Source organism: Ectobacillus polymachus (assembly GCF_048159605.1).
GTDB lineage: Bacteria > Bacillota > Bacilli > Bacillales > Bacillaceae_G > Ectobacillus > Ectobacillus polymachus.
Window position 1 is genome coordinate 115,344 of record NZ_JBLREB010000003.1, and the last position, 115,343, is coordinate 230,686.

A 115,343-nucleotide genomic window follows, 5' to 3' on the forward strand; every position below is an offset into this window, starting at 1 on the left:
GCTAGAGGATACGAGTTTTGCGATTCTTCCAAACAAAGCAAGCGCCCATGAAAGTATTTCCTTGCAGGAGCTAGGCAGGGTTCTACAATATAAGCGAAGTGACGACACCTATTATTTTGAATGCGAACATGGCTATGTCACGCTTCGTTTTTACCTGAATGATATAATCCGTGTTTGTATGAATCCATTAGAAATACCTGATATGCAAACGAGTGTAGCTGTTGTACTTAGGCAAGAATGCGTTCGTGTTTCGCTAGAAGAGGCTGACGATAGAATTGTTCTAAAGACGAGTAAAGTATTTGTAACGATTCTAAAGCATTCATTCCGCATTTCTGTATACCGAGAAAATGGAGAACCAATCGTAACGGAATCAGCTAAAGGGTTAGCCTATTCTGGTAAGGAAGTAATTTGCTTTAAAGATAGCAAGGAAACCGATCGCTACTATGGCTTAGGAGAAAAAACAGGGTTATTAGATAAAAAGGGTGATAAGCTGACGATGTGGAATACAGATGTATTCGCACCGCATAATCCGGAAACGGATCCTCTTTATCAATCGATTCCCTTTGTACTTTCCTTGCAGCATGCCTCTTCATATGGAATATATTTTGATAATACTTGGAAATCGGTATTTGACTTTACATCAAATGAATATTTCTCCTTTTTGGCAGAGGGTGGACAGCTTGATTATTATATTCTTTGTGGACCAAATCCAAAAGAGGTTGTGAAACAATTCACGACATTAACAGGAAGAATGCCTTTACCGCCAAAATGGGCACTCGGCTATCATCAATCTCGTTATAGCTATATGTCTGAGGAGGAAGTAAGAAATGTAGTGGATACCTTCGAGCATAAGAATATTCCGCTTGATGCGATTCATTTAGATATTCATTATATGGACGAATATCGTGTGTTCACATTTGACCCACATCGTTTCTATAACTATAGAGCATTTATTAAAGAGATGCGAGAGCGCGGAGTTCGCATCGTTCCCATTGTAGATCCTGGAGTTAAGCGTGACCCGGAATATGATGTCTATCAGCAGGGCGTACGTGATGATCGCTTTTGCAAATATTTAGAGGGAGACATTTTTTACGGTGATGTGTGGCCAGGGGAAAGTGCCTTTCCTGATTTCACTGATGCGGAAACAAGAAAGTGGTGGGGAAAACTGCATAGCGTTTTTGCAGATGCAGGAATAGAAGGCATTTGGAACGACATGAACGAGCCGTCTGTATTCAATGAAACGAAGACAATAGATGGAAATGTAATGCATAAAAATGACGGTAATCCTTGTACGCATCGTGCTCTTCATAATGTATACGGATTACAGATGGCAAAGGCCACGTATGAAGGCATGAAAACAATAACGAACAAGCGCCCCTTTGTATTGACAAGAGCAGGTTTTTCTGGTATTCAGCGTTATGCTGCTGTTTGGACCGGTGATAACCGCAGCTTTTGGGAGCACTTAGAGTTATCTCTTCCTATGCTTATGAATTTAGGATTATCTGGTGTTCCGTTTGTTGGTGCAGATGTAGGTGGATTTGCCCATGATGTTAAAGGGGAATTACTTGTAAGATGGACACAAATCGGCGCGTTTTATCCATTTTTTCGAAATCATAGCTCAATTGGAACCGTTCGCCAAGAGCCATGGGCGTTTGGCGAAAAGTATGAGAACATCATTGCAACCTATATCCGGCTTCGGTATACATGGCTGCCACAGCTCTATACATTATTTGCCCAAGCTTCCTTGCACGGACTCCCTATTATGCGTCCGTTGTTCTTAGAATATCCTGAGGATGCTTGTACACATAATTTAAATACACAATTTATGGTTGGTAACAATGTAATTATCGCTCCTATCTTACGACCAGATTGTAATCATCGTGAAGTATATCTACCAAATGGTAACTGGGTAAACTATTGGAGTGAAGAGGTGTTAGCAGGAAAAGCGCATCATCTTATAAAAGCCCCTTTAGAAATACTACCTATTTTTGTGAAGCAAGGATCCATTCTTTTTCTAAACGACAGGCAGAATAATCGTTTACAAATTCATATTTATTATGCGAAAGAGGCTGCGTTTACAGGCGAATTATATGATGATGATGGAGAAACCTTTGCTTATAAGGATGGACAATTCGTACGCAGAGAGGTAATGGTACATACATCTGGAGATACCATCGACATTTCTGTTCGGGCGGAGGGGAATGAAGCAAGTTGGAGCCTTGAAGACATTGAATTTGTCTTACATGGTTGTCAGCAACATAGTAATATTTCATTAAACGGACAAATTCTATTAGAAGATCAGATTTCAGCCAAGAATAGTCAAATTTTGACGTTCTTAATGGTATAATAATGAAGACATGTGAAAAGATGACGTGTATGGTTTATACACAAGTCTTATTACGTGTAGAAGACATTCGTTCTTTAAAGGACGGATATTCATAGAAAGGATGGTGTGAATGGCTATTACAATTAAAGATGTTGCAAAGAAAGCTAATGTCGCACCATCCACAGTGTCTCGTGTTATTGCAAATAGTCCTCGTATCAGCGAAAAAACAAAAAGACGGGTTCGTAAAATTATGGATGAATTAGGCTATCATCCAAATATGAATGCACGTAGTTTAGCCAATCAAATGACGCAAGCTCTCGGGCTAGTCATGCCAAGTTCAGCAAGTAAGGCATTTCTAAATCCTTTTTTTCCAGAGGTTATTCGTGGAATTAGCTCCTTTTCACATGTAAAGGATTATTCCCTGTATATGTCTACTGGAGATACCGAAGAAGAGATCTTTGAAGGTGTCGCCAGAATGGTACAAGGAAAACGAGTAGATGGGATTATCGTATTATATTCACGTACGAATGATAAAGTTGTCCAGTATTTACATGAACAGCAGTTTCCTTTTGTTCTAATTGGAAAACCAAGTCATGCGATGGAAAGCATTACGTATATTGATAATGATAACTACTTAGCTGGACGAGAGGTAACGGAATATTTACTTTCCCTTGGTCATAAACGAATCGCATTTATTGGAGGTAGTCCGGATTTAATGGTAACTAAGGAACGGCTAGCAGGTTATAAAGAGGCATTAAAGCTAGCAAATATTGCGTTACCTGATGAATACGTATGCTTTATGGAGTTTTTACGAGAGGGAGGACAGCTTGCTGTAGAGCATCTTATGTCTTATGAAGAGGCACCTACCGCTATTGTAGTAACAGACGATTTAATGGCTCTTGGGGTTTTAAGTACGCTATCCGAAAAAGGGTATCATGTACCTGATGAAGTATCCGTAGTCAGTTTTAATAATGTCGTTTTTGCAGAAATTGCATACCCCCCATTAACATCTGTGGATGTGAAAATTTATCAGCTTGGGTACGAAGCAGCGAAAAATTTAATTGAAAGAATAGAAACACCGAATTTTTCTCCAAAAAGCATTATCGTACCATATAAACTGATAGTCAGACAGACCTGCAAGCCCTCTATTTAATCATAATAAGAAAAGAGAAATTTGGTCTGTAGGGCACAATGAGCGAGAAAAAAGCGTTTTTTGCACATCAAGAAACGCTTCTCGTTCAAAGCTTGGGGAGTAAAGAAAAACGGGATTCGTATATATAAATATGCAACCGGTTGCATAACTTTAGGAAAAAGGTGAGAATCTATGAAACGATTATTTGATATTGATCCATGGAAAATCATTGAAAATAAATTAAATAAAGAAGATTTTAGACTTGCAGAAAGCATGACAAGCATCGGAAATGGTCATATGGGAATGCGCGGGAACTTTGAAGAAACATACTCTGGAGACTTTCACCGAGGTTCCTATATCGCAGGAGTTTGGTTTCCGGATAAAACCCGAGTAGGATGGTGGAAAAACGGCTATCCAGATTATTTTGGAAAAGTAATTAATGCAATGAATTACATTGGTATTCGTTTATTCGTAGATGGTGAAGAAATTGACTTATACAAAGGCGATGTGACGGAATATTATCGTGAACTGGATATGCAACACGGAATCCTTTCACGTTCCTTTACGATCAACCAGGCAGGTAAGCAGACGAAATTTGAAGTAGTACGCTTTTTGTCTGTTGCTGATAAAGAGCTTGCTGTTATTTCCTATTCTGCTACCCCGCTTAATTATGAGGGTACCATTACGTTTGTTCCGTTTATAGATGGAGATATACGTAATGAGGATTCCAATTACGAGGAAGATTTTTGGAAAGAGGTAAGTAAGGAAGTACAACCTTATGAGGGATCACTTGTCATGCGTACGAAGGACAATCCATTCGGTACGTCTACATTTGAAGTAGCGGCTACGATGAAGCTTGTTGTAGAAGGAAATGTAAAGAATGTTCATGCAGCAAGTAAGGAAGAATATGTAGAGAATCGCGTAGAAGTAGAAGGAAGAACCGGTGAACGGGTGACCCTTTATAAATATGTGGCAGTTACGACAGATCGTGACTATGATCGTGATTCCCTTGTAAAGGAAGGACAGGAAGTATTAAAGCGAAGCCTAGAGAAAGGATATGATGTTGTCCTACATGAACATAAAGCTGGCTGGCTTTCACGCTGGAATATTGCCGATGTTGAAATCCAAGGCGATGTAGAGGCACAGCAAGGAATTCGCTATAATTTATTCCAACTATTCTCTACTTATTATGGAGAAGATGCCCGTTTGAATATTGGACCGAAAGGATTTACCGGAGAAAAATATGGTGGTGCAACGTATTGGGATACAGAAGCATACGCATTGCCTCTCTACTTAGGAACGGCAAAGCCAGATATTGCTCGTAATTTAGTTATTTATCGCTATAATCAGCTTAAAGAAGCGTATGTGAATGCGAGTAAGCAAGGACTTGCAGGTGCATTGTATCCGATGGTTACATTCACAGGTATTGAATGTCATAATGAATGGGAAATTACGTTTGAGGAGATTCATAGAAACGGAGCCATTGCCTACGGTATATACAATTATGTGAATTATACAGGTGATAAACAGTACTTAGGACAATACGGAATTGACGTATTAACAGGCATTTCTCGTTTCTGGGCAGACCGTGTTCATTACCATAAAAAGAAACAAGTATATATGATACATGGTGTAACAGGTCCTAGTGAATATGAAAACAATGTAAATAACAATTGGTATACGAATACGATTGCTTCTTGGACGCTGCAATATACATTACAAGTGATAGATGAGCTAGTAGGGCAGGGCTCTCAAGCTGCGGTAGATCGTCTGCACATCACGGAAGAAGAAATGAACAAATGGCATCATATCGTTGATCATATGTATTATCCATATGATGAAGAGCTTGGTGTATTTGTTCAGCATGATACCTTTTTAGATAAGGACTTGCGAACGGTAGATACACTTTTACCGGAAGATCGTCCGCTTAATCAAAATTGGTCTTGGGATAAAGTACTTCGCAGCTGCTTTATTAAACAAGCAGATGTGCTTCAAGGAATCTATTTCTTTAATGATAGATTTACAAAAGATGAAAAACGTCGTAACTTTGAGTTTTACGAACCGATGACAGTTCATGAGTCTAGTTTATCTCCTTGTATTCATTCTATTCTTGCAGCGGAGCTTGGGATGGAGGATAAGGCTTATGAAATGTACCACCGTGCAGCACGTCTCGATTTAGATAATTATAATAACGATACAGAAGATGGATTGCACATCACCAGTATGACAGGCTCTTGGCTTACTATTGTACAAGGATTTGCAGGGATGAGAACAGATCATGAATCTCTTTCTTTTGCACCGTTCATTCCTTCTACATGGGATGGATATTCCTTCGGTATTATGTATCGTGGACATCAAATAAAAGTAAATGTAACAAAAGAAAAAATCACGCTAACACAAGATGAAGGAACAGATTTAGCTTTAACCTTGTACGAGGAACAGCTAATTCTACCAGCTGGTGGAACAGTTACGTCGGCAATGGTTCATTGAAGCTAAGCAGCATGTGAGTTTTAGAAATCATTTTGGTTAAGGGCAAATAGACCCCCACTTCAAGGAGAAACCTTGACGTAGGGGTCTTACCGCGTATAAATAACGTTTATTTATCGATAGTTAATAAACTGTACTTCTACAGAAAGGTCAGCTTGGCGAATGAGTGCGATGATGGATTGGAGATCATCACGACTTTTTCCAGATACTCGTATTTGGTCGTCTTGGATTTGGCTTTTAACCTTAAGCTTGCTTTCTTTAATAAGGGTATTGATTTTTTTTGCGTCTTCTTTTCCAATTCCTTGTTTTAATAGAGCTCGTTGACGAACTGTGCCACCTGTGGCGTTTTCAATTTTGCCATAGTCTAAGTTTTTAATGGCAACACCTCGTTTTATAAGCTTACTTATAAGTACATCTTTTAATTGTCCTAGTTTATATTCATCATCGGAAATAAGAATTACGTCTTCTTTTTCAATCGTAATATCGCTTTTGCTTCCTTTAAAATCGTAGCGAGTTTGTATTTCCTTTAATGCAAGGTTCACAGCATTTGTTACTTCTGGCATTTCAATTTCTGAGACGATATCAAATGAAACGTCCTTTGCCATATTAAGCACCTCCAAATAATCTTTCTACCAAACATATAGATATTTTTCATTATACGAAAATTAGGGGAAAGTAACAATCAGAGGGGAAAACATGATATAATGGGGCGTTGTTTGGAACACTACTTATTGAGAGGAAAGTAGAACGAAAAAGGAGTGTATACATGTTAAAAAGAGGATCAATCGAAACTGTAACCGTGATTCGTGAAACGGATATTGGATATATGGTCGGAAATGATACGGAAGAAGTGTTTTTACATAAAAATGAAGTAATGGGCGAAATTGTGGAAGGAGACAGTATTTCTGTCTTTTTATACTATGACCATCAAGGACGTGTTGCCGCTACGATGAAGACGCCTTATGTTACAACCGAAGCCTATAGCTTTGCAAAAGTTGTGAAGGTTATACCTCGTACGGGAGTATTTGTTGATATTGGTGTTTCTAAGGATATTCTAGTACCAGAAGATGAGCTACCTGGTTTTAAAGGGGTATGGCCAAAAGAAGGAGACGAGCTGTATTGTCGATTAAAGGCAACACATACGGATCGTCTTATCGCTATAGTAGCGACTCCTGAAATCTTTAACGAAGCTTCTGTATCAGCAACTCCATCTATGCTAAATAAGAGCGTAAGCGGCCGTGTTTTTAGAACGATGCATGTAGGCTCTAATGTGTTTACCGATGAACATTTTATTGGCTTTATTCATCAGTCACAACGTAAGGACGAGCCGCGCTTTGGAGAAAGAATAACGGGCCGCATCATTGATGTAAAGGAAGATGGAACGGTTAATATTTCTCTTCTGCCACGTAAACAAGAAGGAATCGAAGCAGATAGCGAGTTTATTTATTTGTATATGGAAGGCCGCGGCGGTGCAATGCCGTTTTGGGACAAGAGTTTACCTGAAGATATACAAGAACGCTTTGGTATGAGCAAGGCCGCATTTAAGCGAGCTCTTGGCAAGCTGATGAAGGATGAAAAGGTGTATCAAGAAGAAGGATGGACTTATTTTAAAAAATAACTCCTTATATAGAAAAAGGCTGCGCCAACTGGTGCAGCCTTTTTTGTAATGGTAGTATACATCCCGCTTTAACGGGCAGTAAGACCCCCACTTCAAGGATTAGTAATCGGAGAAGACTAAGTGGGGGACAACTGCCCGTAAAAGTCCGATTGGTTCAACTAACCCTAGGTGGGGGATGAGAAACCCCCCACCTAGGGAAGTTTCACTTTATTACAAATGATCTGTTTTTTCAGAGTAAGAGTGTTTTCCAATTGCTGCGTTCTGCCGAGTCTGTTCATTTTTTTTCTCGCGCTTAGCTTGGTTATCCTTTGCCTTCTTGTCGTTATCGCTTGTTTTTGCCACGGTTCTTAACTCCTTTTATTAGATTACGTTTAGCTTTTCCGTTTCCGCATAGACTATGTATAAGAATATGGGAAAGGATGAGTCATGTGAAGGAGAGGAAACAAGGATATTTCGAAATGGTGCAAAAGCTAATCATTGTAATGATAAGTGGGATATTAGGGGCAATTGGAATGAATTTGTTTTTAATTCCTGCGAATGTGTATGCGAGTGGATTCACTGGGGTAGCACAATTGCTTTCTCGTATACTTCAAGATTATGCCCATCTTCCCATTTCTACAGGAATGCTATATATATTGTTAAATATTCCTGTTGTTTTGGTGGCATGGAAGCAAGTAGGCAAATCGTTCACATTATTTAGCTTTTTAAGCGTTGTGTTTACTACTTTGTTTTTAGAACTTATTCCAGTACGAAGCGTGTCAGATAATATTATTTTGAATGCTATATTTGGCGGTGTAATTGTTTCTATCGGTACAGGATTAGCCTTGAAGTGGGGAGCTTCAACGGGAGGATTAGATATTGTAGCGATGATTGTGTCTCTTAAAAAGGGAAAGCCTATTGGAACGTATTTCCTCATGTTTAATTCGGTTATCATTCTTAGTGCAGGTGCACTATTTGGCTGGGAAAAAGCATTGTATACGCTCTTGTCTTTATATGCCTCCACCCGAGTAATTGATGCGATTCACACGCGTTATGTTAAACTGACTGCTTTTATTATTACGAAACAAGGGCAGGAGTTACGGAAAGCCATTCAGTCTCAGCTTGTTCGCGGCATTACCACCATTCCTGCAACAGGTGCGTATACGAACGAGAAAAAGGAAGTGCTTATGATTGTGTTTTCTAGGTATGAGCTATATGAATTAACAAAGATTATCAATTCCGTAGATCCAAGTGCCTTTACGAATGTTGTTCATACGGAAAGTGTATTTGGTTTGTTTCGAAAGGAGTAAAAAAAAGAGGGCTGAATAACCCTCTTAGTGAATATGTTCGATCTCGTGTAATTGCTGCTGTAATTGTCGTAATTGGTGTTTTTCAGCCGTCGATGAATGATGATAGGCAGAGGAAAGAGCGTTTTTTGCTTGTTCAAGAAGCATAGTTTGCTCTTGACCGTCAGTGCTCTGAACAGCTCTTGTTACTGCTTCTCTTGCTTGTTGGAAGAGCATGTTTCCCATTAGAAACCTCCGAAAGAAGAATTTCTCATTTTTTGTTTTTCTGCTTCAGCGAGAGTATGGCGGTAAGGAAATTGTTCATCATGCTTACTTACAGAATCAGAACCTTGCTGGATAAAACGTTTTGACTTATTTTTTTTACCCATCACGATTTCCTCCCTTTTTTCGAACAAGTTTGCGAAAACGGTGAATGACACATGTATATGTGTCAAGTATAGTATGTGAAGCGAGAATGAAATTATTATAGGAAGTTACTTACAAGCCCAGTAAATCCTCTAAATAAACAGCAATTCCATCTTCTTCATTAGATAGTGTTATTTCATTGGCAATAGACTTCAGCTGATGAATCGCATTGCCCATTGCAACACCACGACCTGCAAACTCAATCATTTCAAGATCGTTATTTTCGTCTCCAAACGCAATTACATTTTCTTTTGGAATTCCATAATAATCGGTTAGCTTTTGCAGACCAACAGCTTTGTTCATGCCGCTCTTTACAATTTCAATGATGCGCCATGGACTTGCCCAGCGTCTATGGTCAATTACTTCTGCATGCGCAGATGATAAATGCTTTCTAATCTTTTCTACATCCGATTCCTTTGCATCAATAAGGAGACAGGTTGGATCATTATCTAATTTATTAAGCAAATCACCTGTATAAATTTTCGGTGCGCCTAATTGAAAAATATGGTTAAGACTTTCATCTGCATAATTTGCGTATACATCATCACCTACTTCTGCATACATATTTTTAATACCGAATTGTGAGCATGCTTCAATAATTTCCTTCGATGTTTTAAGATGTAAAGGAGTATGGTGCATACCCCACGAAGGATCTAGAGGATGATGAACATAAGCTCCATTAAAATTTACAATTGGTGTATCGAGCTGCAATTCATGATAGTATAGACTACTGGCACGGTATGGTCTACCGGTAGAAATGACTACTATATGTCCTAATTCACGTGCCTTTTGCAGAGCTATCTTTGTTCTCAAGGAAATCGTTTGATTATCTTTCAATAAAGTACCATCTAAATCAATTGCAATTAAATGTTTACTTGTCATCGTTTCACCTTTTAGGTAAGTATTTGGAATCTTAACTTCATATTACGTTTTTTCCATCAGAAATGTCTAGACAATATAATAGGGTTGGTCAAGAAAAAATACATATATTTATGAAAAAATATGGAAATTATGTACACTTTGTGAAAGGGGTTACATTTAAAAAAGAAAGCGCTTATAATGAGAAAGTAATCTTCTCGTATAAGTTGTTTGACTCTCCTTATAGCTGACCTCCTAGGTCAGTTTTTTTTTTCTTCAACATAACTTCGTATTTACGGGACATACTAAGGTATAACAAGGAAAAGGAGAGAGTAGTATGGGACAACAGCATCGCTTTAGACCAGGGCAAAAAGCTCCTAATAATGGGGTGTATGTAGAAGTTGGAGAAACCGGAAGTATGGTGAAAGACCCGCAAAAAATATCACTCGAAGCTGGTGACACCTTTCCAAGTGTGAGTAATCATAATAGACAATGGACCTATAAACGGAAACCATAAAGAAATGCTGTCTCTTCAAAAAAAGAGGCAGCATTTTTATTGTAAAATTTACAAAACGGAATATAATAAAAAATGTAAAGGTCAAAAAAGGTCAAAGTGAAAGAAGGGAATGCATATGGATTTCAATCAAATGACGCAAAAGACACAGGAAGCGGTTGTCAGGGCGCAAAAGATTGCAGCATCTCATCATCATCAAGAGGTGGATACCATCCACATTCTTTCCGCATTATTGGAGCAGGGGGATTTAGCGTATCGTTTACTTACAAAGCTAGGCGTTGCAATGGATTCATTTACACAAGAAGTTCAAATGATACTTTCGAAGAAACCAAGTGTCACAGGAGCGGGTACAGAAGCAGGAAAGGTGTATATTACATCAAATGTAGAGGGACTTTTTTTAAGAGCCGAGCAAGAAAAAAATCATCTACAGGATGACTATCTATCCGTTGAACATGTAATGTTAGCGCTTTGTGATGAAAAGAAAAATTATGATATGGTTCATTTACTAAAATCATTTCACATAACAAAGGAACAGATGCTTAAAGAATTAATGGAAATAAGGGGGAATCAGCGCGTGACGAGTCAAAATCCGGAAGCTACCTATGAAGCATTGCAAAAATATGGTCGTGACCTTGTACAAGAGGTACGGCAAGGAAAAGTCGATCCTGTTATCGGACGCGACAGTGAAATTCGTCGTGTCATTCGTATATTATCAAGAAAGACGAAAAACAATCCCGTTCTGATTGGGGAACCAGGTGTAGGGAAAACTGCTATTGCAGAAGGTCTTGCCCAGCGTATTGTTCGTAAAGATGTTCCGGAGGGATTGAAGGACAAAACAGTGTTCTCGCTTGATCTAAGCTCTCTCGTTGCTGGTGCGAAATTTCGCGGAGAGTTTGAGGAACGCCTGCAAGCTGTTTTAAATGAAGTGAAAAAAAGCGAAGGACGAATTTTACTATTTATCGACGAATTGCATACTATCGTTGGGGCAGGGAAAACAGAGGGTGCGATGGACGCTGGCAATATGCTAAAGCCAATGCTTGCTAGAGGTGAGCTTCATTGCATCGGTGCTACAACTTTAGATGAATATCGAAAATATATCGAAAAGGACCCAGCGCTTGAGCGTCGTTTCCAACAAGTACTTGTAGAAGAACCAACTGTCGTAGATACGATTTCGATTTTGCGCGGGCTAAAGGAACGGTTTGAAATTTATCATGGTGTAAATATACATGACCGTGCATTAGTAGCAGCAGCAACACTATCTGATCGTTATATTTCCGATCGTTTTTTACCAGATAAGGCGATTGATTTAGTAGATGAAGCATGCGCTACCATTCGTACCGAAATTGATTCTCTGCCAACAGAGCTTGATGAAGTAACACGTAAAATCATGCAGCTCGAAATTGAGGAAGCTGCTCTTAGTAAGGAAAATGACGACAGCAGCAAAAAACGGTTGGAAGCTTTGCGCCGTGAATTAGCAGATTGGAAGGATAAATCCCATACCATGCAGGCGCAGTGGCAGCAGGAAAAGGATGAAATTCAACATGTGCGGGATTTACGTAAGCAGTTAGAAACTCTTCGCCGTGAGCTAGAGGAAGCAGAAGGTAAATACGATTTGAATAAAGCAGCGGAATTACGTCACGGACGTATTCCTGCTCTTGAAAAGGAACTAAAGAAAGCGGAGCAAGAAACAGAAACGAAACAAAGTGAAAGTCGTCTTCTTCGTGAAGAAGTAACAGAAGAGGAAATCGCTGCAATCGTTTCTCGTTGGACAGGCATTCCAGTAACGAAATTAGTAGAAGGGGAACGGGAAAAACTACTCCGTCTAGAAGATATCTTATCCCAGCGTGTAATTGGCCAAGAAGAAGCAGTTGGCCTTGTAGCAGATGCTGTACTTCGAGCAAGAGCTGGAATTAAGGATCCGAATCGTCCAATTGGTTCATTTCTATTCTTAGGTCCTACGGGTGTAGGGAAAACAGAGCTTGCTAAAACACTTGCACAGTCGCTGTTTGACAGCGAAGAACAGATTATTCGAATTGACATGTCTGAATACATGGAAAAACATACGGTATCACGTCTCGTCGGTGCACCTCCTGGGTATGTCGGATATGAGGAAGGCGGTCAGCTGACAGAAGCGGTACGTCGCAAACCATATTCCGTTATCTTATTGGATGAAATTGAAAAAGCTCATCCGGAGGTTTTTAATATTTTATTGCAAATGTTAGATGATGGACGCATTACAGATTCTCAAGGAAGAACGGTTGATTTTAAAAATACGGTTATTATCATGACATCGAATATTGGTTCTCATTATTTGTTAGAAGGTCTCGCAGAGGATGGTACCATTAAAGAGGAAGCACGTGAGCAAGTGTTAAATCAATTACGGCAGCATTTCCGTCCGGAATTTCTAAACCGTATTGATGAGACCATTCTGTTTAAACCGTTAACGACGAAAGAAGTCATTCGTATTATTGATAAGATGATTCATGAGCTTAGCGAGCGGCTGGAACAACGAAATATTATCCTTACCTTAACAGATGAAGCAAAGCAATTGATTGCTGACGCAGCCTTTGATCCTGCATATGGAGCAAGACCGCTAAAACGATATATTCAACGACAAGTGGAAACGAAGCTAGCACGGGAGTTAATAGCGGGTACCATTCAGGATGAAAGTACAGTTGTTATTGATGCCCAAAACGGAGAGTTAGTTGTAGAAACAAAGTAAGGAATAAAAGCAAAAAAAAAGAAGGCTGACAAGGTGTCAGCTTTCTTTTTTAATGTTGTTCTGAAGGTTCGTTTGGCACTAAGCTTCCAATGAAAAGAATTAATACCGAAATCACAACCGACATAATCGTGGATTGTGTAAAGTCATATGTAGTCTGTGTCATACTGCTAATTACATAGCTTGCCATTTGCACAAGAACGAATGACCAGAAAAAAGAAGCAATGTATTTCATATTCTATACACCCCTATTGTTTCATTCTTCATTTATTGTAACACAAATAAATCTAGAATATAAAAATTATTTTTACATAAAGGCAAAACGTACTTTAAGGCATACATTAATAGTAGAAAATATGTCACGATGGCCAATAAGGCGGGGATGGAATGAACATAAATGAACGCTTCTTCACATTAGAAAACGAGCCATGTGTCGTCCATTTGTCAGAAAGACCAAATGGATTTGGAATTCTGTTGCTTGGTGATTATAATCATTTTGTTGATAATGGTACAAGTTTATGGATGCAGCATGAAGGGAAATCAAAGCTGTTAGAGGGACTTCTTGCGAAAGGATATACGATATTTACTTCCAATTTGTATGGCCGGCATTGGGGTAACGATCAGGCGGTTACGTTAGCGAAGCGATTGTGCCATGTTGTAAGGAAAAAGGAAATTTTAAATGAAAAAATTCATATGATAGCAGAGGGGATGGGTGCTCTTGTCGCATTGCAAATCATGCATTATGTGCCGTCTACGATTCGCTCGGTTGTAATGCTCAATCCATGCTTACATCTTCCGCGTCATATGGAACTGGAAAAAGAACATAAATTTTTTTATAAACGGCTCATGCGAGAGCTCCGAAGCGCCTATCATTCTGAATATAACACGATGGAGGATATTTCTTCTAAAACGTTTTTAAAGTATCCTTCCAAGGTTCCGGTAAAAGTATTGGTCCCGATTCATGAAAAAAATGAACGTAAAAAAATTATCCGTGATTTTGAACAATTTCATAGTAAAACTGGCGAAATATCTCTTCTCTTCTATTTTCCTGAAAGTAAATATGAAATGGCAGATACGATCAGTCGATTTTTTCGAAACAATGAAAAATTGTAGCGAGTATCTTACATAAGGACTCGTATATAAAAAAGTAGTAAATCGCTAGGAAAGGAGGAGGAAAATGAAACGTGTGCTGGTAGTAGGAGCATTTACTTTTATAGGATTTACTGTGGTGAAACGATTGTTACAAGAAGGTGTTGAGGTAATAGGTCTTGACCAAGAACAGCCGGAGCACCTTTCGAAATGGAATGAGGAAAAGTTGATGTTAATTGGAAGAAACTCGAATTTTACCTATTATAGCATGCATGATCGAGAAGAATTTGCGAAGGATGTTGATACCATATATATTTGTTACTGTGAGCCGGATAGGAAGGATTATGACGAATTTGATATCCAATCTATGTTAGATCTTTGTCAAAGTCATTCTATTCGGCTTGTGCTGCTTTCTTCTATTTCTAAATCTTATCAAAGACTAGAGGAACAAGTGACCACAGTTACCAACCATATTATTCTTCGTGTTCCAACTGTATATGGGCCTTGGCAGCCAAGCTCTATGGTCTTTCAACAATTATTAGAGGCAGAACTAAGACAAGATACGATTACCGTTCATGTGAATGAGTGCATAGATGATGCAGTTTTTGTTGAAGATGTAGCTGAGTGCATGCTGTTATGCGGGACATCGAATTGCTGTGGTACATTTCATATCGAGAGTAATGAAAAGGGAGCATGGGAGCAAGGACTTGCAATTCTTCAAGGGGGGAATACGATTGTTTTCCCGAAAGAAAGTGAAACGTTAGAAAGGAATGTACCCTTTACGTATAAACCTACGTACCTGGTAGAGACTGGAATACAAGAGCAAAAGAATCATGTGATGAAATATAGGTATTTGTATACCTCTAATACATGAATAATAAGGTTTATTCCACTGAGAAATTATGGATGCACGAAACCACTTTTTCTAGACAAATAGATTTTTTTTCGTTAAAATTAGTACCAAGTCATAATAATTGATATAAATTGGAGGGGTGCAGTGTGAATGCAGGAATTGTAGGAATCGGCAGATACGTACCGGAAAAGGTGCTTACAAATCTCGATCTTGAAAAGATGGTAGATACATCAGATGAATGGATTCGTACTCGAACAGGAATTGAAGAGCGACACATTGCTGCCGATGATGAAGATACATCAGATATGGCTCTAAAAGCAGCTGAAGAAGCGATAAAAGATGCAGGAATTAGTCCAGAAGAAATTGAACTTATATTAGTTTCAACTGTAACGCCTGACCGTCCATTTCCGTCCGTTTCATGTATGATCCAAGAAAAGCTTGGAGCAAAGAATGCTGCGGCAATGGATATTAGCGCTGCATGTGCTGGGTTTATGTACGGGATGATTACAGCGAAGCAATTTATTGAAACAGGAACATATAAACATGTATTAGTTGTTGCCGTAGAAAAACTATCGAAAATTACAGATTGGACAGATCGTAATACGGCCGTCTTATTTGGAGATGGCGCTGGAGCTGCTGTTATAGGTCCAGTTTCCGAAGGAAGAGGAATTCTTTCTTTTGAGCTTGGTGCCGATGGCAGCGGTGGTAAGCATTTGTATGAAAATGAAGAAAAACATATTGTTATGAACGGTAGAGAAGTATTTAAATTTGCTGTTAGACAAATGGGAGACTCTGCAATTAAGGTGATTGAAAAAGCAGGTCTTACGAAAGAAGATGTAAATTTCCTTGTACCACATCAAGCAAACATTCGCATTATGGAGTCGTCCAGACAACGTCTTGACCTTCCTGAAGAGAAAATGAGTAAAACGGTTGCGAAGTATGGCAATACATCGGCATCTTCTATTCCGATTGCGCTTGTAGAAGAGCTAAACAATGGTATTATCCAGGATGATGATGTTATTGTGCTTGTTGGATTTGGCGGCGGTCTAGTATGGGGCGCGGTTGCTATTCGCTGGGGAAGATAATTGTAAAAGGAGTGTATGATAAGTTATGGAACGCAAACGTGTTGTTGTTACAGGATTAGGAGCAATTACTCCGGTTGGAAATAATGTAGAAACTTCTTGGAACAGTATTATTAATGGCGAATCAGGAATTGGTCTGCTTACACGACTAGATGCAAGTCAATTTCCTGCTAAAGTAGCTGCAGAAGTAAAAGACTTCCAAGTTGAAGAGTTTATCGATAAAAAAGATGCACGTAAAATGGATCGGTTTACACAATTTGCTGTTGCAGCTGCAAAAATGGCTGTAGAGGATGCAAAATTAGAAATTACGGAAGAAAATGCGCCGCAGATAGGAGTTTGGATTGGCTCTGGAATCGGCGGTATGGAAACGTTTGAAGAACAAGTTCGTACGTTCATGGAGAAGGGAGCACGTCGTGTTAGCCCATTCTTCGTACCGATGTTAATTCCTGATATGGCAGCAGGACAAGTGTCTATTGCAACGGGAGCAAAAGGAATTAATGAATGTACAGTAACAGCTTGTGCATCAGGTGCAAACTCAATTGGTGATTCTTTTAAAGCGATTCAACGCGGAGATGCTATTGCAATGATCACAGGTGGTGCAGAAGCGCCGCTTACGAATATGGCATTTGCGGGCTTTAGTTCAGCAAAAGCGTTATCCTTTAACGAAGATCCGAAAACGGCATGTCGTCCGTTTGACAAAAACCGTAGTGGATTCATTATGGGAGAAGGATCAGGTATACTAATATTAGAAGAACTTGAACATGCGAAAAAGCGCGGTGCTCATATTTATGCTGAAATCGTAGGATACGGTGCAACAGGCGATGCCTTCCATATTACTCTTCCTGCACCAGGCGGAGAAGGAGCAGCACGTGCTATGAAGAAAGCCGTCGAAGATGCAGGCTTACGTCCTGAAGATGTCGATTATATTAATGCACACGGAACAAGTACGGATGCAAATGAAAAATATGAAACAATGGCAATAAAAGAAGTATTCGGTGAACAAGCATACAAAGTAGCCGTTAGTTCAACAAAATCAATGACAGGCCACTTGCTTGGAGCAGCTGGTGCAATAGAAGCTATTTTCTCAGTTAAGGCTATTACAGATGGAATTATTCCACCAACTATTAACTACGAAACACCAGATCCAGAATGTGACTTGGATTATGTTCCAAACAAAGCAAGAAAACAAGAAGTGAATACTGTACTTAGTAATTCTCTTGGCTTTGGCGGTCATAACGCAGCACTCGTCTTTAAAAAGTACGAATAAAAAGCAAAAAAAAGCCCTCGTTATAACGAGAACGAGGGCTTTTTTTTTTGCTTTTTTAACCTCTATCCCTATCATTTACATACAATGAAGCATAGGAAATTTAGATAAGGGGTGCCTAAGATGCCGGTTCGAAACACATACAAATGGCTCGTATCCGACTACGAAAAGCCGGAACGAATTTGTGAGCATTTTACAAAGTATATTCCTCTTACTGCTAGGGAAATATATGCGTTTCTTGTAACGCGAGGTATGTATCGTCCGTATAGAGAAGGGAGAATGGAACTAAAAAAACTTGCGGAGCAAAAGGTTTGGCTTACGGTGCAAAAAGAATTTGCAACGCTTAGGGCATGGCTTAAGGGACCAAACGTACCGATCTATATTTTACCTTCTAATGTGTGGAATCGTTATATTGAGAGGGAATACAATGGGAAAGCCGGACTTGCGCTATCATCATGTATTTTTCTGTTTGTAAGTAGTCGCACAACTAGTAAGGAGTTACAAGCTATGCTTACGCATGAGTATCATCATGTATGTAGGATTAATGCTACAAGTATGGATGAAGAAAACTGTACGTTGCTTGACACAATGATCATGGAAGGATTGGCTGAAGCAGCAGTGAAGGAGAGGCACGGAGACAAATGGCATGCTCCTTGGGTATCCTACTATACAAAGGAAGAAAGCGTCATGTACTGGAAAGAATTAAAACGCTATTATCAAGTAAAAAGGTATGAGCCTATTCATGACGCGTTATTAAACGGTACGCATAGATACCCCAAAATGCTAGGCTATGCAATTGGATATTACATCGTGCAAGATTGCATCGACCGAAAAAAACTAACAAGTACACAATTGCTTCCACTAGATGCTAAAACCATTTTACAATATGCTAAAACGTACCCACTATCTTCTAGGTAGCGGGTGCTTGAAATTTTTTCCAAAAGAAACCGGACGTTCTTCCCTTACATAACGAGGTAAAAGGGATTTTTTATATCTTCTAGATAATGGAATAAACTTCATGCTAGCTGACTATACTGATAGCTACAAACAGTTGTGAAGTGAGGGGTAGAACATGTTATATCTGCATGATGTGTGGGTTAACTGGTTTGAAGGAGAAGAAAATGGCTATAATGTATGTCATTTTTATGAATGGCGAAAGGATGATACGATCGAGCTGCTCGATCAGGTTCCACTTTTAAAGGTACATGCTGATTTGTACGATTACTTGGAAAATGAAATGTTGGACATACCAGCTGTATTACTAGAAAGCATTCATCAAAAGGCATATATTCGGAAAAATCATGAGAGATTGCAGCTTGATTATTGCTTTGTCGTTTCGAATGGCATGGATATTCTTGCTGTCGATACGATTGGATATAATATTCCGATTCGTAAAAGCAGACTGATTCCAAGGCAAGAGCAAATGGTTTACGAAATGATTGAAAATGCAGAGACGGAGTCGTTTCCTTTTCAGCAAGAACAAAAGAAGAAAGACTACCATATCTTATCGCCAGATCCTAGAATGATGAACGGTCTGACGAGAAAAGAGAGACAGCTTAAGCAGCTACTGTTCATGGCATTAGATCAACTACATACAACGAAAAATGCAGCAGAAATTCGCTATTGGTATACAGAATGGAATCCTAGAGCCTATCGTGATATTCAAGGGTTATCCTTTGACGAAGTGTGGAAGCAATTATTTGAAGAAATAAAGTATGGATGGACTGAGAAGCACGAGCAGCTATGTGAACGTCTCGTAAAGGGGCAGCCGTTCTTTGAAAAACTATGGGAAATTGAGAAGGAAATACAGCAAAAAGGATAAGAAAAAAAGACCGTCATCTAAGGTTGCATAACATTAGGATGACGGTCTTTTTTGTGTTTATCCCGCTTTAACGGGCAGTAAGACCCCCACTTTAAGGCTTAGAGAGATCGGAGAAGGCTAAGTGGGGGACAACTGCCCGTAAAAGTCCGATTCGTTCAACTAACCCTCGGTGGGGGATGAGAGAAAACCCCCACCGAGGGAAGTTTCACTTTATATTATCTACGCTTGCGGCTAAGTCCCATTGCGTTTTCTACTTTGCGAAGCTGTTTCATTGCTACGCGGTTTGCTTTATCTGCTCCAGCTTCTAATATCTCGTCAAGCTCAGGAGATGAAATCAGCTCATGAAAACGTGTTTGGATTGGTTCTAAAACATCGATAATGACTTTTGCTAGATCGGCTTTAAAATCACCATAGCCTTTTCCTTCATATTGTGCTTCTAGTTGTTCAACAGTCTTTCCGCTGCATGATGAATAAATGGTAAGTAGGTTGGAAACCCCTGGCTTGTTTTCTTTATCGTATTTTACAATGCCCTCGGAGTCTGTAACAGCACTTTTTATTTTTTTCTCGATTGCCTTCGGTTCGTCAAGAATGCTTATCGCAGCTTTTACATTTGCATCTGACTTGCTCATCTTTTTCGTTGGATCAGCAAGGGACATGACACGTGCACCTACTTTTGGCTTGCGAATTTCAGGAATCGTAAATACTTCGCGATATCGATTATTAAAGCGCTCAGCAAGATCACGAGTTATTTCAATATGCTGCTTCTGATCCTCTCCCACTGGAACGATTTCCGTATTATATAGAAGAATATCAGCTGCCATAAGCGGTGGATACGTAAGCAGCCCTGCAGAAACAGCATCTTTTCCCTTAGATTTATCCTTAAATTGCGTCATACGTTCTAGTTCACCGATGTAAGATATACATTGCAAAATCCATCCAAGCTGTGCGTGGGCTGGAACCTCTGATTGTACGAACAGTATAGATTTGTCTGGATTAATACCGCAAGCGAGATAGAGGGCAGCAAGATTGCGAATGTTTTTGCGTAATGCAATCGGATCTTGCTGTACGGTAATTGCATGTAAATTTGCAATGCAAAAATAGCAATCGTGCTCATCTTGTAACTCAACAAATTGCTTCATTGCTCCTAAATAGTTTCCAAGTGTAATTGTACCGCTAGGTTGAATTCCTGAAAATATAACTGACATTTTATGTCCTCCTTAAAAGGTAATCTCTTTTTCATACTTACTTTAAGCTTATACAACATAAAAAAGGCCCATACATCCCAATAGCTAGGGACGAATGGACCGCGGTGCCACCCTATTTATTTTGCATGAGGCGCAAAATCTCTTATTCCATAAAGAACGGCATCTGGTAACGTTAGATGAAACGCCAAAGCCTACTTTAAGGTTCGGTTTGGTGCTCAAAAGCCCATTCCATATTGCACATTTACTTGTTCTCACCGCCCACAAGCTCTCTGATAATGTAACAATATGTACTCTTCTTTCTCAGGCGCTCTGTATAAGTGACGGGATACGCTTGTCCCGCCTATTAATTAAATCCGATTATATCAAAACAGTCTCCTACCTTGCAACCTTTTTAAATTGTGAAGCTGATACAAGTGGATAGCACCGCCGTAATAACACCCGATAGTAAGATAGGATACGTAAGCGGAAAGGAATATGTTTTGTATAATATTTCCTTATCGTTTTTTCTGCCTTCGAGATTTGTAATCATTTCTTCTTCTTTTCCTTTTGTAAAAAATTTAGCCTTACGAAAGGAATAGCGCATTATATTATATCCACCTCGTTCAAATACAAATAAGAATCCACCAATAATAATAAATAAAAGTGCAATATAGAACATAATGTTAACAAAATGAAGCAAAAATAAGGAACGTTCGTATAAGAATGCTGAAATTGCAGATAGTACAATCGTGGTTAAAGTAAAGATGCTGGTTAGAACAATTCGATTCAAGTAATTCTACCTCCATATGTGAAAGCCTATAATCAACATTATACTATAGAATCCAAACAAAAAACGACGATTCATGGAAAGGGAAAATACTTGAATTGTCTTATTTCATATAAAAATCTTTGATTTTTTAGTATAAGAATATACTTATTTTATAGAATGTATAGCCATAAGTTTATCCCGTATTTAAGCATAGTAAGCTACTTATTTTTAGATGGTTAGAAAAATCAAAAATGTAAAAGTTTTTAGAAAAACCGAAAAATCAGTATTCACAATTGTTAGATTATATGTATAATTAAGTGTAACAACTGAAGGATGCTTGTCGATTTTGATGCTTCTATGGTTGTTGAGAGGCTTTTTTTGTCTTGTTAGGTAACGACTTCGAAGCTTTACAGGGGATGTGAAGTATAAGCATATTTATTATACTCGCAATAATAAATGATTGTAGAAAATTTCTTAAACTATAGAAGAAATATTCATACTATTTTGTTTTTATTTTTGTTCGTTTAAACGAATGAAAATGAATGATTTTTAATAGTTCAAGAGAGTAGATATCTGGTAGATGTGTACTCATCTTTTACTACATAAATAGAAAAGGATTATTCGGAGGGTGAATTGTTAGAACATTTCGCAAAATATAGGGAGGTGCTAGTGTGGGGCGTTATATATTTCAACGTTTCGTATACATGATTATTACTTTGTTTTTAATTACATCCTTTACATTCTTCTTAATGAAACTTCTTCCAGGTTCGCCTATACAAAACCAGGAGAAGCTTTCGCCACAGCAACGTCAAATTATCTTGGAACAGTATGGACTAAATGACCCTGTACCAGTTCAATATGGAAGATATATGGTACACCTTGTACAAGGTGATTTAGGCGTATCTTTTAAATACGACAATCGTCCAGTAACAGAATTAATTGGTACTCGTATTGGACCATCTGCATATTTAGGCTTTCAATCGCTAGTTGTAGGAACTATTTTTGGATTATTGCTTGGTATTGTTGCAGCACTCCGAAATAATACGTGGGTCGATTATACCGCTACCGTTATTTCCGTACTTGGTATCTCGATACCATCATTTGTATTTGCAGCTTTACTTCAATATTATATAGGAGTTAAACTTGAACTTTTACCAGTAGCATTCTGGAAAGGGTTCTCCTATACAATTCTCCCGACGATTGCCTTGTCAGCTCTTGTAGTTGCCAATGTTGCTCGGTTTACAAGATCTGAATTGCTTGAAGTTCTAGCTTCGGACTATATTGTTACTGCGAAAGCAAAAGGTATTAGTGAGATAGGAGTTATTATGAAGCATGCTCTTCGTAATGCATTAATACCGGTTATTACAATTTTGGGACCGTTAGCTGTTAACCTTATGACAGGAACACTTATCATTGAAGAGATTTTTGCTATACCTGGATTAGGGGCACAATTTGTTCAATCTATTATGCTAAATGATTATACAGTTATTATGGGAACGACTATTTTCTACAGTGCTTTGTTCATTCTGGTTATTTTCATAGTGGACATGCTGTACGGAGTAATTGATCCTCGTATTCGAGTTGCAGGAGGGAAAAACTGATGCCAGAACAACAATATAATCTATCACCAGATTTGTTTCAGCCTGCTAATAAAAGTGAGAAAAATCAAGAGCAATTTATTCGTCCAAGCCTAACCTATTGGCAAGATGTACGTGCACGTTTGTTTCGAAATAAAGGTGCGATTGCTGGAATTGTTATTCTTCTTATCATTTTCTTTTTTGCAGCATTCGGTCCTTCTATGAGTAAATATTCGTACAAGGATCAAGATTTAAATCGTGCGAAGCTTCCTCCAAGAATTCCAGTTCTGGAACAAGTATCTTGGCTACCATTTAACGGAACGGATCAATACGGAGTAAATCAATATGAGAAAAAAGATGTTCAAGAATATTTCTGGTTTGGTACCGATGATTTAGGCCGTGATCTTTGGGTAAGAACATGGGAAGGTACTCGTATTTCTATCTACATCGGCTTTTTAGCAGCAATTATCGATATGTTCATTGGAGTAGCTTATGGTGGTATTTCCGGCTTTTACGGTGGACGTACAGATAATATCATGCAACGTATTGTTGAAATATTGAATGGTATACCGTTTCTTATCATCGTTATTCTATTTATGCTCATCTTACAACCAGGTGTTCTATCGATTTCGCTTGCAATGGTAGTTACCGGTTGGATTAATATGTCACGGGTTGTTCGTGGTCAAATGCTGAAGTTGAAGGGACAAGAATATGTTCTTGCATCACGTACGTTAGGTGCTTCTAATGGTATGCTGATTGCAAAACATTTAATTCCGAACGTAACGGGACCGATTATCGTTATGACAATGTTCACGATCCCAACAGCTATTTATACAGAGGCGTTTTTAAGCTTTATCGGTTTAGGGATTCGACCTCCATATGCTTCCTTAGGATCTTTAGTAAGTGATGGATTTAAATCGATTCAGACCTATCCACATATGATGATTGTTCCGTCAGTCGTTATTAGTTTACTTATTTTAAGTTTTAACTTATTTGCAGATGGATTGCGCGACGCACTTGATCCAAAAATGCGTAAGTAATAGAGAAAGGAGAGAAGAGAATGGAAAAGCTATTGGAAGTAAAAGATTTGAAAGTCTCCTTTGAAACGCATGGCGGTGAGGTGCAAGCGGTGCGCGGAGTTAACTTTGACTTAAAAAAAGGGGAAACATTAGCTATCGTAGGAGAGTCTGGTTCTGGAAAATCCGTCACTTCTAAGGCGTTAATGGGACTCATTCCAAGTCCTCCAGGGCGTATTACGGGCGGAGAAATTCTGTTTGAAGGTCGGGATATTGCGAAAATGAGTGAAAAAGAATTGCAAAACGTTCGTGGAAAAGAAATTGCAATGATTTTCCAAGATCCAATGACTTCCCTTAATCCAACGATGTCGATTGGCGCTCAAATTATGGAAGGCCTTATTAAACATCAAAATATGAATAAACAGGATGCCCGTAAAGTAGCCATTGAGCTTCTTACTCTTGTAGGAATTCCAAATCCTGAGTTACGTGTTAAACAATATCCACATCAATTTTCTGGTGGTATGAGACAGCGTGTTGTGATTGCGATGGCACTTTCATGTAATCCGAAGCTATTAATTGCAGATGAACCAACAACGGCTCTTGATGTGACAATTCAAGCGCAAATTTTAGAGCTAATGAAGGATATTCAGCAAAAAACAGAGTCATCTATCATTTTCATTACTCACGATCTTGGTGTTGTAGCAAACGTAGCAGACCGTGTTGCCGTTATGTATGCAGGTAAAATTGTTGAAATTGGAACTGTTGATGAAATATTTTATAATCCAAAGCATCCATATACTTGGGGATTGCTTGCTTCTATGCCTAGCTTAGACGGGAAAGAAGAGGAGTTGTATGCTATTCCAGGAACGCCTCCTGACTTAATGAAGCCACCAAAAGGTGATGCTTTTGCAGCTCGTAATCCCCGCGCTTTAAAAATAGATTTTGAAATGGAGCCTCCTATGTTCGAAGTGAGTCCATCTCACTTTGCAGCGACTTGGTTACTCCATGAGAATGCGCCGCATATGGAGCCTCCAGAAATCGTACAAAATCGTATCCGCCAAATGAAAGCAGGTGCGCATCATGAGTAATAATAAGGAAAAATTGATTGAAGTTAAAAATTTAAAACAATATTTTCCTGTGGGCGGCGGTGTTGTCAAGGCGATAGATGGCATTTCATTCGATATCTATAAAGGGGAAACATTTGGACTTGTCGGCGAATCAGGATCTGGTAAATCTACAACAGGAAGAACGATTATCCGTTTATATGATGCAACAGATGGTGAAGTGAAATTTAACGGTGAAGATGTACATGGAAAAAAATCAAAAGCAGAATTAAAGAAATTTAATCGGAAAATGCAAATGATTTTCCAAGATCCATATGCATCTTTAAATCCTCGTATGACAGTAGCTGATATAATTGCAGAAGGCATTGATATACATGGCTTAGCTAAGTCAAAACAAGACCGTATCGCTCGTGTCTATGAGCTATTGGAAACAGTGGGATTAAATCGTGAACATGCAAGTCGTTATCCTCATGAATTTTCTGGCGGGCAAAGACAACGTATTGGAATTGCGCGTGCATTAGCAGTAGAGCCGGAGTTTATTATTGCAGATGAACCAATTTCCGCACTGGACGTATCCATCCAAGCGCAAGTCGTAAATCTGTTAAAGAAATTACAAAAAGAAAGAGGCTTAACTTATTTATTTATCGCCCATGATTTATCTATGGTTAAGTATATCAGTGATCGCATCGGCGTTATGTATCAAGGTAAATTAGTTGAGCTTTCCAATAGTAATGAATTGTATTCCCATGCACTTCATCCATACACAAAGTCATTATTGTCCGCTATTCCATTGCCAGATCCGGCATATGAACGAAATCGTAGACGGATTAAGTATGATCCAACAACGCATAACTACGGTGACGAAGTGCCGGAAATGCGTGAAATTCGTCCTGGTCACTGGGTATTATGCTCTGAAGCAGAGTTTCAAGCATACAAAGAGTTATATAAATAATAGCATTACAAAGAAAGGAGGGAACCATTGGTTCCCTCCTTTTTTGTACAGCCTTTATCCAAATTAATAGGTATGTTTTTTATAAATACCTTTACCGCCTACAGAATTCCAACCGATTTGTGTTTTGGCACTTTGATCGATGAATTCACGGTGTTTTCTTCCACCAAATAGCTTTTCACCTATGCCGTTTACGATAATTCCATTTGTAGCAGTAAGCCCAATAACTAGAACAGCTACAATAATTACATCGATAAAATATTCTACCATCCTTTATTCCTCCTAACAAATATCCCTACTATCTATTGTAGTGGAAACGCTTTAAGAAGAAAAGAAAATGGAATAAAAAATTTATTTTAACCCCTTTTTGCAAAGGATAAATGAGTAAAATATGACATGATTCAACACGTTTTATTTATTCTACAGAAATGTACAATGTTTGTATAAGTTTTTTTAATTTTTTACATAAAATAGTGTATATTTCTCAGTAATCTTATTGTATAATGAACGTAAGAGTTGCTTAATTATATTAATTGTAAAATAAAAATTAGTTTCAGTTAATTAATTATAATCAGGTTTTACATTTATTAATGCTCATGACTAAGGAGAGTGAGTAATGGATGGTAACATTATACAGTTCACCAAGTTGTACGTCTTGTAGAAAGGCTAAGCTTTGGTTAGAGGAAAATAATATTCCGTATAAAGAAAGAAATATCTTCTCCGAGCCGCTGTCAATTGATGAAATTAAAGAAATTTTGCGTATGACGGAAAGCGGAACAGATGAAATCATTTCTACTCGTTCTAAAATTTTTCAAGAATTAGATATCAACCTAGAATCGCTGCCATTGCAACGCTTGTATAAAATTATTCGTGATTATCCAGGTATTCTTCGTCGTCCGATTATTATTGATGAAAAACGCCTTCAAGTAGGATATAACGAGGATGAAATTCGTCGCTTCTTACCACGTACAGTACGTACATTTCAATTGCGCGAAGCACAAAAGCTTGTTAATTAATCTTTATGGGCCCTGATCAAGGGCCTTTTTTTATATGATAAGAAAGTATAAAAGTTTTGACTTAGAGAATTGTCCAGCTCCAGCGCCTAGCCCCTCGAGGTCAAATAACCTAGGGCCATATGAAGTCAAAGAACGACTTCCCATGCCTGCGAACATTTGCTTGTCGGGGCTGACCAAGGCGCTTGCGCTTTTCTTACGTATACGTAAAAAGAAAAAACTATACAAAATCAATTTTGTATAGTTTTTTTTAGTTATGAACTTTTTTAGGTTTTATTATATTTGTAATATAGCCAGCTAGAATAACAATAGAAATAGTCACGAATGGGATCACAATTTGCAAGAACGCGTGGTTTGTGAAAAAGTCGGAAAGTCTTGGTTCGTGAACAATCATATTACCAGCTGTATATCCTAATATTCCCGCTCCAACATAGATGAGAGAAGGGTGCTTTTCCATAAATATTAAAATAATCTTACTTCCGCCAACGATAATAGGTACCGAAAATAACAATCCAATCATTACGAGTACAATGTGACCATTTGCAGCTCCTGCAATGGCTAACACATTATCGAAACCCATCACAACATCTGCAAATACAATCGTTCGCACTGCACTAAATAAAGTGGATGCGGGCTTAATAGTTGATGCGTCATCACCATTATCAGTAAGAAGATTATAAGCGATAAAAATGAGCAGTATCCCGCCAACTAGCTGTAAAAATGGAATTTTCAACAGAAAGACAGCAAGGATTGTAAGTATAACCCGAATGATGACTGCTAGTCCTGTTCCGAAGAAAATCGCTTTGTTTTTTACACTCACTGGGAGATTACGACTTGCTAAGGCAATGACAATAGCATTATCTCCACCGAGTACAATATCAATGCCAATAATAAGCAATATTGACATGATAACATCAAAATCCATTTTGTTTCCCCCGTTTATACCATTGATAAAATTCTGAATCCAGCAGTATGATACCCATTAAGGGTAATAAAATGAAACGTGTCCAAGTACTCTACAATATAATAGAGGCAATCCAATCTGTCAAGGATTGTAAGATTGCCTTTTTTGTCAATCATTCATCATTATTTGCATAGGAATTTTAGAGCGGAACCATGTAAATAATAGGTATATGACTGTTTTTTCTAAAAGAAGATGATTTTATTTCCATTCTCCCTTATCTTATCATAAAATGAAAGTACAAGATTTTCTATATAATGATTTACTACATGCTAGGGGGCTTCCCTTCATAAACCATTTAGAAGAAAGAAGGGAGAGATCTAACGATGGATATAGAAAGAATTAATGAAAATACCGTTAAGTTTTATATTTCATATCTAGATATAGAAGAACGCGGATTTAATCGCCAAGAAATTTGGTACAATCGTGAACGAAGTGAACAGCTTTTTTGGGAAATGATGGATGAAGTTCGTGATCAGGATGACTTCTTTGTTGACGGTCCACTTTGGATTCAAGTACAAGCGCTTGATAAGGGAATTGAAGTAATTGTTACGAGGGCACAAATTTCAAAGGACGGTCAAAAACTAGAACTGCCTCTGCTTGATAAGGTCATTGATATCCCGATTGATGAGCGGCTGGAATCATTGTTTGAAGAACAGTTACAGCAAGAAGATTTCATGTATTTAAATAAAGATGGAATGTTAGGATTCCTTGTTAAATTTGCAGACTTTGAAGATGCAATTGCTCTAAGCCATCGCTTACAGCTTAAGGATAGCATGAATGAATTATATACGTATGAAGGTCGCTACTACTTATATGTAGAATTTGATGAAACACTACATGAGGAAGAAGAAATCGATGTAATTCTTAGTATTCTGTTAGAGTATGGCGAAGAATCTGCTATGACGATCTATCGCATTCAAGAATACGGAAAGCTAATCATTACGGAAAATGCACTAGAAACGATCCATTCTCATTTTCCCCCCGTACTTTAAGCCGATTTCTTTCTAATGAAATCGGCTTTTTTTTATGAAGGAGAGATCATTGGGTATGAAGAAAATATTGAAGCTAGCTGTTCTCTTTGCTATTCTATTCGTTATATTCGTGTCACTTCAATTGTATAATAACTCTATTATTTATTCAGGAATATCACAGCTTCGTGGTTCGTCTATCGTGAAAGGATTGAGTCTTTTGTTTACGATCTCAGCCTTTCTTATGGGCAGTGTTATTTTTTTAGAAAATCGAAATCCCTCCAAAACATTAACTTGGCTTATCGTGCTCGGGATTTTTCCAGTAGTTGGCTTTTTTGCTTATTTATTATTTGGACAAAACTATCGAAGAAAACGAATGTTTCAAAAGAAAGCGGTTATTGATGAAAAAATGTTTATGCGGTATAAGGAAACCGAAGAGCACTATATAACGGCTCATAAAAATCAAGAATTATTATTTCATCTAGCAGAAGCCTACGGACCCCTTTCCATTTCACAAAGTACGGAAACGAAGGTGCTTACCAACGGTGAGGAAACATTCGCAAAAATAATCGAAGTATTGCAAAGAGCAAAGCACCACATCCACATGGAATCTTATATTGTACGCCATGATAATCTTGGTACGGATATAAAAAATATATTAATCCAAAAGGTGAAAGAAGGAGTACAAGTCCGTTTTTTATATGATGCGGTAGGCAGCTTTCGACTTTCTAAGCAGTACATTGCGGATTTACGAATGGCTGGCGTAGAAATCGTTCCATTCTTTCCCGTTCGGTTCCCGGTTTTAAATGATCGGATTAATTACCGTAATCATCGTAAAATTATTATTGTCGATGGAANGCGGATTTACGAATGGCTGGCGTAGAAATCGTTCCATTCTTTCCCGTTCGGTTCCCGGTTTTAAATGATCGGATTAATTACCGTAATCATCGTAAAATTATTATTGTCGATGGAAACGAAGGGTTTGTTGGAGGATTAAATATCGGCGATGAGTATTTAGGGAAAAATCCATACTATGGATTTTGGCGGGATACGCATCTTTATTTACGCGGGGAGGCTATTCAGAGCTTACAGCTGCTTTTTATACAGGATTGGTTTTATATGACGGAGGAAACGTTACAGGATCAGAAATTTTTAAGTGCAGAACCTGTTCCAGTTGATCGGGGGGCAATTCAACTCGTTGCTGGAGGTCCAGATAGTAAATGGGAAACGATAAAAATACTGTATTTTGCCATGATTTCATCTGCGCGAAAGTCAATTTGGATTGCAACGCCTTATTTTATTCCGGATGATGATATTTTGGCTGCACTTAAGGTGGCAGCTTTAGCCGGCCTTGATGTAAGACTGCTCGTCCCGAGTAAACCAGATAAGCGAACAGTATTTTATGCATCGCGCTCATACTTTCCAGAGCTATTGGAAGTTGGGGCAAAAATATATGAATATAAAAATGGATTTATGCATAGTAAAATTGTAATTGTTGATTCTGAACTGGCTTCGATTGGAACGGCGAATATGGATATGCGCAGCTTTCACTTGAATTTTGAGGTGAATGCCTTTTTGTACGATACGTCAAGTGTGCATGAGCTCGTTCGAGATTTTGAAAATGACTTACTTGTCTCTGAAGAAATGGATTATGAACAATTTAAAAATCGAGCATTCGTACTAAGAATCATAGAATCCACCTATCGTTTACTGTCCCCGCTGCTGTAATATAGCTGCGGGTTTTTTCTTATTTAGTAGGAATCATATCCTTTTTGTCGAAGATAGTAGAGAATCGAGAGAAAGGGGCGTGATTGATTGTTTATTGCTATGAATGAAAAAGGGGAGCGTATGAATGCCCTCCATTACAGTAAAGAATGGCTTTACGAAGTGAAACATAGTGATTCCTTTTATTGTCCGGTTTGTCAAGGCGAGGTACTACTAAAGATTGGAGAGAAAATGAAACCTCATTTTGCCCATCGAAAAAACCAGTGCCCCTTGCAGCTAGAAAGAGAGTCCCCGTATCATCTACATGGAAAAGAGCTTCTTTATAATTGGTTGCTATCACAAGGAAAGTCTGTTGAACTGGAACCGTATATTAGAAGTATTCAGCAACGTCCGGATTTACTTCTAACATCTGGTCAAACCAAGGTTGCACTGGAATATCAATGCTCCGTTATTCCTGCAGAGCAGTTCATAAAGAGGACAAAATCCTATTGGAACGAGGGAATACGAGTACTGTGGATACTCGGCGGGAATCAATTTAAACGAACCGGCGTGCAATGGCTTCGTACTTCTTCGTTTCATACATTATTTATCCAGCAAGTCACTCCTCCATCTCTGCTCTACTTTTGTCCTTCTTCAAAAGCCTTTTTTCGTTGTAGTCCTGTTATTCCTTTTTCCTCCTACCATTCGTACTCACATATACAGTATCTTCCGTTACATACCACTCGTTTCTCTTCTATTTTCATCCAAAGTAACATACAGCTTACGCAATTGAAGCATGAATGGAATAAGAAAAAAAGACGTTGGCGAGAAAATGGACTGTACTCGCTGTTTCGAAGTCATTCTGAGTTTTTCTTGTTCCTATATGAAAGAGGAATCCCTCCTTCGCTTTTTCCTTCAGAAGTCGCCATTCCCCTTCCTTCTTTAATAGGTATTCATACTCCGGCTCTTTTTTGGCAAAGCTTTATGTTGTTAGAAGAAATAGACCGTCTGCAGGTCGGGGAAAGTTTTTCTATACGCAAGATGTATGAAAGACTACGGGCTAGGAGAAGGTGGAAGCCAAGGCTATTGCCATATTTCCCTCCTACCTTTCCAAAGCTAGCGTTTTTTGAATATGCAAGCTACCTTCAAGAGGCAGGATTTCTTACACAGCTAGCGCCTGAAGTTTTTCAAAAGCGTTCGGATGTCATCCTTCCAAAAACAGGTGAGGAAGCACTACGCAGAGATGAAATAGCTATGAAGCATGCTCTTTCGCTTTTTGCAAAGCATACGTTAACATCTTCTAAAGGAAAAAGGATATAATAGGGAGTAGGGCGTTATGGCAGGATTACTGTCTCAAAAGTCGAATGATATACGTGAAAAGGGGGCTTTCAAATGAGTGAAACACAAGGAACGAAAACCTTGCCAACTCGAAGTGAAGTAGAAAAACAATATACATGGCGATTGGAAGACATTTTTGCGTCTGATGATCAATGGGAAAAAGAATTCTCAGATGTAAAGAACACCTTATCAAAGATAGGTGACTTTAAAGGAAAGCTCAGAACATCAGCAAATGAACTAGTAGCTGTTCTGAAATTCCAAGATGATATCATGCTTCGTCTAGGAAAATTGTATACATATGCCCATATGCGCTATGACGAAGATACGACCAATTCCTTCTATCAAGCGTTCAATGACAGAGCTACGAATCTATATGCACAGGCATCTAGTTTAATGGCATATATTGTACCTGAAATACTAGCGATTCCAGAAGAAACCATAGCAGCTTTCCTACAAGGAAATGAAGAGCTTAAACTATATACACATGCATTAGAGGAAATTACTCGTCAGCGCCCACACGTATTGTCCGAAAGCGAAGAAGCTATATTAGCAAGTGCGTCTGAAGTGCTTCGCAGTTCAAGTAATACATTTGGTATGTTAAACAATGCAGATATAAAATTTCCAGAAATTCAAGATGAAGCTGGAAACAAAGTAGAAGTGACACATGGACGTTATATTCAATTTTTAGAGAGTGATGATGGGCGTGTTCGTCATGATGCCTTTAAAGCAGTATACGATACGTATGGAGCTTATAAAAACACATTTGCCAGCACATTAAGCGGTGCAGTAAAGAAAAACAATTTTTACTCACAAGTTCGTAAATACCAGTCTGCACGTGAAGCTGCTCTTAGCGGTAATAATATCCCAGAGAGCGTCTATGATCAGCTCGTAAATACAGTTAATGATCGTCTTTCTTTGCTTCATCGTTATGTGGATATTCGAAAACGTGCTTTGCAGCTAGATGACATTCATATGTACGATTTGTACACTCCGCTTGTGAAAGAAGTGAAAATGGAAGTTACTTATGAGGAAGCGCAGCAAACTTTACTTGAAGCATTCAAGGTACTGGGTGAAGAGTATGTAGCTATTTTGAAAGAAGCTTTTGAAAACCATTGGGTAGACGTTCATGAAAATCGAGGAAAACGAAGCGGCGCTTATTCATCTGGTGCATATGGAACAAATCCTTACATTTTAATGAACTGGCAAAATAATGTAAATAGTTTATTTACACTGGCTCATGAATTTGGACATTCCGTGCATAGCTATTATACCCGTTCAAATCAGCCATATGTCTACGGCGACTATTCTATTTTTGTTGCGGAAGTTGCTTCAACTTGTAATGAAGCGTTATTGAATGACTATTTATTAAAAACTACTGATGATAGGAAGAAACGTCTATACTTGTTAAATCATTATTTAGAAGGCTTCCGCGGTACCGTATTCCGTCAAACGATGTTTGCCGAATTTGAGCACCTTATTCATACGAAGGCACAAGAAGGGCAAGCATTGACACCAGATCTCCTTACGAATTTGTACTATGAGCTAAACAAAAAATACTTTGGAGAAAATTTAGTAATTGATGAAGAAATCGGACTAGAATGGTCACGCATTCCCCATTTCTATTATGATTACTATGTATACCAGTATGCAACTGGGTTTAGTGCAGCAACAGCGTTATCAAAGCAAATTTTAGAGGAAGGAAAGCCGGCAGTAGAACGATACATTCAAAACTTCTTAAAAGCAGGAAGCTCTGATTATCCGATTGAAGTATTGAAAAAGGCGGGAGTCGATATGACTTCAGCAGAACCTGTGAAAGAAGCACTGCAAGTATTTGAAGAAAAGTTAAATGAATTTGAACAGCTACTTTTTGAGGAATAATAGAAAAGAGACGCATTTGCGTCTTTTTTTTTGATAAAGTGAAACCTAGTAGTAGGAAATAGGAAATAGCTAGGAGAGAAGAATTTATTTAGTGGAAACCACGAAAACGTTTATGCCCATTTAATAATGAGATGGAAAAGACGATGGATCCAAATAAAAGGGGAACGGCTAGTAAGATGGGAAAGAGCTGCAGTAAAGAAAGTAAGTATAACAGAAACATGAAACCGACTATTACAAGACTAATCATAATTTTCTGAATCATATAAAAATACCTCCTATTCTTAGTATTTATAATGTATTCATAGGGTAAAATGTTTAGAATGTGACTTTTTTGTGAAAATGGAACAAAAACTGTTGTCATAATTAGTCGTATACTGTAACATAATATCCGTGAACTAATTCACAAACAAACATATACCCCTTTGTTTGAACGTGAAATTTCTCCCATCCCCTTTAAAATTTTATAAGCCGTAAAAGAAAATGACTCTGTGTTTACACAGAGTCATTTTCTTTTACGAGCGTCCAATAGACATCTCTTTCGCATGAATATTGTTTTACTTTCCGTTTCAGCTGTAGTTTCTTTAATTCTATCTCCGCCTCAGTATGTGTTAGATCATAGATAACCGCAATTTCATCGGTAGTCAAAAATTCAAACCGTTCTATCGTTTTTTCGAACGATGGAAGAGGCTTTGCAACTAACTGATTGTTCATCATTTCCTTAAGTACTTGTACATAAACCGGATAAGAATACACACCCGCTACTTTAATGCCTTCTGCATCAGAGTTTGTTTGAAAAAAAACAATCGAAGGAATTTCTGTAATATGCATTTCATTTGTAAACTTCAAGTCACATTGAAAAGCTCTAGCTGCACTTGGAGAGTGCAAATCATGCATAAATTCCGTAACATCAATTCCGCTATTCTTTGCAACGGTAAGTAATTGATCATTATCAGGTACTTCTATCGTGTGTAAGAACAAATGCTTACGAAGCTTTCGAAGAAATATAGCTCCTGCTTTTCTACCTTGTAGTTCTGCAGCTTTCACTGCAAATGAACAAATATAGGGGGAAGATTCTGAATGATACAGCGTTCTTTTCCCATCGCAAGAAAATCCGTGAAGACTAGATGTTTTTTCCCACACAAATCGAATATTAGCAGGTTTATTCCATGTGAGTGGATTCGAAGTAGCTGTTTCTGCCTTACCGGTCAAAATGTACCGTAGTGAAAAGTAGTCACCGTATTCGAGAAGGAGCTTGATGATGTAAGGCTCGATTGTCCAGCAGTCACTGCAAAGAGGATCAATGAATAAGAACGCTTCGATCGGCTTCTTAACACACCTATGAAAAGAAGTGGGTATGATTTTGCCAAATTCTTGATTTTCCATTATTCCTCACCTATTTCGGGCGTATTAACCATATGCGTAGCGGTAAGTCGTAATCGTTCCCAGATAAATTCACGAAGAGGACCTACGATTCCAACATCATCCAATGCACGTTCCATACAAGAAAGCCAGGCTTCCTTTCGTTTAGGTGTGATTTCAAACTGAAGATGACGCCCGCGGAGCATAGGGTGACCATGCTCTGTCGTATAAAGGGCGGGTCCGCCAAAGTATTGAGTTAAAAATTGTTTTTGCTTACGAGCTGTTTCCGTTAAATCGTCCGGAAAAATCGGAGTTAAATCTGGATGTTGACTCACATACGAATAAAAGGTATCAACCAACGTTGAAAGTGTCCGTTCCCCGCCCATTGCTTCGAATGGTGTATTTGCGTTTTGATTCATGTCTTGCTTACTCCTTTTTCCGTAGATGTACCTCTATCCCGTTACAACGGGCTTAGTGAAGTTTTTAATCCATCCAGTAGAACCATGCTACGAATAGAACTTTATTATATTGTAGCAATAGTGCATCATAAAGAGCAACTAAAGTGGTTTGCGTGTACTATATCAGGCAGTTTTTGATCTCTCACGACTTACACAGAAGGGAGGCTATTCAAGGTTCACGTAATTAGAATTAAGAATGCTGCTTCGCAAGAAAGAAGCGCTGTACCTTGTTCTGAGCCGGACGAATGGGGATGTTATGCGCAGATAACAATTGTAGAAATGCTTCCTTTTTCGATTCTTCATCTACCTCATATTCAAGTTCATAATCGTCTTCATGAAAATAAAAGCTATGATCAAATACGAGTAACCCACCTTCATATTCGATTTCAGATCGCTTTGTCGTCAAGCTCCCAAAATATTTTATAGCTGTTGAAATTCCGAAGCTCTCAAGAATAGTCGCAATTTGTCCTTCAACAGGTTTTCCGGTTTCTATCATCTTGCTTGCTGCTTCCTTCGATAGTTGTTGATGGGTTTCTAAAAGGCCAATCTCTGCCGGTTGTTTTAATGTAAGTGTCCAAGTATTGTTTTTGTATCGAATGCGCAGTGCTGCCCCGTTATTCTTTATGGCAAAATCTTCTGTTTCAAAATAATGATTTACTTGTTCTGTAAAGGAAGTTATAGAAAATACAGTACATAGCTTTTCAAATTCGTCCTTCGTTACCATATTCTTTATTTCAATTTCGATTTCTTGGCTCATAAATAGTCATCCTTTCTTTTGTTACTAATTATCTCTTTTCAAGTATTTTGATTCAATGTTTTATTTGTAATCTTCTCTGTTATGTTACAATAAAAGTGCATGATACAACATAACCTGAGGAAACTGAATCGTGCACAGATACCAAAATTATTGAAAATCATCTTGTTTTTTTAAGTTTTATCCCTCTTAAAAAAACAAGTAGATGGTAAATTAAGTTTCACTTTATATAGGTTAAAAATAAAGAGAAATACTGCTACATAACAATTTCGTATACGCATTGGTCGTATTGTAAAGTTATGATGCAAGAAGAGAAGAAGGTATACATAAGATGGGATAGGAACTTACTTGAGCTTGAAAACATGGGAATAGCTGAAGTATCTCGCTGAATAAGGGAAATGCAAGCTCTAGAGAAAAACTTGTGGAGAAAGTAGAAATAATCCTATTTGTAAACCAAAGAAAGAGGTTCCGAATGTAAAAATCATACTCTTATTATCTGACGTATGTAATAAGAAACATAACGGATGATTTGAGTGGGATTATGTATTGGATGGTGGTTATATGATACGCGATTGGAAAGAATTTTTAGCTCCCTATGAGCAAGCGATGTCTGAATTAAAGGTGAAACTGAAAGGAATGCGATCCCAATTTGAGATGGTCACAAACCATTCTCCTATAGAGTTTGTAACGGGTAGAGTTAAATCCGTACCAAGCATTCTTGATAAGGCAATAAAACGAAATATTGAATTAGACAAATTAGAAGAGGAAATGCAGGATATAGCAGGACTTCGAATTATGTGCCAATTTGTTGATGATATAAAACCAGTTGTTGAGCTTCTTCGAAAACGAAATGATTTTGAAATAGTAGAAGAACGAGATTATGTAACGCAAAATAAAGAAAGCGGCTATCGTTCCTATCACGTTGTGGTAGAGTATCCAGTTCAAACGATTCAAGGGGAAAAGAAAGTATTGGTTGAAATTCAAATTCGTACGTTAGCAATGAACTTCTGGGCAACGATTGAGCATTCATTAAATTATAAGTATAAAGGACAGTTTCCGGAGGATATACGAGAACGTCTGCAGCGTGCTGCAGAAGCAGCCTTTCGACTTGACGAAGAAATGTCTTCCATTCGTATTGAAATACAAGAAGCACAGAAGGTTTTTTCGCGAAAAACAGAGCTAGAATAAAAAATTAAAGGGTGTTGTCGATGAATTTTGCAATCACATCAAAGGGAGATCAAGCTTCAAATGAGCTTGCAAGTAAGATGCGACAGTATTTAGCGGATTTTGGATTTACGAATAACGAAGAAGAACCAGCTATCGTCATTTCAGTCGGTGGGGATGGAACGCTTCTTTACGCCTTTCATCGGTATAGTAACCGATTGGATAAAACAGCCTTTGTAGGTGTACATACAGGGCATCTCGGCTTCTATGCTGACTGGCTTCCGAGTGAAGTGGAAAAGCTAGTAATTGCTGTTGCCAAAACCCCCTTTCATGTGGTGGAATATCCGCTGCTAGAAGTCATAGTCCGCTACCTGGATGGCGGAAAAGAATTGCAATATTTGGCATTAAATGAAGTGACCGTAAGGAGAACGGATGGAACCCTCGTAGCGGATTTAGAAATTCGTGGCGATTATTTTGAAACCTTCCGTGGTGATGGATTATGTATTTCTACTCCGTCTGGAAGTACAGCTTATAATAAAGCATTAGGAGGAGCTATCATTCATCCGTCGCTAGAAGCAATGCAAATAACGGAAATGGCCTCGATTAATAATCGAGTGTTTCGTACTGTCGGCTCTCCTTTAGTACTACCCAAACATCATACTTGTATAATCAAACCCGTATCACATATGAATTTGCAAATAGGCATTGACCATTTAAGCATTCCACATGCGGATGTGAAATCTATTCAATGCCGCGTTGCACAGCAAAAGATTCGATTCGTTCGCTACCGTCCATTTCCATTTTGGAAGCGTGTTCGGGATTCATTTGTGGCAGATCGATAGGAAAGGTGCGTATGACCGTATTACATTGGAATATAACAGAACAAGAAGCAGGAATTCTAGTTCGGGAGTTTCTACGAGCAAAGGGAGTTTCAAGGGCAGCTCTTACTGATATTAAGTTTCATGGCGGTACGATAGCTGTTAATGGAGATGAAGTAACAGTCCGGCATGAGCTGAAGGCTGGTGAAACATTACAGGTTACCTTTCCTCCTGAAGAACGAAGCGAAGGAATGGTCAGTGAAGATATTCCATTACATATTGTATATGAGGATGATTACTTGATGGTTATCAATAAAGACCCGTATATGTCATCCATTCCTTCACGCGAACATCCGCATGGAACAGTAGCAAATGCTCTGTTATATCATTACGATCAGCAGCATATAACAAGTACGGTACATATTGTGACTCGGCTTGATCGTGATACATCAGGGCTTATGCTCATTGCCAAAAATCGCTTTATTCATCATACTTTCTCAAAACAGCAGCAAACGAAGTCAATTGTTAGAACGTATGAAGCGCTCGTACATGGGATTGTAACGGAAGAGGAAGGAACTATTTCTGCTCCGATTGCGAGAAAGGCTGAGAGTATTATTGAACGGATGGTCTCTTTAGAGGGACAGCATGCTGTCACCCATTATCGTGTGTTAGAAAGGCTGCCGAATTGTACAAGAGTAGCCCTGCAACTTGAAACCGGAAGAACGCATCAAATTCGCGTACATATGGCGCACATTGGTCATCCTCTTCTTGGAGATGATTTGTATGGCGGTGTAAGAACGCAGATGAACAGACAGGCGCTGCATAGTACCTCGCTAACGTTTCATCATCCTGCTATGCATCAGCAGATGTCCTTTACCTGTGAAGTTCCTGCTGATATGAAGGCTGTAATCGAAGAAGAGCGACCTACAAAATAGGTCGCTCTTCTTTGTCAAACTGACGAAATTTCTCTTGTACGAAGGGCATAGAGGAAGGAACACTGACTGTCTCCATTTCTGGATAACGAAGAGCCGTTAACATTCCACCAAAAACAGCCCCAGTATCAATATTTACACTATGATTCATAAAACGTGGCTGTAAAACAGGAGTATGTCCGTATACAATCCACGCCTTTCCTTTGTAATGTTTTGCCCAATCTCTGCGAACGGGAGAACCATCCTCATGCTTAGCCCCTGTAATATCTCCATAAAGGACGAAGGTTTTCACCTCATTATCTCTCCGTCCAATAAATTCTTGTTTTATTCCTGCATGGCAAATGATTAGGTTTCCGTTATCGAGAACGTGATAGAGAGGTGATTGTTCATACAACTGGATAAACTTATTCCGAATCTTATCTTTTTCCTTAGAAGAAAGCTTTGTATATTCCGCAACGGTTGTCTCTAATCCGTGAGCAATTTGTACGTTTCGACCAAGAAAATAGCGATACAATTTATTGCAATGATTTCCAGGAGCATACCATGCTTCTTTTCGTCCTATGACAAGATTCCAAATGATTTCGACCATTCGCAATGAATCTGGCCCGCGATCGGTAATATCTCCGACAGATACGAGTCTGCGTCCTTTTGGATGAACCGGTATATCGTTTCGCCATTGATAGCCAAGTAATTTTGTAAGACTGACGAATTCGCTAAAACATCCATGGATATCTCCAATAATATCGTAAGCTTCTATCATACCATCCTCGTCCTTTCGCTTTGGCAGCTCATTATGCTCCAGATTATCTATCTAATCTAACATTTCTTTTTGTGTATGAAATCCATACATGAAACCTTATATATGTAAGGTGAGAGCTTGCGTCAAGATCTAAACCATTTCTTTACTTCATTAGTATGATTCTGATACTTTGATTTTACTTAAATTTCTATAATTTGAATAGAATTGATTTTTTCAGGGGATAGATGAAAGGGAATGTCTGAACGAAAGTTTAGGTGAAAATGTGAATATACGAACCTATGATGTGGATGAAAAGGTAACGTATTATTTGTTTGCAGGGTATGAAAAGTATGGTACACTATTTATAGTATCAGGTACTAATAACTAGTGTTATATATCATAGGAGGATGGAAGAATGACTCTTCTCAATTTAAAAGGAAAAAACATTGTTGTAATGGGTGTTGCAAACCAAAGAAGTATTGCCTGGGGAATAGCACGTTCTCTTCACGAAGCAGGAGCAAACTTAATTTTTACATATGTAGGGGAAAGACTTGAAAAAAGTGTACGTGAATTAGCAGAAACTCTTGAAGGTCAAAACTCTCTTATTATTCCATGTGATGTAACAAGTGATGAAGACATTGCAAATTGCTTTGCAGAAATTAAAGAAAAAGTTGGAACGATTCATGGTTTAGCACACTGTATTGCATTTGCCAATAAAGAAGATTTAAAAGGAGGGTTTGTAGATACTTCTCGTGATGGCTTTAAGCTTGCATTAGATATCAGTGCTTATTCGTTAACAGCTGTATCCAAAGTAGCGAAGGAAGTTATGACAGAAGGCGGAAGCATTGTTACATTAACATACCTAGGCGGCGAACGTGTAATTAAGAACTATAACTTGATGGGCGTTGCAAAAGCAGCTCTTGATGCAAGTGTAAGATACTTAGCGAATGATTTAGGACAGCACAATATCCGTGTCAATTCCATTTCTGCTGGTCCAATCCGTACGTTGTCATCAAAAGGTATCGGCGAATTTAACAGCATTTTAACCGCAATTGAAGAGAGAACACCACTTCGTCGTAATGTTACGCAAGAAGAGGTTGGAGATGCTGCTACATTCTTGTTCAGTGATATGGCTCGTGGTATTACAGGAGAGAATTTACATGTGGACTCTGGTTATCACATTTTAGGATAATAAAGTTGAGTCATCAAAAGCAATCAGCGATAGCTGATTGCTTTTTTTCATATAGAATGAACTAGCAAGATTTGTGATCAACTGAATATACATGGTATAGATTTGGAATGGAATCAGGTAACCGGTTTGGTACGAGGTTTTAGGGAGGTGGTGGCTATGCTAGTATCAGTAGTAACTGCCGTTTACAACGGGGAAGAATATCTTCAGGAATGTATTGACAGTATTTTAAACCAAACGTTTACAGAGTTCGAATACATGATTGTGAATGATGGTTCAACAGATAGAACAAAGAAGATTTTAGATTCTATTCAAGATAAAAGAGTTACAGTCATCCATTTAGAAATAAATCAAGGTGCAGCATTTTGTCTGAATTATGGAATTAGCCAAGCAAAGGGAAAGTGGATTGCAATTCAGGATGCCGACGATATAAGTGAGCCTAAAAGATTGGAAGCTCAGGTAAACTATTTGAAAAATAATCCTCAAGCAATTGGGGTAAGCTCCTTTGTTAAAACGATTGCAGGAAAAAAATTTGTTTCTAAAGAATTTTTGCAAGCTCATGAATTTTATTTTAATAAGGTCAAGTCAAGCGAAGAAGTCTATGCATCAAGATTCCTTGAATGTTATGTATGTCATGGTTCCGTACTCTTTTTAAAAGAGGCATTCCAAAGTGTGGGAGGATATAATCCTCTTTTTAAAATAGTCTATGATCATGATTTGTGGATTCGTTTATTTGCAATCATGCCATTTGAAAAAATACCTATGGTGTTGTATCGCTATCGTGTTGTTCCCAGCTCTCTTAGTCATCGTGATTCGGCCATGTTAAATAAAGAAGTGTTATTGGCTTCTACAATGGGGATACGAGACAGTATATGCCATGCTAAAAGCTATTCTCTAATTAAAATTTTGCATGTTATTGTTGCTGCGTCACAAAGTAAATGTGAATATTTTAAGAACGATATTGCTCCTTATGTTAATATCCATGTTCAAAAATATATTAGTAAAATTACATCACTGAGAAAAAGGGAAATCTATAACCTGCTGAACAAAGATAAGGTGGATGCTGTATTTATTATGAATGATCCTAAATCGCGTCAATTTATGCAAAAACTTACTCATATAGGGTTAAAGATGGATAAACATATTTTTAAAATTCAATAACTGGGGGTGAAAAGATGATCCTCGTTTTAGGCGGAGCAGGCTATATAGGATGTCATGCAGTAAAGGAATTATTGGATAAAGGATATAATATTTTGGTGCTTGATGATCTTTCAACAGGACATTTGTATTTATTAGATTCTAGAGCAATATTTGTTGAGGGGAATGTAGGAGACTCGGCTTTGTTGGAAAATATCTTTACCCGATACAAAATTGAGGCTGTCATACATTTTGCTGCAAGTTGTATAGTTGGAGAGTCTGTATTTAATCCTCTTACATATTATGAAAATAATGTTATAAACTCTTTCGTTCTATTAAAGGCTATGATGAAGCATAATGTTAAAAAAATCATATTTTCCTCTTCATGTGCTACCTACGGTTTATCAGAGATTATTTTAGATGAAGAATCCCCTACATCCCCCATTAATCCATATGGGCGTTCTAAGTTAATGGTTGAACAAATGATACAGGATTGTTTTAAAACTTATGGTTTAGATTATATTATTCTTCGTTACTTTAATGTAGCTGGTGCAGACTTCTCTGGGAAACTTGGTGAATTACATCATCCTGAAACGCATTTAATTCCGAACATTCTTATGCACCTATTAGGAAAATCAAAACATGTTTCTGTATTTGGCAATGACTTTCGTACTGTAGATGGGACTTGTGTACGTGATTATATCCACGTTCTTGATTTGGTAGATGCGCATATTTTAGCGCTGCAAAATTTACTTACTGCATCGTCTATTGGAAGAGTTTATAACGTAGGTACAAATAAAGGATATTCTGTTAATCAGATTATTAAAGAATGTGAAAGAATAACACAGAAGAAAGCTAATGTTGTATACGAGCGAAGAAGAGAAGGAGACCCTCCTTCTTTAGTTGCTTCTGCAAAAAAAATCAATGAGGAACTTGGTTGGATTCCTAAGTATTCTTTAGAGGAGATGATTCTGTCTGCGTGGCAGTGGCATAAAGCTAACCAGGATGGGTATAAAATGTGAGAAAATACCGTACTCCTTAAAACTTGAATTACTAGGATTTTATATATTTTAGATCGTAAGCCAAATAATCAAATGCATATAGCCACTCTTTAAAATTACCTGCGTGGTTTAGTTCTTCTCTTGCTTTAAGAATGTCGTAAGAATGAGTTGTTTGGGTAATAGAATCAAATAGAGGGGGAATGTTACCTTTCATATAAAGCAGTATCATCTGTTCAAAGTGATGAGAGAGAGTAGAAAAATGAGAAGATTTGTTCTCTATTTGTCTATGTTGATCTAAAATAGTAGACAATTCAACAAATGACACAATATTATTTTTTAGTAATACAGTGAGCCATATATCAATGGAAGGATGTTTTTGGCAGAGATATTGATAGGAGTAATGAGCTTGTTCTCTACGGTTTTTGTTGCTAGGTGGTGTAAGCTGCTGATATGCTTCTACATCTTTAGAAAAATGAAATGTTCCCCCATCTAAATATATTCGATATCCTAATTCCCAATCTTCATGTTCTCTTAGTAATTCGTCAAACCCATCTAAGTTCTCTAAATGGCTTTTTCGTATAGAGACATTTCCTGTACAGAATGTTAGCCATGGTAAATGAAAATTTTTTTGCTCTTCACCATAGGTATTAATAATTTCTTCAAATAGCGAAACCCATTCTTTGAATAAAGGCGGGCAATAAAGGAACGGTTGGAGTCTATTATGAATAATATCGGATTCGTTAAGTAAGTGGCCATCACGTGAAGTTTTTACGCGTCTTTTTATGATGGGATTCTTCAACGCCTGTTTTAGATCTCTTTTTTGTTTCCATAAGTTCTTAAAGTTATAGGAAAGAATATAATGCCAATGCCCCATACCAGAAAGAGCAAGATATTGGTTCTCCTCATGTCTGATCACGTGATTTTCAATATAAGTATAAGGAACGATAAAATCGCTATCACAAAAAATAATTAAATTCCCATCTGCAGCTTTCCAGCCAGTATTTCGAGCAACGGCAGGTCCACCATGTGTATTTTTAATAAAAAGTAAATTATCTATATTGAGTGACTTTACATATTCTTCCGTTCCATCAGTAGAACCATCATCGACAATAATGATTTGATAGTGAGCAGTGGGATAAGATTGTCTCTTTAAAGAAAGCAGCGTATTTCGCAATACGTGCTTCCGATTAAATGTAGGGATAACGACGCTTGCTGCGATAGTGTGAGTCATTTAAAACACTCCTCTAAAAAATTACGTTTTAATCATCATTTATTAAAATTCAGGTTAAATAAAAGGGATTTGGAGGGATTGGAATGCAATTGTCTGTTGTGATGGCAGTATATAATGGCGAAGAATATCTTATTCAGGCTGTGGAAAGTGTCTTAAATCAAACCTATAAAGATTTTGAATTTATTATTGTTAACGATGGCTCAACTGATAAAACAAAAGAAATTCTTAATCATATCCATGATTCTAGAGTACGAATATTTCATCTTGAATCAAATTGCGGCTTGCCCTACAGTTTGAATTTTGGAATTAAACAATCGAAGGGAGACTGGATTGTTAGACAAGATGCTGATGATGTAAGTTTACAGAATCGATTTGAAGAGCAAGTAAAATACATAAAAGAAAATCCTGGGATTGTCGGGGTGGGGACGCTAATACAAAGTATCCATGGTAACTCAGTAATAGATGATGAATACCTAAGAAGTATCGAATGGAGTAACAGTGTTGTAACAAAGGAAGAAATTGAAGAATTTCGCTTTATTGCTCCTCCTGTTATTCACGGTACGATGTTCTTTTCAAAAGTAGCATTTCAAGCAGTAGGAGGATACAATGAACATTATAAAATAGGGCAGGATTTTGATTTATGGATGCGTTTAATTGAAATTGGCTCTATTGAAAAGATCCCACAGGTATTATATCAATATCGCGTAGACTCACGGTCATTAAGTAATAAAGATGAGGCAAGAACGTGTGAGGAATCATTACAGATAGCAAGTGGACATATTCATAATGTAGTACGCAAAAATATAGGGAAAACTCCTCGCTTTGCTATTATCGGTTCAAGTAAGGGATGTGAGTTTTTTGTGAATAAAGTCTGTCCCATCCATCACATAATCGTAAAGAAAGTTTGTAAATATGAAAATGAAATTTATATTACCAAATTGTACAATAAGTTTTACCGAAAAAAGATAGATGCCATTATCGTTTTAGATGGAAGAAAATCTGATATTATTTTAAACCGCCTTAAGAGTAAGGGGATGATCATGAATAAAAACTTGTTTAGGTTGTGGAATATTTTTGAATAGGATATATCCATATTTGGGTTGATAATTACATTGATAATTTTTTCTTATAAGCTTCAATTGTAGATTTTAGCCCTTCCTTCAGCTTAACTTTTGGTTCCCATCCAATTATATGCCGCGCCTTACTGATATCCGGTCTGCGCAGCTTCGGATCATCTTGCGGAAGCGGATGGTACGTAATCTTACTTTCTGTATTTGTTAGCTTCTTCACCATATGCGCTACCTCTATAATGGTATACTCCACAGGATTTCCAATATTAATTATTTCTCCGTTCGCTTCATCCTTCTCCATTAGTAGCATAAGTCCCTGAACTGTGTCAGTCACATAACAAAACGACCTGTTTTGCATACCATCTCCGTACACAGTAATATCAGCACCTGTTAGAGCTTGCGTTACAAAATTTGAAATTACTCTTCCATCATCATTTCGTAGTCCAGCTGAATACGTATTAAAAATGCGGGCTACTTTCACGGGTACATGATACAGAGAATAATATAAATAACAAAGAACCTCTCCCATACGTTTCGCTTCGTCATAACAAGCACGAGGACCCCAAGTATTTACATTTCCCATGTAGCTTTCAGGTTGCGGATGTACTTCTGGATCCCCGTAAGCTTCACTAGTACTTGTATAGACTACTTTAGCACCTTTTCTTTTCCCTAATTCCAGCATATTTTTCGTACCTTGAATATTGATATCGATGGTTTCAAAGGGAAGAGCTTGATAGAACTTTGGCGAGGCTGGGGAAGCTAGATGATAGATTTCATGGACAGTTTCAAGATTGTGTAAGTGTATGACATCGGGTTTGGCAACGTCATACGGAATAAATTGAAAGGTACTTAACGAAAGAAGATGATCTATATTTTCAAGTTTTCCGGTTGATAGATTATCTAGACCGATAACGGTGATTCCTGGTGTACGCAATAGTTCCGTTGCTAAATGAGAACCGAGGAATCCTGCAACTCCTGTGACAAGGATTGTTTTCAAGTTGTTCACCTCATGTTAATAAATGAGTATTTGTAAGTATGCTAATACTATATGAAGTCTGTTACACCTTGTGAGGGCGCTCAAACGAATATTTCTCTGAATGTAGGAATAAGATGAAATAGCTGTGCTTTTTCGGTCTAGATGCAGGCGAAGGGGATGGAGGTGATAGGGTGTTTTCCATTATTACCTGCACAAAACGTGAAGTAGCAATGAATAATGTATTTGCAAACTATGAGCGTCAACAATATAAAGAGAAAGAATTAATCATTGTATTAAATCATGATCAAATGGATTTAAATAAATGGGAACAAACAGCAAAGCAATACCCAAATGTTTCTGTTTTTCAACTACCTGCGTATATAACTCTTGGAGAATGTTATAACTTTGCAATCCCAAAAGCATGTTACCCGTATATTGTAAAGTTTGATGATGACGATTATTATTCTGCTTACTATTTATTAGAAGCGGCGAGAGGATTACAAGAGAGTGGTGCTGATGTTGTTGGAAAGAGCACGGTTTTTATTTACTATTTACGTCATAAACTGCTTACACTTTACAACGAAAATAAAGAATTTGTATATGTTCGTAATCGGAAAGAACTGTCTAATAGCTATATAGTGGGAGCTACTATCGTATTTCGCAAGGATATTTATCCAAACGTCTCATTTGAACCTATTAATGTAGGAGAAGATACTAGATTTTTAGAAGCATGTTTACAGCATAACTTATTACTGTATGGGACTTCTCGCTACAACTATGTTTATATTCGGTATCCAAGAATTGGATATCACACATCGACGTTTCAGGAATATAAACTATTAGAAAAATCGAAAAGACTGAGAGTTACAGATGATTTTCAGGATGAAATCATTCTTCCTGCTGAAGAGATTTATAAGAAAAAGGAAGAGTAAGAAATATTTTTCTAGGTTACGAGTATACATTGTACGTAGAGTAAAGAATTCGGTTTGGAGGGGAGAAAACATGGGCAAGAAGAATGACTTGGAGCAAGAGCCGCTTTTGTATATTACACAGCCACAGGTTCAAAAAGCACGGGTTTCGATGCAACAGTCTTTTATTATAAAGGCAGATAAACGAGGAAAAAATCAGGAGAGAACAGAGGATGAAAATTCTAATTCTTCAAGAGTACAGGAACCTCCTAAAGAAGATGACAAACAGTATATAGTAAAGAGTACTGTAATTGAAAAGAGTACTTTAATAGAAAAGGTAGAAGAAAGCCAAACGAAAGAAGAGGTAGCGGAGTTAGCTCCTCCGGTAATCGATTCGGATGTAGAGGAATCGGTCAGGAAATCATTTAAAGATCTGGATAATAAGCAGAAGATTTATTATTTATTAAATCGTCCGCATTATATTCCCGAGGTGTTGTGCCAACTGAAAACGCAATCCGGCTTATATATTGGATATGTAAAAAGCTTTGAAGATGAAATGGTTACATTACGTGCATATAATCAATTGTCTATTATAAAAATTCCGTATTCAGATATTATAACGATACAGATGAGAATGATTTAGAACGTGAAAGAGCGGTAGAACACGTCTACCGCTCATAATAGTTTGTAAGGTTTACATTAAACACCTGGTATAAATACATCTTCAAGACATGCAATTGCGATGAAAGCATTTAAATCTACAATAAGGCATTGAGAAGTTGCCGTGAATTCACAGACGCCCATGTTTTTTACCGTTTTTGTCAATATACGTAATACTGCACAACAATCTTCCACACTTTCTACGCGGTAGAAATGTGACGAATCCGTGTGACATTCAGCTGTTAAAAATTCTGCTTCAAATAATTCGCCTTCTTTCGTATATAAAGAGAATACTCGTGTGTTAGGCATTTGGCCACTCGTAGTTGCGCCAAGTACAGGATTTAGGCAATTTGTCGTGCAGACTGGATCGTTATTTACGTCTTGGATTTCGTTGATAAATTTTACAACGTCACATACGCAGCTAAGGTCAGAATGAGAATGATGTGTCATGATTTTCACTCCTTATCATTAAGTTTAGTTTACACTAATAAGATATTGAATTTGGTTTCATTCGGTTACTATACTTATCTAGCTTTTTGAGAAATGGGCATGGGCAAATAATGAATGCGGGATAAGCAAAGGATGTGAAGGAATGCTAGGAAATTGGTTTTTGCTTGTTATTTTCATATTTGCTTCGTTTCGATTAACACGATTGCTAGTCTACGACAAAATTACACGATTTCTGCGAGCTCCATTTATTGATGAGATGGAGGTGCTAGCGAAGGATGGGACAATCGAAACGTATACAAAAAGCAAAGGAACCGGCTTACAAAAATGGATAGGGGACTTGCTTAGCTGTTATTGGTGTACAGGAATGTGGACCACTACAGGGCTGCTATTATGTTATTATTTGATGCCAAAGTTGACGGAACCGTTACTACTTATTTTGGCAATTGCCGGAATGGCAGCCATCATCGAAATTATTGCCTCTAAATGGATGGAAGATTAAAATAAATGGAACATGCATTAAGGAAAAACCATATAGTGAAAAGAAGATATTTTGTATAAAAAGGTGGCGAGGAACATGTATAATCGTCCGCAAAAGGATATAACATTGCAGCAATGGTATCAAATGCAACAGCAGGGCTATGTAAAGAAGAAGGGCTGTAACTGTGGAGGTAAGAAAAAGAAAGTAAAACAAGATCAAGGGGAACAAGAAGGAAGATAAAAGCAGAGATCGTTTCTCTGCTTTTGTTTTAAAAGAATCCTATTTTTTCGGGCAAGCTTCCCTATTAGAAAAGAGAAGAAAAGAAGCGCGATGGATGGGTTGTCTTACCGCGGCGCGTCATCGGTACAGATACATATAGCATTTCTTGTGCTCTTGTCATTGCTACGTATGCAAGCCGTCTTTCTTCTTCAAGTGGCGCTATGTCCCCTTCTCGAAACGATTCTAATGCATAATCATGTGGAAGTGAGCCATCCACTCCTCCAAGCAGGTATACATACTTGTACTCTAATCCCTTTGCTCGGTGTATGGTCAGGAGTGACGCAGCGTCAGTGTATGTTTGGCTCAGCTTTTTCATTTCGTCATTCATTGCCATCATATGGTCTGCATGTGCGAGAAATTCGTCTAGTGTTTGGAACTTTCGAGCGATTACCTTCATGTCACGAAGATCATCTGAGCCTTTCTCCATCTGATTTCCTTCTCCGCCACGCTTTTTAATAAATTCAGAAAATCCCATGTCTTTTTCAATCATTTCAATAGCAGAAGACGGCGATACATTTCGAAGTTTTCGAAAAAACGGTACGATTCGCTGTAATTTTTTTTGCTGGAATGGCTTTACAGTAGATAGCTTTGCTAGTGCTGAGACAAGTGTACAATCCTCTAAAATGCTAATTCGTTTTAGCTCTTGTAAAACAGATTGCTTTAAAAAGAGAGCAGAAAGTAAATCCGCTATTGCAGAGGTATCTTCTTCATTTATGCTTAGCCGCATATAAGATAAGAGGTATCGCGCGATTCTACGCTTGTAAAACGATTCTGCATCTCGTTCTATCACAAATGGGATGGCAGATTGACAAAGTCGCTCAAACACTGCACGTGAAGCCGAATGTGTGCGGTATAAAATCGCAAAGGAAGAGGGATTTGCACCCTTTTCCATCTTTTCTTTCATATCGTTTACAATCATCGTCGCCTCTTCTTCTTCATCATATGGAAAGAAGAAGGCTGGCGGAGTTGGAAGATGAAATTGGGCGTTCATCATTTTCGGCCGTCGTTTCTTATTGCGAGTAATTACTTTATTTGCGGTCGCCACGATACTATGAGAGGAACGGTAATTTTCATGAAGCGTAATGACTGTTGCCTCTTTAAATTCATGATCAAAATGTAAAATAAACGATGGATCACTACCGCGAAACGAGTAAATGGACTGATCATCATCGCCTACTGCACAAATGTTGTTTGTTGGATGAGATAGGAGCTTCATAATTTCGTATTGCACTTTATTGATGTCTTGAAATTCGTCAATAAGAAAATATTGAAACCGCTGCTGATAACGACTGAGTAATTCTTTATTGGTTTGTAGCATGTCGTAGCAGCCGAGCAGCATATCATCGAAGTCAAACTGACCTTGCTCGCTTTTTTGTTCTTCATATCGCTTATATAAGTAAAGGACTTGTTCTTCCCATTCATTTTTTGGCGTGATGTGATCATAGGAGACGAGTGTATTTTTCCAATAACTAATTTGAGACATGCTTTGGTCGTAAGGAAATTCCTTCTCATCAAGACCAATTTCCGCTCCAGCAATCTTCAGTATTCGTTCGATTTGCCAGCTGTATTTTAGCAAGGCATTCGGCGACCAGCGTGTTGGATCGTAATGGAGCAGCATTTTATAAAAAATACTATGAAAGGTTCCCATTACGATAGAGCGCAGTGCTTGGGTAGAGACGCTGGAAAACCGCTGCAAGCGCGCCTTCATTTCCTTTGCCGCCTTTGATGTAAAGGTGACGAGCATGATCGACTTTGGATCAATTCCCATTTCTTTGATCATATAGGCAGTTCTTGCGGTCAGTACTCTTGTTTTGCCGCTGCCCGCTCCAGCTAAAATTAACAGTGGACCTTCCGTACAAGTTACTGCTGCATATTGAGAGGAATCGAGTGGAAACTGTTCCTCGTTTAATACATGATATGTAAGTGACTTATTTGTCGTTGTAAACTGCGGAATATTTGTTACAGGTTGCATGATTTTCCAGAAGGAAGACTTCTTCTCCTGGATGGTACGTGATTTCGGAAGACGGAAGCCACCCAATTCGATAGAAGAGCTAGTAGCAGCAATCTCTTGCTGACTATCAGCAAAAATGGCAGTCTTACAGGCAGGTGCAGAAGAAATATGATAAAAATGAGGCTGCTTTGCAATCCCTAAATATAATTTCACAGGCTTGTGACATGACGGACACGTTACTTCATGTTTAAGACTTGCCTCATACAATCTTTGGAATAGCTCGCGCGGGTATGTATGCAAATGAATGGTAGTATCCTGATAAAGTGCAACGTCCAATGCACGAGTCTCCTTTCTTACTAAACTAAAATTAAGGTACATTTCATATTATCATAGCCAGACAAAAAAAACGAGGTGACGAAACAGTGTATAAACTGTTTTGTCACCTTTTAATCGGAATCTATTTATCTAAAGTAGATAATTCTTTCGTCATCAAAACGTGAGGAATATCTGCTTCTAAAAATACATCAGATTTCGTTTCATAGCCAAGTTTTTTATAAAATTCTTCTGCATGTGTTTGCGCATGAAGCTTTACTTTTTGCAGTCCTTCTTTTGCTGCAAGATTCTCAAGCTTCTCCATGATGAGACGGCCTGCACCCTTTCCTCGTTCAGAGGAAAGGATGCAAATACGTTCTAATTTTCCATAATCATCAAGAATACGGAAGCGGCCCGTTCCAACTGGAACTCCTTTGTCATATAAAACGACATGCGTTGCAATTGAGTCAAATTCATCGTATTCTTCCTCAGCTGTTACTTTTTGCTCATTGACAAATACAAGCTTGCGAATAGCAAATGCCTGCTGCATTTGTTCCTTGGTTTCTACTACTCGTATATTCAATGCCTTTAGTCCTTTCCTAAATGAAATGTTTCATATACAGTCCAAGCGCCATCATCTAGTTGATACATAAGATGAAAGAGGTCAATTGTTTGCTCATATTGAAATTGCTTCATCTTTAATCTTCCAAGAACATCGGCATGTTCTTGGTTTGTTAAGTCTTGTGCAACGGTAATGTGCGGAACAAACGAATATTCTTGTTTTTGTGTAAAATAGCCACTGTACATGTTGTCATGCAAAGTCTGAAGCTCGGAATTTGGCTCAATTTTCAAGTAAAGAACGTTAGTAATGGGATAGAATGTACTAATTTTGGTTACTTGTATCGGAAATGGTTGGATGCCTGCTGCAATCTTCTTAAGCTGTTCCGCAATGTCTGTTACTTCTGTCTCAGAAGCATCAAATGCACGCTTAATTGTAATATGAGGCGGAATAAGTGCATAGTTCGTATCATATCGTTTACGAAGATTGTTTGCTCGATCTTGTATTTCTTTAGATGGGAAAATAACAATACCTAATTTCATACTTTCGGCCTCCTTGTTTTTAGCTATGGATGCTGTAAGATTGATTTATCCCGCTTTAACGGGCAGTAAGACCCCCACTTCAAGGCTTAGAGAAAACTGAAAAGGCTAAGTGGGGGACAACTGCCCGTAAAAGTCCGAATTGGGTGGGCTAACCCTGGGTGGGGGATGAGAAAAACCCCCACCGAGGGAAGTTTCACTGTATCTTAGTATAGCAAACGATAGACTTGCTATGTTGGAATTTTCAAAAAATAGCAGAGGAATCCTTTTCTTTATCAGATAATATCCGATGCTCAAGTACATATCGCATATTATATTTCTAAAACTTACTTGTAATTACATATTTTACTATAAACAATAAAAAAAGAAAATAAAAATAGCGTTATGTAGATATCGGACTAAGCCAAGAGGATCATTTGGGGGAGTTTCTATCCTTTTTATGTACCCGTAAGCAGTAGTTGAATATTGTAAGAGAGCTCATAGGAGCCACCATGGGTGAAACTAGCGGGGATGCAAATAATAGGTGGCATCCTAGTTTTCGTCGCCTGTGTTCTTTTTCATGCTAAAGGTAAAAGAAGTGTCTACAAAGAGGTTTCTGAAGGAATATTATTATTTATTAGTGGTTATATAGCTAGCAATGGTAACAACGCAAAGATCACGAAATTGTCCATCTTCTGTTGTTACGATTATAATTGTTCTTCCAGCTTTTTTTGCCTTTAAGTGAATATAGTTATTATGTAGTTCGGTTTCAACGATATCTTCATTCGTGATTGCCCAATTTAAACTGAGTTCGGTAGCATGACTAGGAAGAATCTCTACAAGGAGATCTGTTGTTTGACCGATCTTTAATTTTACTTTCGCTTTATTAAAATGAACTCCAATTACCGGAACGATGTTAGCAGCGAGCATAAGTTGTGGTTTTTCAAGTGAAGATGAATGAGAAATGGATGAAGGAAAAGGTATAATATTGCCACAGCTTTTAAATTCTTTATGTCTCAAAATCAAGAAAATTCCCCTCCTTTTTGTGTAGTATGACTATCATACATAAGCAGTGTTACATTTCATTTAACTATAAGTGAAGATAATATTAAGATTTGTGAAAAAAAGAGAGGAATATCAGTATAATTGTCGAATGAGTTTTAGATAGCAGGTTTTACACCAATAAAAAAATTTTTTAAATCCTAATTGACGTATTCAGAATAATGTAATACAATCATGGCAATTACTTAATTATTGCACTTTAGATTTGAATGGAAAATCGAAGGCAATCGTATATAAGCGTTGATGAAGAAGAGTACATGTTTTCGTCATTTCAGAGAGCTGATGGTTGGTGCAAATCAGTATGTACGTGATGTGGAATGGGCTTCGGAGCTTCCAAACCGAACTTACAGTAGGCTTTGGCGAATGGTCTCATCGTTACAAGGAGACACGTATTCTAGTATGGATACGGAAAGTGAGTTACGAACGTAACTAACGAAGGTGGTACCACGGGGTTTCCTCGTCCTTTATGGATGAGGGCCCCTTTTGTTTTGGGAAAAAAGAATACAGCAAATCGTTGAGTAAGAAGAGTATGTATAGTAGCGATGCTTCAGAGAGCTGGGGAAAGGTGAGAGCCCAGTGCAGAGCAGTATACAGAATGGGCTTACGAGAGGTATTCCGAACATTCGAGTAGGCTTACCCGGGCTTTCCGCCGTTACAAAGGATAGGGTATCATGTTGTACCCGAAAAGAGGAATTTGCCATTGGCAAATTCAACGTGAGGTGGCACCGCGGTAGAAATATCGTCCTCTGCATTTATGCAGAGGACTTTTTTTATGCAATTTTACGAGAGAGGATGAGATGACAGATGATAACGAAAGAGCAATTCGAAGCGATGCAAAAGGAGAAATCGTTATTTTATATCATCGAAGAGATGGAAGGAGACGATGTAACACCGGTGTTGCTATACAGCCGGCTAGAAGGAACGGAGAAATTTTTGTTTGAAAGCTCGCTTATTCATGAAGAGAAAGGACGCTATTCCTTTCTTGGCAGCAATCCTTATGCGGAAGTAAAAAGCAGAGGCAAGCATGTAACAATTGTTACCGAACATGGAACAGAACACAGAGAGCAAAAGGTGCTAGATGTTGCATTGGAGCTTCTTTCTTTCGCTGAAATAGAAAGCCCGTTCCCATTTGCTGGAGGAGCAATTGGTTATATCGGCTACGATGTGATCAGGCAATACGAAATACTTGGGGAGATAAATGCAGATCAGCAGGGTATGCCAGAGGCGCACCTATTGTTCTATAAAACGTTTGTTGTGTTTGATCATAAATTTCAAAAAGTAAGCATTGTCTATGTTTATCGTGAGGATGATCGATTGTCCTATGAAGAAATACACCGAGTTATCGAGAGGATAAAGAAGCAGTTGTTCATACCAGCTCCAATTGCAGCAATAGAAACAGGGCTAGAGGGACATTTTACATCGAATGTGACCCAGCAGCAGTTTCAAGAAATGGTAGAAAAAGCGAAGGAATATATTCAAGCAGGAGATATATTTCAGGTCGTGCTATCGCAGCGTCTTCAAACGTCCTTTGAAGGTAATCCCTTTGGATTGTATCGAAGACTTCGTGTTACCAATCCATCACCGTATATGTTTTACGTAGATTTTGGTTCATATGTTGTGCTCGGCTCCTCGCCAGAAAGTCTTCTTTCTGTAAAGGGAAGAAAAGTAACGACGAATCCGATCGCTGGAACAAGACCACGCGGGGCAACAAAAGAAGAGGATAACAGCATAGCAAAGGAATTACTAGGTGATGAAAAAGAGAAGGCGGAACACTTGATGCTCGTTGATCTTGGTAGAAATGATGTCGGGTATGTAAGCGAATTTGGATCCGTCGAGGTAGAAAAGTTTATGGAGATTGAACGATACTCGCATGTTATGCACATCGTGTCAGAAGTAACAGGAACGCTTCGAGAGAATGTTACGTGCTTAGATGCATTGAAGAAATGCTTGCCGGCTGGAACGGTATCAGGAGCACCGAAAATACGAGCAATGACGATAATTGATGAACTCGAATCTGTAAAACGTGGTGTGTATTCCGGAACAGTTGGCTACATTTCCTTTAATGGGGATATGGATATGGCACTGGCTATTCGGACGATGGTAGTAAAGGATCAGAAAGCATATATTCAAGCAGGAGCAGGGATTGTGTATGATTCGAATCCCGAAAATGAGTATCATGAAACATTAAATAAAGCAAAAGCTTTATTGGAGGTGCTGAAATGATCTTATTACTTGATAATTATGATTCCTTTACGTATAACCTGTATCAGCTCATCGGACTTTGTGATCCTGACATTACCGTTGTACGCAATGACAAAATTACGATTGAAGAAATAGAGAAGCTGAATCCGGCAGCCATTATTATTTCACCAGGACCTGGACGGCCGGAGCAAGCAGGTATTTGTGAGGATGTTATTAAGAAATTTTATCGAAATATTCCGATTCTTGGTATTTGTCTTGGCCATCAAGCGATTGTTCATACATTTGGCGGAGAAGTGGTGAGGGCAAAACATGTGAAGCATGGAAAAACGTCGCTTCTTCGCCATACGGGTACATCCATATTTGAATACGTAAGGCAGCCGCTCAGAGCAATGCGCTATCATTCGCTTGTAGCGAAACGTGAGACGTTGCCGGAAGTATTTGAAGTACTCGCAACAGCTATGGATGACAATGAAATTATGGCAATTAAACATCATTATTATCCGCTATTTGGCTTGCAGTTTCATCCAGAATCGATTGCATCAGATGAAGGAAAACGATTGATAGAACAATTTTTAGCTTATACAGCAGATGGTTCACTTTTATCCATAGGGAAATTTCACAAGTAAAAAGGGGGAGAAATCATGAATGAATGTTTACGTAAATTGATTGAGCAAACCGATTTAAGTGAGAAGGATACGTATGAAGTAGGGTTAGCTATGCTTGACGGAATAGTAGCGGATACAGAAATTGCTGCATTTCTAGTTGGATTGAAAGCCAAAGGGGAAACGGCGGATGAAATTTATGGTCTTGTAAAGGCACTTCGGGAAAAGGCGCTTCCGTTTTCTAAAACGATTACCGGAGCCATGGATAATTGTGGAACAGGTGGAGACGGGGCACAAACATTTAACATTAGTACAACAACAGCATTTGTTCTAGCTGGCGCTGGCGTGAAGGTCGCAAAGCATGGCAACCGTGCTGTATCGAGTAAAACGGGAAGCGCAGATGTTTTGGAAAGATTAGGTGTAAACATTACCTGTCCACCAAAGCAGGTGGAGCAGCTTCTTGAAACGGTCGGCATTTCGTTTCTATTTGCACCAGCGGTTCATCCTAACTTAAAACGCATCATGAAGGTCCGTAAAGAGCTTAACATTCCAACGATTTTTAATTTTATCGGACCTCTTACAAATCCAGTAGATTTGGAAACGCAGCTCGTTGGCATTTATAAACGAGATATGCTTGTTCCAATCGCAGATGTTCTTCGAAAAATCGGAAGAAAACGAGCTGTCGTTGTGAACGGAAATGGCTTTCTCGATGAGGCTTCGTTGCAAGGGGAAAATTACATTGCCTTTCTTCACGATGGTGTGATTGAAGAAATGATTGTACATCCAGAAGAACTTGGTTTACAGCCTGCAGACAACAGTAAAATACGTGGCGGACTGCCAGCGGAAAATGCAAGGATTACAAAAGAGGTGCTAGAAGGTAAATATGGTGTCTATCGTGATACGGTACTATTAAATGCAGCACTCGCTCTATTTGCAAATGGTAAAGCGGACAGCATACAAGATGGTATAGAGATTGCGAAAGAAAGCATCGACTCCGGTAAGGCATTAGCAAAATTACAGCTACTAGCGATTGAAAGCAATAAAACAGCAGAGGGAGTGAAATAAATGATGACCATTTTAGATACAATTGTTGCACAGAAACGATTGGAAGTAGAGGAGCTGCGCCAAAGCGGATTTGGAGACGAAACAATACGGACACACCCTTCCTTAGTAGAAAAGCTAAAAAACAAGAATATGACCATTATTTCTGAAATTAAACGGGCATCACCGTCAAAGGGGGATTTAAGTATACATGTTGATGTCCAGCAGCAGGCGAAATCCTATGAACAATTTGGTGCCGGTGCAATTTCTATCTTAACGGATTCGATGTTTTTCAAAGGATCGTTTCAAGATTTAACGAATGCACGAAAGGTAGTGAACGTGCCGCTATTATGCAAGGATTTCATGATTGATGAGCTGCAATTGCAGCGGGCAAATAGCGCTGGTGCAGATATTATTTTACTCATTGTAGCAGCGCTATCGCCAAAGCGATTGCAAGAGTTATATGACTATGCGAAAGCATTAGGTTTAGAGGCCATTGTAGAAATCCATAACGAAGAGGAGCTACAAACGGCCCTTCAGATTCATCCTGAAATCATCGGGATAAACAATCGAAATTTAAAAACATTTAAGGTGGATTTACAAACAACCGAGAAGCTTGCGAGTCAAGTGAAGGAAGCTGGCATTCTTCTTATTAGTGAAAGCGGCATCCACTCGCGTGCTGACGTTCTTCGCGTGAAAGAAGCAGGTGCAAACGGCATTCTCGTTGGAGAAGCACTGATGAAGGCAGGTTCCCTTGCAGATATGTTTGGAGTGCTCGGCGTATGAAGGTAAAGATATGCGGGATTCAAAACATAGAAACAGCTAAGGCTGCCTGCGAATACGGAGTTGATGCACTTGGTTTCGTATTTGCACGAAGTAAACGACAAGTTACACCTGAAAAAGCACGAGATATTAGTAAGAGGCTACCGAACTCTGTGTTAAAAGTAGGCGTCTTTGTCAATGAATCGGTGGCAGCAGTGGAAGAATTAGCTGCATTTTGTAACCTTGACTACGTTCAATTACACGGTGATGAGGATGAGGAGTACTTGCAAAAGCTGCATATTCCAGCCATTCAAGCGTTTGGTGTCAGCTCAGAGCAGGAGGTAGAACAGGCCTTTGCAAGTCATGCTCCTTACATTTTACTAGATAGTCCAAAAGGGAAATATCGAGGTGGAAACGGTACGTCTTTTCCTTGGGAGCTTCTTCGTTCGCTTTCGTCTAAGCAGCGGCAGCGCTTGATTATAGCCGGTGGACTGAGCGAAGAAAACGTGCTGGAAGCCATCCGTATTACAGCGCCTTTCATGGTTGATGCAAGCAGCAGTCTAGAAACAAATGGAAAAAAGGACGTTGAAAAGATACAGAAATTTATTAAAAAAGTGAAGGAGTGTTAATATGATTACTTACAATTATCCAGATGAATTCGGTCATTACGGACAATATGGCGGACGGTATGTTCCTGAAACACTTATGCAATCTGTCCTAGAGCTTGAGGAAGCTTATAAGGAAGCAATGCAGGACAACGATTTTCATAAGAAAGTGAACTATTATCTAGAGCAGTATGTAGGACGAAAAACACCGCTTTATTTTGCAGAGAATATGACCAAAATACTTGGCGGAGCAAAGATCTATTTAAAGCGAGAAGATCTGAATCATACAGGCGCGCACAAGATTAATAACACCATTGGTCAAGCCCTCCTAGCAGTAAGAATGGGAAAGAAGAAAATTATAGCGGAAACAGGTGCAGGTCAGCACGGCGTCGCTACTGCAACTGTATGTGCCTTACTTGGTCTTGAATGTGTTATTTTCATGGGAGAGGAAGATATTCGCCGCCAACGTCTAAACGTGTTTCGCATGCAGCTGCTTGGCGCGAAGGTAGAGAGCGTATCTTCTGGTAATGGAACGCTAAAGGATGCAGTAAATGAAGCGCTTCGTTATTGGGTTACACATGTACAAGATACCCATTATATTATGGGCTCTGTACTTGGGCCACATCCATTTCCGCAAATCGTACGTGATTTTCAAAGTGTAATTGGCAAGGAAACGAAGGAACAATATGCAGCAGTGGAAGGGAAATTACCAGATGCTATTGTTGCATGCGTAGGTGGTGGAAGCAATGCAATGGGGATGTTCTATCCGTTCATTCAAGATGAAGAAGTAAAGCTATACGGTGTAGAAGCTGCTGGTCTAGGTGTGGATACAAAGGAGCATGCCGCAACGATTACGAAGGGATCTGTTGGTATTCTTCATGGCAGTATGATGTATTTGCTGCAAAATGAGGATGGTCAAGTACAAGAGCCTTATTCAATCTCAGCCGGTCTTGATTATCCAGGAGTAGGACCAGAGCATAGTCTCCTTCATGATAGAAAACGCGTCACATACCAATCCGTTACAGACAAGGAAGCTCTTGAGGCGTTTCAATTTCTATCTCAAAAAGAAGGAATTATTCCAGCACTCGAAAGCTCGCATGCAGTTGCTTATGCAATGAAGCTTGCACCTACGATGAAGAAAGAGGAAGGACTTGTTATTTGTCTATCAGGCCGTGGTGATAAAGATGTCGAAAGCGTAAAAGAATATTTAGGAGGGGAATAATTATGGGAGAACAAAACATTGAACGTGCATTTTTACAGATAAAGGAACGCGGTGATAAAGCATTCGTTCCATATATTATGGCAGGAGACGGTGGTTTTACGAAGCTGCAAGAGAATATTACATTTCTTGATAAAGCAGGAGCTACACTTGTCGAAATCGGCATTCCTTTTTCGGATCCGGTTGCAGATGGTCCGACCATTCAACGAGCTGGAAAACGGGCATTAGACGGAGGAACCACGTTAGATGGAATTTTTAGAGCACTGCGAGAAGTAAGACCATCTGTAATGTTGCCGTTCGTTCTTATGACCTATATGAATCCTATTTTTGCATATGGAATCGAGCGCTTTGTGACAAGCTGCGTGGAAGCAGGCGTAGATGGCCTTATCGTACCAGACCTTCCCTATGAGGAAAAAGGAATATTGACGAAGGCTATGCAAGGTAAGCTAGCTCTAATCCCGCTTGTAACGTTAACGAGTCCGCTTGCGAGAATAGAAAAGATCGTGAAAGAAGGGCAAGGCTTCATTTATGCTGTAACGGTTACAGGCGTAACCGGAGCACGTAGAGAATTTCAAGAAAGCTTATTTGCGTATTTAAAGCAAGTGAAGGAATTGAGTTCTCTCCCTGTTCTTGCTGGATTTGGAATTTCATCGATAGATCAAATTAAATTAATGGATGATGTAACAGATGGGGTAGTGATAGGGAGCCGAATTATTGAGCTACTAGAACAAGAGAAATACAATGAAATTGAGACACTTATTAACGCAACAAAGCATGTCATGTAGAGTGCTAGAACAAGAAAAGGAGACTTATGTTTAACATGAGTCTCCTTTTGGATGAAAAGGCGGAGCAAGTACAACTGTGTTTCTGCTTTTTTGTTTGGCCGCATAAAGTGCCTGATCGGCATGGCCTATAAAGGCATTTGGTGAGTCTTGTTCAGTTGGTATAATCAGAGCAATTCCGATGCTTACGGTAACATACTGGTGGGTACGAGAGGCACGATGCGGAATTTGCAGGGATTCAATAGCTTGTCTAATCTCTTCTCCAGCCTGCAAAGCTGTAGCCTCATTTGTATGAGGTAAAAGCATAATAAACTCCTCACCACCGTAGCGGGCAACTGTTCCGCCAATGGCTTGGCTTGACGTTTGTAATGCCTGTGCAACTTGCTGTAGACAAACATCACCTTGTACGTGTCCATACGTATCGTTATATCGTTTGAAATGATCGATATCAAGAAGGATAGCTGCTAACGCTGTATGTGCTGTCATGCAAACTTTCCAGTAATAATTTATGCTTGTTACAAATGCCCTACGATTGCCAATACCGGTTAGTTCATCTAAAGAGGACATTTCGTTTGCTTGCCTTAGCTTGCTTTTTATTGCTACGATTTCTGAAATATCATGTGTGACAGAGAGCAATTCAATAATTTCACCTTGTTCGTTGTGAATACTACGAACGGAAGATTCCACCCATTTGTATGATTGATCTTGACAAAGTATACGATAGCGAACGGTAAGTACGTTGGAAGTAGAAACAATCTTTCGCAGTACGTTTTCCACAGATAAGGAATCGACTGGATGGACAAAATGAAAGATGGATTTTGCTACAATTTGCTCCGGTTCATAGCCTAATAGCTTTTTGCAAATCGGCGATACATAGATATATTCTCCTGTAATGGTATGTTTAGAAACGATATCATTGGAATATTCAGCGAGCAGGAAAAAGGTATCGTTTGCTTTCTTTTCGATACGTTTTGTTTCGGAAATATCAACAATTTGCGAAATAAAATAAAGTGGTTTACCAAGAGTATTCTTCACAATGGCAGTACTTAATAACGCCCAAATAATATGACCGTTTTTATGATAGTATCGCTTTGTTATTTGATAGGTTTCTATTTTTCCTTCTAGAACTTGCCCTACATAGAACGTATCCATTTCAAGATCATCTTCATGTGTAATCTCCTGAAAGGTTTTCTTTATTAATTCGTCTTCATTGTATCCAAGCATTGTATATAAAGCCGGATTTGCCTTTAGCCATGTTCCATCTAAATCGACTAGCGCCATACCAATTGGCGCATATGTAAACGCAGTATAAAATAAGTTTTCGTTAGGCGTGTTTTCGCTCAACTATTTCACCTCAGTGTAGCTCTTTGAATATATAAATTTAGATTTAATGATATAACATAATCCTATCTTATTATGTACATCATGTGTATAAAAAGTGCAACCTATCTCTCTATTTTTTAGTACAATAATGAAAAGGTAATAAAAATGGGTAAGCTTGCAGCTTTCATACGAAATGATAGAATATGATGTCGGTTTTATAGAAATCAGTAGGGGGTATTATTCTGAATTATTTTTATATATTACTTTTTTTATATAATGTACAGACTAGTATTCCTGTGTTTCCATTGATGATATGGGTTTATATCTTACTTTTCATATTTATTGTTGTTGTTTGTAATAAGATACCTTATTCATCCATCTTAGGTAATAGGTATGATAAAGTAACGAAGCTTCCGAATCGCTATGGGTTAGAGAAGATGATAGCTAGGACTAGGAATGAGGAGAGTGTTGCTTTACTTATTATTCATGTGAAGAGAATGCAATATGTCAACATACAGCAAGGTTTTACGATTGGAGACGAACTGCTGTCTATGGTAGCAGAAAGGCTACAGAAACAAATGAACGAAAAAGGCTATTTTTCATGGCTCTCAGGAGATCGGTTTGCATATTTGTTAAAGGATATACAGGAACGAAAAGAGGTTGAACTTGCCATTGAACAGATTCATAGCAGTTTAAAACAACCATTCTTTGTTCAAAACCAATCCTTTTCTCTTTCTTGTAGTATTGGAGCTGCATTATCTACCTATAAGGAACATGGCAAAAGCCTACAGCATGCAGAGCTTGCACTTATGTACGCAGAAAAAACGGGACGGACGAACAGTTTCTATGAGATATCTATGGAGAAAGAATTCGCCCATCAAATTCAGCTTGCAATGGAATTAGAGCGGGCTGTTACAAAGCAGGAATTTGTACTCTATTATCAGCCTCAGATAAACACACGTACGAAAACATTGAGTGGTATGGAAGCTTTAATAAGGTGGAATCATCCTGAAAAAGGAATTCTATCTCCCGCTACCTTTATTCCTACAGCTGAAGAAACAGGTCTTATTATACCGATAGGGAAATGGGTATTGTATGAAGCATGTCGACAAAGCGCCGAATGGAAACGGGAAGGATACAATGTCGGCAGATTGGGTGTAAACGTCTCGTTTGTGCAATTTGTACAGGATGACTTTATCGAGATCGTTCAGGATGTTCTCAAACAAACCGGTCTAAATCCTAAGGATTTAGAGCTTGAATTAACAGAATCGATAAGTATAGAGAAAGATGTCCATACAATCGAGAAACTAAAGAAGTTATATCAAATAGGAGTACGCGTTAGCATAGATGATTTTGGAACAGGAAATTCGAATTTGCAATATTTGCAGCAATATGAGGTCCATACAATAAAAATCGCGCCGCAATTTGTATCCGAATTAGCAGCCTGCCACCGCAATAAATGGATTATTTTCGCCATCACTTTCTTAGCAGAACAATGCAATGTGAAATTAATTGCAGAAGGTGTAGAAACGGTTGAGCAGCTTTCTTTTTTAAACTCCCTAAACTGTACACACGTACAAGGCTATTATTTTAGTCCTCCTCTTCCTTCCTATGAGTTTGTCTCATTTGTTGGAAATATGTAAGTTGTCCTTCAACTGTATGTAAATGGAACGAATAGTCAGAATAGAATCATAGGTAGGAAGCTCGTATTTTCAAAAAGGAGAATACGAGTTTATTTTATATAAACTGTAATAATACTGTTTATATAAAAATAAATCTGTTATACAATAGTTGGTAAAGGGATGTTGCATGAATATAGGGGGATGGTAGGGGTATGGAAGTGTTACTAGCAATTATGCCAATTCTAAGTATTTTTTTCTTTCTATTTATATTGCGTCAAACGAGTTTACGAGCTTCCTTTTTTTCGTATATCGTTTCGCTTCTCATTGTACTTTTGTTTTCACCGTTTCATCTACAGCCTGGCCAAATTATGCATGCAACGATAAAAGGAGCGCTCATCTGTTTTATTGTCGGATACGTATTGTTTTTTGGCATTTTATTATTTCATCTCATGAATAAGATGGGCAGCATAAGCAGTATAGCTACTTTCGTTTCACATGCAACGGGGGATCGATTATTGCAGACATTGCTTCTTTGCTTTGGCCTTTGTCCGCTTATCGAATCTGCAAGCGGATTTGGAATTGGATTTATGATTGCTGCGCCGATCTTTCTTGCACTAGGCTATCCTCCGATGAAGTCTGCCATCCTCTCCTTTATCGGGCTATTAGCGAGTTCATGGGGGGCGCTTGCAACGGGTACCATTATTGGAACACAAATTATTAATATGGATTTAGCGAAAATGGGGGCAGGGACAGCGTTATTGAGTACACCGGTTTTTGCATACTTCATTGTCGCAGCACTCGTTATTGTAGGTGGATGGTCGGCAGTAGCAGAGAAGTGGAAAGAGAGCGTCGTATTCTTTCTTCTATTCTCCTCGACGATATACCTATTTAGCAAATTTGTAAGTGTTGAGCTTGCCGGAATACTAGGCCCAATTGTCACTACAAGTTACGGGTTTTGGTTAGCAAGACGTTCTAGGGTGAATAAGGAAGTCTATGAAATGCAAGCGGCTTCATTAGAAGGAGAGAAGGATTCGATTGTCAAAATCTTAAGTCCCTACTTGTTTTTAACCGTATGTATTCTTCTTTCTCGTCTCATTCCACCATTGCAGCATGTATTTCAAGACAATGCTGTACTTGATTTGCCAGCATACTCTTATCGGCTTGCGCTGTTGTATTCACCAGGGTTTTGGCTTGCAATGACCTGCATCTTTACTATTTTTCTACTCCGCATTCCATTTCGAATTGTAAAGGAATCCTTGCTTCAAACGAGCAAACAGTGGATTACATTTGCGCTGACTACGACAATGTTTATATCCGTTTCTGAGTTGATGGGAGCTGCTGGTATGCATTCCCTGCTAGCCCAAGTTGCCGGGAATTTTTTCGGACATTTCTTCATTGCTGTTGCTCCCTTGATTGGAGCAATAGGTGGATTTCTAACAGGGAGTAATGCCGGTTCCAATGCGATGTTCATGAAGCTGCAAATGCAAACAGCACAGCATATCGGGCTGCCGTGGGAATATATTACGATGGGGCAAAATGCGAGCTCATCGGTCGCAACGATTGCAAGTCCATCACGCATTACACTTGGCGCATATATTTGCGGTATTCCGTTCCGTGAAAATGAATTACTACGGAAGACAACCTTGTTAATTGGGGGCACCATTGTTCTGATTATTGCCGAAATGGTCGTATGGAGCTTATTTTGGTAAGTGAGTGTTAAATTTTAAGAATGTTCTTCGCTCTTCTACCATAGAATGTAGAAATGGAGATTAAGTTGTCGATTTGTGACGATTCCGTTACAATATATAGTAATAGAGGTAAAGGAGAGCGCATGGTGGAAAACAAAAAACTAATTGTTTATTACACAGTGTTCAATATTTTATGGTTTTTGTTTGTATACGTGCTAGAGGCTGCCTCGGCTATTCAAAATATTTGGTTATTTAGTAGAATTACCAATTTGATATATTTTATTATTTCATGCAGCTTTATTTACTATTTACTAGTGAGACAAAATCGGTTAGAAGGGATACATAAAGAAGAACAACGGCTTAGTGCTCTTATCCATTCAATGGTAGATTTTGTTGTTTTTAAGGATGCTCACGGAGGATGGCTGCAAACGAATGAAATCGGCCTTCGTTTATTTCAACTTGAGAATGTAGATTACCGAGGAAAAACGGATTCGGAGTTATGTACATACACCCCGTTTTACAGGGATGTTTTAACCTATTGTGAGCTTTCTGATGAAAAAACTTGGCAGACGCGAAAAAACACACGTTACGAGGAAATGATTCCAAATCTTAACGGGGAATTGAAAACGTTTGATGTGATTAAAGTTCCATTGTTTCACAGTAACGGAGCAAGAAAGGCACTCATTGTAATTGGCCGTGATATTACGGAACGAAAAATTGCAGAGAAAAAGCTTATGGAAAGCGAGCAACGCTATAAATCCTTGTTTAAATATAATCCCAATGTTGTCTATATGGTTGATTTACACGGAATTATTACAGACTTAAGCCCTTATTTTGAAGAGGTTACGGGCTATAAAACAGAAGAATTTATCGGGAAATCAATTTTGCGAATCATTGATGAAGAGCATCGTGAACAGGCGATTGAAGTGTTTAAACATGTGTTAAAAAGTGAGGAAGGAACCACGAATCATGAAATGCAGCTCTTACACAAGGATGGTTCGAAACGGATTTTAAATTGTACAACGGTTCCAATGATTGTAGAAAATCAAATGGTAGGTGTGATCGGCTATGGTCAAGATGTAACGAAATGGAAACAGACCGAGGAACGATTACGCCGGTCGGAAATGCTTTCTACCATTGGTGAACTTGCAGCTGGCGTAGCTCATGAAATACGCAATCCTCTTACAGCATTACGTGGCTTTGTGCAGCTCCTTCGTCGTAATGATACGAACTCCACTCGTTATTATGATATTATGCTTGATGAGTTAGATCGCATTAACAACATTGTCAGTGAGCTTCTCGTATTAGCAAAACCGCAAAAATTATCGTTTGAAAAGGACGATATTCGATCGTTGTTTAAGGATGTTATGTCATTGCTCGAAACACAGGCAAACTTTCATGGTGTGAAGATGACACTTTATGAGGAAGAACAGATTCCTCTTATTGATTGTGAAAGAAATCAACTTAAACAGCTGTTTATTAATCTAATTAAAAATTCATTTGAAGCAAATGCTTCACATGTACACGTGGAGCTTAAGAAAAAGGGTGATGACCATCTTGTAGTTACTATTAGGGATAATGGTTGTGGAATTCCTGAAGATCGCCTAAAGCATTTAGGTGAACCGTTCTTCTCCTACAAAGAGAAGGGAACCGGTCTAGGATTGACCGTCAGCTATCGCATTATTGAACTGCATAAAGGAAGCATCATGTTTGACAGTAAAGTAGGGGAAGGAACATCTGTTAGAGTTACACTTCCTATCTCAAACAAGCAGAGTCTTGAAAAAATAGGATAAAAAATGGAAATAATCACTTTACAAAATAATTCCATTTACTCTATAATAGGATTTGTAAGAAAATTATTCCAAAAGGAGGTCGATGAAAATGAAAACAACATCAATGTGTTGTGTAGCAATTTTATTTTTAAACGAATCGACCAAATGGCGGGAGTGCTGAAATTGCACAAATCCTTTTAAAATTACGCCGTAGGGACGATTCGTTGCCTGCGGCTTTTTCATGTCTAAACCGCAGGTACTTACATGTCCCTGCGGTTTTTTTGTGCAATTTTCAGGAAATACAGTGAAAAAGGGAGGTGGGACTATGCGATTACAACTGCTTATTTTTACGATCACGATTGAGAAACGAGAACGTAAGATTGAAGAATACCAGTACGATCAATATGTAAAGCAGAAGATGGATGAACTAAAAGATCGTTACCTATTCTTCAATCTGTAAAGAATTGAATAAATCGAAAAGAAAGGAGAGATAAGATGAACAGAATACGAATGATGTGTCGTTTAGCAACAGTATGGATTATAGAGGTAGATTCTGGATAGTAAAAGAAGAAACGGCAAACCACAGGTCAATTGACCCTGTGGTTTGTTCTTTTATAGGAAATTTTTTAATAACGCAGTCGTAATAAAAGAGGTTTTATATCTTTATCGTTCATTAACTGTTCCTCATATTTTGATGCGATTTTTGCTAATGCGACATCATGATAGAAAAATTCAGAAAAAAATTTAACAAATGGCTTCGATTTGGTGATCATCGCCTGCCATGAATTATTATCAGCACCGACAAATAAAATAGTATTATCATCAATAATCATTAAGCGATACTTTTCTAAGCTCCGATGTTCTTCAATTGGAGATATAGTATATAGGGTGGATAGCCCTGTTTTTTCTTGTAAATCTCCGACAATGAGTGCCTCTACCTTGACACCGGTTTGTTCCTTTTCCATTAATAATGGTAAATAATGATAGAATTCTTCTTTCCATAAAGAAATTTGAATCGAATGCTTTGCTTCTAGTAGAAGTTGTTTACTTTCGAGCTGGATAGAAGAATCATCCTTTAAATTCCACACACGATCATCAATCACTATTTTTTTAAATGTATTGTTTTTCAAATGATTGATATTTGCCTGAAATTCTTTGGTTAACTTATTTATAACAAGTTTTAAAGGTAAGACAGTATAGAGTTTTTTCTTTTCTGATACAGAGTTTAGAACGATTCCTTTTTCAATCATTCGAGAAAGTACTTCATATACCTTTGCTTTTGGAACTCCGGAATATTTTACAATAAGTGTAGCATCGAGCGGCTCCTCGCACGATGAAAGAACCTCGTATACTTTGCTTTCGTTTTGTGAAAACCCAAACTTTTGTAGCATAATTTTAACCTCTTTTATAAAAAATAAATATTCAAAAAATTACCTTTTTTATTCATTTCACAGTATAGATTTATCATATTTGATTATTAATGTTTTGTAAATTTTTTTTCTCTTGTTCCACAAACACACCCGATTGCTTTACACGTTGCAATTAATATTGATGAGTGAATAGTAGATTTTCTCCTTTTATATCTTGTTTTATTGCTCTTTCTGCACTTTAATAGGTGCTAATTCTCGTTCAGTAGGGAGTTTATTATTAGCTTTATAACAACAATTCTTCAATTTTGTGAACAAGTCTATCTCCACTTTACACATTAGGTTATTACTGATATAGTAACCATATAATTAATATATGGATATAACTTTTATAGCTGTTATACCATAAATTATATAAATTTTTATAGAAGGAAGATGAGAAAGTCATTTACCGCGCATTCTTTATGTGAAATGTTTCACTGAATTGTAAGCGTTGACAAAACTGGTGTATATCTGGATAATGTTCTGGATAAAGTTAATTAAGGCAGCCCTACTTATTAATTAGTTGCTGCAGGGACAAGGATGCAACCATATAGTTTGCTAAAGAATTTGGATAACTAGTAATGGATGGTAAGTACATCAGCAAAATACTTCTATTAAAATTTAGGAGGAAATCATATGAGAATGGTTGACATTATTGAAAAAAAGCGTAATGGGTTTGAATTAACCAAAGAGGAAATTCAATTTTTAATAAAAGGATTTACAAAGGGTGACATCCCTGACTATCAAATGTCTGCATTTTCCATGGCAGTATTTTTCAAAGGGATGACAAAAGAAGAACGCGTCAATTTGACTGAAGCGATGGTTCAATCCGGCGACCAAATTGATCTCTCTGCTATTGAAGGAATAAAAGTAGATAAACATAGTACAGGAGGTGTCGGTGATACAACGACTCTTGTATTGGCACCGCTTGTTGCTTCTCTTGGGGTACCTGTCGCTAAAATGTCAGGAAGAGGCCTTGGACATACCGGTGGAACCATTGACAAATTGGAATCCGTCAAAGGATTTCATGTCGAAATTACAAATGACGAGTTTATCAATTTAGTGAATACGAATAAAATTGCGGTGATAGGTCAAAGTGCAAATTTAACACCAGCAGATAAAAAGTTGTACGCATTAAGGGATGTAACTGCAACAGTTGATTCTATTCCGCTTATTGCCAGCTCGATCATGTGTAAGAAAATTGCAGCAGGTGCAGATGCGATTGTTCTTGATGTTAAAACCGGCAACGGGGCTTTCATGAAAAAACTCGATGATGCGAAAGAATTAGCACATGCTATGGTTGACATCGGAAATGGCGTTGGACGCAAAACAAAAGCAATTATCTCAGATATGAACCAGCCGCTTGGATTTGCAGTAGGAAACGCTTTAGAAGTGAAAGAAGCCATTGACACGCTCCAAGGACACGGACCTGAAGATTTACATGAACTTTGTTTAACACTAGGAAGTCATATGCTTGTTTCAGCAGAAAAAGCAGCTAATTTGGATCAAGCCCGTGAAATGTTAGAAGAATCAATGAGAAATGGTAAAGCAATTCAAACATTTAAAACATTCCTTGCTGCCCAAGGCGGAGATGCTTCTGTTGTTGATGATCCTTCTAGGCTTCCGGTAGCTGCATATAAGATTGAAGTTCCAGCAAAAACTACAGGCTACGTTGCTGAAATACAAGCAGAGGAGATTGGAATCGCTGCTATGATGCTAGGAGCTGGACGGGTTACAAAAGAATCTGTAATCGATTTAGCTGTAGGCGTAATGCTTCATAAGAAAGTTGGCGATTACGTGCAAGCTGGAGATACTCTGGTAACGATTCATAGCAATCAAGAAAATGTTGCAGAAGTTATCGAAAAAATTTATTCCGCTTATACACTTGTTCAGGAAAAAGTATCGAAACCAACACTAATTTATACTGAAATTCATTAATTTGGAGGAATAATAACATGTCCGTAAATTTAGCTAAAATGATTGATCATACATTATTAAAAGCAAATGCCACAAAGGCTGAAGTAATGAAATTGCTTGAAGAAGCAAAAAAATATCAGTTTGCCTCAGTTTGTATCAATCCAACTTGGGTCAAAACAGCTGCAGAATATCTTCATGATACACCGGAGGTAAAAGTCTGTACTGTCATTGGTTTCCCGCTCGGAGCAACGACACCAGAAGTAAAAGCATTTGAAACGAAAGATGCGATTGAAAATGGTGCAGATGAAGTAGATATGGTTATCAATATCGGTGCATTAAAGGATCAACAGTATGATTTGGTTGAAAAAGATATTAAAGCAGTAGTAGATGCAGCGAAAGGCAAAGCCTTGGTAAAAGTCATTATTGAAACATGCTTGTTAACAGATGAAGAAAAAGTAAAAGTCTGCCAGTTAGCCGTTTCAGCTGGAACCGACTTTGTGAAAACATCAACTGGATTTTCTACTGGCGGTGCGACGGTCGAAGATGTCGCATTAATGAGAAAAACTGTCGGTCCAGAAATAGGTGTAAAAGCTTCTGGAGGCGTTAGAAGCTTAGAAGATGCAGAAGCAGTGGTCAAAGCAGGTGCCAATCGAATTGGGGCAAGTTCAGGTGTGAAAATCATCAACGGGCAAACTTCATCATCTTCTTATTAATAAAAAGCAGGAGGCTGGCCAGCTAGGTCAGCCAAAATGCTTTATATTATTTTAATAAAAATTATGAAAGGAGAATGAATGATGGATATTCAAACATTAATTGCTCAAGCAATCGAAGCTAGAAAACAAGCTTATGCTCCCTATTCAAACTTTCAAGTCGGCGCAGCAATCTTAACAAAAAATAACGAAGTCTTTCTTGGGTGTAATATCGAAAATGCCTCCTATGGGTTAACCAACTGTGCAGAAAGAACGGCTATCTTTAAGGCAGTTTCTGAAGGAGAAAAAGAAATAAAAGCAATTGTTATTGTTGGTGATACAGATGATCCTATTTCACCTTGTGGAGCCTGCCGCCAAGTAATGGCTGAATTTTGTGATGAAAACACAAAAATAATTTTAACGAATTTAAAAGGTGATAGTGTCGAAACAACCATTAATGAACTGCTCCCTGGTTTCTTTTCTTCAAAGGATTTAAAAAAATAAGTTTTATAAATTGAAAGCGAATACAATGGCGAATTTAAAAATTTTTGATTACAACATGTGGAGGAGACAACGATGAAATACATTATTGCCATTATCGGATTACTTGTTGTTTTTGGACTAGCTTACTTAGCAAGCAATAATCGTAAAGGTATTAAACTAAAACCAATTATTCTTATGGTCATTATTCAATTAATATTATCAAGTATATTATTAAATACAACATTTGGTTTAGTATTGATTCAAGGATTTGCCGGAGTGTTTAGTAAATTATTAGATTATGCAGGTAGTGGGGTAAACTTTGTGTTTGGAGGACTCTTGAATAAAGGAGATTACTCGTTCTTCCTCGGGGTCCTACTTCCAATTATATTTATTTCTGTGTTAATAGGTATATTTCAATATTTGAAGATCCTTCCGTTTTTAATGAAAGGTATTGGTTTCTTGCTAAGTAAAGTGAATGGAATGGGGAAATTGGAGTCTTACAATGCTGTGGCTTCCGCAATGGTTGGTCAGTCTGAAGTATTTATTACAGTGAAAAAGCAACTCGGTCAGTTGCCTCCAAATCGCTTATACACATTGTGTGCATCAGCGATGTCAACGGTATCGATGTCGATTGTCGGTGCTTATATGACCATGATTGAACCAAAATATGTAGTTACCGCACTTGTCATTAACTTATTTGGCGGATTTATCATCAGTTCCATTATTAATCCATACACGGTCGAAGCAAGTGAGGATATTCTTGAAATCAAGGAAGAAAAACAAAGCTTTTTTGAAATGCTAGGGGAATATATTATAGATGGATTTAAAGTAGCAGTCATTGTTGGTGCAATGTTAGTTGGATTTGTGGCATTAATGGCAGCCATTAATGATATTTTTACTTTACTTTTCCATATTTCATTCCAACAGATTTTAGGATATATCTTTGCGCCTGTTGCATTTATTATGGGTATCCCATTTTCAGAGGCTGTACAAGCAGGTGGTATTATGGCCACTAAGCTTGTAACAAATGAGTTTGTAGCGATGATGGATTTATCAAAAATAGCTCATACGTTTACTCCTCGTACATTAGGTATTATTTCAGTCTTCCTAGTATCATTTGCCAACTTCTCATCTATTGGCATTATTGCTGGAGCAGTAAAAAGCCTAAATGAGAAAAAAGGAAACGTTGTTGCCAAATTTGGTTTAAAACTATTATATGGAGCAACTTTAGTTAGTGTATTAACTGCAGTAATTGTAAGCATTGTATTATAATTAGAAAAAAGCAAATAGGAGGGGAAATGTTGTGAGAAAAGCTTTTCACAACTAACGATATGAGTTACGTTGGATTATTTCTTTCAGGTGCCGTATTATTTCTTAATAGTCTGATGTTAGCAGGAAAAGCAGAAGCAAAAAGTGTTGGGATTTTTAATCTTTTTGTAGGAGTTATTCAAGTGATTATTCCATTTTATTTAATCATGACTCCTGGACAAAATAATTGGGATCTATATAATGATGCGTCTATCTTTTTATTTGGTTTAACCTATTTATATGTTGGGGTTACCGCATTAAAAGGGCTTGATGGCAGGGGGCTCGGCTGGTTTTGTTTATGGGTGGCTATTGTTGCAGTCATGTATACATTTACAGCAATGATTCACTTCCATGATGTTGTCAGTACCATAACATGGGCAATGTGGGCGTTTCTATGGTTCTTATTCTTTTTATCCAATTCACTCCAAAAGAAAATTGATCATTATATAAGCATTGTTGCTTTTGTACAGTCTTGGGTAACCTTAACCATGCCAGCTTTGTTTTACTTTTTTGGTGTCTGGAGTACACCGATTGTTGAAAAAGCTTGGAGTCTTGTTTTAATTGCTTCTAGTTTTTATTTTATTATCCTTTTCTATAAATTAAGGGTTTCACTATCGGTGTCTAGTTTAGAAAATAGAATGGAATAATAAAAAAAGACGACTTTTTTTCACTATTTAAGGGAAGTAAGATCCCTACTTCAAGCCTTAAGAGAAATCAAAGAAGGATAAATGGGGGATAACTGCCCATAAAGGTAGGAGGTCTTACTTTTCGGAATTTTCACTTTATTATCGAAAAAACTATGCATATTTTTACTGAAATATGCATATATGAGGGGATAAAAGATGGAATCAAATGTATTTAAACGAATTTTTTTGGTTGTTATGGATTCAGTTGGAATCGGAGAGGCTCCAGATGCAGAGGCATTTGGTGACAAAGGCTGTGATACATTTGGACATATAGCAGAAAAAATGAACGGGCTGAATATGCCAAATATCTCTAAGTTGGGCTTAAGTAATATTCGTGAAGTAAAAGGAATAGAGATTGCTAAAAAGCCGATAGGTGTTTATACAAAAATGCAGGAAGCATCTTCTGGGAAAGATACGATGACAGGTCACTGGGAAATAATGGGGTTAAATATTAAAACTCCATTTCAAGTTTTCCCAGAGGGCTTTCCGAAAGAGCTTATCGATGAATTAGAAAAACGTACCGGAAGAAAGGTAATTGGTAATAAACCTGCAAGTGGAACAGTTATTATGGATGAACTTGGGGAAGAACACATGAAAACAGGAGCATTAATTGTCTACACATCTGCTGATTCTGTTCTTCAGATTGCCGCTCATGAAGAAATTGTTCCACTTGATGAATTATATAAGATTTGTCACATTGCTCGTGAATTAACGCTTGATGAAAAATATATGGTTGGTCGTGTCATCGCTAGACCATTTATAGGTCAACCAGGAAGCTTTAAGCGTACAGCTAATCGTCATGATTATGCATTAAAGCCATTTGGACGGACTGTTATGAATGAGTTAAAAGATTCAGATATTGAAGTAATTGCTATCGGGAAAATTTCAGATATATATGATGGAGAAGGTGTAACAAAGGCGCTTCGAACAGTCTCAAATAATGATGGAATGGATAAGCTTATTGACACTTTATCGATGGAATTTAGCGGCTTAAGTTTTCTAAATCTCGTCGACTTTGACGCTCTATATGGCCATCGTCGCGATCCGATTGGCTACGGGAATGCACTTGAAGAATTTGATGCAAGATTGCCTGAAGTTTTTGCCAAAATGCGTGAAGACGATCTTTTAATGATTACAGCTGACCATGGAAATGACCCAGTCGCTCCAGGTACTGACCATACACGAGAATATGTTCCGTTGTTGGCATACTCTAAACGAATGAAGGAAGGTAAGGAAATACCAATTCGACTAACTTTCGCTGATATTGGTGCAACCGTTGCCGAAAATTTCAATGTAACCATGCCTGAGTATGGTACAAGTTTCTTAAAAGACTTGAAATCAACATTGGATTAATTTTCAAGGAAGCTAGATAAAATAAAGAAAAGCCCAAGATAATTTTGTCCTTACTAAAAAGGAACAAAATTATCTTGGGTTTTTAGTCCCTTAAATGAATTTGTATGCTCTTAGAATAGGAACCTTCTTCGACAGTTCAAAATGTGTAAAGTGAATTTAGTCTCAATATAATCCTAAAAACTTTATTTTCTATTATACTGTAACGTAGATTCTGGGTAGTAAAACGATTTTAAAGTACTTTAAAGAAACAGCAAACCACAGAAGTCATATGACCCTGTGGTTTGTTCTTTTTAGGGAAATTTCATCATATCATGATTTTTTCCCAACCGATAGAATAAGGATCGTACTAATAATACAAATCATTCCAATCCATTCTGTGATGCCAAAGGAAAGGTTCAGCCAAACAACGGATACGAAGGCTGCAGACAGCGGTTCAAAACTACCAAGTACACTCGCCTCGGAGGCAAGAATATACTTTAAGCTTTCTAAATACATGTAAAAGGCAAGAAGTGTGCCGAAAAGAATGATAAACAGAAATGCAACCACGGCTCCCATCGACCATTGTCCGGCAAATTGAAAAGGAGAATGGAGGAAGCTAAGGCCGATTCCGCCGATTAGCATTCCCCATCCAACAATCGGAATGGACCCCCATTTTACGATGAGGCGATACGGATGCAATGTATAGAAAGCAGAAGCAAATGCAGATAATATTCCCCAAAACAAAGCTCCTTGGCTAATAGATAGCTGCATTCCTTTGCCTTTTGTCACAAGAAAAAAGGTACCGACAAGTGCGAGCAAAACAGCCAGGCTTTCTTGAAAGGTAGGTAGACGTTTCGTTCTAACAGATAGGTAGAGAGTAATGATGACAGGACTCATATATTGCAGTAAAGTAGCTGTAGCTGCGTTCCCAGCCGTAATGGCTGCAAAGTACGTATATTGTACGCCAAGCATACCGAAAATACCGAAAATAACTAGGCTTCTTCGATCCTTCTTATCTTTCCAAATATCAAAAAAGTGCTGCTTATCTTTTGAATAATGAAAAATGAGCATAAGTAGACCCGAAAGTAACATGCGGATGGAGACAAGCCATTCCGTATTAAACCCCTGGTTTTGAAATAAAAACTGGGCAGCAGATCCTGAAATTCCCCAAAGACTTGCTGCCGTAATAACAAAAACAATTCCTTTCGATCTTTCACGTGATGCAACTAAGCTATGCGAACTCATACATGTCCTCCACAATCCCCTGAGTAGTTTTTCTTGTAGCTTTCTATGTAAAAATTTATATAGTAATGACGACTCAATCTTCGTACTAACAAAATAAGTGCGAATCGATGACTTCTCCATTTCTCTTAAACTTTGAAGTGGGGGGCATACTACCCCTAAATAGCCGGCGTTCTTTAGTATAGTGAGATTGCTAGAAAACACTACCAAATAGCGTCCCATATATGATAGAACAAACTAGCTAACACAATCAACTACTGTTTTTTCTGAGCTTGAAATATAAAATAATCCATTGGTCTCTTATTCATAATTATGAGTTGTTTGATTTTCCAACACAAAAAAGAGACTACTCAGTAGTCCCGCTTTACACAACTTTAACAAGTGGCATTTCTTCTTGCTTGCGAATAAACCGCTCCATATTAGGGTCAACATATTCAATTGCATCAAATATAAGAAGTTGGTCTTTTACTTGTAATTTAATAACCTGCTTTCGATTGTCAGCATAATGAGTCATTGGCTCTAATGTCTTTTTATCCAAGTTATAACGGTAGATGTTTCCGCCAATAGCAATCGTTCCATAGATTCCACCTATAATAAGAGCAAGGTTTGAATGATCCAACCACACTGCATCCTTAACCATATCGTTCAGTACATCAATTTCTAAATTGATTTCTTCTCTTATTCCTAACTCTAAATCAAACAATATTAAGTGACTGCTATCTTCCCATTCTAACGGCGTGACATATATGGCGCGTTTACCGTTAGAAGAAATGTTTGGTTCACTGGAAAAGCGATTTTCAAGCAACTGTTCTACGCCATTCGCGTTTACTACATAGATGAACCCTGTAGAATTTTCATATCGTAACGTAAGCATGCTTACAATTCTCCTTCCTCGAATGGTTTTATTCGTTTTACTCTGTCAGGATCAGAGGTGGAATCAGGGAAATTACCGTATAATAGGACGTGCTTTAGTTCCGGATAACGATAAAGAATCTCCTGAATCTGAGTAAGTGGAATCATGACCATTTTGAAGTTGACATTCTTTTCGATAACAGAGAAATAATCAATTTTATCAGGACTTGGATCAACGGGAATGATTAGTACCCAGTAATCAGGATTATGCTCTTGTACAGTATACGCTTCGTTCATCAGTACTCCCTTATTAGGCATTTTTGCCCACTTCTTACATTGAAATACCCACTTTCGTTCATATCCTAATCCAAATGGAAGTTGTTCAAAGGTTTTTGCAACTATATCTCTTCCCTTATCTCCTCCGTCCTTTCCAAACCACATTCGTTGAAAGAATTTACCCTCATATGCAAGGAGATAGTATATGAACTTCTCAAAGTGTCGGTTATCAATCTCTGACCAATTGATTCCATTTACATTTATCATATGAATTTTCTCCTTCGCCTACGTACTCCTACTCTATTTGAATTGTATCATTTATTTCTGTGTAGTTGTCTTAGCCTCTTTTTGAAAGTACACGAGCAAAATAAGCAAAAGTATCTTGGGAATAAAGGATTTTAATCCATTGATGAAAAGATTTTTACGGGTGGAGAGTAATAGTAGAGAAATATCATTGTATTAAGGTATATGCCGTTTTTTACAATAAAAAGACAATATATTGACTTTGTGCGGCGGATGAGTTATTTTAAATTAGACAATATATTGTTTAATTTAGAGGTGGAAAACATGGATTTTTCAAAAGAACTATACGAATTAGATCAAATGCAACAAATATATGCCACTTTATTTTCTTTAGCTAATAAAGTTCAAATTATTGGAGACTCTTATCTCGAAAAGCTAACATCTAGGCAATTTATGACGATGCTTGCAGTACTTCACTTACCAGAGAATAAGGCAACGATTAATAATATTAGCAAAAAGCTAGGAACATCAAAGCAAAATACCAAACAGTTAGTTAACAGTATAGAGAAAAAAGGATATGTAAGAGTTTCTCCTAACGCAACCGATAAAAGAGCACTAAATGTTAGTGTTACTGAATCTGGATTGAATGTGATGAATGAGTGCGGAAAAATAGGGGTACAATTTATGGCTGATTTATTCCATGAGTTCTCGGCAGAAGAGTTAGTCCTTTTGAAAGGCTTATTATTGAAACTCTATATGTTTGATGGTCAACCAATCGACGGATTCGAAGAAGATATTTCAAGGAAAACTGAAGTTCTATCAGAGGATCAATTCATTACTTTACAGGAATTCTCTAAGCGTAGAAATAAATGAAAAATAAAAGATATAGTAAGGGAGAGTAATAATTATGTTTGAAATTAATGATAAAACCTTACGAATAATTAAAAAGGCTTGTAAAGGAAAAAAGCATGTAAAGTTAACTGTTGGCTATTTAACAGGCAATGATTCTGTAATAAAAATTTATAATGACAACGGCGAGTTTGATTCATCAAAAAAATATCATTATGAAATTGGCTCTATTACAAAGACCTTTACCGTATCTTTGCTATCAATATATATATTTGAAAACAAGATGTCAATAAACGATTCCATACAAAAATATATTGAAGATCTTAGGGAAGACGAGTATTATCCTACATTACTCCGTCTTGCTACACACTCTTCTGGATATTCAGCAACACTGCCATTAAATAAACAGGAATATTTCAAATTATTATTAGGTTTGATAAGTGGCGGTGGCGATATGAATAAGAATAATCCGTTACATATGGATTTAAACAAGATGAAAATGCATATGGAAAAAAATAAATTAAAAGATGCGGATTATTCATGGAAATATTCAAATTTTGGTATGTCACTTATTGGTTATGGGTTGGGAATTGTATCAGGCAGGGGATATTGGGACACGATGAATGAATTTCTACAAAATGAACTGGGATTAAATGATACATATTTAGGAACATCAAATAATAATTTACATGGTTATGACAGAAAAAATAATGATTGCGGAAACTGGAAATGGAACAAAGACAATCTTATATCACCTGCGGGTGCAATAAGTTCAACTGCCGAGGATTTACTTAACTATGCAAAAATAAATATTTACGAAGATAAACCATATTTGTCTCTTTGTCATAAAAAACATGGAAATAGAAATAGGAAGTATGATATGGGTCTTGGATGGTGGCTTTTAAAGAAAAACAATAATGTTATTTTGCATGGCGGTGGAACAGGATGCTTTAGTTCATTTTTAGGAATTGATAAAGAAAAAAAAGTCGCCTCCGTAGTTTTGGCTAATTATAGATTAGGTATGAATGATGATGAAAATATAGGATTTTCTTTATTAGAAAGTCTACAGAAATCAAAAGATGAATAAGAACTACCAACATATTTTAATGAAGAGCAGCGATCAAGTTCAAACTAATATTTCGAATAATCCCCAAAAGCGAAAATGTTATCTTGTCTATGAAAATTCAGCTCATTTTTTCGTTTTGGGGACTTTTTAACTCAATGTTTATACGTTTTTACTACCGAATAAAAGGCGCTCCATGTTTCAATAAATCCTCAAATGCAGGCATTTGTAGGTGCCAAACTTCCGGCAATTCATCGAGTCCAAAGAAACGAAGCTGGAGCGTTTCGTCATTGTTTTCATGGAGGGTACCGGAAAATTCGTGGCAGGTGAACATAAATTTCACGAGAGAAACTTCGTCGCCGTTTTGCAGGGTGCGTTCGAAATTTGGGCCCGAGTATACACCTAGTAATTCGAGCTTGCCGAGTGTAAGACCTGTTTCCTCCCATGTTTCTCGCCGTGCTGTCTCTTCAATTGTTTCGTCTAGCTCCATATATCCACCCGGATGTCCCCACAAACCATTGTCAGAACGCTTTTGCAGTAAGATACGATTTTGTTCATCAAAAATAAACACGCCGGCCACGACCATAATTACTTTATGATGGCCAACAAAGTTGCGTAAATAAGATATGTAATCAGCCAAGAAAGGATCCTCCTGTTATGGTAAGGTATTTGTCTTCATTATATAGGGAAACTACCAAGAGAGGGAATTTTATAGCAGAAATATCCAATTTGTATTGCTTTAATTCCAACTAGAAACATATGCATTGACGGATTTCGGCAACAGTGTTAACGTATTTGTATGAATTTTCTTATTTTATTGCAAAGGATGAGTGTTATGAATATATATGAAAATATTACAGAGTTGATTGGAAACACACCTGTGGTAAAGTTAAATCGTATTACACCAGAAGATGCAGCTGATGTATTTATTAAATTAGAGATGTTTAACCCTTCTCGCAGTGTGAAGGACCGCGCTGCTTATAATTTAATTGTAACTGCTGAAAAGAACGGATTTCTTAAGCCGGGCGGTACGATTATTGAGCCAACGAGCGGAAATACTGGAATCGGACTTGCAATGAATGCAGCTGCGAAAGGATATAAAGCCATTTTAATTATGCCGGATAACAGTTCAAAGGAACGGATTAAGATTTTGAAAGCTTATGGTGCAGAGGTTGTTCTTACGCCAGCTGATCAGCGGATGCCAGGAGCTATTGCGAAAGCAAAGGAATTGCATGAACAAATACCGAATAGCTACATCCCGCAGCAATTCGAAAATCCTGCTAATCCAGATGCACATCGCATGACGACGGCTCTTGAAATTTTAGAACAAATGGAAGGAAAACTCGATGTGTTCGTGTCAAGTGCAGGAACAGGTGGTACAATTACTGGTACGGGAGAAGTATTGAAAGAACATTTGCCAAATTTACATATTACCGTTGTTGAGCCGAAGGGGTCGCCTGTATTATCAGGCGGTAAACCAGGTCCTCATAAGCTTGTCGGCACAAGCCCAGGTTTTATTCCTTCTATATTAAATCAGCATGTATATGATGAAATTATGCAAATTGAAGATCAACATGCACTTGGTACGATGCGTGATTTAGCATGTAAGGAAGGCATTTTAGTTGGCCCTTCTGCAGGGGCGACAGCGTTTGCTGCGATTGAAATTGCTAAAAAATTAGGACCAGGCAAGAAAGTATTATGTATGGCTCCCGACACAGGTGAACGTTATTTAAGTATGGGTATTTTTGGCTAATTGGCCAAAAATAAAGAATAGGGGGCTTCGCATGGAAGCAGCAAAGAAAAATATATACTCAGCGAATATGATTTATCCCATCTTATTCGCAATTAGCACGGGGCATTTTTTAAACGATTGCATGCAAGCAGTTGTACCGGCCTCATTTCCAATATTAGAAAGGACGATGCAACTATCTTATGTGCAAATCGGTTGGATTGCATTTGCGTTAAATATGACCTCATCGATAATGCAGCCTGTTTTTGGTTCGTTCACCGATAAGAGGCCATCGCCGTTTTTATTGCCTCTCGGTATGCTTTCAAGCTTACTTGGTATGGTAGGCTTAGCACTTGCACCGAACTTTTACATGATCCTGCTTTCTGTTTTATTTATTGGTCTTGGTTCGGCTGTCTTTCATCCAGAAGGAGCACGCGTAGCATTTATGGCGGCTGGTTCAAAACGTGGGCTTGCGCAAAGTATTTATCAAGTAGGTGGTAATACGGGAAATGCTTTAGCACCTATTTTTACCGTTCTTGTCTTTGTACCATTTGGTCAAAAAGGGGCATTGTCCTTTACGATACTTGCTGCAATTGGTATAGCAATCTTACTTTATGTTTCTATTTGGTATCGTAATGAACTTATTGCTCGTGCAAAGCGTGCGAAGAAGAAACTAGGTTCTAACGCCAAGGTTAGCAAAGAAGTGAAGCTTGCAATCCTGTTACTCATTTTTCTTGTTTTTGCACGTTCTTGGTACACTGCAGGAATAAATAATTTTTATCAATTTTATTTAATTAAGCATTATGGTTTGACGATCCAACAGGCACAGTATTATGTGTTTGCGTTTATGATCGCGGGGGTAGTAGGAACGTTTTTTGGAGGATCACTTTCGGATCGATTTGGAAAACGAAATATCATCATGATTTCCTTGCTTGGGGCTGCACCGCTTGCATTGGTATTGCCATATGCACCGTTAGCATTGGTCACCCCTCTCTTTCTTGCAATTGGATTCATATTATCGAGCAGCTTTAGCGTTACGGTTGTATATGCACAAGAGCTTCTTCCTGGCAAAGTGGGAGTAGCCTCAGGCCTTATTGTCGGGCTAGCATTTGGTATGGGTGCTCTCGGTGCAGTTGCCCTCGGAAAGCTTGCCGACATGTATGGCTTAACATTTATTATGATCTTATGCAGCCTTTTACCATTACTTGGTGTGTTATCTTTGAAGCTGCCAAATGATGATAAAATTTAATAAAAAAGACTTTGGGAGAGGGGCTACCTTATGGAGCCTCTCTTTCTAATAGTACACGCCAATTGATGGTGGGATATAACCTGAAATTCTACATCTTGATACAAGTAGACTATAATTTAGTATGTACTTATTTAATGGGGGAGGTAATAAAATATGAATATTGATAGTATTATTTTTGATTTAGACGGTACGCTTTGGAATGTAGTAGAAGCTGTTTGTGGTGCAAGGAAAACGATATTATCAAAGTATCCAAACATAACAAAAGTAGTAACACCTAAAGATATAGAAGAATGTATGGGACTTCAAATACATGAAGTAGGCAAAAAGTTATTTCCAGATTTAGATGAAGATTTTCAAATGAAATTAATGAAAGAATTCGGCGAAACAGAACAAGTTTATTTAGGAGAGCATGGTGGAATATTATACCCTAAATTAGAAGAAACACTTAAAAACTTATCTGAAAAATATAAATTATTCATAGTTAGTAATTGTCAGGATGGTTACATACAATGCTTCTTTAAAGCACATAAATTAAATAAATATTTTAGTGATTTTGAATGTGCTGGAGTAACAGGACTATCAAAAGGAGAAAACAATAAAATTATAATGGAAAGAAATAAGTTGAAGAGTCCAATTTATGTAGGAGATACGAATCTAGATGCAGAGTCAGCAATAGTAGCAGACATTCCATTTGTATATGCAAGATATGGATTTGGTCATGTTGAAGAATATGATTATGTTATTGATAGCTTTGAAGAAATATTAACTTTAGAATTATAGACTAGATAGGAGTGATGGATTTTACCATTACTCGGCGTATTATCTTGGAAGCTGCCATAGAGAAGGGGTTAAAGAATACCTAGATGAAGCAAAACAAAACAACTTAGTTATTGGTTTAGCTTCCAGTTCATCTAGAGATTGGGTTAAGACGTATCTTGAACAATTATATATTATTGAATATTTTAATGTTATCAATACAAAAGATGATGTAACTCGAGTGAAACCAGACCCAGAGTTATATACAAAAACAATAAGAGATTGTAACTTATCACTGACTGAAATGATTGCTTTCGAGGATTCATTAAATGGTTTAAATGCAGCAAAACAAGCAGGCATTCGTTGTGTGATCGTCCCAAATAATGTTACAAAACATTTAGCATTTAAAAATCATGATTATCAACTAAGTTCTATGAAACAAGAAGCGTTGAGTGATGTAATTAGAAAATTAGATAATAAACTTTTATGTTAAACGAACGGGTGCTTTACTTCAAAGGGAGTAGAACTTTTTTGTTATAAGGATTTTGTAGAGTGATGTGTTCATTATTAGTAAATAAGTGTCCCTTTATTAAAAAAGGACTTTCAATTCTTCAAAACTGGACCACCTCAAATAATAAATGAGGTGGTTGGAGTTAAATAATCCCTCTTGAATCCACCGTTAAACACATTCTAGTTGTTTTTAACATATGCCCTTCAAACCAATCATTAAATTCATCTATAACTAGGAATCCATAAGCTTGGTAAAAGTTATATCCAATTTTGTTCTTTGTTTCGACATTGACATATAGTCGTTCTACATTCTTCAATTCCTTTATACCTGCCTGTAATAAGGCTGAGCCCATGCCATGTCGTTGATAACCGGGAAGTAAATAAATAGCTAATAATTCCGCTTCTTTCTTTTCCATGATAGAAGAAAAGTTGGCAAATCCAATAATTTTATGATTTACTTCGGCAACGAGCATGAGGGAATGTTCCATACGGTGCTTTAGCATGTCATTTGAGTATGCTTCGTTTAGAAGTTTTTCTTAAATTTTGTTTGGAATGATACCAATGTAGGTTTTATTCCAAGCAGTTTTTGCGACATATTGGACTTGAGGTATATCAGGCAACTGCATAGGGCTTATACGTTTGTTCATAGCTTCCTCTCCTTTTTTGATAGAAATATAGGAAAAAGCATAGTATTTTACATAAATATTACTAGTACAATTCTTTTCTCTCTTTGTATAATATTAGCATGTAGAGATAGGAGGCTTCCATTATGTGGAATGATTTTAAAAAATTCGCGGTAAAAGGAAATGTTGTTGATTTAGCAATTGGGGTTATTATTGGGGGAGCCTTTGGGAAAATCGTTAGTTCGCTTGTGAATGATATGATTATGCCGCTTGTGGGCTTATTATTAGGTGGAATTAATTTTACCGAGTTACAACTGACTATTGACAGAGCTTCTGTAAAGTATGGGAACTTTCTACAAACAGTTGTTGATTTCTTTATTGTATCGTTTTCTATTTTTCTATTCGTTCGTCTATTAGAGCGGTTAAAGAGAGAAAAACCATCTGTTGAAGTAGAAGCTCCGAAACAAACAAGAGAAGAACAATTGCTGGAAGAAATTCGCGATTTGTTAAAAGTGAGTGCGGAAAGAGAGAATTAATAAAGGTAAGAAAGACCGTCAATCTACTGTTAACGGGTTCCCTTTGCAGTTTTGACAACAATATTGACAACTTAGTTAACTTCCTTGACGGACAAAACAGCATGAAATTGGCACGTATTTCTTTAGCCATATTTCATGCTATTTTAATGGATTAAGTAGGTAAACTTCCTCGCTATTCTACTGTATAATTATGGAATAGGGGAGTGATTAATATTTTGATTTCAAAGGTGAAAAGAGAGGAATATAGTTCGTTAACGCAAGAGGCACTATGTAATGTTTGTTTCAATCCATTAATCCAGGCTTACAAAGAAAGAATGGCAGATCAAACTATCGATGATAGCTCCAAGATTAAGGAACAATTTTATGATGAGCTAACTATTGGTCAGCAGTCGTTGTTCTCTTTTCACGTATATTATGATCATGCAATTAAATCCTTGGATGAATTTTATTGGTGGAGTGCTTATTTTTTAGCACAACCCAAAATTTGGTCAGCAATTAAATCTGGATTAAAATATTTTGGGGATGATAAGATGCTACAACTCCTTGAAAATGTTGAAACGGTTCTAAAAAGATATAATCATCCGAGTAGTTTAGAAGAGTTTAATATTACTCGTGAAGATATTCTCCGTGATAAGGAACTTCTTGCATCGATAAGCCCTTTGCATAATATATTCAATGAAGCCGCTCCATTAACATTACAGATCATCAGTAATTATATTCGAGACAACGTTAAAGAGTTCTTAATGGTTGAAGACTAAGTATGGGAAACCCCATAATTCGGATAAGGTGAAGAAAATAAAAAATAGTAGAAATGGACTTGGATGAAACCCAAGTCCATTTCTATTTGAAGTATATGATAATCTACTGATGACAACATTTCATCAAGACTCGATTTGTTGTAAAACATCATCTAACATTTTGATTTGCAATTTGTACTGCGCAAAAATGTTTTCAAATGTAAGTATAGCTAACGGATTGTCACCAATATATTGTTTTTTCACTTCGAATGCCTGTTCATAATACTGCAATTTCTTAAGAAGCATGTTTTTTTGCTTTTGGACGCTATCAACGATTCTTTCCGATTCGATTTGTTAAAATTCAGCTCGTAAATTGGAAATTTTAAAAAATTATAGGAAGAAAAAGAAAATGATTGCATCTTTATGCAAGACAAGCGATAATAAATCCTATATGAATTAGACTATTCAGTAATTGGTGGGGATGAATGTGAAGGTAATTAAATTCGGAGGGTCTTCCGTAGCCTCTGGAGAACAAATTGAAAAGGTATTTCGCATTGTGACAGATGATCCTGAGAGAAAGGTCGTAGTTGTGTCTGCACCTGGGAAACGATTTAAAGGTGATGACAAAGTAACGGACCTTTTAATAAAATGTGCAGAGCAGGTTCTTGAAACGGGTGATGCAAAGGAAGCGTATGAAGCAGTTATCGGACGCTATCGTGATATTGCAACACACTTACAATTACCTATGACGATTATAGATGAGCTTTCTTCTCGTTTATCGGAACTTTTGAACGCTGATAGAAGTAATCCGGAATCGTTTACAGATGCGATTAAAGCGAACGGGGAAGATAGCAGTGCTAAGCTAGTTGCTGCGTATTTTCAAAAGCAGGATGTAGAAGCTCATTATGTAAATCCAAAGGACGCTGGTTTGTTTGTAAGCGATGAGCCAGGCAATGCACAGGTACTTCCGCAATCGTATGATAATCTATTAGCCTTGCGAGAACGCTCAGGAGTTCTTATTTTCCCAGGATTTTTTGGCTATTCCGAAACTGGAAAAATTGTAACTTTCTCACGCGGGGGCTCTGATATTACAGGTTCTATTCTTGCAAATGGCGTAAAAGCAGATGTATATGAAAACTTTACAGATGTGGATGCTGTATATGCAGTGAATCCGAACTTTATTGAACATCCGCATGAAATTCGCGAATTAACCTATCAAGAAATGCGTGAGCTATCTTATGCCGGTTTTGCAGTATTCCATGATGAAGCATTGATTCCTGCCTTTCGTGCAGGCATTCCGGTGAACATCCGCAATACGAATAATCCATCCGCACCAGGGACATATATCCTTGCAAAGCGTCAACAAAGCAATGGACCTGTTGTAGGGATTGCTAGCGATGGTGGATTTTGCAGTATTAATGTGAGTAAATATTTGCTACACCGCGAAATCGGTTTTGGCCGTCGCCTATTGCAAATTTTAGAGGACTTCGGTGTTTCATACGAGCATACGCCGTCTGGAATTGATGATATTTCTGTAATCATTCGTCAAAATCAGATTGCCGAGGGAATAGAAGAAACGATAATTAATCGCATTTATGAAGAACTTGAAGTGGATAATGTTACCGTTGAACATGATTTATCGATGATTATGATTGTTGGGGAAGGTATGATTCGTACAATTGGTACGATGGCGAAGGCTACCAATGCCCTTGCAGATGAAAAGGTAAATATTGAGATGATTAACCAAGGATCATCCGAAGTAAGTGTTATGTTTGGCGTACACAGCGTCGATGAGAAAAAGGCAGTACAAGCGTTGTACCAAGCTTTTTTCACAACTAGTCCAGTGAAATAATAATTGAGGCAAAATGACTCCGGCTAAAGAGCTGGAGTCATTTTTCATTGACAAATAAAAGAGGTCATTTTATATTTGTATCAATAATTATCTGAAAATTCTGTATTGATATACCATGCCTAACCTACGAAATATCTAGGAGGGATAAACGTATGCAATCAAAAAAACGTAAAATTATGAGCTTTTTTCAAAGCTTTGCAGCAAAGTGCGACTATTATTGGGGGAGAGATGCTCATACAGACTCGGAACTAAAAAACCGGTTAAGTTTCATACGCCAGCAAGCGTATATTCTGCTTAAATATTATTAACCCAAAAGGTTAGGGACGTTTCGTCTGCATTTAGACGAAACGTCCCTTGCGTTAATTCTGAGTGTGATTTTGGCGAAAAATCGGTAACTTGCTAGTTTCGATAATAAATTTGGATTATCGATAATAAACTTGTTAGTTTCGATAATAAATATAAATTATCGATAATAAACTTGCTGGTTTCGATAATAAATTTTAAATTTCGATAATAAATACAAGTATGAATAATTATGCAGGACCTTGTAATTTAAATTGACTACGGATCGTAATCGTTAGATAATAATTCCAATTCATTTTTTACATGCATATGGAAAGAAGGGGATAGATGATGGAGGTTCAATTGAAAGATGGGTTTATGATTTCGTCAAACAAAGAGTACTTAGATCTTGATGTGATTTATCAATTTTTACATAGTGAATCGTATTGGGCAAAAGGCATACCATATGAAATTATGGAGGAGTCTATTCAACATTCCATTTGTTTTGGGGTATATCAAGGAAATGTAGAGGATGAGCATCGGCAAGTAGGGTTTGCACGGATCATTACGGATTTTGCTACATTTGCTTATATTGCAGATGTATTTATTCTTTCGGAATTTCGAAAATTAGGGTTGAGCAAAGCTTTGGTACAAGCGATGCTTGCCTATCCAGGTATACAGAAGGTTCGAAAAGTGGCATTAGCAACGAGTGACGCTCATGGCTTATATCGACAATTTGGATTCAAGGAAGCTGAAATAAATAAATATATGCATTTGCCTCGAAATCAATATCAATAACAAAAAAAGCTCTCTCAAAGTCATTGCAGACTAGGAGAGAGCTTTTTATGAACAAATCTATCCCTTATTCTCGAATTTGTCCGTTTCCATAAATCTTATACTTTGTTGTCGTTAGCACAGGTAAGCCCATTGGTCCGCGTGCATGGAGCTTTTGGGTGCTAATGCCGATTTCCGCACCAAATCCGAATTCGAATCCGTCTGTAAAGCGGGTAGAGGCATTATGGTACAGTACGGCAGCGTCAACCTCAGTGAAAAATTTAGAGGCGTGTTCTTTATTTGCAGTAATTATCGCTTCTGAATGCTTAGAACTGTAGTGGTTAATATGCTGGATGGCTTCCTCAACGGACGATACAATTTTAACAGCAAGCGTTAGCGATAAAAATTCATATAAATAATCATCCTCTGTTGCTGGTAGAATGCTGTCATCAATTGCTCGTGCTTTTTCATCTCCGTGAAGCTCTACGCCAAGTTTGTGTAAACCGGTAAATAATGCCTTTCCGTATGTAGCAGCCCATGCTTCGTGAAGGACAATCGTTTCAATGGCATTACATACAGAAGGACGTTGTGTTTTTGCATTGATAATGATTGAGGTTGCCATTTCCGAATCTGCCGTTTCATCGACGTATACATGACAATTGCCGGCACCTGTTTCAATGACGGGAACGGAAGCCTCGCGGACAACCGTATCAATTAATTGCTTACCGCCGCGTGGAATGAGAACATCTAGATAATCATGTAACGTGAACAATTCCTTTGCACTATTACGCGATGTATCTTCAATCAGTTGTACGCTATCCTCTGGTAAGGCTGTGTTTGTAAGAGCTCGGCGCACTACGGCAACAATAGCTTTATTCGAGTGAATGGCAGAGGAACTGCCGCGCAGAATAACTGCGTTTCCTGTTTTAACACATAGCGTAGCTGCATCGACAGTTACGTTTGGGCGAGCTTCGTAAATCATGCCCACAACACCTAGTGGTACGGATACTTGCTCAATCGTAAGACCATTTGGACGCTTCTGTGATGAAATCGTTTTGCCGACTGGATCTGGAAGCTCGATTAATTGGCGAATTCCTTCTGCCATCGCTTGTAAGCGTGCTTCTGTTAAACGAAGGCGGTCAAGAAGAGAGCTAGACATTCCCTTTTCTTTGCCTGCAGCAAGATCTTTTTCATTTTCTTGCAGAATATAAGCTGCTTCTGTGCCTAGTCTATCGGCGATAGCAGCGAGTGCTTCATTTTTTTGCTCCGTTGTTTTCGTTACGAGCTTCTGCGCTGCTGCTTTTGCGATTTTCCCTTTTTCCATCACTTCACTCATGCTATGTTCCCCCTTATTATTTATAAAGTAACCCAATTGTCGCGATGAATAACCTCATAGCTGTGCCGTTCTTCCTGCTGCATAATTTCAAAGCTTTGCTTGCCTTTCACTTGTTCTAGCTCATCTGCTGAATATTGTACTTGGCCTTTACCAATAACAGTTCCTTTTGGATTTAGCACCTCTACAACATCACCGGGGCGAAAGCTGCCTTCCACTGCTGTTATTCCTGCAGGCAGCAGGCTTTTTCCGTGCTGCACGACAGCTTTTGCTGCGCCGTCGTCAATTGAAATACGGCCACGAATAATCGAATGCAGGGCAATCCATTGTTTATTTGTGTTAACGGTTTTATGGAGCGTATGACCGATGTAGGTGCCGTCTCCCTTTCCTTGCAAGATGTCGAGCAATTTATCCTCGCCTTGCCCAGTTCCGATAAACACGTTTACTCCAAGCGATACGGCTGTTTTGGCAGCATCAATTTTTGATTTCATGCCGCCGGTACCAACCTTTGTACCTGACCCTTCTGCTAGTGCTGCAATTTCATCCGTAATAGAAGGAAGGTAGGAGAACCGCTTCGCATCGGGATTTTCTCGCGGATTGCTATCGTATAGACCATTGACATCGGTTAAAATCATGAGCATATCAGCATAGACAAGACCGCTGACCAATGCAGAGAGCATATCATTATCGCCAAATGTAAGCTCCACAAGTGACACAGAGTCATTCTCATTAATAATCGGAAGCGCATGACGATCCAGCAATTCTGACAATGCTGCATATGCATTGCTATACTGTTCTTTCCGTGAGAAATCACTTCTTGTTAAGAGTAGCTGAGCGGTAATGATACCGAATTTCTGACACTCGGCTGTATACGCCTGCAAGAGTAGTCCTTGCCCAACGGCTGCTGCTGCTTGTTTTCCTTTCATGGTGACAGGACGACCTGGATAGCCAAGTGCTGTAAAACCAGCGGCTACCGCACCTGACGTAATAAGCACTACATCATGTCCCTCTGCTTTTAGTTTTGCTATGGCGGCTACATGATCAGCCAGTTTTTCCATACATATTCCGCTTGCCGTCGTCAGCGAGCTGCTTCCAATTTTTACAACGATACGTTGCCGTTTCACCTATATTCCCTCCATCTTTATGAGAAACGCGGGGGCACAGGAGCTTTTTTATCCTATGCAAAAAGACTCCTCCATCCTTTCTATGAAAGGACGGAAGAGTCATCATTCCGCGGTACCACCTTACTTGGTGTAATGAAATACACCCACTTTCACCTGTAACGCAGGTGTAACGCTTTGGCTTTCACCAAAGGCTCCAAGGTAGGTTCAGCAACTTCAAAGGCGAGGAATCTTACAGCCGATGGATTCCATTCTCTAACGCCTGAATCTTGCTTACTAATCCTTTTCTTACGCTTTTTCCCTGTATATACTTGACGTTATTATGCACCAGAAAAAGAGTGAATGTCAAGATAGGATGCTTTGCTTGTATAGATAATTGTGAAAATAGACATTACAGTTCCATCCTTACTATCAACGAAAAATGATATTAAGTTATCATTGCAAAAACGAGACGTAGTTTACAACTTTCCTAATATTGTAAAAATATGTTATAAAATCATGTAAAATCCCATTTATTCCTATAATGCTATATTATAATGCTCATGAAGTTTAAAACTATATGGAAAAGGAAGGGGAAGCATGCAGCAAATTATTGATGAGCATTTTACTTTTTTGCAGAATGTGAGACAAAATCAACGGATGATGAAAACACTTGAAGAACGCAATATTACCATTTTGACGGATTGTGAAGAATACAAAGAGCTAGCGAAACGCTTTTACGCCAAGTATTACAACCCACAGGTAGGAAAGCGGATTGCTTTAGTCGGGATGGATCCGAACAAACGTGGTTCCGGTAAAACAGGCGTTCCGTTTTTAGATTTTAAATCGCTATCCGTCTTTCTTGACAAAGTCCCTCGTGAAACATCTGATGCAAGCTCACAATTCATCTACGGAATCATCCAACATTTCGGTCCAACTGCATTCTTTCAGCATGTATACATGACTAATGTGTCTTGGTTTGGTTTTCAACGTCACCGAAAGGCTTTTCATTACTACGATTTAGCAGGGTGGATTGCAAGACTATTTACAAAGGGATTCATCAAGGAAATGACAATGCTAAATCCAAGCTGTATTGTACCACTTGGAGAAAGAGTAGAAGAAACACTCCTCGAAATGAAACAGGATGGCCGCCTTCCTCAAGATATAACCATCACAGAGCGCCTTCCTCATCCTTATTGGTGCTCTAAGCCGCAAAATTTGGAAAGGGGACGACAAAAATATATTGATGTCATTGAACAGTTCATAGAAGAAGGAGTGGTGAAATAGTATAGAACAGCTTGAGACGGATTTAGGGCTCAAGCTGTTTTGTTTTTGATCTTTTGCAGGAAAAATAGAGTCTTGCGAATGTGCTCGAAAAAAAACTCATTCTTGAAAAAGGATTGCACGTTAAAAACATGTAATCTAATATAATGTGATGTAATGCCATGAAAGAGGTGATGTTGATGATAAAGGATTCAATCGAAAGAGATGCAGTGTACAATGTGATTTATAGAAGGAGAGATGTTCGCAGTTTTCTTCCTAATCCGATTCCAGAGGATGTAATAGAGAGGATTTTACAAGCAGCACATCATGCACCTTCGGTAGGATTTATGCAGCCTTGGAATTTTATCTTAGTTACGTCCCCGCAGATAAAGGATCAATTAGCTTGGGCAGCTGAGAAGGAAAGGAAAGCGCTTTCTATTCACTATGAAGAAGAACGGGCGGCTAAGTTTTTATCCTTAAAAGTAGAGGGAATTCAACAAGCGCCGCTGACGATTTGTGTCACATGTGATCCAACGAGAGGCGGCTCTCATGTGCTAGGGAGAAATTCCATTCCAGAAACAGATGTTTTATCAACGGCATGTGCGATTCAAAATATGTGGTTAGCTTCATGTGCAGAAGGATTGGCTTTGGGCTGGGTTAGCTTTTATAAGAAAAATGATGTACGCGATATTTTGCATATTCCGCCTCATATTGATCCGGTTGCCTTGCTTTCCATTGGGTACACAGATGACTATCCTACGGCTCCTATTTTAGAGACGGCCAATTGGGAAAAACGCCGTTCCCTTGAAAATTTAATTTTTCATGAAACGTGGGGGAATGGTATCGAATTAGAAGCAGCTGCAAAAAATGTTGAAAAGTAAAACAAATTACGATATCATGAACACTATAAGTAAGAAATAGTTTTATAATTCTATATTTTCTATATTTTTCTAGCAATAAATTAAGATGCCGCAAAAGGCTTAATAGGGAATCCGTATAAGAAACGGAACTGCCCCCGCAACTGTATGTGTAGACGAAATAGGTGAACCACTGTAAAGGAATACGGGAAGGACCTAAAGTAGAGAGAAACACGAGTCAGGAGACCTATCTTAATTTCGTAAGTTTCAAATTCTTCGGGGATTGAGAAGGTGAAGTGTCAGCAGCAAAAGGTCTATATACCTTTTTCCTTTTTATGCTTTCGTTTCCCACTTAAGGTCCCCTTGAGTGGCTTTTTTGTTTTGAAGGAAAAAATGAAGAGATGAATAATAAAATAGAATGATAGAAATAAGGTACATAGCTAGGTATAAGCTGTGTTTAAAAGGGAAGATGGTGAAAATCCATCACGGTACCCGCCACTGTAATGGGGAGTTTCATTGTATATGTCACTGAGCCGATGCTTGGGAAGACATAATGAAATGACGAACCTAAGTCAGGAGACCTGCCTTGTTTTGCATGCTTTCTGGAACCTACGGGATATGGGTGAAAGTGCTGACTGAATGCTCATGTATTTATTCGCACCCCTATCTGTAGATAGGGGTGTTTTTTATACACAGAAAGGGAGTGCAAGATGACGACTTGGAACTTAACAGGAACAAAGCATCACGTATTAATTTGTAATGGAAGCAGTTGTATGAGAAAGGGAGGAGAGGAAGTAACACAAGCAATTCGTGAGGAGATCACGAATGTACAGGCTGACGCAAGTATACATACGACAAGAACGAGGTGCAATGGAAGATGCAAGGATGCTCCTATTGTCATCGCGTACCCGCAAGGAACGTGGTACAAGGAAGTAAATAAAGAGAGTGCTTGCAGTATTGTCCATCATTTAATAAAGGGCACTACGAAAGAGGAAGCAGTCCTCTACCACTATGAAGATGGTGGTTTTGCAGCACCTGCCCATTCCACGAGTGAGGATGGGATAGTAAAGGTGCCTAACTTGAAATAGACAACATTTGGCATTTCGATATATGGGAAAGGTGGCGCATAAAAGTGACAGGAAAAGTAGCAATTATCGGATTTGGCCCGGGTAGCTTTGACCATATTACGCACCGGGCAAAGGAAGCCATAGAAGAATGTGACATGATCATAGGATACAAAACCTATGTCGACTTGATTGAAGGATTAGTAAAAGGACAAACCATCATTAGCACAGGTATGACTGAAGAAGTAAGCAGAGCGCAGGAAGCCGTAAAACAGGCAGAACAAGGTAAAAACGTCGGAGTCATTTCCAGCGGAGATGCTGGTGTATACGGGATGGCTGGGCTTATTTATGAAGTGCTGCTGAATAAAGACTGGCACAAGGAAACGGGAGTAGAGGTAGAAATTATTCCAGGGATCTCCGCTATTAACTCCTGTGCTTCTTTATTAGGAGCTCCTATTATGCATGATGCGTGCACGATCAGTCTAAGTGATCATTTAACGCCGTGGAGTTTAATTGAGAAACGAATTGATGCAGCAGCCGGGGCTGATTTTGTCATTGCTTTTTATAATCCAAAAAGCGGTAGAAGAACGAGACAAATTGAAGAGGCGCAAAGAATTTTATTGCAATATCGTTCTCCTAATACCCCGGTTGGATTAGTGAAAAGTGCTTACCGAGATCGGCAGCATGTAGTTATTACGAATCTTGCAGATATGCTGAATCACGATATTGGGATGCTGACCACTGTTATCGTCGGAAATTCATCGACGTTCGTTTACGATGATTTGATGATAACGCCGCGCGGCTATCAACGAAAATATACGCTAGATAAGACGGAGCAACGACTTGCACCGCATCAGCGCTTACAGAAGGAAGCAGAGCCATGGTCACTTGATCAGGGTACATCTAAGCCTTCAGCAAGAGAACTGGCTGAAGAGGCATTACAGGCTATTACGGGAAAAACAGAGGATAGTGCTACTAGAATGCAGCAGCCAATCTCATCCATATTCGAGCTTGCCGTAAGTCCTGGTGTTGCCAATAAGAAATTTACAGCTGAGCAGATGCTGACGCTTGCTAATCTTATATCAGACAAAGGAACGATGGAATATACACCGGATCATGCGATCAAGCTTGCGATTCCAACTGATAATCCGGATACCATAATCGATACTTTGCAGGAGGCGGGTTTTTTACTTTCCCCTATAGGTGATGTGTTGACGGTAAAAGCATGTGATTTTTGCGATAGCGAGAAAACAGATGGCATTCCTTATGCAGAGGAGATTCAGCAAAAATTAGGAGGTCTTGAACTGCCTAAAGAGCTGAAGATTGGGTTTAACGGTTGTGGTATGGCGTGCTACGGTGCAGTAAAAGAAGATATTGGCATTGTATACCGCAAAGGAGCATTCGATTTATTTTTAGGTGCAAAAACAGCGGGACGGAATGCACATTCAGGTCAAATCGTTGCAGAAGGAATTCCGCCTGACAAAATTGTCGGTATCGTTGAAGCAATCGTCCAGGAATATAAGGAAAAAGGATATCCAAACGAACGCTTTTACAAATTCTTTAAGCGCGTCAAGAATGTACAAGGCTTCGAGTACCAGGATATAACGCCGAATTTGAAAATAGAAGAACCAGTATGCGGAGAGTAGCAAAATAAGGGGGAAGACGCGTGAAAGCGATTTTATTTGTAGGGCATGGGAGTAAAGATCCAGAAGGAAACAGTCAAGTACTGCAGTTTATCGAAAATATGAAGCCAGAATGGGATCCATCTCTTTTATTAGAAGCATGTTTTTTAGAGTTTGAAAAACCGACAGTCAGTCAAGGAATTGATAACTGTGTAACAAAAGGTGCGAATGAAGTCATCGTCATTCCAATCATGCTTTTGCCAGCTGGACATTCGAAAATACATATACCAGCGGCTATTGATGAGGCAAAACAAAAGTATCCGCATGTAACATTTACATATGGCAAACCAATCGGTGTCCATGAACAAATTTTCGAGATTTTGAAAACGAGATTAGAAGAAATCGGTGAGAATCCAGCTGAGCCATCAATGGATACTGGTATTCTCCTGTTAGGACGCGGCGGAAGCGATCCTGATGCAAACAGCGATTTATACAAGATTGCAAGATTACTATGGGAGAAAACAAACTATAAACTAGTAGAACCTGCCTTCATGGGTGTAACGGATCCACTTGTAGAGGAAGGGGTGGAACGCCTTATTAAGCTTGGGGCAAAGAAAGTCATTATTCTTCCTTACTTTTTATTCACCGGCATTTTAATAAAACGTTTGGAAGGGATGATTTCCAAGTTTCAATTGCAGCACGCTGACATTTCGTTTGAATTGGCAGACTACTTTGGCTATCATCCGAAATTACAGACGATTATACAAGAGCGTGTGGAGGAAACATTGCAAGGTGATGTGCAAATGAATTGTGATGTATGTCAGTATCGTCTTGATGCGATGGAGCATATTGACCATCATCATCACGACCATGATCACGGACATGACCATGACCATCATCACGACCACGACCATGATCATGATCATCACGATCATGAAAAGGCAGGCGGATTGCGATGATTTTCATGCTAGCGGGCACAAGTGATGCACGTGCATTGGCGTTAGAAATCAAGAAGGCTGGTTATTCTCTTCTTACAACCGTTGTTACAGAAAATGCGGCATCTGAAATGAGGCAGGTAGGAATCGATGTTAGGACAGGTAGAATGACGGATCAGGAAATGGCTGATTTCATTCAGGAAACAGGGGTACAAGTTATCGTGGATGCCAGCCATCCGTTTGCAGAAGAGGCTTCTAAAAATGCCATTCGTGCTGGCCAGCAAGCACAAATTCCGTATATTCGCTATGAACGTGAATCCCAAGAATTTGCGTACGAGAACATGACAGTCGTGAGCAGCTATGAAGAAGCAGCCGAAGCAGCAGCGAAGAAAAAAGGGGTTGTCATGTTAACGACTGGCAGCAAAACCTTGCAAATCTTTACAGAAAGATTAGTAGCACTCCCGGATATTCGTCTCATTGCCCGGATGCTGCCGCGTACAGACAATATGGAAAAGTGTGAAAAACTGGGATTACCGCAAAAAAATATCGTGGCGATTCAAGGACCATTTACAAAGGAGCTGGATAAAGCTCTTTATAACCAATATGGCGTCACCACGATGATTACAAAGGAAAGTGGAAAAGTTGGATCGGTTGATGAGAAGGTAGAGGCGGCCAAAGAACTTGGTATCGACATTATTCTCATTGAACGGCCGAAAATGGAATATGGACGTATGTATTCGCAGTTTTCCGATGTAATAAAAGCATTAGAAGAAGTTTACGGTTAAATAGAAAAGGAGATGGAGAGTATGGATTTTCGAACTGAATTTAAACCTATTACGGTGCAACCTGAACAAATTGAAGGAAAAAGCTTTGAAATGATCACAGAGGAACTTGGACCTCATTCCTTTACAGAGGAACAATATCCAATTGTGCAGCGTGTCATCCATGCATCAGCAGATTTTGAGCTTGGCAGAAGCCTATTATTCCATCCAGATGCAATCCAAGCAGGCATTCGTGCGATTCGAAGCGGGAAAAAAGTTGTAGCGGATGTGCAAATGGTGCAAGTTGGAGCGAACAAAACACGAATTGAAAAATTTGGCGGAGAAATTAAGGTATATATTTCGGATCCTGATGTGAGAGAAGAAGCGAAGCGCTTAAATACGACGCGTGCGATTATTTCCATGCGAAAGGCAATTAAAGAAGCAGATGGCGGCATTTATGCAATTGGTAATGCGCCAACAGCATTATTAGAGCTAATTCGTCTAATCAAAGAAGGAGAAGCGAAGCCAGATCTTGTGATTGGCTTACCGGTTGGATTTGTATCAGCGGCAGAATCAAAGGAAGAACTGGCTAAGCTAGATATTCCTTATATTACGAATATCGGAAGAAAAGGTGGCAGCACCATTACTGTTGCGGCACTTAATGCTCTATCCATTCTTGCTGATCGGGTGTAAGTCATGAAAGAAGTGCCAACAGAGAAAAAACAACTGCGTGAGGGTTATACAACAGGCTCTTGTGCAACAGCAGCAACGAAAGCGGCGCTAACAGCTTTAATCACGGGAGAAGAGCAGACTGAAGCAACGATTTATTTGCCAATCAAAAGATTTGCTACGTTTGAACTTAAGTCGTGCAAAATGACGGAACATGCAGTAACGGCAGGCATAATCAAAGATGCCGGGGATGATCCAGATGCAACGCATGGTGCACGTATTCTTTCTACTGTGACTTGGACAGATAATCCAGGCATTGTACTTGATGGTGGGATTGGAGTCGGTCGCGTTACGAAAGAAGGCTTGCCTGTTCCCGTTGGTGAAGCGGCCATCAATCCGGTGCCGCGCCGGATGATTATGGAGACGGCAAACGATGTCTTGCAGGAGTACGGGATTGAACGCGGCATTAAAATCGTGATTTCCGTTCCGGATGGAGAAGAAATTGCGAAAAAAACGTTAAATGGGCGACTAGGCATTATTGGTGGCATTTCGATCTTAGGAACGAGAGGGATTGTTGTTCCGTTTTCGACATCGGCTTTTAAAGCAAGCATCGTACAGGCCATTAAGGTAGCACGTGCTAGCCATTGTGATCATGTTGTTATCACAACAGGCGGTCGCAGTGAATCGTATGCGATGAAGCAATTTCCGGAGTTACCAGAAGAAGCGTTTATTGAAATGGGCGATTTCGTAGGATTTACGTTAAAGCAATGTAAGCGCAATGGAGTGCGGCACGTGTCGATGGTTGGGATGATGGGGAAATTCTCCAAGGTAGCCCAAGGGATTATGATGGTTCACTCAAAGAGTGCCCCGGTTGATTTTGAGTTTTTAGCAAAGGTTGGACGCGAAGTAGGAGTTCCTGAGCCACTTCTTGCAGAAATTAAAGCAGCCAATACCGCATCTCAGGTGGGAGATTGGATGGTGAATCATGACTACAAGGAATACTTTACAAAGCTAAGTGAGTATTGCTGTCAGTCTGCTCTGCAGGAAATCGAGGGCGCTATGGAAATCGATACGACTTTATATACGTTAAAGGGAGAATGTTTAGGAAAGGCAGTGCTACGTGGATGAAAATAATCGGAATTGGCGATGACGGGAAGCGCAGCTTGCTTCCGCAATACGAAACATGGATTTATGAAAGTGAAGTGTTAGTGGGAGGAAAACGACAGCTTGCTTTTTTCCCCGATTATACGGGAGAGAAAATTGTGATTGAAGGCGGTCTTTCAAAACTAGTAGAACGTCTCCAAGCAGAAACAAGAAGCGTTGTTATTCTAGCATCTGGTGATCCTCTATTCTATGGAATCGGCAGCTATTTATCTAGCAAACTTCATCTTGAAATCTATCCGTATCTTAGTTCTGTCCAGCTCGCTTTTTCCAGAATGGGAGAACGTTGGCAGGATGCATATGTGACGAGTGTTCATGGCAGAAGTATGAAAGGGCTGGCGCAGCGCATTGACGGAAAGAAAAAAATTGCAATCTTAACGGATGAAGAACATTCGCCAAATCGAATTGCGCAATACTTGCTGTCGTTTGGTATGACAGAGTACCAGGCATTTGTAGCTGAGAATTTAGGCAGCGAAAGTGAAAGCTGCCGCTATCTAGAGCTTAATGAAATGAAAGATACAGAGTTTTCGCCGTTAAATGTAGTTATTTTAAAGAAAACGGGCCAAGGTCCATCTTGGTCAGTTGGAATTGAAGATGAAGAATTTATTCAGCGAAAACCGGAAAAAGGTCTTATTACGAAAAAAGAAATTCGTACGCTTAGCATAAGTGCCCTGCAATTACAGAAGGACAGTGTTGTATGGGATATCGGGACATGTACAGGATCTGTTGCGATTGAAGCGGCAAAAATTGCCCGGGAAGGTCAAATTTTTGCGATTGAAAAGAATGAAGGCGATTTAGAAAATTGCCGACAAAACTTAGCGAAATTTCGTGTAGATGCGACGGTTGTCCAAGGAAAAGCACCAGAAGGGCTTGATACGTTCCCTGATCCGGATGCGGTCTTTATCGGAGGAACAGCGGGCGGAATGGATGCGATTTTAGACATTTGCTGCAGCCGCTTGAAAGAGAATGGCCGGATTGTATTAAATGCGGTAACGATTGAAAATCTGGCAGAAGCCCAGAAAGCATTTAAAAAACAGGGATTCAAGACGAATATTACGCTTGTACAAATTTCAAGAAGCAAGCCGATTTTAAATCTAACACGGTTCGATGCATTAAACCCTATATACATTATTGCTGCAGAGCGGGAAAAAGGAGAGTAAACGATGCTAGGAACATTATATGGCTTAGGAGTAGGTCCTGGAGACCCTGAACTGATTACCGTAAAGGCATTTCGAAGATTGAAAGAATCACCTGTCATTGCTTATCCGAAAAAACAAAAAGGAAGCAAAAGCTATGCACAAAAAATTATCGATGTGTATGTAAATCCGAATGAAAAGGAAATGCTTGGCCTAGTCTTTCCGATGACAAAAGATCCAACGATTTTAGAGAAAAAATGGCGCGAGACGGTTGAAAGCGTATGGGAGAAGCTGCAAGAAGGTAAGGATGTAGCGTTCGTAACAGAAGGCGACCCGCTTTTATATAGCACATTCATCCACATGATGGTGTTGATGCAAGAGCGTCATCCAGAAGCAATTATTGAGGTCGTTCCTGGTATCTCTTCTGTTAACGGTGCTGCAGCAAGACTTGGCATTCCGCTTGCGGACGGTGATGAGCATGTGGCAATTATTCCGGCACGCGATGATTATGAAGCAATGAAACAAGCAATTGCAAATCATGATTGCGTTATTTTTATTAAAGTGGCAAAGGTTATCGATTTAATGCTGCAAGTTGTACGTGAATTAGGGCTGCTTGCGAATACTTCTGTTGTAACAAAAGTAACGTCTGATGAAGAAATTATTTGGAAGGCCGAAGAAATAGAAGGAGCAGAGCTAGAATACTTAACATTAATGGTGGTGAGAAAATGAAGTTATACATAATTGGAGCAGGTCCTGGCGATCCCGATTTAATTACGGTAAAAGGATTAAAACTTCTGCAAGAAGCAGATGTAGTCTTGTATGCCGATTCTCTTGTAAATGAAGAATTAATTGCAAAAGCAAAGCCGGAAGCAGAAGTAATGAAAACAGCAGGGATGCATTTAGAAGAAATGGTTGCCATTATGGTAGAACGCATCAAGCAAGGGAAAAAGGTTGTCCGTGTTCATACAGGCGACCCTGCTGTATACGGTGCCATTATGGAACAAATTGTTTTGTTGAAAAAAGAAGGAATCGGTGTTGAAATCGTTCCTGGCGTAAGCTCTGTATTTGCAGGTGCTGCAGCAGCAGTAGCAGAACTTACGATTCCTGACTTAACCCAAACCGTAATTTTAACTAGAGCAGAAGGACGCACCCCTGTACCTGAATTTGAAAAGCTGCGAGATTTAGCTAAACACCATTGTACGATTGCTCTTTTCCTAAGTAGCACCTTAACGAAAAAGGTGATGAAAGAAGTATTGGATGCCGGCTGGAGCAAGGATACGCCGGTGGCGGTTATTTACCGAGCGTCTTGGCCGGACCAACAAGTAGTACGGACGACGGTTGAACATTTAGACGAAGCGATGCGGGCCAATGGTATCCGGAAGCAAGCAATGATTTTAATGGGCTGGGCACTGGATGAAAATATCCATGATAAAGACTACCGTTCTAAGCTGTACGATAAGGGGTTCACGCACGGATTTAGACGGGGGGTAACATCGTGATCCTTTCGCTTGAAGAAGAACAAATGCCTGCCATTAACCAAAACGGCAAGTATGCAGTCGTTGCAATCACCAAACATGGCGTACAGATTGCAAGAAAACTAGGACGTTCGTTTCAAAATTCAGATGTGTATTATATGAGCAAATTTGAACAAGGAGACGAACAAGATAAGGGCATTCAAATGTTTACAGGAAGTGTTCGTTTATTGCTTCCTGCCCTTTTCAAATCGTATGAAGGACTTATTATCATTATTTCTCTCGGTGCAGTTGTGCGCATGATTGCGCCTCTTTTAAAGGATAAAAAGGTAGATCCGGCTGTTGTTGTGATCGATGATAGAGGTGAGAATGTCATCAGCGTATTATCTGGTCATATCGGCGGAGCGAATGAACTAACGAGAGAAGTAGCAGCTGCTCTAGGTGCCAATCCCATTATTACGACGGCTTCAGATGTACAGCAAACGATTCCGGTTGACCTCTTTGGCAAGCGCTTTGGTTGGGTATGGGAGTCAGCAGAAAAATTAACACCTGTCAGCGCTGCCGTTGTGAATGAAGAACAAATTGCGATTATACAAGAATCTGGAGAAAAAGAATGGTGGAACTATGATCATCCGCTTCCTGCCCATATGAAAGTCTATCATACGGTCGGCGAGGCGTTAGACCAGCCGCACGATGCTGCTCTTGTTGTCACGCATCGGAATTTACGTGCACAGGAGAATGCCATTTTACAAAACGGGGTGCTCTATCGTCCGAAGGTGATTGTGCTAGGGATGGGCTGTAACCGCGGGACATCTGCAAAAGAGATCGAAGCTGTTATTGATGAAACATTAAAGGAACTGAATTTCTCCAAAAAAAGTGTAAAAGCTCTCTGCAGCATTGATTTGAAAAAAGATGAAGAAGGGTTGCTTGAGGTGGTACGAAAGAACGATTGGGAGTTTGTCTATTATGCTCCGAACGTACTCAATATGGTGAAAATCCAGCAGCCTTCTGAAACAGTATTCAAATATACAGGAGCATATGGGGTGAGCGAGCCAGCAGCCTTGTTATATAGCGGTGCGGAATCTCTAGAACTTGTGAAGAAAAAGTCAGGAAATGTAACGATTTCTGTAGCAGTTATTCCCCACTAATTCATAAGGAAAGGAGGAAAAACATGTCCAATCGAAGACTTGTAATTGCAGGAACGGGAAGCGGTGTTGGAAAAACAACTGTAACGATCGGAATTATGTCGGCATTACGGAAAAAAGGGTATGTTGTCCAAGGTTTTAAATGTGGTCCAGATTATATTGATCCTACGTATCATACAGCAGTCACAGGAAGAAGCTCGCGCAATTTGGACAGCTGGATGTTGAATCATGAAATGGTCAAAGAAATCGTAAACCGCGGTAGCGCGGGTGCTGATATTTCGATTATTGAAGGTGTAATGGGCTTCTTTGATGGAAAAAGTCCGACGAGTAATGCCGGGACAACAGCCGAAATTAGTATCATTACAAAAAGTCCAGTAGTTCTCGTCGTAAATTGTGCAAGTATGGCCCGAAGTAGCGCAGCTATTGTAAAAGGGTTTCAAATGTTTTTAGAAGAAGCGAATATTGTTGGTGTCATTGCGAACCGAGTTGGCAGTGAGGGACATTTTAAAATTGTGAAAGCAGCGATTGAACAAGAGTGCAATATTCCGGTCCTTGGTTTTATAAAACGAAATGCCGAGCTTACGATTCCAGAGCGTCATCTAGGGCTCGTGCCTTCTGTAGAACGCGGTGAGCTTGATTCATTTTTTGATCAACTCGGAGATGCGCTGCTAGAAACAGTAGATATCGACCGCTTATACGAGCTTGCCACGACAACTGCTCTTGAAGTAACACATTCGCAGTTTGAGAGAAAAGAAGAGAAAACGGTTCGCATCGCTGTAGCAAGAGATGCGGCGTTTAACTTTTATTACCAGGAGAACTTTGATCTATTAGAAGCTAACGGCGCAGAACTCGTGGAGTTTTCTCCCTTAAACGGCGAAGTTGTTCCAGAGGATGTAGATGGTCTCTATATCGGCGGCGGATTTCCAGAAGAATTTGCAAGTGAACTGTCGAAGCAAACGGAAGTGAAGCATTCCATCCAAACTGCAATAGAAAATGGGATGCCTACTTTAGCTGAATGTGGCGGGTTTATGTTTTTAACAGAAGCGATTGAAACGACAGACGGAGAAAGCTATGAAATGGTCGGTGTCATTCCTGGTACAGTCACCATGCAAACAAAACTGGCCGCATTAGGATACCGTGAAGTAACTGGATCTAACTTTTTACTAGCAGGAAACTTGCAAGCAAAGGGACATGAGTTTCACTACTCGACATTCCATCCAAAAGCCGAGGTTCCGTATGCTTATGAAACAAAAGGGATGCGCGGGTTGAAGCAAGAAGGATTCCAAAAAGGAAATTTGATTACCGGTTATACGCATTTTCATTTTGGGTCATGTCCACAGATGGCGATCAATTGGATTACGCAATGCAAGGAGTGGAAAGCATATGCCTAAAGCATTACCTATTATGTTTCAAGGCACGCACTCGGATGCGGGAAAAAGCGTTATTACGACAGCTTTTTGCCGTATTTTTGCACAGGATGGTTTCAAAACTGCACCGTTTAAGTCGCAAAATATGGCATTGAATTCCTACATAACGATTGATGGAAAAGAAATCGGCAGAGCGCAAGGCGTACAGGCTGAAGCAGCCGGTGTAATCGCAACGACGGATATGAATCCAATATTAATTAAGCCGTCACGCGATTATGAATCCCAAATTGTTGTGCACGGTAAGGTATACCAATCTATGAAAGCAGGAGCATACCGCAAAGATTTTTTTGAAAAGGGTGTGCAATTAATTCAAGATTCTCTGCATGTTTTATCTGAGGAATATGAACGGATTGTAATCGAAGGAGCAGGAAGTCCGGCAGAAATAAACTTAAATGACCGCGAATTGGTGAATATGCGTGTGGCAAGAATGTCGAACGCTCCTGTTGTGTTAATTGGGGATATCGATAAAGGCGGTGTTTTTGCAAGTTTAGTAGGAACCCTGCAACTATTGGATCCAGAAGACCGCAAGCGCGTGATTGGTGTCATTATTAATAAATTTCGCGGTGATATAAGTTTATTAGAACCAGGGCTAAAATGGTTTGAAGAGTATTCGGGAAAACCAGTGCTCGGTGTCGTTCCGTATGTACCGAATTTGAACATTGATGCGGAAGACTCCCTTGTATTACAGCATTATACCGCTGCTTCTAATACAAAAAAGGATATTGATATTGCGGTTATCCAATATCCGCGTATTTCGAATTTTACAGATGTAGAACCGTTTTTTGCCGAGCCAGATTGTCATGTTCGTCATATTACGAGAGCCGATCAACTAGGGGAACCAGACCTTGTTATTTTGCCGGGCAGTAAAAATACAATGGAAGATTATATGTTTTTACAAGAAAGCGGTCTTGTAAATCAACTGCTCGCGTTACATAAGAAATCTCTTATTTTCGGAATTTGCGGCGGCTATCAAATGCTAGGAAAGGAAATTCATGATCCACTAGCGATTGAATCGCCGTATCAAAAAATAGAGGGGTTATCTCTTCTTCCTTTGCGAACGACAATGACAAACGAGAAAACAACCGTGTTAACAGAAGGAAAGCTCGTGTTCCAGAATGAAACATTTTCTGTAACAGGCTACGAGATTCATATGGGTGAAACGATAGGGGAAGAAGGATATCAATCTCTTATTACAACGAGAACTAAGAATGACGGATGCAAAACTGCAGATGAGCAAGTAATCGGTACTTATTTTCACGGCATCTTTCATAATGATGCCTTTCGGGAAATTTTGTTAAATACAATTCGGAAAAAGAAGGGATTAGATCCAATCCACTCTCGTCCGTCTTTTAATCAATTGCGGGAAGATGCATATAATCAGTTGGCGGATCATGTTAGAAAGTATGTAAATCTTGAATACATCGAGAAAAAAATGGAAGAATTTCAAGCAGAGGAGATAGTAAAGTGATCGAAACAATCCACAGTATAGGACCAGTAGATAAGCAAATGGAAAAGCGTGTAGAGGAATATATTGATACATTAACAAAGCCACCTGGCAGTTTAGGAAGATTAGAGGAACTTGCGATTCAGCTTGCTGGAATTACATCCGAGCCATTTCCTGTTGTAACACCAGCTGGGGTGATTACGTTTGCTGCTGACCACGGAGTAGTAAAAGAAGGAGTATCCGCATTCCCAGCAGAGGTTACCGTTCAAATGGTTTTAAACTTTTTACATGGCGGAGCTGCTGTTAATGTGTTTAGCAGACAAATCGGTGCAAAATTTGAGATTGTCGATGTTGGCGTAGCAGAGACAATTGAGGCAGAGGGATTAATTCAGCGTAAAGTACGTTTTGGGACAGCGAACTTCTGCGAAGAGGATGCGATGACGAGAGAAGAAGCAGAAAAGGCGATTGCAGTTGGATATGAGCGGGCAGAAAACATGATTCAGCAAGGTGTGAAATGCTTGATTGTAGGAGAAATGGGAATTGGCAATACCACGACAAGTAGTGCCATTCTCGCGGTGTTAAGCGGTCGTGACATTCGTGAATTGGTTGGCCGCGGGACTGGAATAGTGCCTGAAAAAGTTCAGCATAAGCAAGATGTAATTATGCGTGCGATTGAAGCAAGAAAACCGGATAAAAACGATCCAATTGATGTATTGGCAAAGGTTGGCGGCTTGGAAATCGCTGCAATGACAGGCGCAATGCTTGCTGCTGCGTCTCATCGTATTCCTATTTTAGTGGATGGCTTTATTTGTACAATTTCTGCTCTGCTTGCAAAAGGAATCTGTGAGAATGCAGGCGACTATATGATTATCGGACATCATTCGGTTGAAATCGGACATAAGATTGCCATTGAAATGTTAGGAAAGCAACCAATTTTAGATTTAGGATTTCGTTTAGGAGAAGGAAGCGGAGCTGTAGTTGCTTTTCCAATTCTCCAATCTGCATCACTCATGCTAAAAGAAATGGCAACATTCGAATCTGCTAATATTTCAAATAAATAACTGCTAGTATTTTCGGGCAAGTTCCCCCGCGCATTTAGGCGGGGGCTTTCTACTCGTTTATGCAGGATAAAGAGGAGTGGGGTAATGGTGACAAAGGGAATAGTATATTTAGTCGGCGCGGGTCCTGGTGACCCAAAACTTATCACGGTTTACGGAATGGAATGTATTCAAAAAGCTGACGTTATTTTATATGATCGTTTGGCAAGCAGTAAATTGCTAGACTATGCAAAACAGGATGCCGAGCTCATCTTTTGTGGCAAGCTTCCAGGTAAGCATGCATTAATTCAAGAGCAAATTCATGAGCTTTTAGTAGAAAAAGCGCTTGAAGGAAAAACAGTTGTCCGTTTAAAAGGAGGCGATCCTTGCGTATTTGGCCGTGTTGGAGAAGAAGCAGAAGTTCTTGCTGAGCAAGGAATTCGCTATGAAATTGTGCCGGGGATTACAGCTGGAATTGCAGCACCTGCTTATGCTGGCATTCCTGTTACGCACCGAGATTATGCATCTTCCTTTGCCATTGTAACAGCACATGGACGTGCAGAGAAAGGTACAGATCATTTAAATTGGTCAGCCCTTGCTAACGGCATTGATACAATTGCCTTTTATATGGGAGTCGGAAATTTACATCATATTTGTATGAACCTGATCGAGCATGGAAAAGATCCGCACACACCTGTTGCGATTATTCAATGGGGAACAACCGAACAGCAAAAGACGATTGTTGGAGATTTAACAACCATTGAAGCTGAGGTTAAGGCAGCAAACATTACTCATCCTGCGATTGTTCTTGTCGGGGAAGTGGTTGCATTACGAAACAAGATTCAGTGGTTTGAAGAATTACAAGCAAGCAAAGAATTACAGATTGGGAGTTTTTAAAATGTCATTAATAGAAGAATTAAAAAGTAGAAGAGCGATTCGCGACTACGCAGAGCGTGATGTTGAGGATGATAAAATTAAAGCATTACTTGACGCTGCTACTTGGGCGCCAAATGATCGAATGAGAGAGCCATGGAGCTTTTATGTGATCAAAGGAGAAGCGAAAAAACGGTATGAAGAATTGGCAACTTCTTACTTGCAGGAACGCTTTCCAACGAAGCCTCACCTTGTTGAAAGTTCATTGAAAGTATTGAAACATACACCCGTTCATATTATCGTGACGTCTGATATTGTACCTGGTGATGAGGAAGCATCAGAAGATAATGAATACGCTGTCTGCTGCGCGATTCATTCGATGTGGCTCGCTGCAAAAGAGCTGGGATTAGGATTTGTTTGGCGGACAAGAGGTGTAGGCCTTGTTCGGGATAAACGTATGTATGCATTTATCGGTTCACCAGAAAACAAAAAAATTATCGGAAATGTGTTTATAGGTTATCCGGATGAGGAGTCATTGAAAAAACAAAAAACCCCTGCCCGGACACCATTTGAAGAGAAAACAACTTGGTTGTGAGGGTGTGAAAATATGATAGAAACTGCTGGTAAGGGACTTACGCTTGTGTATACAGGTGACGGAAAGGGAAAAACGACGGCAGCTCTTGGTCTTGCAGTTCGTGCTGCCGGCCGCGGCAAGCGGGTATTGGTTATACAGTTTATTAAATCACCGCAGCGGACATACGGGGAACACATCACGTTTGAAAAGATAGGCATTGAAATGCATCAAACAGGAGTCGGCTTTACGTGGACGAAAACACCAGAAGAACATCGCGAAGCACTCAATAAGGCATGGGCGTTTACGAAAGAAAAGGTGTTTTCCGGTTTATATGATGTTGTCATTTTAGATGAGCTAAACAATGCGCTTGCGATTAGTAAATTCCCGGTTGATGATGTTCTGCCTTTAGATGAAGTGATTCATTTGATTCAAACTCGTCCAGAGGGAATGCATTTAATTATTACCGGGCGATCCGCGAAAGAAGAGATTATCGCTTGTGCTGATTTGGTTACAGAAATGAAAGAAGTAAAGCATTACTATAAGGAAGGCGTACAAGCTGTGAAAGGAATTGAATTTTAATGGCATGGATTGAAACATACGGTCATGGCGGTGATTTACTCACAGCAGGAAAAAATTTCGATACTCCGCCGGGGGATTTATTAGATTTTAGCGCCAATATTAATCCGCTTGGTCCTCCAGAGCCTGTCATGCAGCTGCTGAAACATAGCCTTGAAACGATTACCCATTATCCAGATCCAGCCCATCGTCTATTAAAGCAGAAGCTAGCACAGAAATTAGGGGTACTGCCTGAGTATATATTGATAGGAAACGGGGCAGCAGAGTGCATGGCGCTAGCTATTTTAGGATTAAAGCCGGAAACAGTTGGTGTTGTGTATCCATGCTTTTCTGAATATGAGCAATTAGCACGAGCATTTGGAGCAAACATAAAAGTATGCTATGGCAAATGGGAGAATCATTATAAACCAGAAATGAAAGACGTACTGCAATTATTGGAAGAAACGGATCTCATCTTTCTAGGTCATCCGAATAATCCAACTGGTGTAATCTATACGAAAGAAGAGCTAATGCAAATCATATCGTATGCTGAGAAAACCAATACTTTTGTTATCGTCGATGAAGCATTTATCGACTTTCTTCCATTAAATATGCAAGTATCGTTACTTTCGGAGATGCAAGCATTTGAACATATTGTTTTTATCCGTTCCATGACAAAATTCTATGCTATCCCTGGTTTACGTCTTGGCTATGCTGTAGCAAATCCAGAAATAATTGCGAAATTACAAGAAAAACAGGTTACGTGGAGTGTAAATCAGCTTGCGCTAGCTGCAGGAGAGGCTTGTTTAGAAGAACACGAATATGAACAGAAAACAATTGCTTTGATTGAAGAGCAGAGAAGCTATGTAACACGTTTCATTAAAGAACAATTAGGCTGGTTTGTATTTCCTGGACAAGCGAATTTCCTATTGATTCGTCTTCCGAGCGAACTAAAAGCTGAAGACTTACAATGGAAGCTAGGTAAGAAGGGGATTTTAATTCGTTCCTGCAGTATGTATCCTGGTTTAACATCACATGATATTCGCATAGCGATTCGGACAAAGCAAGAAAACGACCGTCTTCTTCAAGCAATGCAAGAAGTGGCAAAGGAGGAAGTCATTTGACGATCACCTATATTACAGGAGGGGTACGTTCGGGAAAGAGTGATTTTGCAGAAAAGCTAGCAGCCTCACGAAATGGTTCTGTACTCTATGTTGCCTTTGGTGTGGAAACCGATGAAGAAATGAAAAGTAGAATTCAGCAGCACAAAGATCGTAGACCAGACAACTGGGATGTGTTAGAAAAACCAGAGGAACTAGCAGGGTTTCAATCTGTCTACCAAAACTATGATACTATTTTAGTAGATTGTATCGGTACATGGGTTGCAAACCTATGTATGAAGATTGAGGAGAATAAGGAAAGAAAAGTTGAGATTGTTCAGGAAGTCATGCAGTGGCTCGAAGAAATAAAATGTCTCAACCAGCACATTATCATTGTGTCTGATGAGGTAGGCTTAGGAGGAGTCGCATTATCATCGCTTGGCCGTTTATTTCAGGATGTTCTCGGGAAAATAAATCAACTGGTAGCAGGGGAAGCTGACGAAGCGTACGCTGTTTTTTCCGGCTTGTCTGTGAGGTTAAAACCATGAAAGCATTTTTGACAGCAGTCATGTTTTTAACACGTATTCCCGTTCCGACGATTCAATCATCCAAGCAGGATTGGCAAAAAAGCGCTGTCTATTTTCCCATTGTTGGCCTTATTATTGGTGGAGTTTTGTTCATCGTATCTGCCTTGCTAGGAAAAGTAGTTCCAGAGACTGCTTCAGCATTTTTAGTCGTATTAGTATGGATATGGATTACAGGCGGTTTGCATATTGATGGCTGGATGGACTTAGCTGATGGATTCGGCAGCAATCGCAGCAAAGAGGAAACATTGGAAATTATGAAGGATAGCCGCGTCGGGGCAATGGGTGTTATTGCGGGTATTTGTTTGATTATTGGAAAAATAATTGCAGTATATGAATTGACCCGTTTCCATTTGCCTATTATTCTAGTATTATGTCCGTTTTACGCAAGATTTCTATTGATTAGCGCCATTCGTCTCCTGCCATATCGGAAAGATGGCGGAATTGGTGCAGGTCTTCGTACATACATAACATGGCCGGTTCTATCCCTGTATGTCCTAGTACTTGTAGGCATTACTTACCTTGCAGCAGGTATATCTGGGATTTTATTATTTTGTATCACTGCCATTCTAACAGGTTTGTTTGTAATGAAAATCTATAAAAAGCTAAATATGCTAACGGGAGATTGTTACGGAGCGCTTGTAGAATGGAGCGAAGTCGTATGTTTATTTGTCGCAATAGCTGTCTTGAGGATTCCATTATGAAACTAGTGTTCATACGACACGGTCAAACGAATGAAAATGCCGCCCATTGTTATCTCGGTCATTACGATGCACCGCTGAATGAAACGGGACGTGAGCAACTGTCTCAGCTAGCAATCCAACTGAAGGGTAAGATTCCTATAGGAAAAGGGAAGATCTATGCAAGTGACTTAGCACGTACGATGGAAAGCGCACAAATCATTGGTTCAGCTCTGCAGCTTAATCCTATTCCTGTGGTTGCCTTGCGTGAGCTTGACTTTGGTGAGTGGGACTGCAAAACATACGAAATGATTACGGAAAAGGAAGCAGAACGGTTTGAAACATGGATTCATAATCCATTTGAGATAAGTCCGCCAAACGGTGAAACCTTGCATCAGCTTGGTGAACGGTTTGATACTTGGTTAGAGGAAGCACTGTTACATACAGAGGAAACGCTGATTGTTGTTAGTCACGGAGGACCAATTCGCTGGTTTCTTAGTAAGTGGGTTAGGCAGGATGAAAATGAATTTTGGAATGTAAAAGGCATCAAAAATGGCAAAGGAATTGTATTCGAATTTGATGCAAAAACACGGATATTTTCATACGTGGATGACATAGCAAACGAGTAAGGAGAAAAAGGTGCAACCATTTCATGAGAAATATTTTTATCGTTCAACGATTTGGCCTGAATTAGAAATCTATAAAAAAGAGGATCGTATCGTCATGAAGCATCCTTCCTTATTGGAAGTTTGCAGCAGTGCTGTACACGGTGGAGGCATTAGACGAGCCAGTCATTTCGTCAACTGGAAAGTTCCTTTAGATTTTTATGAAAGTGATCCGATTTTACTTATGGAACAAAAGCTGAAGGAATGGGAATTTCCTATCCAGCAGTCAATTGGGCTGCAGACAGCTGCAAACATTTTAGATGCATCAATCCAAGAGATGAATGGAGATGCATTTCGGATGATTTGCTGCGTAACAGCAGGCGTTGGCAATAGCGCAAGAGCCGGCAAAAAACGAAAAACGTTTTCTGCTTATGAGTGCGGTACGATTAATACGTTCCTTTTTATTGATGGGAATATGACGCATGCAGCGATGATCAATGGAATTATTACAGCAACAGAAGCAAAAGCAGCGGCATTGCAAGATTTACATATTACAGATGAAGATGGCGAGAGTGCAACGGGTACTACGACGGATAGTGTTGTCCTTGCTACTGTGCAAAGAAATTCTTATCCTACGCATCTATTTGCTGGAACAGCCACAACAATTGGCAATGCCATTGGTTGTTTAGTATACGATGCAATTTGTGAAACAATCCGAAATCAGAAAGGTTGATACATATTGCTGTCTCATGGGATTACTAGTTTTATAGCGTATATGGTTGACCGTATCATTGGAGATCCACGGTCCTTGCCTCATCCAGTTATATGGTTTGGAAAGGCAATCCGCTTGTTAGAAAAAGCAATCCGCAAAGTGGTGAAAAAGGAAGAAGCATTAAAGGCTGCGGGTCTTTTATTTCCTATTATCATTGCTGGCGGCGTATACGGAGTGGTTACTTTGCTGCTGTATGTACTAAGCCTTTGGAATCACTGGCTTGCACTTATCGCAGAAATATGGTTGATTTCCACAACGATTGCGACGAAAGGTCTTGGCGAGGCTGGCTTGGAAGTGTATCAACACTTGAAGGGCGGCGATTTCACAAAAGCGAGACATAGCCTGAGTATGATTGTTGGCCGTGATACGGACAAATTGGATGAAAGCGAAATTTCACGAGGTGCAGTGGAAACAGTGGCAGAAAATATAGTCGATGCTATTATCTCTCCGCTTTTTTATGCACTGCTTGGCGGTGCTCCGCTTGCGATGATGTATAGAGCTGTTAATACGCTTGATTCTATGGTTGGCTACAAAAATGAAAAGTATTTGAACTTAGGCTGGGCCTCTGCCCGTCTTGATGATGTACTCAATTATATTCCTGCTCGCTTAACTGCTCTCTTTATGCTTTTGGCATGTTGGATGAAAAGACTAGACGTGGCGGGAGCGTGGCGCACGATTCGGCAAGATGCAAAACGCCATCCGAGTCCAAACAGTGGTATACCGGAAGCTGCTATTGCTGGAGCCTTGCATATCCAATTAGGAGGAACAAATTATTACGGAGGAATTGTCTCTCACCGTGCGAAAATGGGAGAGCCGTTCCGTTCTATTAAGATGAATGATATTTTACAAACGATTCAGGTTATGAGATTGACCTCATTGATTTGTATACTGGTCTTTTTCATTGTGTCTGTTTGTATTGCGTATTACATAAAGTAAGGAGTTTTCAAAATGAGGATAGGAACAGGAAGCTGCAAAGGAACATTCGGTGAGCTAGTACAAGGAGTGTATAAGGGACGTCCATTTTTAATTACATTTCCAATCTCGCCTTTACAAAGCGAGGCAATCTTTATACCTCAAGCAGAAAACTCCGAGATTATCGGTGCAAGTTCACATACGAAAGCGATAGAAGGATGTAACAAGTTACTTAAACAGTTTGCCATTACAAGCGGCGGATGTTTACACATTCAGTCGAATATTCCAGTTGGAAAAGGGATGGCAAGCAGCTCAGCTGATATCGTTGCTGCATTGAAAGCAGTGGCTAACAGCTATTCTCTTCCTATATCCGAAGAAATGATGTCCCGTGTTTCGATTGAAATAGAACCGACCGACGGTGTGATGTATGATGAGGCAGTCGCCTATGATTACAGGAATGGATCTCTCCTCGAAAGCTTTGGATCGCTACCTTCCTTCTTATTAATTGGTATGGATACAGGGGGAACGGTCGATACGGTTCAGTTTAATACACAAACGAAATCATACACATCTGAAGAATGCAGTACTTTTGCAAAGGCATACGAGTGGGTACGCGAGGGAATTTATACGCAGGATCTTTCTCTTATTTGTCAGGCAGCTACAATGAGCGCCCAAATCAATCAACGCTTCTTGCAAAAACCATGTTTTCATGAGTTTCAGAAATTGACGGATACATATGGAGGAGGAATCGTTACCGCCCATAGCGGCACCGTTTTAGGGATACTTATGCATCCTCAGTCGCCACATGTAACGAGCATATACCAGCACATCGTGGATTTAGTGGAGGAATCGGAAGAATCTTACGTTTTATATGCGTTTGTTCATCGTGGGTAGAGGGAAAGAAGGCCTAAGAAAGGGTAATGTAACGGAGAGGCTACATACCCTATTCTACTGTTATATTCGATATTCATCCTGCTTTAGACTCTTCAATGGTTTTGCTGTATCCTTTTCTCATTACAATGTTTTTAAAATCAATCTTAGCAGTTAAGACACCAAGTAAAACCAGGACTGCCCCTACATAACCTCTTGCTGGAAGTACTTCATCGACGAAAATAAAAGCAAATAATGCTGCAAAAACGGGTTCTAATGAAAAGATGAGACCTGTGTGCGTAGGAGTCGTATATTTTTGAGCTGTGGTTTGCCCGATAAATCCTACTGCACTGCATAGGATGCTTAATGCCAAAATAGAAAACCATGATTCCGTTGTGTTAGGAAGATGCGGCTTTTCGAAAATGAATGAAAATAACAGCCCCCATGCCCCGGCAAAACCAAGTTGTAAAATCCCAAGAGCAATGGAATCCAC

The 115,343-nt window shown here is 38.9% G+C and carries 115 protein-coding genes, 3 pseudogenes, 2 riboswitches and 4 other annotated features (2 of these 124 cut by a window edge); of the genes and pseudogenes, 85 read left to right on the top strand and 33 right to left on the bottom strand.

Going from position 1 to position 115,343, the window contains the following annotated elements:
* From ACM5BR_RS14560 to ACM5BR_RS14570, 3 genes are all read left to right on the top strand, one after another.
* Window positions 1-2,347, top strand: partial view of a glycoside hydrolase family 31 protein gene (locus tag ACM5BR_RS14560; protein ID WP_416828720.1) — the 3' portion only. The gene continues 2 nt to the left of window position 1, outside the view; the window shows 2,347 of its 2,349 coding nt (coding positions 3-2,349); the start codon is cut by the window's left edge — 1 of its three bases falls inside, at window position 1; it ends in the stop codon at window positions 2,345-2,347.
* 109 nt (window positions 2,348-2,456) lie between these two features.
* The gene (locus tag ACM5BR_RS14565; protein WP_416828721.1) at window positions 2,457-3,479 is read left to right on the top strand and encodes a LacI family DNA-binding transcriptional regulator; all 1,023 of its coding nucleotides are present in this window, start codon (window positions 2,457-2,459) and stop codon (window positions 3,477-3,479) included.
* A gap of 171 nt (window positions 3,480-3,650) precedes the next feature.
* Complete coding sequence (locus tag ACM5BR_RS14570) at window positions 3,651-5,948, top strand: glycoside hydrolase family 65 protein (RefSeq protein WP_416828723.1); 2,298 nt, start codon at window positions 3,651-3,653, stop codon at window positions 5,946-5,948.
* Between the two features lie 110 nt (window positions 5,949-6,058).
* On the opposite strand, the gene ACM5BR_RS14575 is transcribed toward ACM5BR_RS14570, so the two are convergent.
* The gene (locus ACM5BR_RS14575) at window positions 6,059-6,550 is read right to left on the bottom strand and encodes a YajQ family cyclic di-GMP-binding protein (protein ID WP_416828724.1); all 492 of its coding nucleotides are present in this window, start codon (window positions 6,548-6,550) and stop codon (window positions 6,059-6,061) included.
* A 161-nt stretch (window positions 6,551-6,711) separates the two neighbouring features.
* Here ACM5BR_RS14575 and ACM5BR_RS14580 point away from each other — a divergent pair, with 161 nt between their 5' ends.
* Window positions 6,712-7,563 (top strand): CvfB family protein, encoded by an 852-nt coding sequence (locus tag ACM5BR_RS14580; protein ID WP_416828725.1) that lies wholly within the window; start codon window positions 6,712-6,714, stop codon window positions 7,561-7,563.
* Window positions 7,564-7,773: 210 nt separating this feature from the next.
* Here ACM5BR_RS14580 and ACM5BR_RS14585 read toward each other — a convergent pair whose 3' ends face one another.
* Window positions 7,774-7,905, bottom strand: a complete 132-nt coding sequence (locus tag ACM5BR_RS14585) for a DUF3941 domain-containing protein (RefSeq protein WP_416828727.1) — start codon at window positions 7,903-7,905, stop codon at window positions 7,774-7,776.
* A 116-nt stretch (window positions 7,906-8,021) separates the two neighbouring features.
* Between ACM5BR_RS14585 and ACM5BR_RS14590 the strand changes: the two genes are divergently transcribed.
* Window positions 8,022-8,852, top strand: a complete 831-nt coding sequence (locus ACM5BR_RS14590) for a YitT family protein (RefSeq protein WP_416828850.1) — start codon at window positions 8,022-8,024, stop codon at window positions 8,850-8,852.
* Window positions 8,853-8,876: 24 nt separating this feature from the next.
* Here the strand turns inward: ACM5BR_RS14590 and ACM5BR_RS14595 are convergent, their stop codons facing one another.
* From ACM5BR_RS14595 to ACM5BR_RS14605, 3 genes are all read right to left on the bottom strand, one after another.
* Window positions 8,877-9,074 carry a DUF3813 domain-containing protein gene (locus ACM5BR_RS14595; protein WP_416828728.1) on the bottom strand — a complete coding sequence of 66 codons (198 nt, stop codon included), beginning with the start codon at window positions 9,072-9,074 and terminating at the stop codon, window positions 8,877-8,879.
* Window positions 9,074-9,217, bottom strand: coding sequence for a competence protein (locus tag ACM5BR_RS14600; RefSeq protein ID WP_416828729.1), 144 nt, complete (start codon window positions 9,215-9,217; stop codon window positions 9,074-9,076). The genes ACM5BR_RS14595 and ACM5BR_RS14600 overlap by 1 nt, the downstream gene beginning before the upstream one ends.
* Before the next feature lie 109 nt (window positions 9,218-9,326).
* Complete coding sequence (locus ACM5BR_RS14605; RefSeq protein ID WP_416828730.1) at window positions 9,327-10,136, bottom strand: Cof-type HAD-IIB family hydrolase; 810 nt, start codon at window positions 10,134-10,136, stop codon at window positions 9,327-9,329.
* Between the two features lie 313 nt (window positions 10,137-10,449).
* On the opposite strand from ACM5BR_RS14605, the gene ACM5BR_RS14610 reads away from it, so the two are divergent.
* Together ACM5BR_RS14610 and clpB are read left to right on the top strand one after the other, a co-directional pair.
* Window positions 10,450-10,629: a YjzC family protein gene (locus ACM5BR_RS14610; protein WP_416828731.1), complete on the top strand. Its 180-nt coding sequence runs from the start codon at window positions 10,450-10,452 to the stop codon at window positions 10,627-10,629.
* 115 nt (window positions 10,630-10,744) lie between these two features.
* Window positions 10,745-13,348 (top strand): ATP-dependent chaperone ClpB, encoded by a 2,604-nt coding sequence (gene clpB, locus ACM5BR_RS14615; protein WP_416828732.1) that lies wholly within the window; start codon window positions 10,745-10,747, stop codon window positions 13,346-13,348.
* A 49-nt stretch (window positions 13,349-13,397) separates the two neighbouring features.
* Here the strand turns inward: clpB and ACM5BR_RS14620 are convergent, their stop codons facing one another.
* The gene (locus ACM5BR_RS14620) at window positions 13,398-13,580 is read right to left on the bottom strand and encodes a YjzD family protein (protein ID WP_416828733.1); all 183 of its coding nucleotides are present in this window, start codon (window positions 13,578-13,580) and stop codon (window positions 13,398-13,400) included.
* A 152-nt stretch (window positions 13,581-13,732) separates the two neighbouring features.
* Here ACM5BR_RS14620 and ACM5BR_RS14625 point away from each other — a divergent pair, with 152 nt between their 5' ends.
* From ACM5BR_RS14625 to ACM5BR_RS14650, 6 genes are all read left to right on the top strand, one after another.
* Complete coding sequence (locus ACM5BR_RS14625; protein WP_416828734.1) at window positions 13,733-14,458, top strand: lipase family protein; 726 nt, start codon at window positions 13,733-13,735, stop codon at window positions 14,456-14,458.
* A 64-nt stretch (window positions 14,459-14,522) separates the two neighbouring features.
* Window positions 14,523-15,308, top strand: a complete 786-nt coding sequence (locus tag ACM5BR_RS14630; RefSeq protein ID WP_416828735.1) for an NAD-dependent epimerase/dehydratase family protein — start codon at window positions 14,523-14,525, stop codon at window positions 15,306-15,308.
* A 125-nt stretch (window positions 15,309-15,433) separates the two neighbouring features.
* Window positions 15,434-16,372 (top strand): beta-ketoacyl-ACP synthase III, encoded by a 939-nt coding sequence (locus tag ACM5BR_RS14635; RefSeq protein WP_416828736.1) that lies wholly within the window; start codon window positions 15,434-15,436, stop codon window positions 16,370-16,372.
* A 25-nt stretch (window positions 16,373-16,397) separates the two neighbouring features.
* On the top strand, window positions 16,398-17,636 hold the full coding sequence (gene fabF, locus ACM5BR_RS14640) for a beta-ketoacyl-ACP synthase II (RefSeq protein ID WP_416828737.1): 1,239 nt from the start codon (window positions 16,398-16,400) through the stop codon (window positions 17,634-17,636).
* Window positions 17,637-17,756: 120 nt separating this feature from the next.
* Window positions 17,757-18,551, top strand: coding sequence for a DUF2268 domain-containing putative Zn-dependent protease (locus tag ACM5BR_RS14645; protein ID WP_416828739.1), 795 nt, complete (start codon window positions 17,757-17,759; stop codon window positions 18,549-18,551).
* A 154-nt stretch (window positions 18,552-18,705) separates the two neighbouring features.
* Window positions 18,706-19,455, top strand: coding sequence for a YjbA family protein (locus ACM5BR_RS14650; protein ID WP_416828740.1), 750 nt, complete (start codon window positions 18,706-18,708; stop codon window positions 19,453-19,455).
* Between the two features lie 215 nt (window positions 19,456-19,670).
* On the opposite strand, the gene trpS is transcribed toward ACM5BR_RS14650, so the two are convergent.
* Window positions 19,671-20,660, bottom strand: coding sequence for a tryptophan--tRNA ligase (trpS, locus tag ACM5BR_RS14655; RefSeq protein WP_416828742.1), 990 nt, complete (start codon window positions 20,658-20,660; stop codon window positions 19,671-19,673).
* 83 nt (window positions 20,661-20,743) lie between these two features.
* Window positions 20,744-20,972 (bottom strand) — a binding site (T-box leader).
* Window positions 20,973-21,051: 79 nt separating this feature from the next.
* Window positions 21,052-21,429, bottom strand: a complete 378-nt coding sequence (locus ACM5BR_RS14660) for a DUF3899 domain-containing protein (RefSeq protein ID WP_416828743.1) — start codon at window positions 21,427-21,429, stop codon at window positions 21,052-21,054.
* A 650-nt stretch (window positions 21,430-22,079) separates the two neighbouring features.
* On the opposite strand from ACM5BR_RS14660, the gene opp3b reads away from it, so the two are divergent.
* From opp3b to ACM5BR_RS14680, 4 genes are read left to right on the top strand one after another with little or no spacing between them, the layout of a single operon-like run.
* Window positions 22,080-23,009 carry an oligopeptide ABC transporter permease gene (gene opp3b / locus ACM5BR_RS14665; protein ID WP_416828744.1) on the top strand — a complete coding sequence of 310 codons (930 nt, stop codon included), beginning with the start codon at window positions 22,080-22,082 and terminating at the stop codon, window positions 23,007-23,009.
* A complete protein-coding gene (gene opp3C / locus ACM5BR_RS14670) occupies window positions 23,009-24,025 on the top strand; it encodes an oligopeptide ABC transporter permease (RefSeq protein ID WP_416828746.1) in 1,017 nt (338 codons plus the stop codon). Before opp3b ends, opp3C begins: the two co-directional genes overlap by 1 nt.
* A 20-nt stretch (window positions 24,026-24,045) precedes the next feature.
* Window positions 24,046-25,089, top strand: a complete 1,044-nt coding sequence (locus ACM5BR_RS14675; RefSeq protein WP_416828748.1) for an ABC transporter ATP-binding protein — start codon at window positions 24,046-24,048, stop codon at window positions 25,087-25,089.
* Complete coding sequence (locus ACM5BR_RS14680; RefSeq protein WP_416828749.1) at window positions 25,082-26,017, top strand: ABC transporter ATP-binding protein; 936 nt, start codon at window positions 25,082-25,084, stop codon at window positions 26,015-26,017. The genes ACM5BR_RS14675 and ACM5BR_RS14680 overlap by 8 nt, the downstream gene beginning before the upstream one ends.
* A gap of 63 nt (window positions 26,018-26,080) precedes the next feature.
* Here ACM5BR_RS14680 and ACM5BR_RS14685 read toward each other — a convergent pair whose 3' ends face one another.
* Window positions 26,081-26,284: a hypothetical protein gene (locus tag ACM5BR_RS14685; RefSeq protein ID WP_416828750.1), complete on the bottom strand. Its 204-nt coding sequence runs from the start codon at window positions 26,282-26,284 to the stop codon at window positions 26,081-26,083.
* 350 nt (window positions 26,285-26,634) lie between these two features.
* Between ACM5BR_RS14685 and spxA the strand changes: the two genes are divergently transcribed.
* Window positions 26,635-27,030, top strand: coding sequence for a transcriptional regulator SpxA (spxA, locus tag ACM5BR_RS14690; protein WP_416828752.1), 396 nt, complete (start codon window positions 26,635-26,637; stop codon window positions 27,028-27,030).
* Between the two features lie 247 nt (window positions 27,031-27,277).
* On the opposite strand, the gene ACM5BR_RS14695 is transcribed toward spxA, so the two are convergent.
* A complete protein-coding gene (locus tag ACM5BR_RS14695; protein ID WP_416828754.1) occupies window positions 27,278-27,952 on the bottom strand; it encodes a TerC family protein in 675 nt (224 codons plus the stop codon).
* 362 nt (window positions 27,953-28,314) lie between these two features.
* On the opposite strand from ACM5BR_RS14695, the gene mecA reads away from it, so the two are divergent.
* The 4 genes and pseudogenes from mecA to pepF all read left to right on the top strand — a co-directional run bounded on the left by mecA (window position 28,315) and on the right by pepF (window position 33,879).
* Complete coding sequence (gene mecA / locus ACM5BR_RS14700; RefSeq protein WP_416828756.1) at window positions 28,315-28,983, top strand: adaptor protein MecA; 669 nt, start codon at window positions 28,315-28,317, stop codon at window positions 28,981-28,983.
* A 55-nt stretch (window positions 28,984-29,038) separates the two neighbouring features.
* Window positions 29,039-30,687: pseudogene (cls, locus tag ACM5BR_RS14705) on the top strand (cardiolipin synthase).
* Window positions 30,688-30,774: 87 nt separating this feature from the next.
* The gene (locus ACM5BR_RS14710) at window positions 30,775-31,983 is read left to right on the top strand and encodes a competence protein CoiA (RefSeq protein ID WP_416828757.1); all 1,209 of its coding nucleotides are present in this window, start codon (window positions 30,775-30,777) and stop codon (window positions 31,981-31,983) included.
* Between the two features lie 72 nt (window positions 31,984-32,055).
* Window positions 32,056-33,879, top strand: coding sequence for an oligoendopeptidase F (pepF, locus tag ACM5BR_RS14715; protein ID WP_416828758.1), 1,824 nt, complete (start codon window positions 32,056-32,058; stop codon window positions 33,877-33,879).
* A gap of 88 nt (window positions 33,880-33,967) precedes the next feature.
* On the opposite strand, the gene ACM5BR_RS14720 is transcribed toward pepF, so the two are convergent.
* From ACM5BR_RS14720 to ACM5BR_RS14735, 4 genes are all read right to left on the bottom strand, one after another.
* The gene (locus tag ACM5BR_RS14720; RefSeq protein WP_416828759.1) at window positions 33,968-34,141 is read right to left on the bottom strand and encodes a hypothetical protein; all 174 of its coding nucleotides are present in this window, start codon (window positions 34,139-34,141) and stop codon (window positions 33,968-33,970) included.
* A 230-nt stretch (window positions 34,142-34,371) separates the two neighbouring features.
* Entirely contained in the window at window positions 34,372-35,262 is an 891-nt protein-coding gene (locus tag ACM5BR_RS14725; protein ID WP_416828760.1) for a ClpXP adapter SpxH family protein, read from the bottom strand.
* Complete coding sequence (locus tag ACM5BR_RS14730) at window positions 35,262-35,657, bottom strand: globin domain-containing protein (protein WP_416828761.1); 396 nt, start codon at window positions 35,655-35,657, stop codon at window positions 35,262-35,264. Before ACM5BR_RS14730 ends, ACM5BR_RS14725 begins: the two co-directional genes overlap by 1 nt.
* Before the next feature lie 229 nt (window positions 35,658-35,886).
* The gene (locus tag ACM5BR_RS14735) at window positions 35,887-36,453 is read right to left on the bottom strand and encodes a CYTH domain-containing protein (RefSeq protein WP_416828762.1); all 567 of its coding nucleotides are present in this window, start codon (window positions 36,451-36,453) and stop codon (window positions 35,887-35,889) included.
* A gap of 558 nt (window positions 36,454-37,011) precedes the next feature.
* On the opposite strand from ACM5BR_RS14735, the gene yjbM reads away from it, so the two are divergent.
* Genes yjbM through ACM5BR_RS14750 form a run of 3 tightly spaced genes read left to right on the top strand, consistent with a single transcriptional unit; the run spans window position 37,012 to window position 39,367 of the window.
* Window positions 37,012-37,638: a GTP diphosphokinase gene (gene yjbM, locus ACM5BR_RS14740; protein ID WP_416828763.1), complete on the top strand. Its 627-nt coding sequence runs from the start codon at window positions 37,012-37,014 to the stop codon at window positions 37,636-37,638.
* A 20-nt stretch (window positions 37,639-37,658) separates the two neighbouring features.
* Window positions 37,659-38,456: an NAD kinase gene (locus tag ACM5BR_RS14745; RefSeq protein ID WP_416828764.1), complete on the top strand. Its 798-nt coding sequence runs from the start codon at window positions 37,659-37,661 to the stop codon at window positions 38,454-38,456.
* 5 nt (window positions 38,457-38,461) lie between these two features.
* Window positions 38,462-39,367, top strand: a complete 906-nt coding sequence (locus ACM5BR_RS14750) for an RluA family pseudouridine synthase (protein ID WP_416828851.1) — start codon at window positions 38,462-38,464, stop codon at window positions 39,365-39,367.
* On the opposite strand, the gene prpE is transcribed toward ACM5BR_RS14750, so the two are convergent.
* Window positions 39,357-40,124, bottom strand: a complete 768-nt coding sequence (gene prpE / locus ACM5BR_RS14755) for a bis(5'-nucleosyl)-tetraphosphatase PrpE (protein ID WP_416828765.1) — start codon at window positions 40,122-40,124, stop codon at window positions 39,357-39,359. The two genes, ACM5BR_RS14750 and prpE, sit on opposite strands and share 11 nt — an antisense overlap.
* Before the next feature lie 394 nt (window positions 40,125-40,518).
* Here prpE and fabI point away from each other — a divergent pair, with 394 nt between their 5' ends.
* The 3 genes from fabI (at window position 40,519) to galE (ending at window position 43,451) form a co-directional block, all read left to right on the top strand.
* Window positions 40,519-41,295, top strand: coding sequence for an enoyl-ACP reductase FabI (gene fabI / locus ACM5BR_RS14760; protein WP_416828766.1), 777 nt, complete (start codon window positions 40,519-40,521; stop codon window positions 41,293-41,295).
* 156 nt (window positions 41,296-41,451) lie between these two features.
* Window positions 41,452-42,453 (top strand): glycosyltransferase family 2 protein, encoded by a 1,002-nt coding sequence (locus ACM5BR_RS14765; protein ID WP_416828767.1) that lies wholly within the window; start codon window positions 41,452-41,454, stop codon window positions 42,451-42,453.
* A 14-nt stretch (window positions 42,454-42,467) separates the two neighbouring features.
* Window positions 42,468-43,451: a UDP-glucose 4-epimerase GalE gene (gene galE / locus ACM5BR_RS14770; RefSeq protein ID WP_416828768.1), complete on the top strand. Its 984-nt coding sequence runs from the start codon at window positions 42,468-42,470 to the stop codon at window positions 43,449-43,451.
* Window positions 43,452-43,482: 31 nt separating this feature from the next.
* Here galE and ACM5BR_RS14775 read toward each other — a convergent pair whose 3' ends face one another.
* Window positions 43,483-44,661, bottom strand: coding sequence for a glycosyltransferase (locus ACM5BR_RS14775; RefSeq protein WP_416828769.1), 1,179 nt, complete (start codon window positions 44,659-44,661; stop codon window positions 43,483-43,485).
* Between the two features lie 83 nt (window positions 44,662-44,744).
* On the opposite strand from ACM5BR_RS14775, the gene ACM5BR_RS14780 reads away from it, so the two are divergent.
* Complete coding sequence (locus tag ACM5BR_RS14780) at window positions 44,745-45,743, top strand: glycosyltransferase (RefSeq protein WP_416828770.1); 999 nt, start codon at window positions 44,745-44,747, stop codon at window positions 45,741-45,743.
* Window positions 45,744-45,768: 25 nt separating this feature from the next.
* Here the strand turns inward: ACM5BR_RS14780 and ACM5BR_RS14785 are convergent, their stop codons facing one another.
* A complete protein-coding gene (locus ACM5BR_RS14785; RefSeq protein ID WP_416828771.1) occupies window positions 45,769-46,728 on the bottom strand; it encodes a GDP-mannose 4,6-dehydratase in 960 nt (319 codons plus the stop codon).
* 170 nt (window positions 46,729-46,898) lie between these two features.
* Here ACM5BR_RS14785 and ACM5BR_RS14790 point away from each other — a divergent pair, with 170 nt between their 5' ends.
* Both ACM5BR_RS14790 and ACM5BR_RS14795 read left to right on the top strand, forming a co-directional pair.
* Entirely contained in the window at window positions 46,899-47,639 is a 741-nt protein-coding gene (locus tag ACM5BR_RS14790) for a glycosyltransferase (RefSeq protein WP_416828772.1), read from the top strand.
* A 70-nt stretch (window positions 47,640-47,709) separates the two neighbouring features.
* On the top strand, window positions 47,710-48,258 hold the full coding sequence (locus ACM5BR_RS14795; RefSeq protein ID WP_416828773.1) for a CotO family spore coat protein: 549 nt from the start codon (window positions 47,710-47,712) through the stop codon (window positions 48,256-48,258).
* A gap of 56 nt (window positions 48,259-48,314) precedes the next feature.
* Here ACM5BR_RS14795 and ACM5BR_RS14800 read toward each other — a convergent pair whose 3' ends face one another.
* Window positions 48,315-48,725, bottom strand: coding sequence for a CotY/CotZ family spore coat protein (locus ACM5BR_RS14800; RefSeq protein WP_416828774.1), 411 nt, complete (start codon window positions 48,723-48,725; stop codon window positions 48,315-48,317).
* A gap of 142 nt (window positions 48,726-48,867) precedes the next feature.
* Between ACM5BR_RS14800 and ACM5BR_RS14805 the strand changes: the two genes are divergently transcribed.
* Both ACM5BR_RS14805 and ACM5BR_RS14810 read left to right on the top strand, forming a co-directional pair.
* Window positions 48,868-49,224 (top strand): DUF1360 domain-containing protein, encoded by a 357-nt coding sequence (locus ACM5BR_RS14805; protein ID WP_416828775.1) that lies wholly within the window; start codon window positions 48,868-48,870, stop codon window positions 49,222-49,224.
* A 75-nt stretch (window positions 49,225-49,299) separates the two neighbouring features.
* Window positions 49,300-49,443 (top strand): hypothetical protein, encoded by a 144-nt coding sequence (locus ACM5BR_RS14810; RefSeq protein WP_416828776.1) that lies wholly within the window; start codon window positions 49,300-49,302, stop codon window positions 49,441-49,443.
* A gap of 64 nt (window positions 49,444-49,507) precedes the next feature.
* Here the strand turns inward: ACM5BR_RS14810 and ACM5BR_RS14815 are convergent, their stop codons facing one another.
* From ACM5BR_RS14815 to ACM5BR_RS14830, 4 genes are all read right to left on the bottom strand, one after another.
* Window positions 49,508-51,769, bottom strand: coding sequence for a UvrD-helicase domain-containing protein (locus ACM5BR_RS14815; RefSeq protein WP_416828777.1), 2,262 nt, complete (start codon window positions 51,767-51,769; stop codon window positions 49,508-49,510).
* Window positions 51,770-51,890: 121 nt separating this feature from the next.
* The gene (locus ACM5BR_RS14820; RefSeq protein ID WP_416828778.1) at window positions 51,891-52,328 is read right to left on the bottom strand and encodes a GNAT family N-acetyltransferase; all 438 of its coding nucleotides are present in this window, start codon (window positions 52,326-52,328) and stop codon (window positions 51,891-51,893) included.
* A gap of 5 nt (window positions 52,329-52,333) precedes the next feature.
* Complete coding sequence (locus ACM5BR_RS14825; RefSeq protein WP_416828779.1) at window positions 52,334-52,846, bottom strand: YjcG family protein; 513 nt, start codon at window positions 52,844-52,846, stop codon at window positions 52,334-52,336.
* Window positions 52,847-53,452: 606 nt separating this feature from the next.
* Window positions 53,453-53,848 (bottom strand): Ig-like domain-containing protein, encoded by a 396-nt coding sequence (locus ACM5BR_RS14830; protein WP_416828780.1) that lies wholly within the window; start codon window positions 53,846-53,848, stop codon window positions 53,453-53,455.
* A 267-nt stretch (window positions 53,849-54,115) separates the two neighbouring features.
* Window positions 54,116-54,352 (top strand) — a binding site (T-box leader).
* Window positions 54,353-54,389: 37 nt separating this feature from the next.
* Window positions 54,390-54,634 (top strand) — a binding site (T-box leader).
* 54 nt (window positions 54,635-54,688) lie between these two features.
* Between ACM5BR_RS14830 and trpE the strand changes: the two genes are divergently transcribed.
* The 7 genes from trpE to trpA are packed head-to-tail and all read left to right on the top strand — an operon-like array spanning window position 54,689 to window position 61,100.
* Window positions 54,689-56,107 carry an anthranilate synthase component I gene (trpE, locus tag ACM5BR_RS14835; RefSeq protein ID WP_416828781.1) on the top strand — a complete coding sequence of 473 codons (1,419 nt, stop codon included), beginning with the start codon at window positions 54,689-54,691 and terminating at the stop codon, window positions 56,105-56,107.
* Window positions 56,104-56,712, top strand: coding sequence for an anthranilate synthase component II (locus ACM5BR_RS14840; protein ID WP_416828782.1), 609 nt, complete (start codon window positions 56,104-56,106; stop codon window positions 56,710-56,712). The genes trpE and ACM5BR_RS14840 overlap by 4 nt, the downstream gene beginning before the upstream one ends.
* A gap of 15 nt (window positions 56,713-56,727) precedes the next feature.
* Window positions 56,728-57,753, top strand: a complete 1,026-nt coding sequence (gene trpD / locus ACM5BR_RS14845) for an anthranilate phosphoribosyltransferase (RefSeq protein WP_416828783.1) — start codon at window positions 56,728-56,730, stop codon at window positions 57,751-57,753.
* Entirely contained in the window at window positions 57,754-58,515 is a 762-nt protein-coding gene (gene trpC, locus ACM5BR_RS14850; protein ID WP_416828784.1) for an indole-3-glycerol phosphate synthase TrpC, read from the top strand.
* Window positions 58,512-59,120 (top strand): phosphoribosylanthranilate isomerase, encoded by a 609-nt coding sequence (locus tag ACM5BR_RS14855; RefSeq protein WP_416828785.1) that lies wholly within the window; start codon window positions 58,512-58,514, stop codon window positions 59,118-59,120. The genes trpC and ACM5BR_RS14855 overlap by 4 nt, the downstream gene beginning before the upstream one ends.
* A 4-nt stretch (window positions 59,121-59,124) precedes the next feature.
* Entirely contained in the window at window positions 59,125-60,318 is a 1,194-nt protein-coding gene (gene trpB, locus ACM5BR_RS14860; RefSeq protein WP_416828852.1) for a tryptophan synthase subunit beta, read from the top strand.
* A gap of 2 nt (window positions 60,319-60,320) precedes the next feature.
* Window positions 60,321-61,100 carry a tryptophan synthase subunit alpha gene (gene trpA / locus ACM5BR_RS14865; protein WP_416828786.1) on the top strand — a complete coding sequence of 260 codons (780 nt, stop codon included), beginning with the start codon at window positions 60,321-60,323 and terminating at the stop codon, window positions 61,098-61,100.
* Between the two features lie 30 nt (window positions 61,101-61,130).
* Here the strand turns inward: trpA and ACM5BR_RS14870 are convergent, their stop codons facing one another.
* The gene (locus ACM5BR_RS14870; RefSeq protein ID WP_416828787.1) at window positions 61,131-62,441 is read right to left on the bottom strand and encodes a sensor domain-containing diguanylate cyclase; all 1,311 of its coding nucleotides are present in this window, start codon (window positions 62,439-62,441) and stop codon (window positions 61,131-61,133) included.
* Between the two features lie 287 nt (window positions 62,442-62,728).
* Here ACM5BR_RS14870 and ACM5BR_RS14875 point away from each other — a divergent pair, with 287 nt between their 5' ends.
* The 4 genes from ACM5BR_RS14875 (at window position 62,729) to ACM5BR_RS14890 (ending at window position 67,962) form a co-directional block, all read left to right on the top strand.
* The gene (locus ACM5BR_RS14875) at window positions 62,729-64,063 is read left to right on the top strand and encodes a putative bifunctional diguanylate cyclase/phosphodiesterase (protein WP_416828788.1); all 1,335 of its coding nucleotides are present in this window, start codon (window positions 62,729-62,731) and stop codon (window positions 64,061-64,063) included.
* A 191-nt stretch (window positions 64,064-64,254) separates the two neighbouring features.
* On the top strand, window positions 64,255-65,751 hold the full coding sequence (locus ACM5BR_RS14880) for an L-lactate permease (protein WP_416828789.1): 1,497 nt from the start codon (window positions 64,255-64,257) through the stop codon (window positions 65,749-65,751).
* Window positions 65,752-65,873: 122 nt separating this feature from the next.
* Complete coding sequence (locus ACM5BR_RS14885; RefSeq protein WP_416828853.1) at window positions 65,874-67,523, top strand: PAS domain-containing sensor histidine kinase; 1,650 nt, start codon at window positions 65,874-65,876, stop codon at window positions 67,521-67,523.
* Window positions 67,524-67,827: 304 nt separating this feature from the next.
* Window positions 67,828-67,962, top strand: a complete 135-nt coding sequence (locus ACM5BR_RS14890) for a YrzI family small protein (RefSeq protein ID WP_416828790.1) — start codon at window positions 67,828-67,830, stop codon at window positions 67,960-67,962.
* Between the two features lie 166 nt (window positions 67,963-68,128).
* On the opposite strand, the gene ACM5BR_RS14895 is transcribed toward ACM5BR_RS14890, so the two are convergent.
* On the bottom strand, window positions 68,129-68,893 hold the full coding sequence (locus ACM5BR_RS14895) for a TrmB family transcriptional regulator (protein ID WP_416828791.1): 765 nt from the start codon (window positions 68,891-68,893) through the stop codon (window positions 68,129-68,131).
* Between the two features lie 654 nt (window positions 68,894-69,547).
* On the opposite strand from ACM5BR_RS14895, the gene ACM5BR_RS14900 reads away from it, so the two are divergent.
* From ACM5BR_RS14900 to deoB, 6 genes are all read left to right on the top strand, one after another.
* On the top strand, window positions 69,548-70,849 hold the full coding sequence (locus tag ACM5BR_RS14900) for a pyrimidine-nucleoside phosphorylase (RefSeq protein WP_416828792.1): 1,302 nt from the start codon (window positions 69,548-69,550) through the stop codon (window positions 70,847-70,849).
* Between the two features lie 17 nt (window positions 70,850-70,866).
* A complete protein-coding gene (gene deoC, locus ACM5BR_RS14905; RefSeq protein ID WP_416828793.1) occupies window positions 70,867-71,541 on the top strand; it encodes a deoxyribose-phosphate aldolase in 675 nt (224 codons plus the stop codon).
* A gap of 81 nt (window positions 71,542-71,622) precedes the next feature.
* Window positions 71,623-72,021 carry a cytidine deaminase gene (locus ACM5BR_RS14910; protein WP_416828794.1) on the top strand — a complete coding sequence of 133 codons (399 nt, stop codon included), beginning with the start codon at window positions 71,623-71,625 and terminating at the stop codon, window positions 72,019-72,021.
* A 72-nt stretch (window positions 72,022-72,093) separates the two neighbouring features.
* Window positions 72,094-73,272, top strand: coding sequence for a NupC/NupG family nucleoside CNT transporter (locus ACM5BR_RS14915; protein WP_416828795.1), 1,179 nt, complete (start codon window positions 72,094-72,096; stop codon window positions 73,270-73,272).
* A 59-nt stretch (window positions 73,273-73,331) separates the two neighbouring features.
* Window positions 73,332-73,955: an AmiS/UreI family transporter gene (locus tag ACM5BR_RS14920; RefSeq protein WP_416828796.1), complete on the top strand. Its 624-nt coding sequence runs from the start codon at window positions 73,332-73,334 to the stop codon at window positions 73,953-73,955.
* Window positions 73,956-74,150: 195 nt separating this feature from the next.
* Window positions 74,151-75,347 carry a phosphopentomutase gene (gene deoB, locus ACM5BR_RS14925; protein ID WP_416828797.1) on the top strand — a complete coding sequence of 399 codons (1,197 nt, stop codon included), beginning with the start codon at window positions 74,151-74,153 and terminating at the stop codon, window positions 75,345-75,347.
* 309 nt (window positions 75,348-75,656) lie between these two features.
* Here the strand turns inward: deoB and ACM5BR_RS14930 are convergent, their stop codons facing one another.
* The 3 genes from ACM5BR_RS14930 to ACM5BR_RS14940 form a co-directional block, all read right to left on the bottom strand.
* Window positions 75,657-76,571, bottom strand: a complete 915-nt coding sequence (locus ACM5BR_RS14930; protein WP_416828798.1) for a DMT family transporter — start codon at window positions 76,569-76,571, stop codon at window positions 75,657-75,659.
* A 361-nt stretch (window positions 76,572-76,932) separates the two neighbouring features.
* The gene (locus ACM5BR_RS14935; RefSeq protein ID WP_416828799.1) at window positions 76,933-77,442 is read right to left on the bottom strand and encodes a DUF4652 domain-containing protein; all 510 of its coding nucleotides are present in this window, start codon (window positions 77,440-77,442) and stop codon (window positions 76,933-76,935) included.
* 2 nt (window positions 77,443-77,444) lie between these two features.
* Window positions 77,445-77,963 carry a restriction endonuclease gene (locus ACM5BR_RS14940; protein ID WP_416828800.1) on the bottom strand — a complete coding sequence of 173 codons (519 nt, stop codon included), beginning with the start codon at window positions 77,961-77,963 and terminating at the stop codon, window positions 77,445-77,447.
* A gap of 300 nt (window positions 77,964-78,263) precedes the next feature.
* Here ACM5BR_RS14940 and ACM5BR_RS14945 point away from each other — a divergent pair, with 300 nt between their 5' ends.
* Window positions 78,264-78,812, top strand: coding sequence for a MarR family winged helix-turn-helix transcriptional regulator (locus tag ACM5BR_RS14945; RefSeq protein WP_416828801.1), 549 nt, complete (start codon window positions 78,264-78,266; stop codon window positions 78,810-78,812).
* 34 nt (window positions 78,813-78,846) lie between these two features.
* Entirely contained in the window at window positions 78,847-79,875 is a 1,029-nt protein-coding gene (locus tag ACM5BR_RS14950; RefSeq protein WP_416828802.1) for a serine hydrolase domain-containing protein, read from the top strand.
* 151 nt (window positions 79,876-80,026) lie between these two features.
* Here ACM5BR_RS14950 and ACM5BR_RS14955 read toward each other — a convergent pair whose 3' ends face one another.
* The gene (locus ACM5BR_RS14955) at window positions 80,027-80,437 is read right to left on the bottom strand and encodes an NUDIX hydrolase (RefSeq protein ID WP_416828854.1); all 411 of its coding nucleotides are present in this window, start codon (window positions 80,435-80,437) and stop codon (window positions 80,027-80,029) included.
* A 249-nt stretch (window positions 80,438-80,686) separates the two neighbouring features.
* Between ACM5BR_RS14955 and cysK the strand changes: the two genes are divergently transcribed.
* From cysK to ACM5BR_RS14975, 4 genes and pseudogenes are all read left to right on the top strand, one after another.
* On the top strand, window positions 80,687-81,604 hold the full coding sequence (gene cysK, locus ACM5BR_RS14960) for a cysteine synthase A (protein WP_416828803.1): 918 nt from the start codon (window positions 80,687-80,689) through the stop codon (window positions 81,602-81,604).
* Window positions 81,605-81,635: 31 nt separating this feature from the next.
* Window positions 81,636-82,829: an MFS transporter gene (locus ACM5BR_RS14965; RefSeq protein ID WP_416828804.1), complete on the top strand. Its 1,194-nt coding sequence runs from the start codon at window positions 81,636-81,638 to the stop codon at window positions 82,827-82,829.
* A 153-nt stretch (window positions 82,830-82,982) separates the two neighbouring features.
* Window positions 82,983-83,609, top strand: a complete 627-nt coding sequence (locus tag ACM5BR_RS14970) for an HAD family hydrolase (protein ID WP_416828805.1) — start codon at window positions 82,983-82,985, stop codon at window positions 83,607-83,609.
* 61 nt (window positions 83,610-83,670) lie between these two features.
* Window positions 83,671-84,078: pseudogene (locus ACM5BR_RS14975) on the top strand (HAD-IA family hydrolase); the annotation flags it as partial.
* Window positions 84,079-84,238: 160 nt separating this feature from the next.
* On the opposite strand, the pseudogene ACM5BR_RS14980 reads toward ACM5BR_RS14975, so the two are convergent.
* Window positions 84,239-84,607 (bottom strand): annotated as a pseudogene (locus ACM5BR_RS14980) (GNAT family N-acetyltransferase); the annotation flags it as partial.
* 257 nt (window positions 84,608-84,864) lie between these two features.
* Between ACM5BR_RS14980 and mscL the strand changes: the two are divergent.
* A complete protein-coding gene (mscL, locus tag ACM5BR_RS14985; RefSeq protein WP_416828806.1) occupies window positions 84,865-85,254 on the top strand; it encodes a large conductance mechanosensitive channel protein MscL in 390 nt (129 codons plus the stop codon).
* A gap of 215 nt (window positions 85,255-85,469) precedes the next feature.
* Window positions 85,470-86,012: a hypothetical protein gene (locus ACM5BR_RS14990; RefSeq protein WP_416828807.1), complete on the top strand. Its 543-nt coding sequence runs from the start codon at window positions 85,470-85,472 to the stop codon at window positions 86,010-86,012.
* 123 nt (window positions 86,013-86,135) lie between these two features.
* On the opposite strand, the gene ACM5BR_RS14995 is transcribed toward ACM5BR_RS14990, so the two are convergent.
* Window positions 86,136-86,297: a hypothetical protein gene (locus ACM5BR_RS14995; RefSeq protein WP_416828808.1), complete on the bottom strand. Its 162-nt coding sequence runs from the start codon at window positions 86,295-86,297 to the stop codon at window positions 86,136-86,138.
* A gap of 181 nt (window positions 86,298-86,478) precedes the next feature.
* Between ACM5BR_RS14995 and ACM5BR_RS15000 the strand changes: the two genes are divergently transcribed.
* A complete protein-coding gene (locus ACM5BR_RS15000; protein WP_416828809.1) occupies window positions 86,479-87,843 on the top strand; it encodes an aspartate kinase in 1,365 nt (454 codons plus the stop codon).
* A gap of 633 nt (window positions 87,844-88,476) precedes the next feature.
* Window positions 88,477-88,923: a GNAT family N-acetyltransferase gene (locus ACM5BR_RS15005; protein WP_416828810.1), complete on the top strand. Its 447-nt coding sequence runs from the start codon at window positions 88,477-88,479 to the stop codon at window positions 88,921-88,923.
* Window positions 88,924-88,987: 64 nt separating this feature from the next.
* Here the strand turns inward: ACM5BR_RS15005 and ACM5BR_RS15010 are convergent, their stop codons facing one another.
* Window positions 88,988-90,235, bottom strand: coding sequence for a glutamate-5-semialdehyde dehydrogenase (locus ACM5BR_RS15010; protein ID WP_416828811.1), 1,248 nt, complete (start codon window positions 90,233-90,235; stop codon window positions 88,988-88,990).
* Window positions 90,236-90,255: 20 nt separating this feature from the next.
* Window positions 90,256-91,356, bottom strand: a complete 1,101-nt coding sequence (gene proB / locus ACM5BR_RS15015; RefSeq protein WP_416828812.1) for a glutamate 5-kinase — start codon at window positions 91,354-91,356, stop codon at window positions 90,256-90,258.
* Window positions 91,357-91,439: 83 nt separating this feature from the next.
* Window positions 91,440-91,653 (bottom strand) — a binding site (T-box leader).
* A gap of 279 nt (window positions 91,654-91,932) precedes the next feature.
* Between proB and ACM5BR_RS15020 the strand changes: the two genes are divergently transcribed.
* The 25 genes from ACM5BR_RS15020 to ACM5BR_RS15140 all read left to right on the top strand — a co-directional run bounded on the left by ACM5BR_RS15020 (window position 91,933) and on the right by ACM5BR_RS15140 (window position 114,874).
* Window positions 91,933-92,619, top strand: a complete 687-nt coding sequence (locus ACM5BR_RS15020; protein ID WP_416828813.1) for a uracil-DNA glycosylase family protein — start codon at window positions 91,933-91,935, stop codon at window positions 92,617-92,619.
* A 176-nt stretch (window positions 92,620-92,795) separates the two neighbouring features.
* Window positions 92,796-93,476 (top strand): 5,6-dimethylbenzimidazole synthase, encoded by a 681-nt coding sequence (bluB, locus tag ACM5BR_RS15025; RefSeq protein WP_416828814.1) that lies wholly within the window; start codon window positions 92,796-92,798, stop codon window positions 93,474-93,476.
* A gap of 66 nt (window positions 93,477-93,542) precedes the next feature.
* Window positions 93,543-93,721: riboswitch (cobalamin riboswitch) on the top strand.
* 144 nt (window positions 93,722-93,865) lie between these two features.
* Window positions 93,866-94,055: riboswitch (cobalamin riboswitch) on the top strand.
* Between the two features lie 107 nt (window positions 94,056-94,162).
* Window positions 94,163-94,540, top strand: coding sequence for a (2Fe-2S) ferredoxin domain-containing protein (locus ACM5BR_RS15030; RefSeq protein WP_416828815.1), 378 nt, complete (start codon window positions 94,163-94,165; stop codon window positions 94,538-94,540).
* 44 nt (window positions 94,541-94,584) lie between these two features.
* Window positions 94,585-96,162, top strand: coding sequence for a precorrin-3B C(17)-methyltransferase (cobJ, locus tag ACM5BR_RS15035; protein WP_416828816.1), 1,578 nt, complete (start codon window positions 94,585-94,587; stop codon window positions 96,160-96,162).
* A gap of 20 nt (window positions 96,163-96,182) precedes the next feature.
* On the top strand, window positions 96,183-97,097 hold the full coding sequence (locus tag ACM5BR_RS15040; RefSeq protein WP_416828817.1) for a sirohydrochlorin chelatase: 915 nt from the start codon (window positions 96,183-96,185) through the stop codon (window positions 97,095-97,097).
* Window positions 97,094-97,858 (top strand): precorrin-6A reductase, encoded by a 765-nt coding sequence (gene cobK, locus ACM5BR_RS15045; protein WP_416828818.1) that lies wholly within the window; start codon window positions 97,094-97,096, stop codon window positions 97,856-97,858. Before ACM5BR_RS15040 ends, cobK begins: the two co-directional genes overlap by 4 nt.
* Before the next feature lie 21 nt (window positions 97,859-97,879).
* Entirely contained in the window at window positions 97,880-98,527 is a 648-nt protein-coding gene (locus tag ACM5BR_RS15050) for a precorrin-8X methylmutase (protein WP_416828819.1), read from the top strand.
* Window positions 98,528-98,530: 3 nt separating this feature from the next.
* Entirely contained in the window at window positions 98,531-99,631 is a 1,101-nt protein-coding gene (locus ACM5BR_RS15055; RefSeq protein WP_416828820.1) for a cobalt-precorrin-5B (C(1))-methyltransferase, read from the top strand.
* On the top strand, window positions 99,601-100,824 hold the full coding sequence (gene cbiE / locus ACM5BR_RS15060; RefSeq protein WP_416828821.1) for a precorrin-6y C5,15-methyltransferase (decarboxylating) subunit CbiE: 1,224 nt from the start codon (window positions 99,601-99,603) through the stop codon (window positions 100,822-100,824). The genes ACM5BR_RS15055 and cbiE overlap by 31 nt, the downstream gene beginning before the upstream one ends.
* A 3-nt stretch (window positions 100,825-100,827) precedes the next feature.
* A complete protein-coding gene (cobI, locus tag ACM5BR_RS15065; protein ID WP_416828822.1) occupies window positions 100,828-101,529 on the top strand; it encodes a precorrin-2 C(20)-methyltransferase in 702 nt (233 codons plus the stop codon).
* On the top strand, window positions 101,526-102,299 hold the full coding sequence (gene cobM, locus ACM5BR_RS15070) for a precorrin-4 C(11)-methyltransferase (protein WP_416828823.1): 774 nt from the start codon (window positions 101,526-101,528) through the stop codon (window positions 102,297-102,299). Before cobI ends, cobM begins: the two co-directional genes overlap by 4 nt.
* Window positions 102,300-102,322: 23 nt before the next feature.
* On the top strand, window positions 102,323-103,420 hold the full coding sequence (locus tag ACM5BR_RS15075) for a cobalt-precorrin 5A hydrolase (protein ID WP_416828855.1): 1,098 nt from the start codon (window positions 102,323-102,325) through the stop codon (window positions 103,418-103,420).
* A gap of 23 nt (window positions 103,421-103,443) precedes the next feature.
* Window positions 103,444-104,808, top strand: coding sequence for a cobyrinate a,c-diamide synthase (locus ACM5BR_RS15080; RefSeq protein ID WP_416828824.1), 1,365 nt, complete (start codon window positions 103,444-103,446; stop codon window positions 104,806-104,808).
* Window positions 104,801-106,312, top strand: a complete 1,512-nt coding sequence (locus ACM5BR_RS15085) for a cobyric acid synthase (protein ID WP_416828825.1) — start codon at window positions 104,801-104,803, stop codon at window positions 106,310-106,312. Before ACM5BR_RS15080 ends, ACM5BR_RS15085 begins: the two co-directional genes overlap by 8 nt.
* Complete coding sequence (gene cobT, locus ACM5BR_RS15090) at window positions 106,309-107,349, top strand: nicotinate-nucleotide--dimethylbenzimidazole phosphoribosyltransferase (protein ID WP_416828826.1); 1,041 nt, start codon at window positions 106,309-106,311, stop codon at window positions 107,347-107,349. The genes ACM5BR_RS15085 and cobT overlap by 4 nt, the downstream gene beginning before the upstream one ends.
* Before the next feature lie 87 nt (window positions 107,350-107,436).
* Window positions 107,437-108,222: a uroporphyrinogen-III C-methyltransferase gene (gene cobA, locus ACM5BR_RS15095; RefSeq protein WP_416828827.1), complete on the top strand. Its 786-nt coding sequence runs from the start codon at window positions 107,437-107,439 to the stop codon at window positions 108,220-108,222.
* A 1-nt stretch (window position 108,223) separates the two neighbouring features.
* Complete coding sequence (locus tag ACM5BR_RS15100; RefSeq protein WP_416828828.1) at window positions 108,224-108,793, top strand: nitroreductase family protein; 570 nt, start codon at window positions 108,224-108,226, stop codon at window positions 108,791-108,793.
* A 12-nt stretch (window positions 108,794-108,805) separates the two neighbouring features.
* Complete coding sequence (cobO, locus tag ACM5BR_RS15105) at window positions 108,806-109,351, top strand: cob(I)yrinic acid a,c-diamide adenosyltransferase (RefSeq protein ID WP_416828829.1); 546 nt, start codon at window positions 108,806-108,808, stop codon at window positions 109,349-109,351.
* Window positions 109,351-110,451: a threonine-phosphate decarboxylase CobD gene (gene cobD, locus ACM5BR_RS15110; RefSeq protein WP_416828830.1), complete on the top strand. Its 1,101-nt coding sequence runs from the start codon at window positions 109,351-109,353 to the stop codon at window positions 110,449-110,451. Before cobO ends, cobD begins: the two co-directional genes overlap by 1 nt.
* Window positions 110,448-110,975 (top strand): bifunctional adenosylcobinamide kinase/adenosylcobinamide-phosphate guanylyltransferase, encoded by a 528-nt coding sequence (gene cobU / locus ACM5BR_RS15115; RefSeq protein WP_416828831.1) that lies wholly within the window; start codon window positions 110,448-110,450, stop codon window positions 110,973-110,975. The genes cobD and cobU overlap by 4 nt, the downstream gene beginning before the upstream one ends.
* Window positions 110,972-111,715 carry an adenosylcobinamide-GDP ribazoletransferase gene (cobS, locus tag ACM5BR_RS15120; protein ID WP_416828832.1) on the top strand — a complete coding sequence of 248 codons (744 nt, stop codon included), beginning with the start codon at window positions 110,972-110,974 and terminating at the stop codon, window positions 111,713-111,715. The genes cobU and cobS overlap by 4 nt, the downstream gene beginning before the upstream one ends.
* The gene (locus ACM5BR_RS15125) at window positions 111,712-112,320 is read left to right on the top strand and encodes a histidine phosphatase family protein (protein WP_416828833.1); all 609 of its coding nucleotides are present in this window, start codon (window positions 111,712-111,714) and stop codon (window positions 112,318-112,320) included. The genes cobS and ACM5BR_RS15125 overlap by 4 nt, the downstream gene beginning before the upstream one ends.
* 10 nt (window positions 112,321-112,330) lie before the next feature.
* Window positions 112,331-113,029 (top strand): adenosylcobinamide amidohydrolase, encoded by a 699-nt coding sequence (locus ACM5BR_RS15130; protein ID WP_416828834.1) that lies wholly within the window; start codon window positions 112,331-112,333, stop codon window positions 113,027-113,029.
* Window positions 113,030-113,038: 9 nt separating this feature from the next.
* Window positions 113,039-114,004 (top strand): adenosylcobinamide-phosphate synthase CbiB, encoded by a 966-nt coding sequence (gene cbiB, locus ACM5BR_RS15135; protein ID WP_416828856.1) that lies wholly within the window; start codon window positions 113,039-113,041, stop codon window positions 114,002-114,004.
* A 12-nt stretch (window positions 114,005-114,016) separates the two neighbouring features.
* A complete protein-coding gene (locus ACM5BR_RS15140; protein WP_416828835.1) occupies window positions 114,017-114,874 on the top strand; it encodes a GHMP family kinase ATP-binding protein in 858 nt (285 codons plus the stop codon).
* 73 nt (window positions 114,875-114,947) lie between these two features.
* On the opposite strand, the gene ACM5BR_RS15145 is transcribed toward ACM5BR_RS15140, so the two are convergent.
* On the bottom strand, window positions 114,948-115,343 hold the end of the coding sequence (locus ACM5BR_RS15145; protein ID WP_416828836.1) for a DMT family transporter. It continues 540 nt past the right edge of the window; the window shows 396 of its 936 coding nt (coding positions 541-936); its start codon lies beyond the right edge, outside the window — the gene reads right to left on this strand; the stop codon is at window positions 114,948-114,950.

Coding starts and splice junctions, on each gene's coding strand:
- ACM5BR_RS14565 (WP_416828721.1), top strand. CDS start 2,457: ATGGCTATTACAATTAAAGATGTTGCAAAGAAAGCTAATGTCGCACCA.
- ACM5BR_RS14570 (WP_416828723.1), top strand. CDS start 3,651: ATGAAACGATTATTTGATATTGATCCATGGAAAATCATTGAAAATAAA.
- ACM5BR_RS14575 (WP_416828724.1), bottom strand. CDS start 6,550: ATGGCAAAGGACGTTTCATTTGATATCGTCTCAGAAATTGAAATGCCA.
- ACM5BR_RS14580 (WP_416828725.1), top strand. CDS start 6,712: ATGTTAAAAAGAGGATCAATCGAAACTGTAACCGTGATTCGTGAAACG.
- ACM5BR_RS14590 (WP_416828850.1), top strand. CDS start 8,022: ATGGTGCAAAAGCTAATCATTGTAATGATAAGTGGGATATTAGGGGCA.
- ACM5BR_RS14595 (WP_416828728.1), bottom strand. CDS start 9,074: ATGGGAAACATGCTCTTCCAACAAGCAAGAGAAGCAGTAACAAGAGCT.
- ACM5BR_RS14600 (WP_416828729.1), bottom strand. CDS start 9,217: ATGGGTAAAAAAAATAAGTCAAAACGTTTTATCCAGCAAGGTTCTGAT.
- ACM5BR_RS14605 (WP_416828730.1), bottom strand. CDS start 10,136: ATGACAAGTAAACATTTAATTGCAATTGATTTAGATGGTACTTTATTG.
- ACM5BR_RS14610 (WP_416828731.1), top strand. CDS start 10,450: ATGGGACAACAGCATCGCTTTAGACCAGGGCAAAAAGCTCCTAATAAT.
- clpB (WP_416828732.1), top strand. CDS start 10,745: ATGGATTTCAATCAAATGACGCAAAAGACACAGGAAGCGGTTGTCAGG.
- ACM5BR_RS14620 (WP_416828733.1), bottom strand. CDS start 13,580: ATGAAATACATTGCTTCTTTTTTCTGGTCATTCGTTCTTGTGCAAATG.
- ACM5BR_RS14625 (WP_416828734.1), top strand. CDS start 13,733: ATGAACATAAATGAACGCTTCTTCACATTAGAAAACGAGCCATGTGTC.
- ACM5BR_RS14630 (WP_416828735.1), top strand. CDS start 14,523: ATGAAACGTGTGCTGGTAGTAGGAGCATTTACTTTTATAGGATTTACT.
- fabF (WP_416828737.1), top strand. CDS start 16,398: ATGGAACGCAAACGTGTTGTTGTTACAGGATTAGGAGCAATTACTCCG.
- ACM5BR_RS14645 (WP_416828739.1), top strand. CDS start 17,757: ATGCCGGTTCGAAACACATACAAATGGCTCGTATCCGACTACGAAAAG.
- ACM5BR_RS14650 (WP_416828740.1), top strand. CDS start 18,706: ATGTTATATCTGCATGATGTGTGGGTTAACTGGTTTGAAGGAGAAGAA.
- trpS (WP_416828742.1), bottom strand. CDS start 20,660: ATGTCAGTTATATTTTCAGGAATTCAACCTAGCGGTACAATTACACTT.
- opp3C (WP_416828746.1), top strand. CDS start 23,009: ATGCCAGAACAACAATATAATCTATCACCAGATTTGTTTCAGCCTGCT.
- ACM5BR_RS14675 (WP_416828748.1), top strand. CDS start 24,046: ATGGAAAAGCTATTGGAAGTAAAAGATTTGAAAGTCTCCTTTGAAACG.
- ACM5BR_RS14680 (WP_416828749.1), top strand. CDS start 25,082: ATGAGTAATAATAAGGAAAAATTGATTGAAGTTAAAAATTTAAAACAA.
- ACM5BR_RS14685 (WP_416828750.1), bottom strand. CDS start 26,284: ATGGTAGAATATTTTATCGATGTAATTATTGTAGCTGTTCTAGTTATT.
- spxA (WP_416828752.1), top strand. CDS start 26,635: ATGGTAACATTATACAGTTCACCAAGTTGTACGTCTTGTAGAAAGGCT.
- ACM5BR_RS14695 (WP_416828754.1), bottom strand. CDS start 27,952: ATGGATTTTGATGTTATCATGTCAATATTGCTTATTATTGGCATTGAT.
- mecA (WP_416828756.1), top strand. CDS start 28,315: ATGGATATAGAAAGAATTAATGAAAATACCGTTAAGTTTTATATTTCA.
- pepF (WP_416828758.1), top strand. CDS start 32,056: ATGAGTGAAACACAAGGAACGAAAACCTTGCCAACTCGAAGTGAAGTA.
- ACM5BR_RS14720 (WP_416828759.1), bottom strand. CDS start 34,141: ATGATTCAGAAAATTATGATTAGTCTTGTAATAGTCGGTTTCATGTTT.
- ACM5BR_RS14725 (WP_416828760.1), bottom strand. CDS start 35,262: ATGGAAAATCAAGAATTTGGCAAAATCATACCCACTTCTTTTCATAGG.
- ACM5BR_RS14730 (WP_416828761.1), bottom strand. CDS start 35,657: ATGAATCAAAACGCAAATACACCATTCGAAGCAATGGGCGGGGAACGG.
- ACM5BR_RS14735 (WP_416828762.1), bottom strand. CDS start 36,453: ATGAGCCAAGAAATCGAAATTGAAATAAAGAATATGGTAACGAAGGAC.
- yjbM (WP_416828763.1), top strand. CDS start 37,012: ATGATACGCGATTGGAAAGAATTTTTAGCTCCCTATGAGCAAGCGATG.
- ACM5BR_RS14745 (WP_416828764.1), top strand. CDS start 37,659: ATGAATTTTGCAATCACATCAAAGGGAGATCAAGCTTCAAATGAGCTT.
- prpE (WP_416828765.1), bottom strand. CDS start 40,124: ATGATAGAAGCTTACGATATTATTGGAGATATCCATGGATGTTTTAGC.
- fabI (WP_416828766.1), top strand. CDS start 40,519: ATGACTCTTCTCAATTTAAAAGGAAAAAACATTGTTGTAATGGGTGTT.
- ACM5BR_RS14765 (WP_416828767.1), top strand. CDS start 41,452: ATGCTAGTATCAGTAGTAACTGCCGTTTACAACGGGGAAGAATATCTT.
- galE (WP_416828768.1), top strand. CDS start 42,468: ATGATCCTCGTTTTAGGCGGAGCAGGCTATATAGGATGTCATGCAGTA.
- ACM5BR_RS14775 (WP_416828769.1), bottom strand. CDS start 44,661: ATGACTCACACTATCGCAGCAAGCGTCGTTATCCCTACATTTAATCGG.
- ACM5BR_RS14780 (WP_416828770.1), top strand. CDS start 44,745: ATGCAATTGTCTGTTGTGATGGCAGTATATAATGGCGAAGAATATCTT.
- ACM5BR_RS14795 (WP_416828773.1), top strand. CDS start 47,710: ATGGGCAAGAAGAATGACTTGGAGCAAGAGCCGCTTTTGTATATTACA.
- ACM5BR_RS14800 (WP_416828774.1), bottom strand. CDS start 48,725: ATGACACATCATTCTCATTCTGACCTTAGCTGCGTATGTGACGTTGTA.
- ACM5BR_RS14805 (WP_416828775.1), top strand. CDS start 48,868: ATGCTAGGAAATTGGTTTTTGCTTGTTATTTTCATATTTGCTTCGTTT.
- ACM5BR_RS14810 (WP_416828776.1), top strand. CDS start 49,300: ATGTATAATCGTCCGCAAAAGGATATAACATTGCAGCAATGGTATCAA.
- ACM5BR_RS14825 (WP_416828779.1), bottom strand. CDS start 52,846: ATGAAATTAGGTATTGTTATTTTCCCATCTAAAGAAATACAAGATCGA.
- trpE (WP_416828781.1), top strand. CDS start 54,689: ATGATAACGAAAGAGCAATTCGAAGCGATGCAAAAGGAGAAATCGTTA.
- ACM5BR_RS14840 (WP_416828782.1), top strand. CDS start 56,104: ATGATCTTATTACTTGATAATTATGATTCCTTTACGTATAACCTGTAT.
- trpD (WP_416828783.1), top strand. CDS start 56,728: ATGAATGAATGTTTACGTAAATTGATTGAGCAAACCGATTTAAGTGAG.
- trpC (WP_416828784.1), top strand. CDS start 57,754: ATGATGACCATTTTAGATACAATTGTTGCACAGAAACGATTGGAAGTA.
- ACM5BR_RS14855 (WP_416828785.1), top strand. CDS start 58,512: ATGAAGGTAAAGATATGCGGGATTCAAAACATAGAAACAGCTAAGGCT.
- trpA (WP_416828786.1), top strand. CDS start 60,321: ATGGGAGAACAAAACATTGAACGTGCATTTTTACAGATAAAGGAACGC.
- ACM5BR_RS14875 (WP_416828788.1), top strand. CDS start 62,729: ATGATATGGGTTTATATCTTACTTTTCATATTTATTGTTGTTGTTTGT.
- ACM5BR_RS14880 (WP_416828789.1), top strand. CDS start 64,255: ATGGAAGTGTTACTAGCAATTATGCCAATTCTAAGTATTTTTTTCTTT.
- ACM5BR_RS14885 (WP_416828853.1), top strand. CDS start 65,874: ATGGTGGAAAACAAAAAACTAATTGTTTATTACACAGTGTTCAATATT.
- ACM5BR_RS14890 (WP_416828790.1), top strand. CDS start 67,828: ATGCGATTACAACTGCTTATTTTTACGATCACGATTGAGAAACGAGAA.
- ACM5BR_RS14895 (WP_416828791.1), bottom strand. CDS start 68,893: ATGCTACAAAAGTTTGGGTTTTCACAAAACGAAAGCAAAGTATACGAG.
- ACM5BR_RS14900 (WP_416828792.1), top strand. CDS start 69,548: ATGAGAATGGTTGACATTATTGAAAAAAAGCGTAATGGGTTTGAATTA.
- deoC (WP_416828793.1), top strand. CDS start 70,867: ATGTCCGTAAATTTAGCTAAAATGATTGATCATACATTATTAAAAGCA.
- ACM5BR_RS14910 (WP_416828794.1), top strand. CDS start 71,623: ATGGATATTCAAACATTAATTGCTCAAGCAATCGAAGCTAGAAAACAA.
- ACM5BR_RS14915 (WP_416828795.1), top strand. CDS start 72,094: ATGAAATACATTATTGCCATTATCGGATTACTTGTTGTTTTTGGACTA.
- ACM5BR_RS14920 (WP_416828796.1), top strand. CDS start 73,332: ATGAGTTACGTTGGATTATTTCTTTCAGGTGCCGTATTATTTCTTAAT.
- deoB (WP_416828797.1), top strand. CDS start 74,151: ATGGAATCAAATGTATTTAAACGAATTTTTTTGGTTGTTATGGATTCA.
- ACM5BR_RS14930 (WP_416828798.1), bottom strand. CDS start 76,571: ATGAGTTCGCATAGCTTAGTTGCATCACGTGAAAGATCGAAAGGAATT.
- ACM5BR_RS14935 (WP_416828799.1), bottom strand. CDS start 77,442: ATGCTTACGTTACGATATGAAAATTCTACAGGGTTCATCTATGTAGTA.
- ACM5BR_RS14940 (WP_416828800.1), bottom strand. CDS start 77,963: ATGATAAATGTAAATGGAATCAATTGGTCAGAGATTGATAACCGACAC.
- ACM5BR_RS14945 (WP_416828801.1), top strand. CDS start 78,264: ATGGATTTTTCAAAAGAACTATACGAATTAGATCAAATGCAACAAATA.
- ACM5BR_RS14950 (WP_416828802.1), top strand. CDS start 78,847: ATGTTTGAAATTAATGATAAAACCTTACGAATAATTAAAAAGGCTTGT.
- ACM5BR_RS14955 (WP_416828854.1), bottom strand. CDS start 80,437: ATGGTCGTGGCCGGCGTGTTTATTTTTGATGAACAAAATCGTATCTTA.
- cysK (WP_416828803.1), top strand. CDS start 80,687: ATGAATATATATGAAAATATTACAGAGTTGATTGGAAACACACCTGTG.
- ACM5BR_RS14965 (WP_416828804.1), top strand. CDS start 81,636: ATGGAAGCAGCAAAGAAAAATATATACTCAGCGAATATGATTTATCCC.
- ACM5BR_RS14970 (WP_416828805.1), top strand. CDS start 82,983: ATGAATATTGATAGTATTATTTTTGATTTAGACGGTACGCTTTGGAAT.
- mscL (WP_416828806.1), top strand. CDS start 84,865: ATGTGGAATGATTTTAAAAAATTCGCGGTAAAAGGAAATGTTGTTGAT.
- ACM5BR_RS14995 (WP_416828808.1), bottom strand. CDS start 86,297: ATGCTTCTTAAGAAATTGCAGTATTATGAACAGGCATTCGAAGTGAAA.
- ACM5BR_RS15005 (WP_416828810.1), top strand. CDS start 88,477: ATGGAGGTTCAATTGAAAGATGGGTTTATGATTTCGTCAAACAAAGAG.
- ACM5BR_RS15010 (WP_416828811.1), bottom strand. CDS start 90,235: ATGAGTGAAGTGATGGAAAAAGGGAAAATCGCAAAAGCAGCAGCGCAG.
- ACM5BR_RS15020 (WP_416828813.1), top strand. CDS start 91,933: ATGCAGCAAATTATTGATGAGCATTTTACTTTTTTGCAGAATGTGAGA.
- bluB (WP_416828814.1), top strand. CDS start 92,796: ATGATAAAGGATTCAATCGAAAGAGATGCAGTGTACAATGTGATTTAT.
- ACM5BR_RS15030 (WP_416828815.1), top strand. CDS start 94,163: ATGACGACTTGGAACTTAACAGGAACAAAGCATCACGTATTAATTTGT.
- cobK (WP_416828818.1), top strand. CDS start 97,094: ATGATTTTCATGCTAGCGGGCACAAGTGATGCACGTGCATTGGCGTTA.
- ACM5BR_RS15050 (WP_416828819.1), top strand. CDS start 97,880: ATGGATTTTCGAACTGAATTTAAACCTATTACGGTGCAACCTGAACAA.
- ACM5BR_RS15055 (WP_416828820.1), top strand. CDS start 98,531: ATGAAAGAAGTGCCAACAGAGAAAAAACAACTGCGTGAGGGTTATACA.
- cbiE (WP_416828821.1), top strand. CDS start 99,601: ATGTTTAGGAAAGGCAGTGCTACGTGGATGAAAATAATCGGAATTGGC.
- cobI (WP_416828822.1), top strand. CDS start 100,828: ATGCTAGGAACATTATATGGCTTAGGAGTAGGTCCTGGAGACCCTGAA.
- cobM (WP_416828823.1), top strand. CDS start 101,526: ATGAAGTTATACATAATTGGAGCAGGTCCTGGCGATCCCGATTTAATT.
- ACM5BR_RS15075 (WP_416828855.1), top strand. CDS start 102,323: ATGCCTGCCATTAACCAAAACGGCAAGTATGCAGTCGTTGCAATCACC.
- ACM5BR_RS15080 (WP_416828824.1), top strand. CDS start 103,444: ATGTCCAATCGAAGACTTGTAATTGCAGGAACGGGAAGCGGTGTTGGA.
- ACM5BR_RS15085 (WP_416828825.1), top strand. CDS start 104,801: ATGCCTAAAGCATTACCTATTATGTTTCAAGGCACGCACTCGGATGCG.
- ACM5BR_RS15100 (WP_416828828.1), top strand. CDS start 108,224: ATGTCATTAATAGAAGAATTAAAAAGTAGAAGAGCGATTCGCGACTAC.
- cobO (WP_416828829.1), top strand. CDS start 108,806: ATGATAGAAACTGCTGGTAAGGGACTTACGCTTGTGTATACAGGTGAC.
- cobD (WP_416828830.1), top strand. CDS start 109,351: ATGGCATGGATTGAAACATACGGTCATGGCGGTGATTTACTCACAGCA.
- cobS (WP_416828832.1), top strand. CDS start 110,972: ATGAAAGCATTTTTGACAGCAGTCATGTTTTTAACACGTATTCCCGTT.
- ACM5BR_RS15125 (WP_416828833.1), top strand. CDS start 111,712: ATGAAACTAGTGTTCATACGACACGGTCAAACGAATGAAAATGCCGCC.
- ACM5BR_RS15140 (WP_416828835.1), top strand. CDS start 114,017: ATGAGGATAGGAACAGGAAGCTGCAAAGGAACATTCGGTGAGCTAGTA.